The following is a 115,343-nucleotide window of genomic DNA, read 5'->3' on the forward strand; positions in this document are numbered from 1 at the left end:
CCGGCGTTTCTTTTTCCCGCTGCCTTTTTTGTAGGTTCCTTTTGCAATCTCTGATACCTCCTTTTCCAATTTTCTCTGCCGTTCCAATACGGCGTATAAATTCTGTGTCTGATAGGGTCGCTCTTTGGGGGCAATGAATTTTGTCTGTATGATGTGCTTTGCCACCACTTCAAGGGGCTGCTCGTGTTTCTCATACATGGCGAACAGGAAACAGGGCAGCATGACCGCAATCATTACCACCGACGCAAGGCTTGTGCCTGCGCTGTCTTTGAGCAAAAAGAAAAGCGGAAGTCCTAAGATAAGGGCAACCGCAAAACAAATGATTTGCCGTTTTGTAAGGTTGAAAGCAACCTTTGTTTTGACTTTGGATAAGTCTTTCGGTACGGGTACATACGCCAAGCGTAAACCTCCTTTCTGCGGGGAAAAGCCCCGCGGTCTTTTAATGTGCGTTGAATATGGATTTTGCCAGTGCGCCGGATTTGAACAGGGAGAAGCAGAGAATAACGGTGTAAGCTGCAAGGGAGAAAATCGCGCTGTGCAGGTTATCCGCTATAATCATGCTGTTTACCAAAACCGCATAAATGCCGACGCATACCATAATCAGAAAGCCTTGAAAACCGATAGCGAACAGGGCTTTTAGGTAGTTGTTTCCTATCTGTCCCCACTCTCGATTTGTCATTGTTGCAAACGGGATAGGCGATACCGAACAGTAAAGGTAAATTTCTATCATTCTGCCGTAGAGGATAACGGTTATCAATACGGACATGATTTTCATGCACAAGCTCACAAGGCTTGTTTCCATGACAAGTAAGAGCAGTTCGGGGATTTCCATTGCTTCAAGCCCGTCCTGCATGGAGCCAAGGGCGGCGGCAACGTCTATATTCGTGTTGCCGCCGATTACCCCCGACGCGCCGGAAACAACGTGTTGCGCCATATCGAACACCGCCATAGTAATATCAAAGGTGTGCGTAACAAGATAGACTGCGACAAACGCCTTGAATATCCACTTGAAAAACATGAACGTGTCAATATCGTGCATATTGTTCTTTTCCGTTACCATGCTGATTAGCTCGTAGCATAGGACATAGGTAATGACAAGCCCCGCAATCGGGACAATCACGTTTTCCGATAACGTCCTTATCATGGAAAATACGTTTGCGTTCCACGCTTGCGGGGTCCTGCCTACCTCTGCGGCGATAGTGCCGACTTTTTCGTTTACGTCCCCGAACATAGATGACAGATTACCGTTTATGGCTCCGATAAGGATTTCCTTTATCCATTCGTTAATCGCGTCAAGTATGCTCTGCATAAGCCTTTACCCGCTTATCTTAACCGAACAGCCCGGAAAGCAGCGGTACAAGGGTCATGCCGATAAGGGCAACGCCGCCGCCCGCCATGAGCTGTGTTATCCCCAATTAGTAGGAACAATACAGCTTTCTGGCGGGCGGCGGCACGTCAAGAAATATATATGGAGTTTTTAAAGAACCTCCCCGGAGCGGGGAGCGGTCAGCCTGTGACCTGCTCCACTTCCGGTATGGGTTTGAGATTAAAATGAATTTCGATAGAAATGTGTCTTGTCTTATCGCTGCCTATGGTTTCATGGACAACGATTTCTTTAATCAGGCGGTTTAAGGTGGAAGCGTCCAGTTCGGTGATGTCCCGGTATTCCTGTATGGATTCCACCCACTGCCTTGCGTCCACGGCAAGCCGGATTTCATCGGCAAGGTGCTTCCTGCCTTTCTCGACTTTTGCCTTTAATTCCGCCTGTTCCTTCTGCGTCTTTTCCAGCAGGAGATTGAAGTTTGCGTCTGTGATTCGTCCGGCAACCATGTCCTCATAGAGCCGCAGCACCATCTTTTCCAACACTTCAATCCGTTCCTCGTCTTTGGCAAGGGTGCGCTCCATCGCTTCCCTCTGGCCTTTCTGCTCGGCTTCGCAGGTGTCGGTCAGCCGCCCGGCCACCGCTTCACTGTCGGTCAGGGCAGCGGCGGCGCACTCCCGGATTTTATTCAGCACAAGGGCATAGAGCGTGTCATAATCAATCCGGTGCTGGGTGCAGTGCTGTTTCCCAAAGGCATTGTAAGTCTTGCAGGAATAAATCCTCTGGGGGTGCTTGGCATTGGTGTAGCGGACAGTCAGGGACTTTCCGCACTCACCACATTTGAGAAGTCCGGCAAACAGGCTCGGCTCCCCGGACTGCCCCGGCCGCTGGCGGGATTTCAGCTTCTCCTGCACGATGGCAAAACTCTTTTTGTCCACCAGCGGCTCATGCGTCCCTTCCACCACAATCCAGTCCTCCGGCTTCTTGTCCCGGATAGTGCCGATTTTAAAGCGGTACTCGGTCTTTTGGGAAGCGATTGCGCCGGTGTAGACGGGGTTCATCAGGATTTCCTTAATCACTGTAAAATCCCAGATGTACCGCCCATTCTCCGGGTCTTTCTTCTCCCATTTGGTGCGGATGTTCCTGTGCCCACGCTGCCGGTTCCACCATGTGGGGCAGGGGTGCTTTTCTTCCTCCAGCCTGCGCCGGATGTAGTTGGGGCCGTGCCCGTCCAGCGCATACCCGAAAATCAGCCGGACAACCGGGGCGGTTTCCTCGTCTACCAGCAGGCGGTTCCTGTCCTCCGGGTCTTTTTTGTAGCCGAAGGGGGCAAGGCAGCCGGTGAACTGGCCTTTCTGGGCTTTCAGCACATAGGAAGAATGGACTTTCTTGGAAATATCCTTGCTGTACATCTCATTCAGGATATTTTTGAAGGGCGCAATGTCGTTGTTGTCCCGCATGGTGTCGATACCGTCATTCATGGCGATATAGCGCACGCCGTTCCTTGGGAAGAAGTCCTCGATAAGCTGCCCGGTCTGCAAGTAGTTCCGCCCTAACCTTGATAAATCTTTCGTAATGACAAGGTTTATCTGCTTCCGCTCAATGGCCTTCAACATCCGTTTCAGGTCGGGGCGTTCCATGTTCAAGCCGGTGAAGCCGTCGTCCTGATAGACTGCCGCAACCTCCCATCCCTGCTTTTCACAGAACTTTTCCAGCATATCCCGCTGGTTTGCGATGCTGGCACTCTCGCCCTGAAGGTCATCGTCTTTCGAGAGCCTGCAATAGATAGCTGCCCGGAATCCCCCGGCAAGCGCCGTGCCAATCACGTCATAATCTAATCCGTTCATCATAACCGTTTACCCACACAATCCAGACGGAACACGGTCACTTTGAACCTCGTCTTTATTATATCTCATTTCTTGCGTTTTAGCAAGATATTCTTTATCTGTTTTTCTGGTGTGTTTCTGTGCGATAAGGCTCACGAAAACGTCCGTAGCGTCCAGTTCGCCGTCAAATACTGTGGTGACATGAATCTCTGTTTTATTTTTCGCCATAGGCAGTTGTCCTCCATACATGAAATAAGCCAGACAGGGGATAGCGGCAACGAAGTCCGGCAACGGGCTTCAAAAAACCTTGGAGCTAATCCTTGTCTGGCAGTTGGGTTATTTTATACTTTTTCTTTTATTTTTCTGTTGCTTTGGTTGTTAAAGGGGAGAAAAGCCCGCAGTTACGGGATTTTTCCCGGCAACCGGGTCGGCAACGGGATAGCAACGGAGTGTGCAACGGGCTGTCCCTGCCCGGATTTTTTCAGAATGGAAGCTCCATCTGTTCCGGCACCGGCGTAAATCCTTCCGGGATTTTTTCCGTCCCGTTGCCGCTGTCCGTTGCCGGTTCTGTCCGTGCGTTTTCCCGTTCCCATCCTTTCTGCCTGCCGTACCCGGCAAACATCCGGGGGTTGGAGAAATAATTCCAGCCAGTGATGCACTGGTTCATTATCTCGTTGATTTCCCGTATCTCCCATTGTTTCGGCTCGTCAAAGTCATGGTTCAGGGCTTCTTTGTAAAGCTGTTTGGAGCAGACGGTATCGCCGGGGTAGCTGTCAAGGAAAGCCTGTATCATACCGGCCTTGGTGTCCTCCGGCATGAAGTCCCGCTGGTGTTCCTTTAAATGGCGCACCATTTCCGGGCTGAATGTCAGCTTCCACCTGCCGCTCCTGTAAATCTCCATCGCTTCCGCCCATACCTGATTCAGATAGGCTCTGGAAGCGGCTTCGTCCTCTAAAATGTGTGTTTCCGCCTGTTCCGGGCATACCTGTATAGGAATGAAGCGGCGGTTTCCTGAACGGTCAAGGGGCAGGAAGTCAAGGGCATTGGATGTCCCGCCGAACACGCACTGCCTTGGACGGTCTGCCGGGTGGGTTTCATAGGGTATCTTGTAGACTTCCTTCTGGCGGCTCAAAAATGACTTGATTTCCTCTATGCTCCTGGCGTTTGCGGTGGCAATCATCTCCGACATCTCGATTATCCAGTGGCCTTGGAGTTTGCGGTATACGTTGTCATCGTCCAGCTTCCGCAGGTCATCGGAGAACCACTCGTCTTTGACTGCCAGCAGGCGGAAGAAGGTGGACTTCCCGGCTCCCTGCCCGCCCACCAGACAGAGCATGACTTCAAACTTGCAGCCGGGGGAAAATGCCCGGTGGATGGCTCCCAACAAAAACAGGCGCAGGGATTGGAAAGTATACTCGTCCTCACCGACTCCCAGAAAGTGACGCAGGCAGGAGCGTATCCGTTCGGTTCCGTCCCATGTCAGGCCGTTTAAATAATCCCGGACAGGGTGGTAGCTGTTCTCATCGGCGGCAAGGGCGGCGGCGTCCTGTATCTTTTTCTCGCTTGTCAGGCCATAGGTCTTTTCCAGATACAGCCGGATATATTTCATGTCCGTGTCGGTCATGGGGCTTCCGGCAGTTCTTTTGTAGCCGATTGGCTTTAAAATATCGGTGCGGTCGGTCAGCAGGTTGTAGGCAACCGCCCCGGAAAGGAGCGGGTCGCACTGGAACACGGTCAGGCAGTTGCTCATGCTGTTGCGGAAGCCGCCTTTTTCGGTGGTTTCCAGCATGGCCTTCACTTCCTCAACGCTCCGGGGCGGCTCTGCGCTGTCTGCCATGTTCGCTGTTTCCTGCCGTATCTGGGGCGGTAAATTCTGCCATCCGTCTTTCAAGGTTCCTCACTTCCTTTCCGTGTCCTGTGATAAGGGCTGCCCGCTCCTGAATGTCCCCGGAGAGAAGCACGTCCATCAGGTATTCCACCCGGCTCATGTTCTGCAGGGCTTCCACAAACCGGGGGTTCCACGCTTCATCCGGCTGGCGTGGGGCGTATTCCTCCTTCCAGCGGCGCAGGAGATGGTAATAGTCGGACAGCACCCGGAAGCAGTGCCGCTCCATGTGCCTGAATTTCTGTTCCTCCGTTTCTTTTCGCAAGCGTGGCCTTATGGGCTGCTTTTTGCCGTTCCTCCCATCCTCATAAGGGATAGAGAAGTCCTGTGCCAGCATAAGGGCGGCTTCTTTGCTGCTGATACCATGGAGCCGGGAAACAAAATCTATCACGTCCCCGGTGGCTCCGCAGCCGAAACAGTAAAAGCGGCGGTCAACCTTCATGCTTGGGTTCTTATCGTTGTGGAACGGGCAGACGCACATCCCGTTCCGGTTTACTTTGATTCCATAACGCTCCGCAGCCTGCCTTGTGGTGACGGACTGCTTCACGGCTTCAAATACGTTCAATAGGCGTTCCCTCCTGATAATGAAAAAGGCACCTGCCAGCGATTTCAAATCACAAAACAAGTGCCTGTTTAAAGTTCCATATTCTGTTGTTTCTGTGTCCGGGGCGGCTTCTGTTTCCCTGCCTGCTCCTGCCGGATGCGTTCCTGCCGCCCTTTCAGGCTCTCCTGTACGGATGGTTTCTTCCCCGGCTCGGCGGTCTGGCGGTACTGCTCGGATGGCAAAACCTGATTCAGCCAGTGGCGCACGTCACGCAGCACCTTCACATCTGCCTGAACCGCTTCCAGTTCCTTCTTTTGTCCAGGCAGGGCGGCGGCAAGCTGTTCCCGTTCCGCTTCCAAATCTTTGCGGGAGTAGGAATTGCCTTTCAGGTTGGCTTTCAAATACCGGATGGCGGCATTATAAGCGTCCAGTTCCTCCCGGTGGCTCTCCGCAAACTTCTCCTTTTTCTTCTTCCAGCCGATGGCGGCATACTCCGCATGGACTGGCTTGGCGGCTTCGTATTTGTCAATGTAGGAGAGCATGGTATTGATGGCTTTTATCCGCTTCTCGCTTTTTTTCATGCTCCCCATGACGGAAACAGCGGTCTGGCCGATTTCATCCAGCCGGGTGTCAAGGCTCTCCACGGTGGAGATTCCCTTTTTCCGCAGGAAGTCCATCGCCGCCTGCACTTTATTGTAATCGGCAACGGTTCCTTTCAGCTTCCCTCTGGAAGTCCAGTCGGCACGTTCCCCACTCCGCTGTTCCAGATACCGGAATAACAGTTCCGGGAGTGTCGGCTCCTTCGCCTGCTCCAATGCTTCCAGTAATACAGCCTTTTTCTCTTTTAAGTCAGACAGCCATCCCTTTAGGCTCCGTACCATCTGCCGGATGGACTGCATGAGCCGGTTGGCGGTTTTGATGTCCCGGTTCAGATTGCCGATGTTGGTCTGGATTCCTTTCTTCTCCATCTGGCAGGCGGCCGCTCCCATGTGGACGGTAGGGATTTGGTCAATCCCCTGTCGGGCATAGGAGCGCAGGTCAAGCCGTTCCGGGCGGTCATTGGCTTCCAGATAGCGGTTGGCCGTGTCCGCCCATCCCTGCCGCCAGATTTCGGCGTACTTCCGGTTGTTCCAGTCTACTGTGTTCTCCTTATGGCTTTTCCATCTGCCGGACGCAAGCCGGATGCGCTCCCCGTTCTTGTCAAGGTCGTACACTTTACGGCTCTTGGGGAGCCATTTGCCTTTTTCGTCCATCGCCCGCATGGTGAGCAGGATATGGGCGTGTGGGTTGCCGTCCCCCTTGTCATGGATGGCAAAGTCGGCAATCATGCCTTTGGAAACAAAAAACTCCCGGCAGTAGTCACGGATAAGGTCGGCGTACTGTCCCGGCGGGATTTCCCTTGGGATGGCAAGCACGAATCTCCGGGCAAGCTGGGAGTTCCATTGTTTTTCCTGCGCTTCGGCTGAGTTCCATAAAGTATTGCGGTCTGCAAACTCCGGCGGCACATGGGGCGGGAGCATGATTTCTTTGTGGGTGACTTCGTTCTTGTAGGGATAGTATTTCTGTTCCTGGTCATATTCAGAGAACAGCTTCTCGCCGCTCTGGTAGGCGGCGGCAGAAACAGCGGATTCATTGTTGCTCCGCTTGATGATGGTGATTTTACAATGCGGGCATGGCAAGAGTACGTCCTCCTTTCTCCCGGATTCGGGGCAAAAAAATAGCAGGATACCTTTTCAGATTTCCTGCTTGGGTGTGCCGTTGATGGGCGGCGGGTTATTTAATTTTTTAATAGTTTGTCAATTCGACAAATTGAAATTGAATTTATAATTTCCCTGCAAATATCTCTGCATCAATAGTGATTTCTTTTGTTTTTTTTAAATCTATTCCATCTTTATTTACACAAAACAGTAGTGGAGTCATATCCGCAAAGGTTTTTATTTCCTCGGATGTCATTGTATACGTTGCTGAAACTTTCTTGTGATAAACAACGGAATACTTCTTTTGGAAATAATCTACGACAGCCGCATTAGAATATTGATTGCTTTTCAATTGTTCTTTTGCCGTCTCTCGAAGCTCCTTAAGATGAGCATTTCCCGGAATTACCTTAATTACATAACCGCCTTCTTTCAAAACTCTGTTAAATTCGGAATAGTTAGCAGGAGTAAAAATATCTAATATGCAATCTATCCTTTTGTCTTTTATGGGCATTTCTTCCAAATTTCCCACAAACCATTTGATAGAATTACTGAAATCACTTTTTGCTGCAAGCTGAACAGCATCTTTAGAAATATCAAATGCAATAATTTCTTTATCACCTGATACTTCTTTTATCTGCTTTGAATAATATCCTTCACCGCAGCCAATATCAAGTATTGTATCAATGCTGCTAAAGCTTTTTATAAGCTGCACCACTTCATTCAGGATATGTGAATAATAGCCTTTTTCTAAAACCTCCCGCCTACTTTGAAAAGTCTCTCTGCTATAATGTTTTGAAGATTTTGTTCCTACAGCAAAGTTCACATAACCCGTTTTTGAAATATCGAAACAATGATGATTAGAACAAAATAAACTTTTTTGTTTCAATTTTAAATCTGTTTTACATATAGGACATTGAAAAACTTTTTCACTGTCACTAAATCTAAGTATTTTATTCATTATTCCCTCCGTTATTAAATTACTTGCCCAATAAGCGAGCTATGCAATACGGATTCACCGCAACATAACCCGCGGTGTTATCTTAATCTCATATGCGCTGTCATATTCTCACCTCCAAACTCCGATTTGTCACCGGCTCCATTATACGCTATCTCATAAAAAAAGTATAGCCGAATTTCAGCAAACTTGTCAGATGGAAACAACTTGCAACGCAAGATAATTCCGGGCGGCAAGTCCACAAAGGGGTAGCTGGCGTAAGCCAGCGCAGGGGAAGGGTAACTTCCCCTGTGATGATTGGAGCAGATTGAAAATCTACGGAAATCATCTGCTGTCCGCAGGACGCCTCCGGCAGGGCGCAATGCACCACTTCCCGAAGTGGTGTATAATTGCGCCCTCTTCCAGAGGGGGATTTTCCGGCTTTCCGTTTTTCTGCTGTTTTTACCGTTCCTGCTGTCTGGGCTTTTTGTCAGGATAGAGCTTCCCGGCAACAACGGCGGCATGGCTCTTTATCTTGATTTCCCCCTCCTGTTCGCTGCGCTTTGCGTTCCGGTAGCCTTCATCGGAGAGGAAGAAACGGAACCGCTCCCCCTTAAAACCGACAAAGCATTGCTTCTGTACTTCCAGCGTAATCATGTGCCGGGTTTCTGGGTGGAACCGTTCTATCCCTGACAGGTCATGCCCCTGCAAAATCGGCTCCTGTGCCTTTGCCGCCGCAAGCCGCTGGCGGATGGAATTGTCACGCTCCGCAAGGAACCGGGCTTTTGTGGCGGCGACAAACTGGCTGCACTCCGGCTCCGGTATCTTTTCCAGTTTTCGGATGGCGTTCTCCACGATTGCCTTTGTCAGTAAGTCCTTTATCATCGGCACGATTTCTTTCATGCCCGCAAGGGTTTCCGCCTTGGTCGGTGCGGCATACTGATAGATAATGTCCAGCTCGCTTTTTGAAAATTTCATTCTGCGTCCTCCTTCCGGTTTTCGGTAAGAACCTGTGCCACAAGACGCTTCGTGTCGCCCCGGTGGAACAGTACCTTCAAGATGGTGTTTACCTGTTCGTCTGTCACGGATTCCGGGTGGGGGAGATGGCTTTCCAGCATTGCCCCTCTGGTGCAGAGCCGGTGCGTCCGTTCCTTCCGGTTCAGGGTCTTTATCTGGTGTTCCAGCATTTTCTCCTTATGCTGCGCCCGCCGCAGCCTTGCTTCGGTCTTTTCAATCTCCTGATTCAGTTTTTCCAGTTTCTCATTCATGGGCGGTGTCCTCCTTGGGGAGCAGGATATAGATGTGGCTGACCTCCCCGATTCCCTGACGGACACGCATAATCATCCCGGCCTGTTCCAGCTCGTTCAGGGAACGCTTGCAGGTCTGGGGGCTTCGGGAGAGTGCCGCCGCTATCTCCATGACGGGGAAGCGGATAAACAGAATCCCGTTGCTGTCCTCAGTTCCCCTTGTCAGGATTTCATCCAGCAGGCGGGCGTACATGACCTTTGCCGTGTTGCTGACCGGAAGCCGGAGCATTGCCTTTGGGAGCGGCATACAGGGCGGCAGGGGCGTGCTGGCTATCATAAATTCACAATTCATTAGGTGGTGTCCTCCTTTTGGCTCGTTTGGATTGGTAACGGGGGCAGTCGATAATAACAGCCCGGAAACTCTGCTTACACTCATGCTGGCATTTCCGGCAGAGTCCATTGTAGCTTCTGCGCCCCCGGTCGTTCAGGAAGAAAGCAAGCTCTTTCTTCCGCTTTTTTGACATTCTCGGCATAGTGCCTCCTTCATAGAAAAACCGCCCGATTCAGCGGTAACAGCCGGAATGGGCGGGTAGTGGTTTTTTGTGTAGCATTTCGGGGCGATTTTCAGGGGAAATACAGCCGTAGAGCCGCCCCAAAATCTCCCTTGGTATTACGGACAGGGCAGACTATGCCCCGTGAAATTGTTGTGTTTCGGTATCGTTTCGGTGTTCATTTTTGCCGGTTCCCTCTGCTGTCGTTCCTGCCCCCGTCTTTGGCGGCGTTTCGCTCCGCTTGGTACGCTCGTTCCGGTCAGGGTTCCTCCGTTTCCCTGCCGGAAGTCGTTGCGTTACATCGCCGGGGAGCATATCCCATACAGGCCGGTCATTCGATTGGAATAATCCATCGATGAACTGCCTATATCATAGGACATTTTTGTACCCTGTGCCGTATATCCACAAAGTAGGAATCACGCCTGAAATCCGAAAATTTCCACGATTGCGGAATGGATGTGGTATAATGGCTTTATTGCGGCAGGCTGGCCGCAAGGAAGGAGTGTTGCGCTTATGAAATCACGACTTACTATACAGGAACGTCTAAAAGATTTACGCAAGGAAAAAGACATAAATCTGGAAAAACTTGAAGAACTGACCGGCATTTCAAAATCTGCACTGGGCAGCTATGAAGCAAATGATTACAAGGAAATCAGCCACGGCAACCTTGTGACACTGGCAGATTTTTATGGGGTGTCTGTTGATTACCTTCTCTGTCGGACAGAAAATAGAAAACTCTCCAATGTATCATTAGCGGAACTACATTTGAGTGATGATATGGTGGAATTATTGAAAAGCGGAAACATCAACAACCGGCTTCTCTGTGAGATTGCTACCAATGATAAGTTTGTCCGGCTTATGACCGACACGGAGATTTACATAGACGGCCACGCAACCGCCCGTTTCCGTGACATAAACGAGTCCTTGGAAGAACAACGGCTTGCCCTTATCAATCAACACCGCCATGCGGAAGGGGATTTATATTCGGAAACACTACGGGCAGGACAGATCGGGGAAGAAGATTTTTTCTGCCACATCACACACAAAACTTGGGATTCCATCCTCCGTGACATCCGCAATGCCCATGAGCATGACACTGACAGCACACCGGATTCCTCGGCCGCGAAAAAAATGGCTCTGGAAATCCAGAGAGCCTTGTCAAGCCCCGGCGATTATCTGGCAAAAATGTGGAAGGTCATTTTAAGTATGCTCGGTATCGACTATGACAAACTGACGGATGACGAGCAGAAGGTCTTGAAAAAAGTGCTTGCAAAATCACCGGCAATCAAGAACAGCCCGCTGAATTTCCGGCGTAAGAGGAAATGAAAACAGCCGTTGTTGGAATTACTGTTCCTGCAACGGCTTGTTTTGTAAATCATATTCCATTTTAATTAGGTGGCTATCCAACAGACTAACTGTTTATTAGTCAAAATAAAATAAATCTTCGAACTTCTTATCTAAAGCAATGCACAAAATTAGTGCCAATTTAGCGGTCGGATTAAATTGTCCTGTTTCAATAGAACTGATTGTGTTTCGTGATACTCCTACCATTTCAGCTAATGCTGATTGAGAAAGTTTCTGTTCAGCCCTTATTTTCTTTAAATTATTTTTTAAAATTAAGTTATCATTCATTAAAATAGCCCCGCACAGAATTTATAAAAGAAATAAATCGATGCCAACAATAAAGCAATGCCACAAGCTACAGTATATTTCTTTCTTAATTTTATTCCTTCATATGTGAAACCTAACCCTGATGTACAGAATAAAATAGATATTATATCTGCCGGTGATTCCGTTCGCAATAGTTTAATGACCATTATAATTATGCCTAGAACAATAAGACCCCATTGTGAAAAAGCATCTCTTTTTACACGCACCTCTTTTTCACGTTCATCTCCATAAACATTTTCTTTTCTACTTTTTGATAAAATTTCATTTTTGTCCATTGATATATCCTCCTTTTTATTGCCAAGTATTGTTGGCATTATAAATATATCATTACCAAGTATACTTGTCAACAATTATTGCAAAGTTTTCTTTGCAATAATTGTAAAAAGAATTGAAAAGCCAGAGTGACCACCTATTCATCCAGCTGGTCACTCTACACCTATGTCAAATATAAATTAGTTCGTTCTTTATGATTTCCTCCGCACGGTTGCGAATATTGTTCATCCGGCCAACCCATTCAAGCTGATTCCGGGCTTTCAGTTCCTCGGTCACTCCCTCGGCGGCTTTCATCTGTTTGATGATTAAGTCCAGCCGTTCCTCCGCCTGCTCGTTCAGGTCAGCAAGGTATGTCCACAATTTCCCGGTCAGGATAAGGGAACTGTACCGTGCCGGGTGTTCCTGTTTGAGATATTCCCGGTGCAGCCGCCCATAGCGTCCGATGGGGCGGTTCTCCTCCGGCAGCTTCAAGTCCGGAATGTAGTAGTCGCCTACCAGAATATAGTCAATGCCGTTCTCTGTGATTCTTTCTTTCAGTTTTTCCATTGTCGTTCCCTCCTGTGGTGGAAGGCTCGTCACTGGCCAGCTCAATCACGTCCATAATGCCACAATCCAGCGTTTCGCAAATACGGGCAAGTGTGTCCATGCTGATATGTTTCCCTTCTTTTCCCATGTTGGCTATCATATTTGTGGTCAGGCCAGCGGCAAGCCTTAAATCCTCTTTCCTCATGTTGCGCTCTATCAGTGTGTGCCAGAGCGGTTTGTAACTGATGTGCATTTTTCTCCCTGCCTTTCTGCCCCGGATGGGCGTTTACACCCATTATATCAGGATTCTTGCTAACTCACAAATATTTCTTGACGATATCGCCGGTTCCGTCTGGATTGTGCTTTTCCTTTCCTCTTTTGATTACCTCTAATTAGCCATGACCTGCTTCATGCCCTGGGATTTTGCTTGTGTGCGATAAAGAAGCAATAGAAGTGTAAAAAATTTTGCCGTTCCTATCCGGCACTTGGCCATTGTGTCGGATAGGTCGGGCGGTTATTCAGGTAAGTCAATCTTGCCGACAAAGCTGTAATAAATCTCAATGTCCTGCCTGCGGGTGCCGTTCTCGTCGTAGCTGCACTCATGCACCACGATTTTCTCCACCATTTCCCGCAAGAGGGTGGGGGTCAGTTCTTCAAAGGCAAGGTGCTTGCGTACAATGCCCATGAATTTCTCGGCGTTGTCGGTGGCTGCCTGTGACTTGTCCAGTTCGGCTTGCAGGGCGGCGGCTCTCTTTTTTAGTTCCGCTTGCTCGGCTTCGTAGTCTGCCGACAGTTCCATGAAACGTTCGTCGCTGATTTTGCCGTTTACATTGTCCTCATACAGCCGCTTGATAATGCGGCTCACTTCGGCAATGCGCTCCTGCGCCAGTTCAAGCTGCTTGGTGGCTGCGGCGGTCTTTCTCTTGCCGCCGATCTCGTTCTGCTGGACAAGTAGCTTCACAAAGCGGCTCTCATGCTTGGCGGCGTATTCGGTCACTTGCCGGAGATTGGCGAGGACACCGGCGGTCAGTAGGTCGGTGCGGATAAAGTGCGCCGTACAGTCGCGGGTGCGTTTCTTGTAGCTGCCGCAGATGTAGCAGTCTTGCTTGCGGTCTTGATTCTGATACCGCTGCTGGTATAACACATGGCCGCAGTCGGCGCAGAATAGCATACCGGAGAACAGCCCCACTTCATCGTAGCGGTTCGGGCGTTTGCGCTGCTTGCGTAACTCCTGCACACGCTCCCATGTTTCTGTGTCGATCAGCGGCTCATGGTGGTTCTCAAAAATGACCTGCTTCTCGATGGGGTTCTCTACACTGTGCTTGACCTTGTAAGAGGGCTTTTCCGTCTTGAAGTTCACCAGACAGCCGGTGTACTCCCGGTTTTCAAGGATATGCACTACGGTGTTGGTTGCCCACTTGCACTCATAGCCGGGGTGATAACGGCGGGTGCTGCCCGTCCTACGGTATTCCAGCGTCCCCGGCGTGGGGATTTGCTGCTCCGTCAGCATACGGGCAATCTTGGTCGGGCCGTTCCCGGCAAGGCAAAGCTGGTAAATCTGCTGTACCACCGGGGCGGCTTCCTCGTCTATGATGAAGTTTTCGTCCTCGTCCATCACATAGCCGTAAACCGGCTTGCTGGTAACAGGCTTGCCGCTCATGCCTTTTGACCTTTTAACTGCCTTGATTTTCTTGCTCGTATCTCTCACCAGCCATTCGTTGAACAGATTTCGCAGCGGGGTAAAATCGTTGTCCATGCCGCCGTTTGCGCTGTCCACATTATCGTTGACAGCGATAAACCGCACGCCCTTTTGAGGGAACAGCATTTCCGTGTAAAACCCCACTTGCAGGTAGTTTCGCCCTAACCTTGACATATCCTTGACGATAACGGTTCCCACTTTCCCGGCTTCAATATCTGCAAGCATAGACTGAAAGCCCGGCCTTTGGAATAATGAGGTGTGATAGCGATAGCGGCAAAAAGCTAATAAAATCAATGGTTTTGCGGACAGCGGATAGACAGGGAATGTGTTAAAAACTGAATACGCACACAAACGGCGTTACCTTAACCCCTTTGGGGGAGAAAGTAACGCCGTTTTTTTATGCCCGCAGGAAAGGAGGTGCAGCCGGAATGTATTTCACAAAGGGCAAGCAGCGGGCGTTTGAATTGCTCATGCAGCAGAAGCCGGGATTTGACCGCTATCAATCCGGTTGTGCCGGAGATGATGAAGATTGCGGCACTTGCCGTTTCTACCGCCCCGGGTGGAAATATGAGTTTTGCGTTTTCAAAGAGTGTCCCTATTGCCCCGGCAAAAGGACGCGGAAAACGCACGCCAGCATGGACAAATAGACGGGCAAAAGCCCTTGTGCCATGCGGCTTTGCAGACGCGAAAACGGCAAAGGGCATATTGCAATACCAAAACAGCCGAAAACGGCTTTCTAATTGTCCACGCATACCAAGAGAGGAAGTGAGGAAATATGGCAGTTTTCAGAGTGGAGCGAAATACGGGATATACCGTTATGAGCAACCACCACTTGCGAAACAAGGAATTGTCCTTAAAGGCAAAGGGCTTGTTGTCGCAAATGCTTTCGCTGCCCGAAGATTGGGATTATACCCTTGCGGGCTTATCCCATATCAACCGGGAGAAGATCGACGCAATCCGCGAAGCGGTCAAAGAACTTGAAAAAGCCGGATATATCGTCCGCAGCCGGGAACGCGACGAGAAAGGACGTTTGCGCGGTGCGGATTATGTCATATACGAGCAGCCGCAGCCCAAAGAGCCGGAAGCAGCTACCAGCAGCGAACAGCCGCCTACATCGGATTTACCTACATTGGAAAATCCAACATTGGATAATCCAACGTTGGAAAAACCTACGTTGGAAAAACCTACGTTGGAAAATCCAACGCAATTAAATAAAGATATATCAAGTAAAGAACAATCAATTACTGATTTATCAAGTACCCATTCCATTCCTTTCCATTCCCTAAATCCCTTGCCTTATGAGCAGGACGAAGCGGCTACGCCGCCGGAAAGGAAAAGAACGGAAGCGAAAACAAACAGCGCAATAGAGATTTATCGGGAAATCATCAAAGACAACATCGACTATGACATTCTCATTCAAGACCCCAAAATGGATAAAGACCGTTTGGACGAGATTGTAGAAATCATGCTGGAAACCGTCTGCACAGCCCGAAAGACAATCCGTATCGCCGGGGACGACTACCCCGCCGAACTTGTCAAATCAAAGTTTATGAAGCTGAATAGCAGCCACGTTGAGTTTGTTTTGGACTGCATGAGGGAGAACACAACCAAAATCCGCAACATCAAGCAGTATCTAAAAGCGGTGCTGTTCAACGCACCGAGTACCATTGACAGCTACTATACCGCCCTTGTCAATCACGACTTTTACGGCAGCAAATGAGCATAGCCGCAGTTTACCGGGAAAGGAGTTGATACCTTGCAGGAGGAAGTAACCCAAAAAACGATTGCCCTATCCTAATTGCTATGCAGGGCGGCAATTTGGTAATGGGCTTCCGTCAATGGGAAAAGGAGTTTGACCGCCATGTAAAGAAAGGCGAGAAAGGCATTAAAATCTTTGCCCCCGCGCCCTACAAGGTGAAAAAGCTGGTTGATAAAATCGACCCCGAAACGAGAAAGCCCATGCTTGACCGCGAGGGAAAAGTGGTAAAGGAAGAAAAGGAAATCACCGTCCCCGCCTTTAAGGTTATAACCGTCTTTGATATTTCGCAGACCGAGGGCAAGGAGTTTCCCGACCTTTCCGTTAAACCGCTGCTTGCCGATGTGGAGCAGTACGAGGATTTTTTCGCCGCCCTTGAAAAAGCGTCCCCCGTCCCGATTGCATTTGAGCAGATCACAAACGGCGCAAATGGGTATTTCAGTTTGACCGACAAGCGTATTGCAATCAAAGAGGGCGTGAGTGAATTACAGGCGGTAAAGACCGCCATTCACGAAATCGCCCATGCGAAGCTGCACGACGTAGACTTAAACGCCCCGCCGGAGCAGCAAAACCGCGTTGACCGCCATACCTGCGAGGTAGAAGCGGAAAGCGTCGCTTATACGGTTTGCCAGCATTTCGGCCTTGATACTTCCGATTACTCTTTCGGCTATGTGGCTGGTTGGAGCAGCGGCAAGGAAATGACCGAGTTAAAAGCGTCCCTTGAAACAATACAGACCACCGCAAAGGAACTCATTACCGAGATTGAGGGGCATTTTACCGAGTTGCAGCAGCAGCGGCAAGCCGAGCAGGAGCAGGGCGATACCTTTTCCATTTATCAGTTAAAGCGCGGGGACGAAACAAGGGACTTGCGCTTTGAGCCTTATGACCGTCTGCAAGCGGCTGGACTTACCATTGACCGGGTAAATTATGAACTCGTCTATACTGCACCGCTTACAAAGGATATGACGCTGGGCGACATTTGGGAAAGGTTTAATATCGACCACCCCGCCGACTTTAAGGGGCATAGCCTTTCCGTTTCCGACATTGTTGTGCTTCATCAGAACGACGAGGACACCGCCCACTATGTAGACAGTATCGGTTTTCAGCAAGTGCCGGAGTTTTTGCAGGAGCAGCAGACCCCCGTATTTGACAAGCTGCCGCCCGAACAGCAGCAAGCCTTGTCCGACACCGTACAAGACACTTTGCAAATGCTGGTTGACGCAGACAAGCGGATTTATGGCGACGTTACGGGCAAGACCCTTGAAGCAATCGCGGCGCAAGGATATTCCTACAAGGACGGGCAGCTTGAAAAGCAGCAGCCGGAAGCGACCCCCGACAGCCTTTTGACGGGTGAAACCGTTAGAACGCCGAGGGGCAATTTTCATATTACCGATATGAGCCGTGAACAGATCGAAGCGGCGGGCTTTGGTTTTCATCATGCGTCGGAGGACGGGAAGTATCTCATTATGGGAAATGGCACACAGGCTTATGCCATAGCCGCCGAGCAGCCGCAGCGGGATAATCCCTTAAAGCACGTCGAGGACACCATAGAGCAGAACGACAACAATTTTGACGGGCTTATCAATAATACGCCGCAAACGCCCACCGTCGCGGATTTTGAGCAGCGGGCAAAGGCGGGGGAAGCGATTTCCGTTACCGACCTTGCAAAAGCGGTAAAAGCCGAGAAACGGGAACAGCCGCAGAAAAAACCGTCCATTTTGAAGAAGCTGGACGAATACAAGAAACAGGCGGCGCAGCAGCCGAAAGATAAACAGAAAGAGCATAAAAAGGATTTGGAGGTTTGATAGCATGAATACCCGCTTTACCATTGAGGAAGAAAACATTGTTGCGATCTACGCCGAGGACAGCCGGGAAACAACGCTTGAAAATATCCTTGCCGCCATGCCCTACATGGACGAGGATATGCGCCAGCTTGCCGCCGCAGCGGTGAACAAGCTGCAAGCCATGACGGACAGCGAGTTTTCCGAAAGGGAGTTTATCTTGACCGACGAGGAATAGCCCATAGAGAACAGGGGCGCGGTTGCCGATTTCCGGCACCGCGCCCCTGTTCTTTTTTTGTCCTTGCGTGGACAATTAGAAAGCCGTTTTTGCGGGTTTGAATATACTTTATCGTCTATGTCGTTTTCATGCGCTGGAAGCCGCAGAAACACAGGCGTTTTCAGCCCTTAACATTCCACTTGCCACCCCATGTTTTGCGCCTTATCGCTCCTGCTCCCGCGCCCTGCTTTGGGACGGGTAAAGAATACTATCGACGTTCTTTTTGACAACGCCGTATTCCTGCATTTGCTTCTTGGCTTGCCGATAATCTTCATACAATTTGGTTTTCCTGTCGTTTAAGCTTCTATACTCCTTGCGCAGCGCGGCGAGATCGGGCAGCTTCTTTATCTGCATTTCCTTTAATGCCCTTGCCGCAGCTTCAAACAGGATAATTTCGCTTTCATGTCCCCGCAGATACTTTTCCTTGTCCGGCGATTTTCGGTATTCATCGTAAATCGGTTTTAACTGTCGGTATGTGGTGGTGTGCTTGATAAGCAGCGACAAATCAGACATACGCTGTTCCACTTCCTTAACCGCCTTTGCCGCCGCGTCATGGGCGGTCATAATATCCGCGATTTTGCTTTCAAGTTCGCTGTAATACTCAATCTTATTTTCGGTTAGGAAGTTCATGCTTTTAGCAGCCTGTTTCAGATTATGGATTTTCGCCCACCGTTCATAGCCCGCCGACTGTTGGGCTTTGATACTGTTTTCAAGATCAACGACAAGCCGGATTTTTTTATCTTCCCGCAGCGTTTTTGTTTTGGCAACATACACGCCCTTGATACGCTCCTTTATCGCTTCTTCCGTATAGGCCGCGCCGAGCGTCTTTGTGCGGGTAAACCGTTCCTGTCCGGCGGCGCGGAAAGAAATGTATTTGCCCTGTTTGATTTCATATCCCATTTCCTGCAAGCGGCGCAGCAGTTCGTCAAAATCTTTCACTCGGGGAATGAGGTTATCTATCGCCGTTTTCAGCTTGGCTTTATAGCTTGTACCTTGCTTTTCGGCGGTATATTCCGCATAGCTTTTCCCTCTGTCCTGTCCCGGCACGACGACGGATAGCCCATGCTCTTTACATATCCTGTCGCTGGTGCGCCGGATATGGTAATAGCTTTGTTTGTTGGAATGGTACTTTTTGTAGTCAACGAAGCTGACCGAGTTAAAAATCAAGTGATTATGCAGATGGTCTTTATCGACGTGAGTTGTCAAAACAAACTCATACTTGCCGCCTAATACCGCCCCGGCAAGTTCCATGCCGATTTTGTGCGCTTCTTCCGGTGTGGTTTCTCCCACCGCAAAGGATTGTATCAAGTGCCGCCCTAAATGTGTGCCGCGATCTCCGGCAGCTTCCCGCGTCCATGCAAACTCAATATCGGCGGTTTCCAGCCCGCAGCCGAAAGAGGACGCAAGCAGCTTCCCGTCTGTCTTTTCGGGATTTAAGATATAGTCTATCGCAGCCTTTAAGGTTGATTTAATAGGGTGCGTCTTTGTAACCGCCATATCTCGTCCACCGCCTTTTTAATGTCCTCTATATCCTGCCTGTAAACCGTCCCCGTCGCATTGGCGCGTTTTGCAATTTGGTTGATGTTCCGGCTCACCGCTTGCAGTTCCCGGATATATGCTTTTGTGTCGCTTCGGTCAACGACAAGAATATACCCGTCTATCGCCATTTTACGGAAGTATGCCCCATACTGCTTTATGGGAAGCTGCTTCATCTTCTCGTCGATCAGCCGCTTTTCTTCTTCCGTAACGTAAAACTTCATCTGTATATTTCTCTTTCGGTTTTCCATTTCCGCACCGCCTTTCGGTATAAGGGTTTGGGATTATCCCAACAAGCATTTTCCGCAAACGGGTACTCGTTTGCTGTGCTTGCTATCTACTCCATACCCCCACCGAAAGGCGGTATTTGTTGCGCGTTCCTTTGATTTTGGACGCAAAAAAAGATTGCAGCCGCCATGCGCTGCAATCTCCCGATTTCTCATATTGTGAGGTTAATCCTCTGCTTTTTCGACTTCCGTTATCTCCCTTGCTGTTGCGGTTACAATCCGTATGCCTTTATCGCTCATACCGTCCAGCAGCGCGTCAAGCTGCCGCCGCCCGGTGGATTTCTCCGCATTGCTGTTCGGGAAGAAAAATTGATCTACCGAAATATGATACCGGGTTACAAGGTCATAGAATACCTGTAAACTCGGCTGTTGTCCCTTGTTCTCGATATTCGCAAGGTAGCGCGGGGAAATATATAACTCGTCGCTTACCTTTTTGCGGCTCTCGCCGTATTCATTTCTCGCGGCTTTTATAGCTGCCCCGAAAGCCTTAAAGTCGTACAATGGTACGGGTCTTTTTGCCATTTTCATTCACCCTGTTACATTTTACAGTTCACCTTTCTTTTTGGATATGTCCACACAATTCATATCATTAGGTTAAATACTTCCTGTTGTGTATTGACAGTAGACTGATTTTCTGATAAAATAAAATTTATGTAAAAGGAGGCGGCGTTTATGTTGCATAGCATGCGTATTAGATAAGCATTGAAAAAAAGGATTTTCCCATTTTCAACATGGGCTTTTTTGTCATGCTTATTTTGCGGATGCTATACAAAAAACTAACGACGTATAGATATAGTATAGACATAGTGCAAGCTATGCCTTAGTTTTGTTGTACTGCTCTGTGCATTATAAATGCAAGTCAATGCTCATGTTGAGGATTGACCTGGATTTTTTTGTGTAAAAAGGACGAGTGAAATATAATGCTTAAAAAATATTGGATAAAATGTCCGATTTGTAACGGAAAGACAAGAGTTCAAGTATTTCATAATACTGTATTAAAAGATTTTCCTCTTTTCTGCCCTAAATGCAAATTGACGCATATCATTGATGTAGAAAAATTAGAGATTGTAATCAAAAATACAGAAAAACAAACTTTTATTATTTAGAAGAAAGGATATAAAAATGAAACGTTTACCTAAATATACGCCTGCGGAAGTACGGAATGATCCATACGGATTTACTTACAAAGAAATGTCGGAAGTTATTGGCGAGAATGAAGCAAAAGCCTTATATGAAGAATTATATAAGCAATTACCACGCAAAAAAAATCTATCAATGTTGGTAAAAAATATTTGCAAAAGCAGTGATACTGAAAAGTATGTTTACGAACTGAAAGACAACAAATACATTGAAACGGTTTTTATCAAGCGGCGAGATGGTGGAACTGTTTGCGTGAGCACACGAGTCGGTTGTCCTGTTGGTTGTATTTTTTGTGAGTCCGGGCGAAATGGCTTTGTTCGTAATCTAACATCGTCAGAAATCGTACAACAGATTATATTGTTGCGTCGAAAAGTAAACCGTATCGTTTTTATGGGTATGGGAGAGCCTTTATTCAATTATGACAACTTGATAAAAGCAATCCATATTCTCCGAGATAGATATGGGCTCAACTTTCCAACCGACGGCATTACCATATCAACAGTTGGTCCGGTCGATCAATTAAAAAAATTGCGCGAGGAACATCTTAAAATTCAGTTGACAATATCTTTACACGCAGCAACACAATCTGCAAGAAATCGTATTATTCCTCACATGCGCATATATGCTATTGAAGATGTTGTTAAGCAAGCCTTATCCTATTCTGAAAGGCATAATCGCAAAATTGTCTTTGCGTATTTGCTTTTACCGGGTATAAATGACCGGCCCTCAGATGTAAGACAACTTGCAAAATGGTTTCGGGGCAAAAAAGTTATGATTAACGTGTTACAATACAACCCAACAAGCAATTCAAGAATTAAAGCACCACAGAAACGGGAAATAGTTGCATTCAAACATCAATTAGAGCAAGCAGGACTTGAAGTTACTATGAGAGTTTCTCATGGCAGAAAGATTAACGCGGCTTGTGGACAGTTAGCTAACACATATAATAAATTCAAAAAAAAATGATTAAAAGTGCCAGACGCATAGACGCAGAGCCGATAACGCATTACCCGATTGGTTACGGCAGATGTTGCCATCTCTGCAATACGAGACATACTCAAACTTATTGATTGTTCGCCCCTTTGCTCCATCACCATTACCGAGACTTCTTCGCTACTATGGGCTCTGCTGACTTCTCACAGTTCGTTGTTACTAGGCAAATGAAACCTCTGTGAGACCTCCACGCTTAAGGTGTGCGCTCTTTCTCTCCATATATCCGCCGCATTTACTCTGCTACTACAAATGTGGTAGTTATTAGACTTCGTTGTTTTCAGCCAACTTATCTCTCGTAGCCTAGCCTTATATGCGATTTCTGTCCGTCGGACCAGAGATTTGCTTACAGCTTCCTTCAGATTCCACCTCACGGTGGACACCCTTGCTGTTCGGCTATACATTTCCCACTACCTGGGCATGTTCGGGACTTGCACCCATTAGAGCGCGCCCATGGCGCGCAAACTGAAAAAAGCCGCCTGTGTTCGGCGGCTGCGTCCTCGCGCTGCTTAAACTGCTGCGGCGCGGCGGTATTCAGTTGTCATTTTTGTAAGGGTTGATACGCTGCGGCTTCCTGCCACGCTCCAAGTAGGGGCGCGTACCATATAGCCCGTGTTTACAGTTCGGATAGATTACCACCTCCCTTTACGGTGCTGCGTCCTCCTGTACGTCGATTTCGTAGTAGTCAAATACTTCGTCCGGCTTTACGATAGCGGGGCGGCGTTTGATATGCTTTTCCATGTCAAAGGCGTTTTTCGGGTCTGCGTCGGACAGGTACTTGTATTTCGGGTGCTTCGTGATGTCGTACTTATCAGAGAAGAACGGGCGCACACCTCTAAGCTGCAAGATACATTTCCCGCCGTCCATGACCGCGATTTCGTCCTGCGTCATAAGCTCTTTGCCTAACTTCTGATAGTTCAGCCCATGCGAAAGCTCCCGCCCTCTGGTTTCGGAAGTGTTGAAGCTGTCAATCGTTTCTTTGCCTAAGATTTCCGATATTTCTTTGAGCGTCGTTTTTTCCTTGCCGCCCAAGAAAAGGGTCGTGTCGCAGTTGCCGACTATGGTATCGGCGTTGTCCTTGTAGATTGCCTTTAGCTGCGACTGTGATTGCAAAATAATAGAAGCCGATATTTCGCGGCTTCGTATGGTCGCTATGAGCTTTTCAAACTTCGGGATTTGACCGATATTCGCAAATTCATCTAACAGGCAGCGCACATGAACAGGCAGCCGCCCGCCGTAAACATCGTCGGCTTTGTCGCATAACAAGTTGAAAAGCTGCGTGTAGAGAATGGAAACAACAAAATTGAAAGTGTCGTCGGTGTCGGAGATGATAACGAACAATGCCGTTTTTCTATCTCCCAAAGTGTCAAGCTCCATTTCGTCGGTTTCCATGAGTTCGCGCAGTTCCCGTATGTCAAAGGGGGCTAACCTTGCGCCGCAGGAAATAAGGATTGACTTTGCCGTTTTGCCTGCCGCAAGTTTGTACTTCTTGTACTGCTTGACCGCAAAATGTTCCGGGTCTTTTTCTTCCAGACGTTCAAACATGAGGTCTACCGGTGATGTTGTATAAATAAAGTTGACACCTTCTTCATCTGTGCAAGCAGCGTTTTCATAGCCTTTTGAAGTGTCTGCGCGGTCAGCTTCCCGGTCTTGATGTAAAGGGCTATGGTCTTTTCGTTGATTTCATCTTGCATTTACCGTCCTCCTTTCGCGGTAGTCTGATAGTGTTAGGGTGGTACGCCGCTGCGGTAGCCGCCCATAAGCTTTAGATACGGACGCGCAAGCCGTTCAAATCCTCGGCGCGGATACCCACAAGGTACCATTCCTGCGCCGCGCTCATTTCAATGCGGGTCGGCTTCCATTTGCCGCCTGTGAATACGTCGAAACACTCTCCGCAATGCAAGCCGCCGTAATAGTCGGCAATGTCAAAGCGAATGTCGTAGCGGTCGGTCTGTTCGTCAAAAATCAAAGCTCCTGTTTTCTGTGCCATGTGGTAATCCTCCTTTAGATTTTGCCTGTCGCCATGTCGTGAGCGACAAGGGCGGTATAGTAGCTGTCAATGGTATTCGGCGCATTGAACAGCACCGCTTTAAGGTACTGTTTGATGTTGCGGATTTTGGTGGTATTCTCTTTCATGCAGTCAAAGACAAATTCAATGTGACTGCTGTTGAGCTTCATAAACTTTGCCTTGACAAGCTCTGCCGGGTAATCGTCCCCGGCGATACGGATTGTCTTTCTCTTGCTGCATACCGTTTCAAGGATAATCGAAACAATTTCGTCCAGACGGTCTTTGTCTACCTGCCCGTAGCGTACAAAATGGTCGTACTCGATATTGTCCTTGATGATTTCCTCATAAACGCTGTATGCGTCTGTCGCTTCCTTTCGTTTCCGTTCCGGCGGCTCTGCCGCTTCCCCGTCGTAAGGCAAGGGATTTAGGGAATGGATAGGAATGGAATCGGTACTTGATAAATCTATATTTGATTTTTCTTTTTTGGGTAAGTTAGTCTTTTGTATATCTTTATTTAATTGCGTTGGATTTTCCAACGTAGGTTTTTTCTGCGTAGGTTTTTCCAACGTTGGATTATCCAATGTTGGATTTTCCAATGTAGGTAAATCCGATACAGGCGGGGTCTGCGGCTGCTCAAAAATCACATAATCTGCGCCGCGCAAGCGTCCTTTCTCGTCGCGTTCCCTTGAACGCACGATATACCCGGCGCGTTCCAGTTCCTTAACGGCTTCCCGGATAGCGTCGATTTTCTCCCGGTTGATAAAGGACAGCCCCGCAAGGGTATAGTCCCAATCCTCCGGCAAGGACAGCATTTGCGATAGCAGCCCCTTTGCCTTTAGGGATAGCTCTTTGTTCCGTAGGTGGTGGTTGCTCATAACCGTATAGCCCTTGTTGCGCTCCACTCTGAAAACTGCCATAGCTTCATCACTCCTTTGCTGCATACCTGTTACGCAATAGAAACGCGATTTTGAGGGTTTAGGTATCAATCCCTTATCCGCTGAAAACCGCGTCCGCAAAGCCGCGTAAATCAAGGGCTTTTCCATGCCTACTGCGTAACAAAGGGCATGAAAAAAGCGGCGTTCCTGTTCTTCCTTGTGGGAAGTGAGAAACGCCGCCTGTGCGGTGCGTTATTCTGCTTCTTCGGCTATGAGGTCTTGTATGACTTCGCCAAAGTCTGCCGTAAAGGAAAAAATGAAGTATTCCAAAACGGCGGGGTCTGCGTCCATAGGCTCGGCTTCCTCGGAAAAGGGCAAGCCCATAAGCCCATAGAGCATTTTTATGATTTTGAACAGCTTCCCCCGGTCGGCGGGGGTGTTCATGGTAACAAGTACGTCGGTCAAGCGGTTTACGGTTTCCATGTCGCCGCCTGTCGTTACCCATACCATTTCTGCGAATGGCTGCGTGATTGCTCCGGTTACAAGGTTTACCTTATCCTTGCTGATTTCGCCGGACGGGAGTATAATACCCTTGTCTAAAAGTACGTTTTTCATGTCGTCCTCCTATAATTTGTGGTGCCAAAATGGTGCCCGGTCTTACAAAATCATCTTATACGGAGATATGGCAAGATAAATGACGATATGCAGAAAACCTTGATTTTAAGCCATTTTCACAAGGTTTTATAAACACTTGCGCGGGCTTATAAGAAGATTTCCGTCTATCAAATCAATAAAAAAGAACGGAAGTATTTCAGCAAGGCAATATTTGGAAGAGCTTTTTACAATCACTTACATGGTTTGCTCTCAGTCAGAAAATCTTTGCAGAAAGCAACGCTTTCTGCCGTCCATCAGAGCAAATGGGGAGAAGCTTGCTTAAGAACCATTTGCAGATGGGCGGCATATAAGATTTTCGTCTGGTCCCTACCACGAGAGCGCTAAAAGCGAAGCGGCTGTGGCGAGTGGCAAAAACGCAAAGCATGTTAGGGATTGTTAAGCTCTGGAAACCTGATTGCCGGCTGAAATGATTCCGTTCTCATCGCTTGCATCTGTATTCCAGAAAACCCGCATTTAGGCTACCTAAGTAGAACAAAAAAGCCATACAAAACTACATTTTGCATGGCTTTTTTTCTATTCCTGTGATTTTAATAAATCTACAATTCCATCCACATAAATCTGATCCAATTCTTCGATTCTTCCCTCATCACATGCACTGGCAAGTGCCGGGTCGATCGGAAGTTTTGCCAGCACTGGCAACTGATATTGAGCACCGATTTCCTCGATATGGCTTTCTCCGAATACCTTGATCTGCTTGCCACAGTCCGGACAAGTCAGATAACTCATATTCTCTACCAATCCAAGAATTGGCACATTCATCATCTTCGCCATATTCACTGCTTTTTCCACAATCATTCCAACTAATTCCTGTGGAGATGCAACAATAATAATGCCATCCAGTGGCAATGACTGGAATACCGTTAATGGTACATCACCGGTTCCCGGAGGCATATCAACAAACATATAGTCAATATTCTGCCATAAAGTCTCACTCCAGAACTGTTTGATTACATTACCTAATACAGGTCCTCTCCATAATACTGGGGTTGTCTCATTGTCTAATAATAAGTTAATGGATACAACTTCAATTCCACGAGGTGTTGCTGCTGGAACGATCAATCCGTCTGCAGTTCCAAATAACTGTTCATGAAGTCCAAATCCCTTTGGAATAGACGGACCAGTAATATCTGCATCCAACACACCCACCTTATAGCCTGCACGATTCATTCCGCATGCCATTAAAGAAGTAGTCATGGACTTTCCAACGCCACCTTTTCCACTGACAACTCCGATTACTTTTTTTACACTGCTTCTTTCATGCAGATGAAAATGATTATCTCTTTCTGAACAATTCTCACCGCATGAGCTACAATCATGTGAACATGAACTCATTTTGATTTCCTCCAACTTTTATTCTGACATATTTTTTAATAATGCTGCTGCATTATCTTCAATGTTACCATCAAATACTGCTGAGCCAGCTACGAATACATTGGCACCACATTCTTTTACATGGGCAACATTATCTGCTTTGATTCCACCATCAACCTGAATATCAACGTTCAAGCCTTTTGCGTCGATCAACTCTCTCAACTCTTTGATCTTCCGATCACAATATGGGATATAAGATTGTCCGCCATATCCTGGATTTACCGTCATGATCAATACCATATCTACTTCTTCTAATACATAATCTAACTGTGAAAGTGGCGTACCAGGGTTAAGAGCAACACCTGCCTTCACTCCATGGCTTTTGATCTGCTGAATTACACGATCCAGATGTGTACATGCTTCTGCATGGACCGTGATCATATCAGCACCAGCTGCTACAAACTCATCGATGTATTTTCCCGGATCCACGATCATCAGATGTACATCAAAGAACATGCCTGTGATCTTTCGAAGTGCCTTTATAACCGGGAAACCAAAAGAAATATTTGGTACAAAGCTTCCATCCATAACATCGATATGCAGCCACTGTGCGCCTGACTGTTCTACATGCTTAACATCCTCGCCCAGTTTATTAAAATCTGCTGATAAAATTGATGGTGATAAAATATATTCCATAACTTCTTTTCTCCTTTTTGCTTGATATTTCTATTATACCAAATACAAGCAAAAAAGCCAGACTCAAATGCCTTGAATCTGGCTTTTTCTTATTACTTACATTTTATGAAAACAAAATTCTAAATTATTTTGCTTTTTCTACTAATGCTTCGTATTTAGCTTTTGCTGTAGCTTCTGCCTTTTCGAACAGTTCTTTTGCTCTTTCAGGGTTCTGACGAGCAAGAGCGTTGTAACGAACTTCTCCCATAATGAAGTCGTTGTAGTCTGTTGTAGGAGCTTTAGAATCCAATGTGAATGGATTTGTTCCTTCTGGAGCTTCTGGATTGTATCTGAATAAATGCCAGTAACCAGATGTAACTGCTTTCTTTTCTTCAGACTGAGCAATCTTCATACCGCCCTTGATACCATGGTTGATACATGGAGCGTAACCGATTACTAATGATGGTCCTGGGTAAGCTTCTGCTTCTGCAATAGCTTTTACTGTCTGATTGTAGTCAGCACCCATAGATACCTGAGCAACGTAGATATATCCGTAGCTCATAGCGATTGCTGCAAGGTCTTTCTTCTTAACTTCTTTACCAGCTGCTGCGAACTGAGCGATTGCACCAGTATTAGTAGCCTTAGAAGCCTGTCCACCTGTGTTAGAGTAAACTTCTGTATCGAATACGAATACGTTAACGTCTTCACCAGAAGCTAATACGTGATCTAATCCGCCGTAACCGATGTCGTATGCCCATCCGTCACCACCGAAGATCCACTGAGATTTCTTAGATAAGAATTCTTTCTGTTCTAAGATTTCTTTTCCGGCGTCACATCCGCATGCTTCAAGAGCAGCTACTAATTTTTCTGTAGCAGCGCCATTCTTAGCACCGATTGTATATGTATCTAAGTATTCAGCGATAGCAGCTTTTACATCAGCGTTATCTGTAGCTTCACCTAAAGCAACTACTTTTTCTTTTAACTGTTCTCTGATTGTATTCTGTCCTAAGAACATACCTAAACCAAATTCAGCATTGTCTTCGAATAAGGAGTTACACCAAGCAGGACCCTGTCCTTTCTTGTTAACTGTATATGGTGTAGCTGGAGAAGAACCTGCCCAGATAGATGTACATCCTGTTGCGTTAGCAACGTACATTCTTTCACCGAATAACTGAGTGATCAATTTAGCATAAGGTGTTTCACCACAACCAGCACATGCGCCTGAGAATTCAAGTAATGGCTGTTTGAACTGAGAACCTTTAACAGAAGTTTCTTTGAATTTATCAAAGATATCTTCTTTGATTGGTAAGGACTGACCGTATGTGTATACTTCCTGTTCTCCCATCTGAGATTCCAGAGATGCCATTGTAAGAGCTTTTTCACCCTTCTTACCAGGACATACGTTTACACAAGATCCACATCCTGTACAGTCAAGAACTGTAGTTGTCATAGCGAATTTGTACTGAGGCATTCCTGTCATTGGTAATGTCTTTGTTCCTTCTGGAGCAGCTGCTACTTCTTCATCAGTCATAGCAATTGGTCTGATACATGCATGAGGACATACATAAGAACAGAAGTTACACTGGATACAGTTGTCTGGGTTCCACATTGGAACGTCTACTGCAACACCACGTTTTTCATATGCAGCAGATCCCTGAGGCATATGTCCATCAGCATATGGTAATAAGCTGGAAACTGGTAATGTGTTACCTGTCTGAGAGTTAACATAGTTCTGAATGTTGTTAACGTAATCTACTAAGTCAGCTCTATCGCCTGTTACTGGCTGGAATAATGGTTCAGCTTCGCAATCAGCCCATTCAGCTGGAACTGGTACTTCAACGATAGCCTTTGCACCTGCATCAATAGCATCATGGTTCATCTTAACGATGTGATCACCCTTCTTGCTATAAGATTTTGTTGCAGCGTCTTTCATGTACTGGATAGCATCTTCTTCTGGGATAATTCCAGATAATTTGAAGAATGCAGACTGAAGTACTGTATTAATACGGTTTCCTAAACCGATTTCTTTACCGATCTTGATACCATCGATAATGTAGAACTTAATGTTGTGCTTAGCTAAGTAAGCTTTTACCTGTCCTGGTAAATGATCGCCGATTTCTTCTGGAGACCAGCTGCAGTTTAATAAGAATGTTCCGCCATCCTTTAAGTCCTGAACCATGTTGTATTTTGTTACATATGGTGCACAGTGACATGCAACGAAATCAGCTTTATTGATTAAGTATGTAGATTTGATAGGGTCATCACCGAAACGTAAGTGAGACATTGTAACCCCACCAGATTTCTTAGAGTCATAGTCAAAGTATGCCTGAGCATATTTATCTGTATGGTCACCGATGATCTTAACAGAGTTCTTGTTAGCACCAACAGTACCATCTGCTCCAAGTCCCCAGAACTTACAAGCTACGATGCTTTCTGGAGCTGTAACAGGAGTTTCTCCTCTTTCAAGAGAAAGATTTGTAACATCATCAACGATAGATAATGTAAATTCTTTCTTTTCTGTATTTTCAAATGTAGCAATGATATCAGCTGGTGTAGTATCTTTAGAACCTAAACCATAACGTCCGCCATTGATTGGAACAGCATCGAATTTTGTTCCCTTTAATGCAGCAACTACGTCTAAGTATAAAGGTTCACCAAGAGAACCAGGTTCTTTAGATCTGTCAAGTACGTTGATTACTTTAACAGTATCTGGAATAGCTTCTACTAATTTTTCAGCTACGAATGGTCTGTATAAACGAACTTTAACAACACCAACTTTTTTGCCCTGAGCAACTAAGTAATCGATTGTTTCTTCGATTGTATCACATACAGAACCCATAGCGATGATTACGCTTTCAGCGTCTTCTGCACCATAGTAGTTGAATAATTTATAATTTGTACCGATCTTAGCATTAACTTTATCCATATATTCTTCAACAACTGCTGGGAATGCATTGTAATATGTATTACATGCTTCACGAGCCTGGAAGAAGATGTCAGGGTTCTGAGCAGAACCTCTTAATTCTGGACGTTCTGGGTTTAAGCATTTTTTCTTGAATTCTTTTACTTTGTCGTAATCAACCATATCTGCAAGATCTTCATAATCCCAAGCTTCAATCTTCTGATATTCATGAGAAGTTCTGAAACCATCGAAGAAATGCATTACAGGAACGCTTCCTTTGATTGTAGATAAATGAGCAACAGCTCCTAAATCCATTACTTCCTGTACGTTAGAGCTACATAACATAGCAAAACCTGTCTGACGACAAGCGTAAACGTCAGAGTGATCACCGAAGATATTTAATGCGTGAGATGCTAATGCACGAGCAGAAACATCGATAACACATGGTAATAATTCACCAGCAATCTTGTACATGTTAGGAATCATAAGAAGTAAACCTTGAGATGCTGTATAAGTAGTTGTTAAAGCACCTGAAGATAATGCTCCATGAACAGCACCAGCTGCTCCACCTTCAGATTCCATCTCTACTAATTTTACTGGATGTCCAAAGATGTTTTTTCTTCCCTGTGTTGCCCACTGGTCTGTTGATTCAGCCATTGGAGAGGATGGTGTGATTGGGAAAATAGCTGCACATTCTGTAAACGCATAAGACACGTGAGCGGCTGCAGTATTACCATCCATAGTTTTCATTTTTCTTGCCATTTTGATTTGTCCCTCCTAAAAAAGTTTTTGTGTGAAATATGTTATTCTTTTCACACGATTATCTCCTGTCCAAATTGGACATAGAGTTATCCACACAGCCTGTATGGATGCACAGGCTGTACCTCTTATATTAGATATAATATATTTTACAACATTTTTAACATATTGGAAAGTAGCTTATGTTATTTTTTTAGTATTTTTTTTTGTACGTAAATGTATAATTGTTAAGCAAATAACGATTTTATCCTGATTATTTCTGAGAATTTATATGTTCTTTATAAGTCTTAAAAAACTCATGCTCCTTACTATCTGCTGATTTTGTATGATAATACAGATATTCATGCTTCTCTGGATTGGCTGCTGCCTTCATGCAATCCACCGATGGATTACAGATTGGCCCTACCGGCAGACCCTTGTTCCGATACGTATTGTATGGAGAATCAATCTTCAGATCATCATAAGTTACCTTTTTTTTATCATACATTCCATCCGTCAGAGGATACAGTGCCGTCGGATCGATCTGAAGCCGCATATCCTTCTTGATTCGATTTTCTATCACTCCTGCTATCGTTACCCGTTCAGAAGGAACGCTCGTTTCCCTTTCTATGACAGATGCCAGTATAACGATGCGATCCATGGACTGGTCTGTCTCAATCTCTTTGTAGTGCTTTTCAAAATTCTCTAACATCAGTGTGATGATCTCCTTTGGAGATGCCGTCTTATAGATATTATACGTATCTGGATATAAATATCCCTGAAGAATATATTTTTTCCCTTCCTTTTCTTCGATATCAGAAAGCCATTCAAAATCATATCCTTCCTTCGTGGAAGCTGCTTCTAAAAATGCTTTTTTAGTACAGACTCCCTTTTCTTCCAATCTGGCCCCGATCATCTCTGCCGTATATCCTTCCGGAACAGTAAGATTTATCGTATTCTCCTTAGCACCTTCGGTTGCAAGCATCTTAAACAACTGATTCATGCTCATTCCGTTTTTCACTTCATAGGTTCCATACTGTAGTTTTCCAGAATATTCAGAAAACTTAAGCCTTACCAGAAATGCCAGTTGGGATTCAATCACACCTTCTTCTTTTAAGCGCTTTGCAATTTCTCTGGAACCGCTCCCTTCCTCAATGATAACCTCCGCATTCTTTTTGGTTTTGGTCGTTCCCCCGAATACAACTGCTACTCCAACAGCAAGAAGAAGTATGATGATCCATATTCCTGTCTTTTTCTTCCTTTTCATAAATTGCTCCTTCCTTTATCCATTTAAAGTCCGCTTTCATGTAGCCGGATGCAATATGCATCGTGCTCTACACGACAAAATTCTTTTATGGATGCTCTCATTATACCATAGTTTGTCAGATAAGCTACGGAATCTCTAAGAAATGAAGGACTTTTCCTTTCATTTTTTCGATAATATGGTAAAATGATACCAAAGTCCGCAGAAGCGGACGGAAAAGAAAAATCTTAAAACAGGAAAGGAAGACTAAATTATGGCACAAAACCCAATCGTTACGATCACCATGGAAAATGGCGATGTCATGAAATGTGAATTATATCCTGAAATCGCTCCTATGACCGTACGCAACTTTATCTCTTTAGTAAAGAAAGGCTTTTACAATGGTGTAGGATTCCATAGAATCATCAAAGGCTTTATGATTCAGGGTGGAGATCCAAAAGGAAATGGTACTGGTGGACCTGGTTACTGCATCAAAGGAGAATTTAACAGCAATGGTTTTAAAAATGATCTAAAACACACCCCTGGTGTTCTTTCCATGGCTCGTACTATGATTCCTGATTCTGCAGGATCCCAGTTTTTTATCATGCACCAGACATCACCTCATCTTGATGGAGAATATGCTGGCTTTGGACAGGTGATCGAAGGAATGGATGTTGTTAATAAAATTGCAGAAACTACAACCACCTGGGGAGATGCTCCGATCGCACCTCAGGTCATGAAAGAAGTAACGGTAGAAACATTTGGTGTAGAATACGAAGAACCTGAAAAATTATAAGTAATTTCTTATGTAATAAAAAATAAAATCTCCTCCTGTATCCTGTTATTTCAGATACAGAAGGAGATTTTCTCTATACTCCTATTCCTCGTGCTCCTGGTCGTACATCGGAATAAACCGACGTTCTCCAACCGGCTCTTTTTCTTTCTTTAACTGCTTATAGGCCCATTTGCAGAAATAATCCTGAGAATTCAATGACACTTTTCCTCTTCGGTCCACTTTGTGATACGTACCATCCGGCATATACACATTAGCCTGAAGTGTATCGGACAATTGAATCTTTAGTACTTCTTTTACCTGTTCCTTTAATTCCTCGTCTTCAATCGGAAATACGATTTCTACTCGACGTTCCAGATTACGTGACATCCAGTCTGCACTTCCTAAGAAGATATCCTCTGCGCCATCGTTATAGAAGTAGAAGATTCGGCTATGTTCCAGAAATTCTCCTACAATGGAACGGACGGTAATATTATCACTGATTCCTGGAATGCCCACCTTAAGGCAACAGATGCCTCTGACGATCAGATCGATCTTCACTCCTGCCATAGAGGCTTCATAGAGCTTTTGAATCATTCCTTTATGATTCAGGGAATTCATCTTTGCTACAATTCTTGCTTCCTTTCCTTCCTTGGCGTGCTGGATTTCCCGATCGATCATGGCATAAAATCCCTCTTTCAGCCAATATGGTGCTACTAAAATCTTATTCCAGTTTTCTGGCTCAGAATATCCAGAAAGCATGTTAAATACTGCTGTTGCATCACTTCCAATGGCCTCATCACAAGTAAATAATCCCATATCCGTATACAATTTGGCAGTGGAATCATTATAATTTCCTGTTCCCAAATGAACGTAACGTTTGATCTCCTCATCTTCCTTACGCACTACCAAAGTAATTTTACTATGGGTTTTTAATCCTACCAGACCATAGATAACATGACAGCCTGCCTTTTCCAGCTTTCTTGCCCATACGATATTATTCTCTTCATCAAAACGTGCCTTTAATTCTACAAGTACAGTAACCTGCTTCCCCATCTCTGCTGCCTTTGCTAATGCTGCAATGATCGGTGAATTACCACTGACACGATACAGGGTCTGTTTAATAGCCAGAACCTGAGGATCTACACTGGCTTCTTTTACAAAGTTTACAACCGGATCAAAGGTCTGATATGGATGATGCAGCAAAACATCCTTCTCCTTTATCACATCAAAGATGGACGCATCTGTCATAAATTCCTTTACCGGTGCCGGTTTATAAGACGGATTTCTCTTATCATCCCAGCCCTCCATTCCATAGAGTTTCATAAAATATTTCAAATCTGCCGGTCCATTGAGATAATAGATGTCTTCCTTCTTCACACGGAAGTTATCCGTAAGGATCTTCACCAATTTTTTCTCCATACCGTCTTCCACGCTTAAGTGGATGACCTGTCCCCATTGACGGCTTCGAATCTTTTCTTCAATCTCCTTTAACAGATCTGCTGCCTCTTCTTCATCGATAGTCAAATCTGCATTTCGGATGATCCTGTAAACGCCCATGGTCTGAATATTATGATTTAAGAATAATTTATCCATATTCTGCTTGATGATTTCTTCCAATAGGATCAGACATTTTCCACCATCTTTTGCATCCAAAAAGAATCCTCTTGGAAGCACATCCGGCACCTGTACCGTAGCAAATTCCACCTCATCCTTCTGATCCTTTGGTGAGATCAGTGCTGCGATATTAATGGATTTGTTGCGAACTAATGGAAACGGTCTGGAAGAATCCACCGCCATTGGCGTCAGAACCGGATAAACGATATTATCAAAGTATTCCTTTGTCTTTTTAGCCTGTTCCTCATCCAGTTCTTTGTATGATTTTATAATTTTAAGTCCATTGGCAGCCAATTGAGGAACCAGTGACATATTGTATGTATTATACTGACTTTTGATAAACTCATGCAGCTGCTTACTGATTTTCTTTAACTGTTCCCCGGCTGTCATTCCTGCAATATCCTTATTCTTTGAGCCTGCCTGCTCCACATCCTTTAGGGATGCTACTCGCACCATGAAAAATTCATCCAGGTTGGACGCCGTAATGCTTAAGAACTTTATACGCTCCAGAAGCGGAAGACTAGTCTTCTTCGCCTCTTCTAAAACTCTTTGATTAAATTTTATCCAGCTAAGCTCCCGATTATCATAATAATCCGGATTTTTAAATATATTCATTGCCACTCCTCCTATAATGTTGTAAACCTCTGGTTCTTCTCTCTCAAGATCAGCTTATAGCCAAACATAGATTCAAAAAATTCTTCATATCGTTCCATAAACTGTTTTTCCAAAACTCCTTCAGAAAGAGAATTCACGGTAATGCGGAATTCATCATTCTTAACGTTAGTTTTTATACTTTCAAATTTTTGTCTATGCGCTGCATCCAGTGTATTGGCAATTCCAAGAATAACCGTAAGCTTACCGATCAGAGTCGTTTCCTTTCTGCTCAATCCCTGTCCATCAATCGCATCCAAGAATTCATCCATATTCATCTTATGATAACGGATAATCTCACTGACCATCTTTCTTTCCTTATTAGAAAGTCCAATAAGCTCTGTTCTTTTTACTATATAGCTAGATCCTCTGACCGCATGCGCCAATGTAATATACGCTCCACAATTGTGAAGAATCGCTGCGATCCGGAGAATCAGTTCCTCCCTCTTAGATAATCCAAATTCCTTGGCAAGCCCTTTAAAAATAGTACGACATGCCTTTTCCACATAATAATTATGACTGCCGTCAGCCACATAACGCTTCATCGTCTGGACAGCTTCTGAATAAATGGCCTCATTAAAATCTCTGCTGGAATCTACGTACCGTTTCTCCGTCGCATAATCATAGGCGATTCCATCATTCATGTCGGTACCAGAAATCCATACCTGCTTCGCCTTCATTCGTTTAAAAAATTCCTCACAAATAATGATGGAAGGAAGAAGAATATCGGCATCCTCCGTCAATGCCATATTCTGCTCCAACAACTTTTCACCTTTTTTACAAAGCTTCAGGAACTCTTCCGCGGATAAAAGATCTCCCTTCTTTCCTTTCCATCCTGCACGACTGGTGAAAAGATCTCCAGAAAGGACCAGCGTCTGGATCTTCTTATTCTCTAGAAACTGAGCATCCAATTCTTTGAAACGATATGTAATCATCTCCCGAATCAGGCCAGACTGTCCCTTCTTAGAATATCCAGTTCTCTTCATCCACTCCCGAATCTGCATAGAACCTAAGGATACATTCTGGGTCAACACTAAGTCACCCCTATGATAAATCGATACTCTAAGCTTTCCTGCACTGGCATCCAGAAGAGCGGCTCCATCCTTTGCAATTTCTTCAAACTTTGGACTGGATACCACTCCTTTATAAATCAGGAAGCTTTGCTGTGGATTATTCACTACCTTCACATCCCAGCCCGTTTCTTTTTTGATCTGCTCCAATACAAAATACTGATTTTTCGCCTCTCTCAGTGCCGTTGCTCCATACACCAACACTTCTTCTACCTGATATTCTTCTGTCATAGCTTTCAGCTTTAATAGTTCCTGTATCAAACGTTTTGTCTTTTCTATCGAAAGCTTCTTTAGGCGTAATGTATCCTTCCCTAATTCTACTTTCTGCTTGACTTTATTTAATAACCGCATATCACCAGATGGACCTACTTCGTAGATTGACATGCTTACTTCAAAAGATCCAATGGTCAATGCAGCAAATATATGCAGTTTTTTCATGTATACGCCCTCCTTTTCTTCGTCCAATTAATAGTATCAGAAGATTTTTTTCTTCTTGCTACGGCAATGTAAACATCATGTTAATTCCATGTTAAATATGAAATGTTTCCAGATCATATGGAACATATAAATTTCCGTGGTAGTATGCTTTTCCTTCCTCTGTATACAGCTTCTTTCGATTCTTCAGATTCTTTTCTTCCGTATGATATAGAATCAAATTTGGAATCTTTAATTCTTCTGCTGTCTCACAGGCTTCCTTTACCGTACTGTGATGCTTTTCATACGGTTTAAATTCCTCTGCCTCCCCAAATAGACAGAATGCCTCATGCATCAGCCAGGTACTTCCTTTAACAAATTCATAGTCGGCCTCATTATATGGCTCATCGCCCACACAGGTAAACTTTTTATGATCGGACAGTTCCATGGTAAATCCAAATTGCTTTGCCTTTGTAGAATAAATATCGAAAAAGGTGACCGGATATCCCAGTATCTCCATTTTCTCACCGGATTCCAGTGGAACGAATACGATCTCTTCTTCAAAATGCTTGGTCATCTTCTTCTGTAACGTCAGATTTGCAATGGTACGAATCGTTTCTACCAGTCCTCTGTGACAATAGATTCGCATCTGTCCTTCATATTTTCCCTGATTCATTTTTGTTGCCGCTGCACGGATCAGCCATACAACCCCCAGAAGGTGATCAATGTGTTCATGGGTAATGAATACATCATGGATATCCTCAACGGAAATTTTCGCATCCTTTAATACCTTTAAGATTCGATTTCCACCTCCAGTATCCACCAGAAAATGTCTGCTTCCCTCAGATAATGCAAAACAGGTATTATAGCACTCGGTTACCATCGCATTGCCTGTACCCAAAATCGTAAGCTTCATCTTTTGTTCCTCTCTACTTTCTACTTATTCTCTTCTATCTATTTTATCACAAATTTTCCCTTATGAACGGTTAATTTCTAAGATATTCCAAATCAGTCAAATCCATTGCCAGTCATTCTCTCTGTAACCTCCAATCCTGTCGGTGTGGTCGCAAGTCCTGCCTGACTGGTTTCTCTTAGACTACATGGAAGCAGAGATCCCACCTCTCCCATGGCATCAATGACTTCATCTGCCGGAATCCTGCTTTCAATTCCAGCAATGACCATATCCGAAGAAGTAATGGCATTGACGGCACCGATGACATTTCTCTTTACACATGGAACTTCAACCAGTCCCGCCACCGGATCACACACCAGTCCCAGCAGACTCTTTAATGCCAATGCTGCTGCATCGGCAATCTGTCTGGAAGAACCCCCTTTCAGATAAGTGACCGCTGCCGCTGCCATCGCAGAAGCTGCTCCGATTTCTGCCTGACATCCTCCCTGTGCACCGGATATACTGGCCCGTTCTGAAATCACTTCACCAATCCCTGCGGAAACAAAAAGTGCCTCTATCATCTTTTGCTGACTATATCCATCCTTTTCTTCCATACTGATCAAAACGGCAGGAATCACTCCACAGGAACCCGCTGTCGGTGCTGCAACAATTCGTTTCATACAGGCATTGGATTCTCCCATCTTAATGGCACGTGCCATCACCTTTCCAATAAAAGTACCACTGCTTACTTTTCCTTCTCCTATGGCCTGTTCCATCTTAGCACCATCTCCACCTACTAATCGGCTGGATGACTGTAAATCTTTATCATAACCCTCATCGGCTTCCTTCATGGCCTGATACATTTGTGTCATCATTTCAAAAGACTCTTCTTCTGTTACCGAACGGTCGATCATATCATCCTCCATCACCACTCTCCATAACGGAAGTCCTTTTTCCTCACCAAGCTGAAGCATTCCTTCTACTGATTGAAACATCTATTTCTCCTCCTTTTCTATTTTGGATAAATAGGTAACCTTTGTAATCCCCTCTAATCTTCGTAGCCACTCTACGGAAGCCATCGGAATCTCCTGATCGCATTCAATGACCATGACGGCGTCTCCTCCTCTGTGGTTGCGATATAGCTGCATGGTGGCAATATTCACTCCTTTATGGGCCAGCATGGACGTTACTTCCGTAACATGTCCTGGCTGATCCAGGTTATGCACGACCAGCGTTGGATAATCTCCAGAAAAATTGGCTTCCAGCCCATCAATTTTACATATTTTGATCTGGCCTCCCCCAATGGAGCTGGCAATAATCTCCAGCTCTCTTCCGGAAATACCATGAAGCTTCAGCCTTACGCTATTTGGATGGGCATTTTTTAAATTCACCTTTCCAAAACAAATCTCCATCTCCCGTTCTCTGGCAATGCGAAAACTATCTGGAATTCGGATGTCATCCTCCTTCATACCCAGAAGGCCAGCTACCAGAGCCTTATCCGTACCATGTCCGGCACCCGTAGCAAGAAACGATCCATGCAGATCTATTTGTGCCTTCCTTATATTTTCTCCCAAAAGCTGTCTGGATATATATCCTATTTTTACCGCTCCTGCCGTATGAGAGCTGGATGGTCCTACCATAACGGGACCTAAAATATCGAATAATGACATATGCCTTCCTCCTATAATTCTTAAAAAAGAAAGCGGCTTAAAAAAGCCGCCTTTGGTGAATCTCCTATTTTTAGAAATTAAAACCTTCCAATGTTCTGAAGTAATCTTCTGGTGTTTCCGCACGACGGATCATCTCAGTACTTCCGTCCTCTTTTAACAGAATTTCTGCGGAACGCAGTCTTCCATTATAATTATATCCCATAGAGAAACCATGTGCTCCAGCATCGTGGATGACTAACAGATCTCCAATATCGATTTTTGGAAGCATACGGTCTACTGCGAATTTATCACAGTTCTCGCATAAGGATCCAGTCACATCATATTTGTGGTCGCAAGGTGCATCTTCTTTTCCCATCACTGTAATATGATGATAAGCTCCATAAATAGCAGGTCTCATAAGGTTCGCTGCACAGGCATCCACACCGATGTATTCTTTGTGTGTATGCTTTTCATGAATGGCTCTTGTAACCAAATGTCCGTTTGGAGCCAGCATATAACGTCCCAGCTCTGTAAAGATCTTAATATCTCCAAGTCCTGCTGGAACCAATACTTCTTCAAATGCCTTTCTTACACCTTCCCCAATGACAAAGATATCATTTGGTTCTTTGTCTGGCGTATATGGAATACCAACTCCACCAGATAAGTTAATGAAAGAAAGCTCAACTCCTGTTTCTTCTTTAATCTCAACCGCTACATTAAATAAGATGCGTGCTAATTCTGGATAATATTCATTGGATACGGTATTACTTGCAAGAAATGCATGAAGACCAAACTTCTTAGCCCCTAACTCCTTCAGACGTTTATAAGCTTCGGTAAGCTGAGGTCTTGTCATACCATACTTTGCATCACCTGGATTATCCATAATGTCTGTTCCTAATTCAAACACTCCACCCGGATTAAAACGGCAACAGATTGTCTCTGGAATTCCTGCTGTTTCCTTTAAGAAATCAATATGTGTAATATCATCTAAGTTAATGATGGCACCTAATTCCTTTGCCTTTACGAACTCTTCTGCCGGAGTATCGTTCGAAGAGAACATAATCTCGTCTCCTACGATTCCACAACGTTCAGACATCATAAGTTCTGTTAAGGAAGAACAGTCAGTTCCACATCCTTCTTCATGAAGAATCTTTAAGATGGTTGGGTTTGGAGTTGCTTTTACTGCAAAATATTCTTTGAATCCTTTGTTCCAGGAAAATGCTTTATATAAGTTTCTAGCTGTTTCTCTGATTCCTTTTTCATCATATAAATGAAACGGTGTTGGATATTTTTCACAAATCGCTTCTAACTGCGCTTTTGTCACAAATGGTTTTTTTAACATTGTTTTTCTCCCTTTCTGTATCTCTATGAAATGCTTCTGCATTTTTTTCCATATTAAAATAACTATAATCAATCATAGGATTAATGTCAACCTGGAATCGAAGGATTTCCTATCAATATAATAGTTTTTTCTTATGACTGTACTTCTCTTTAAATTCTAAAGGTGTACAGCCATTCCGCTTTTGAAAAATATTAGTAAAATGCTGTAGATTCTGATATCCGATTTCCGCTGCAATCTCCGTCAAAGACTTCTCCGACTGGATCAGTAGCCATTTTGCCTGATCCAGCTTCAGATTAATGGCATAATTGATCGGAGAAATTCCAAAGGCTTTGGAAAATTCATGACTGATGTGTCCGGCACTCATATGAAACACTTTCGATAGCAGTTCCAATGTGATATTCTCACAATAATGCTCATAAATGTAGATCAAAATATCCTGTGTAAAATGCGGTGCCGGAATCTCATAGGTCTCCGTCTGATTGAAAAAGAGGGAATAATAGAGACCGGCAATGCTTCCGGCGATCATATCACAAATGGACCTTGATATGGGGTCCTCCATCTCCTGATAGGCCTGCATCTCTCTCCAGCAGTATCTTAAAAACTCCTCGTGAGACCCTGACTTCATTACAGGAAGTACATTTGGTGAGCGTAATAGATAATTCCTTTCCATTCCCCGAATCTTATAATTGGCCACACTACAGCTAAAAATATCCGATGGCTCTTTGGCATCTGATATTGTAGAGTGGATAAATCCCTTTTCCACAATGAGAATATCTCCCTTTTCCACCAAAAAGGTCTTCTGATTAATGGTAAAACTGGCCCTTCCACTTGAGATAAAGACCAACTCTGTATCCGAACTATGCACATGGGCAATATTATACCAATGGGGATTATCATAGCTCCTGGATAACCGCACCAAAGATGGAACTCCATCTTCAAATATAGACGGTACTTCCTTTTTTTCTTTTGTGATAAACATGCCCACACCTTCTTCGCAAAATAATTTCAAAAAAACACAAGATACTTTACTTATCAATCAGTTTTATCACATTTATTATATTATTTAAGCAAAATAATAGCAAGATAATTTTCTTTTAACTCAAGATTCCTTCTGTTTTCTCCCTAAAATTTTGGTATAATAATAGTTGTGATAGCTCTTCGGATTTGTGTGTGTGTTAGAATAAAGTATGAAGAGTTTTGTTAAGAGTATTTTACATAAAAAGCTGCAGGTTGGGTCTGCAGCTTTTTTGTTCTAAAAAGTATAATTGAAAACCTTTTTTAGATATGTTACTCTGATACTGTGAAATCAAACAAGAAATTGGAGGAATGATTATGAGTAAAATACGAATTGGTATTGCCGGATACGGCAATCTCGGGAAAGGCGTAGAACTGGCAATCCGCCAGAATGATGATATGGAACTGGTTGGAGTCTTCACCCGTCGTGATCCTGCAACTGTTTCTCTGGCAACCGAAGGAGTAAAGGCTTATAAGATGGAGGATGCCAAGAACATGAAGGATGACATCGATGTGATGATCCTTTGTGGCGGAAGTGCAACAGACCTTCCAGAACAGACACCAGAGCTGGCAAAATATTTTAATGTCATTGACAGCTTTGACACCCATGCCAATATTCCACAGCATTTTGCCGCTGTTGATGCTGCATGCAAAGAAAATGACACGTTAGGTATTATTTCTGTAGGCTGGGATCCAGGTTTATTCTCTTTAAACCGCATTTATGCAGAATCTATCCTGCCATCTGGAAAAACTTATACCTTCTGGGGAAAAGGTGTCAGTCAGGGACATTCCGATGCCATCCGAAGAATCAAAGGAGTCAAACGCGGCATTCAGTATACCGTACCAGTAGAATCCGCAATGGACCAGGTTCGTGCCGGCAAACAGCCAGAGCTTACTACCCGTGAAAAGCATACGAGAGAATGCTTTGTTGTTGCCGAAGAGGGCGCTGATCTAAAACAGATCGAACAGGATATCAAGACTATGAAAAACTACTTTGATGAATACGATACTACCGTAAACTTCATTACCGAAGAGGAATTTGATGCTGTTCACAATAAGATGCCACATGGCGGATTTGTTATGAGAAGCGGTATGACTGGAGATGGAGAACAGACACATCAGATGATCGAATACTCTCTCAAGTTAGAATCCAATCCAGAATTTACGTCTAGTGTCCTGATTGCCTATGCAAGAGCGGCTGCCCGCCTGACCAAAGAAGGCGTAAGCGGATGTAAGACTGTATTCGATATCGCTCCGGCTTATCTCTCTCCATTAAATGGTGAAGAATTACGAGCTCACTTATTATAAAACCAACGAGTTTTTATTACAAAAGAAAAAGACCATGTATTCCCGTACACGGTCTTTTTCTTTTTAGGTTTTAGGGATTACACTTCAAAATGAAGACAAAAACTTGCTATTTTTATGTAGCAATCGTAGCATATTATTATTATACTCTTTTTTTGTTCATTTTGCATTAGTCATTATATCACAACCACCGGCTCAGCCGGTGGTTTGTACTTGCCCTATAAGGGCAAATTACCGGCACTAGAGTCTAAAGACTCATCGAATGGTTCGCCAACTGCAACATCATTTACCTATGGAGCCCTAAAGGGCTCATTTTATTTATTTGCTTTTACTGGCTCACCCGTAAACGGGTCAATATACTCTTTTAGTGTCATTTGATCATATTCTAAATCCTCTTTTAACTGATTTTGAATATACTCTTGTATTTTCTTTGCATTCTTCCCTACAGTATCTACATAATATCCTCGACACCAGAAATGTCTATTTCCATATTTATACTTTAAATTTGCATGTCGTTCGAATATCATGAGTGTACTTTTTCCCTTTAAATACCCTACAAAACTTGAAACACTTATACTTGGCGGAATCCTCACCAGCATATGTACATGATCTGGACAGATTTCTGCCTCCACTATTTCTACACCTTTTCTTTTGCATAGCATACTCAGAATATTAGCTATATCTTGTTTTAACTTTCCGTATGCCACTTTTCTTCTATATTTTGGTGCAAAAACAATATGATACTTACAATTCCATTTAGGTCAGTTTACAAGGAACTACACGCAGACCGTGAAACGGGCTGCTGACAACAAACGGCGCTATGCTCCCGGCTGGGTGCATAGCACCTGTTTGTTGCGGGGGTTTCCAAAGGGGGCAGCGCCCCATTTGGCACACGACTTTGCGGAGCAAAGTGTAGTGTGTTATACGCTCTGTCGGCGTTGCCCTGAAAATACCGTTGCCGCCGGGGAGGGCAAGGGCATTTGACGCGGCAGGAAAGCAGGGCTTTGTTTGGGGCTGGTAAGCCGGAAACAAAGGGCTGATTTCAGCAGCAGACAGGGCGTATTATGAAAGCCCCCGTCCCTCGTCCTCCGCCCCCGGCCTATGGGACAAAAAGTCCCAAAGCTCTGGACACCGTGACCAGATGTGTGGCCACACTCCGGGAAAAGTAGCAGGACGGCAGGAAACCGTCAAGGCTGAAATGAATGGGCTGACGCCCGGCCTTGACCGTTCCCCGCCGCCCCGCTGGATGGGTGGACAAGGTGGCCAATCCCTAAAAGTGTTTGGCCGCACTCGTTCATTTTGGGGCCTTTCTTCTCCCAAAATTGAAATGGGCGGGAAAGCCCTAAAATGGCTTTCCCGCCTTGATTACCCATTAGCAAAGACGGGCGAGACTGTCAACGGCGGCGCTGAAAGCGCCGTTCATCTTGACCGTTGACTGGCTCGCCTGGCTTTGCTACTGCCCGTAAGAGATGGAAAAACAAGATGGAAAACAAGGTTAAAAATGGTTGACAAGTCTATCGGATGTGTGTTATACTGTGCGACAGTTTGAGATTGGAAGGAGGCTTACGTGTGTTAATTTGTGTACGCTAATAAGCAATAAAAAGTAGAAGTACCTTTCCACATGATGGTGGGCTTTTTTTGCGTGCGTATGCAAAGGAACACGTAGGTTTGACACGAGCAGTCTTTGAACTGTATCGTGGTGTTTTTTCGTGCTTTGTTGTTATGCAGGCGTCTGCCCTCTCTGTGGGACAACGCCTGCTTTTTATTGCAGAAACAAAGGAACAATGCAATAAAAAAGGAGGTTCGCATTATGACCCAAAACAACAATTCATGGAGAAAAACTTATTTTACACTTCTTGCCGGACAAGCAATATCCTTTATTAGCAGCGGTATTTTGCAAATGGCCATTATCTTTTATTTGGTTGCGAAAACTAATTCTGCAATCATATTGACGGCGGCAACACTGATTGGATTTTTGCCGCAAGCCTGTTTAGGCCCGTTTGCAGGTGCTTTTGTTGACCGGCACAGCCGTAAAAGCGTAATGATTGGTGCGGATTTGATAATTGCCGCCGCTGGCGGTATTCTGGCGCTGGTGGCGTTTTACATGGAATTGCCCGTATGGTCTATTATGGTTGTCCTGTTAATCCGAAGTGCGGGAACTGCTTTTCATTCTCCAGCATTCAGCGCAGCAACACCTATGATTGTGCCAAAAGAGGAACTTACAAAATGCGCTGGTTACACGCAGACCATGCAAGCAGTAAGTGCGATTATCAGTCCAGCTGCCGCAGCGTTTTTATATGCTGTTTGGCCTCTTAATGCAATTATATTGTTAGATATTGTGGGTGCAATCCTTGCCTGTGTGACTGTTGCGATTTCGTCCATACCAACGCCTGAACTATGTCCAGAAACGAAAAGACAACAGTTTTTACAGGATATGAAAGAGGGGTATGTGGTATTAAAGCAAAACAGGGGCCTCTTTGCTCTGCTCTGGATTGGTGTAATTTATATGTTCTTTTATATGCCAATCAGTACGCTTTTTCCTCTCATCTGTATGTCATACTTCAAAGGAACACCGGCCCATGCCTCTGCCGCTGAAATTGCTTTTGCGGTTGGTATGCTGCTTGGCGGAGTCATTCTGAGCATTTGGGGCGGTTTTAAGAAACGGCGGTACACCATCGGTCTTTCCGTTCTCCTGATGGGCGTTAGCAATATGCTCTCCGGGCTTTTGCCGCCAGACGCATTTCTTGTCTTTGTTGTGTGCTGTACTGTTATGGGAATTTCCGCTCCATTTTACGGTGTGCAAAATGCGATTTTTCAAGAAACGGTCAAACCAGAATATCTGGGGAGAGTTTTTTCTCTACTGACAAGCGCCGCTTCCCTCGCCATGCCGTTTGGCCTTGTCATTTCCGGGCCTCTGGCGGAGCGGCTGGGAGTTGAGAAATGGTTTGTCATTTGCGGAATTGGCATTATCATCGTTGCGCTTGCCGTATTTTTACTACCCGGTTTGAGAGAGATTGACAATACGCAATAATCAACTGCACCTTTTTCTATTACTAAACAAAATGCCTGGATGGTGGTTCTGAAAAACCAGAACCGCCGTTCAGGCATTTTTTATCTTCGTCCTCTCTGCGGTTTTGGATTCTTCAGCAAGTCGGATTTTTCCGCAATCTTTTTCAGCCACTTCCGTTCTTCTACTGACAGCTTCCTAAAATTCAGCTTGAGCCGTTTGCAGATAAACGCCAAGTACGCTTGTTCCGTGTCGCTGTCCTGGCTGACGATTTCACCAGCAGTTTCCAGCATTTCTTTTAGCGGGTTATCCTCTGGGACGCTGAAAAAATCGTCCTTGTGTGTTTCCCGCAGAGCAAGGGCAATCCCGTTTATGTCCCGTTGTATCACATAGCGGCAAAACTCGTCCTCATCAATATGGGCGGTGATAAGCTGTCTTAACTGCGTATCACTCATGCCAGGATTATGCTTTTTTATAACAGTTGCGCTCATCGTGTCCACTATGGCGTTTGCACCCTGCGCCTGTTTCAGTGCCGTTCCGTTCACATAGATTTCAAGGTCAGCCATCAGCCGGGGGAAATCCGGGTGCGCCGCCAGCTCACACAGCAGGGTATTGTCTATCCTCCCGCTTTTCAGCAGGTCAATCATTTCATCACTCAAACGCAGGTCTGCAAGATCGGCGTTTGGGTGATTTTTCATTTCAGACAGCCCCAGCAGATAATCAGCGGTCACACCGTAAAACTTCGCCAGCCGGATAAGGGCATAGTGGCTGATGTCCTTGAAGTCTTCCGTTTCGTAACTGCCCAGCGCAGACTTGGAAAGCCCGGTCTGCTCCGCAAGCTGCCCCAGCGTCAAGCCACGCTCCACACGTAGGTCTTTTAATCGCTCTTGTATGGATAAAGACATATTCACCCTCCTTGCTAGCTCAACGAAAGAGAAGCCGTTATGCTATGTACTATGCTCATAGCATAACGGCATAGGCATTTACAGTTTTATTTTACCATTTGCTACATCTTCACGAAATTTATCAACAAGCTTCGCTGTCAGCTTGGATTTACCGTAGTGTTCAAGTACAAAAGTACGATAACTTTTTCCATCTACAAGCACATCACTTTTTCTGGTCAACAACCAATTTCCGTTACCTCCTCCCTGTTCTCTAATATTCCAGTCTTTCCCATATCTTTTATAGATTTCATCTTTTTTACCTTGAACAGACATTGATTCGCTTGGAATATAAACAATTTGCATAATAGCTCCTCCTTTATTTTGTGCAAGAAGACCAGAAACCTGAATTTGTCTTTTATCTTTTTTTGATTATATCACAAATCCGAGAGCGTGGAAATAGGGAGTTTTTCAGGCTGATTTCCTACCTCTTGGATATACGGCACAGGCGGTCAAAAAGGTGTAGACTTGGGATAGTTCATCGATGGACAAGCACCTTGGAAACAGAACACGCCAAAGAAAACGGAGGGACGCATGAGCAAAAGACCCTATCAACACCTGCCGCCGCTGGAACACAGGCCGGACGGCTCCCCCTACCGCATAACCCCGCCCCAGAAGAGACGAGCCAGCGGCCTGATACGCCGGGAGTGCTGCAACTGCGAGGACGGAAACTGCCTTGCGCTGGACGATGGCGACACCTGCGCCTGTCCGCAGATGATTTCGTTCTCCGTCTGCTGCAAGTGGTTCCGCTGGGCGGTCTTGCCGCTGGACAGGACGCTGGAAGCGGAGATTTACCGGGACAGGGACTTGAAACGCTGTGCGGAGTGCGGCGGTGTGTTCGTCCCGAAGTCCAACCGGGGCAAATACTGCCCGGACTGCGCCGCCAGAGTTCACAGGCGGCAGAAAACAGAAAGTGAACGGAAAAGGAGGTCTGCTGTGGACAGTTAAGAGCGGGAAAAGCCTTGATTTGCAAGGCTCCGCAAGCCCTCAACCGGGGCGGCTGGTATCATTTATCATTCGCCCCGGAAAACGGGCCTCTAACCGTCCACAAAACACGCTATGACAAACACGATTTATATTCACCAGCCGGAAAAGGCGTTCAGTTTCACCCGGCTCCCCAATTTCCTTTTTGAAGCACCCACATTCCAGCCCTTGAGCAACGAAGCGAAGGTGCTGTATGCCTTTGTCCTGCGCCGGGCGGAGTTGTCCCGGAAGAACGGCTGGGCGGACGAGTACGGGCGGGTCTACCTGTACTACCCCATCTGCGAGGTGGTCGCTTTGCTCCGCTGCGGGCGGCAGAAAGCGGTCAACACCCTGCGGGAGTTGCAGTATGCGGGGCTGGTGGAAATCCAGAAACAGGGCTGTGGAAAACCCAACCGCATTTACCCGAAATCCTATGAAGCGGTTCCAAACACCGACTTCAAGAAATCCGGTTATGGTACGCCGGAGGGCTGAAAACCGTACTTGGCGAGTACGAAAATCAATCCTCTTGAAGTACGGAAATCTGACGGTATATAGAAATACAGAGATTAAAACCATCTATTTACATTCATTCCATTCCAATCCTATCAGAGATATTTTCGGCGGGAAAACCCGCCGGAAAGGAATGGAATGGGGAAAGGAGTTCAATGGCACAACACGCAATTTTGCGATTTGAGAAGCACAAGGGCCACCCGGCGGGGCCGCTGGAAGCCCACCATGAACGGAAAAAGGAGCAGTACGCCAGCAACCCGGACATTGACACCAGCCGGAGCAAGTACAATTTCCACATCGTCAAGCCGGATGGCCGCTACTACCATTTCATTCAGAGCCGCATCGAGCAGGCCAGATGCCGCACCCGCAAGGACAGCACTCGGTTTGTGGACACGCTGATTACCGCCAGCCCGGAGTTTTTCAAGGGCAAGTCCCCAAAGGAGATAGCGGCCTACTTCCAGAGGGCGGCGGACTTCCTCATTGACCGGGTGGGCCGGGAGAACATCGTTTCGGCTATGGTACACATGGATGAAAAAACGCCCCATCTGCACTTGGTCTTTGTGCCGCTGACAAAGGACAACCGCCTGTGCGCCAAAGAAATTATCGGCAACCGGGCCAATCTGACGAAGTGGCAGGACGATTTTCACGCCTGTATGGTGGAGCAGTACCCCGACCTGGAGCGTGGGGAAAGCGCCAGCAAGACGGGCCGGAAGCATATCCCCACCCGGCTGTTCAAACAGGCGGTCAACCTCTCCAAACAGGCGAGGGCCATTGAAGCGGTTCTCTCCGGCATTACCCCGCTGAACGCCGGAAAGAAGAAAGAGGAAGCCCTCTCCATGCTGAAAAAGTGGTTTCCGCAGATGGAGAACTTCTCCGGGCAACTGAAAAAATACAAGGTCACAATCAATGATTTGTTAGCGGAAAATGAAAAGCTGGAAGTCAGGGCAAAGGCCAGCGAAAAAGGCAAGATGAATGACACGATGGAACGGGCGAAGTTAAAAAGCGAACTGGACGATATGCGGCGGCTGGTTGACCGTATCCCGCCGGAGATTTTAGCGGAACTGAAACGGCAACAGCGGCAGCATGGAAAGGAAAGGTGATCTTATAAGTAATATCAGATACAAAAAGGAAATCGAAATCGTGACTTTTCAGGGAAAGGAAATCACACTGGAAAATCTCTCCCCGGTGTTCACGCCGGAACAGGAAGCAGCCAAACGCCGGGAACTGGAACAGCAGCTTTATGAGGTGTTCCGCAAGTACGCCGACAAGCGGGAGAGTGAGGAAGCCGGGACATAAGGTTTTCCAAACCCATCATTGATTTGCGGGGCTGCTGGCGGTATAATAGAACTGTCAGCAGCTCCGTTTCTTTTTTAAGAAAAGGAGCGACAATATGAACAATCGGATAGACGCAATCTATGCAAGACAATCGGTAGACAAAAAGGACAGCATTTCCATTGAAAGCCAGATTGAATTTTGCAAATACGAGTTGAAAGGCGGTAACTGCAAGGAATACACAGACAAAGGGTACAGCGGCAAGAACACAGACCGTCCGAAGTTTCAAGAACTGGTGCGGGACATCAAGCGGGGCTTGATTGCAAAGGTCGTGGTTTACAAGCTCGACCGTATCAGCCGTTCCATTCTGGACTTTGCCAACATGATGGAGCTGTTCCAGCAGTACAATGTGGAGTTTGTGTCCTCTACGGAAAAGTTTGATACCTCCACGCCGATGGGACGGGCCATGCTGAATATCTGTATCGTGTTCGCCCAGCTTGAACGGGAAACGATACAGAAGCGGGTAACGGACGCTTACTACTCCCGCAGTCAGCGGGGCTTTAAGATGGGCGGGAAAGCCCCTTACGGCTTCCATACGGAGCCTATCAAGATGGACGGTATCAACACAAAGAAGCTGGTGGTAAACCCGGAGGAAGCGGCCAATATCCGGCTGATGTTTGAGATGTACGCCCAGCCCACAACTTCCTACGGGGACATTACCCGGTACTTTGCCGAACAGGGGATTTTGTTCCATGGCAAAGAGCTGATACGCCCCACGCTGGCGCAGATGTTACGCAATCCTGTCTATGTGCAGGCAGACCTTGATGTGTACGAATTTTTCAAAAGTCAAGGTACAGTCATTGTCAATGACGTTGCCGATTTTACGGGCATGAACGGCTGCTATCTGTATCAAGGGCGAGATGTAAAGGCCAGCAAGAAAAACGACTTAAAAGACCAAATGCTGGTACTGGCTCCCCATGAGGGTATCGTCCCCTCCGACACCTGGCTGACCTGCCGCAAGAAGCTGATGAACAACATGAAAATCCAGTCTGCCCGGAAAGCCACCCACACATGGCTGGCAGGAAAAATCAAGTGCGGGAATTGCGGGTATGCTCTTATGAGTATCTACAATCCCTCCGGCAAACAGTATCTCCGCTGCACGAAACGGCTGGACAATAAAAGCTGTCCTGGCTGTGGGAAAATCATCACTTCGGAACTGGAAGCGGTTGTTTATCAGCAGATGGTAAAGAAGCTGGCAAGCTACAAGACGCTGACAGGAAAAAAGAAAGCGGCAAAGGCAAACCCGAAAATCACCGCCCTGCAAGTGGAACTTGCCCATGTAGACAGCGAGATTGAAAAGCTGGTGGACAGTCTGACGGGGGCAAACAATGTCCTGTTCTCCTATGTGAATGTGAAGATAGCGGAACTGGACGGGCGCAAGCAGGAACTTCTGGCAAGGATAGCGGAGTTGACTGTGGAGGCCATCAGCCCGGAACAGGTCAGCCAGATTTCCGGCTACCTCGATACCTGGGAGAATGTATCTTTTGATGACAAGCGGCGTGTGGTGGATTTGATGATCACCACCATAGCCGCCACAAGCGACAGCTTGAACATCACATGGAAAATCTGACTGGCGGCACCCCTCCCGTCAGATACCTACCCTGTGTAGTCCCTTGTAAACTGTACTTTTGTATGTGATAAACTACTAATATCCATTTGGATAACCTCCTTTGATTTTATGTGGTTGGCGAACCAACATAATTATATCATTGGAGGTTTTTTACTGTAAGCTGAAGCAATGCTGACTCACCGGCTGAGCCGGTGGTTTCTTTGTTCCTCAAAGTTTCGTTTCTCTGCCTGAGAAACTCCACAATGATGAACAGGCTTAAAGCCTAACAATAAAAAGCTGTGTATGAATATGATCACACACAGCTTTCTTTTCGTTATTGCATAATGATTCTATTGATAATTATTCAGCTTTTCCGATAGATCCGAATAATTCCATCTTTTCGATTACAGTAGCTTTGATTCCTGCAGTACCTGGAGCTAATAATTTACGAGGGTCAAATCCTTTACCTTCTAAATCTTTACCAGCTTCGATGTATTTACGAACTTCTGCTGCGAATGCTAACTGGCATTCTGTATTAACGTTAACTTTAGCAACACCTAAGTTGATTGCTTTCTTAACCTGATCAGCTGGGATACCTGTACCACCGTGTAATACTAATGGCATGTCTCCTGTCTGAGCCTGAATAGCATCTAATGTTTCGAAGCTTAATCCAGCCCAGTTTTCTGGATATTTTCCGTGGATGTTACCAATACCTGCTGCTAACATAGATACGCCTAAATCAGCGATTGTCTTACATTCCATAGGATCTGCACATTCGCCCTGTCCGATCACGCCATCTTCTTCTCCACCGATAGAACCAACTTCTGCTTCTAAAGAAAGTCCTAACTGATTTGTAACGTTTACTAATTCTGTTGTTTTTGCAAGGTTTTCATCAAATGGAAGATGAGAACCATCGAACATTACAGAAGAGAATCCAGCTTTGATGCATTTGTAGCAAGCATCGTAAGAACCGTGGTCTAAGTGAAGAGCAACTGGTACTGTGATGTTTAATTCGTTGATCAAACCATTTACCATACCAACAACTGTTGTGTATCCGCCCATGTATTTACCAGCACCTTCAGAAACACCTAAGATAACTGGAGATTTCTTTTCCTGAGCAACTTCTAAGATTGCTTTTGTCCATTCTAAGTTGTTGATGTTGAACTGACCTACTGCATAATGACCAGCTTTTGCTTTTTGTAACATTTCTTTTGCTGAAACTAACATAATAAAATCCTCCATAACTATACTTCTAAATACTTCTATCATTCTGATGAATGATAAAATTTCTTTTTTTATTATACCTTAATTTTGCATAAATTAAAAGTATTTTTTCAATAACCGGTAAGAATGGCAACAGCTGGATAAGTGACCATCCCTCTTTCTTTTTGCATCATTTGCTTCTGTTTTCTAACTTTCCCAGAACAAAGATAACTAACCACTTGCAATTAATTTTTTTAATTTCTATCTTCCTTCTGAGACTTCTCTATAAAAAGCAGCCTTTGCAGCCTGCTGATATGGCCTTACAAAGAGCATTCCGATTCCAAGAGTAATCATCCCCAAAATGTCCCATCCAATAAAACTAAGATCCAGACAGAATAAGCGAAATTTATTACCAGACATCATCTGCTTGGATGCTTCAATGGCTTCCATAGCTTTCATATCTGGATTCTCGGCCATGATATAGGTTGCCATAGAATATCGATATGCTGCAATAATTCCGGGAATCACCAGCAATAAACTCCATAAGAAGATAAAGATGCCGCTAAACAGCTTTAAGCAAAAACCATCCCATAAACGATCTAAACAGGAAGCCATCTCTCTGATCTGCGCTTCCTCTCCATCAATCATACCCAGATTAAATCTGGCATATCCAAGAGCCGCTGCTCCTCCAATTACCAGACGGATCAATGCCCAAATTACTGTGATTATTCCAATACTGGCAATGGCAGCAAACACCACTGCTCCAAATTCCATATCCCTGATATAACTGATGTATTCTTTTAACTGTTCCCATGAAACATCCATCGTGCCCTCTATATTAAAGCTTTCTACATCGCCTCCTAATACGGCTGCAACCAATCCGGCTAATACGGCAATCAGCCAATTTCCTTTCAACTTTTCTCTGGCAATTCTTCGAAAATCACTTGCGACTAACATATTTCTTTCTCCTCATTGATCCATTTTACAGCATCTAATGCATGATACGTAATAATAATTTTAGCTCCTGCCCGCTTCATGGCAGTCAGATTCTCCAGAACAATCCTTTTCTCATCGATCCATCCATTCTTTGCTGCTGCCTTTACCATGGAATATTCTCCACTGACATTATAAGCAGCCACTGGCACATGAACGCGACTGGAGATTTCCTTTAATACATCCAGATAAGCAAGCGCTGGTTTTACCATTACCATATCCGCTCCCTCATCAAGATCCGCTTCTACCTCGATGATTGCTTCCTTTCCATTGGCAGGGTCCATCTGATAAGACTTTCTATCACCAAAAGCCGGTGCTGATTCTGCTGCTTCCCGGAAAGGTCCATAATATGCAGATGCATATTTGGCACTATAGGACATGATCGGTATCTGACAAAATCCTGCCCCGTCCAGTGCTTCTCTGATTGCTTTTACCCTTCCATCCATCATATCCGAAGGTGCGATAATATCGGCTCCAGCCTGAGCACAAGTTACTGCCATCTTACCAAGAAGAGGCAGGGTTTCATCATTTAAGATCTCATGATCACAGATCAGACCGCAGTGCCCATGAGATGTATATTCACATAAGCAAATATCCGCGATTACGATCATTTCCGGATAGCGGGCTTTCATGTGACGGATTCCCTCCTGTACGATTCCATGAGGATCATAGGCCCCACTTCCCACCTCATCCTTATGTGCAGGAATTCCAAAGAGCAATACGCTCTTTACTCCAGATTGCCAGACCCTGTCCAGCTCTTCATCGATTCTATCAATGGAATACTGGTAGATTCCAGGCATGGAATCCACTGGATTCTTCTTATCCTTTCCTTCCACTATAAACATTGGATATACAAAGTCTGATGGATGCAGATAAGTCTCCCTTACCAGACTCCTCATATTTCTCGTCATACGAAGTCTTCTTGTTCTTTTCATTATGCTTCACTCCTGTCGTCTAAATATTGAATCATCCCCGGTCCCAGTGTAGGGGTTGGTCTTGCAATAAATCCATGCTTTGTGTAGAACATCTCACGGTCCTTGGCACACATTAAATCTAACATCATTTCCGTACCTTCCTCCCGGATACTATGTACAAACCGGACCAATTCCTGCAGAATCCGGTTGCCAATGCCCATTCCCTGAAAATCCGGGTGCACCAAAAGATCCTGAATATAGCAGATAACCGCACCATCGCCGACAATGCGTCCCATACCCGCTGGACGTTTTCCATAATACGCACATACTACGATCAGACTGTTATCCAGTGCCTTCTGCGCCTGGGTCGGAGACAGCTTCTTCCATCCCACCGAAGCCCGTAGATTCAGATAGGTATCAACATCTAATTTATTCTTTATCAATGTTATCATATTCTTCTCCCAGCAGCTCCTCAGCCGCTTCCTTCATCTCTTCCACTTTTAATTTTCTGTTCTTTTCTTTGGCTTTTGTATAAATGATCTGAAATATCTGCTTTCTCTTCTGCTGCTCAATCGGAAGCTTCTTGACCCAGCTTCGAACCTCACCCATAAATTCTACGATATCTCCCTCTTCCTCCGGAACAGCTTCTTCGATCGCCCTTCGAATTTGCGCAGACATCAGCGGACTATTTCCTCCTGTAGAAATTCCAATAGAGATCGGCCCTCTTTGCACCAGTGATGGAAACAGAAATGTAGAATCTTCTTTCGAATCTGCCACATTTACACCAATACCATGTGCCTTACAATAGCTGGCAATCTGATGGTTGACCTGCCTGTCATCGGTTGCTGCCACCACCAAAAAGGCCTGTGACAGATCCTCCATCTTCCACTGTCCTTCTTCATACATGACTACCTTGGCCTCATAACGCCGTAATGCATCTGCTTTTCTCCTGGCCACCTGACCATCTCCAACTACCATGCAGCATTGATCTTTTAAATTCACAAACAATGGAAAATATGACATTGACTCTTCCTCATCTCTTTTTACTGGGCAAATTAAGAAAATAATTGCAAATATTCACGTTTTTTCATTATATCATACTAAAATGTGCTATACTAGAGCGTATTTCAAAATGATTTTTTCTCATACAAATAACAGAAATGGAGGTACTTTTATGATTACTAGATTTGATTTCTGGATCCTTGATTTTATCCAGGCACATGTGGTCAGTCCTGTTCTGACTTCCTTTTTCGAGCTTTTTACCCGTCTTGGCAACAACGGTACACTCTGGATTCTTCTCGGCATCGGATTGTTATGCTTTCAAAAAACCAGAAAAATGGGAGTTGGACTCCTGGTATGCCTTGCAATTGAAAATACGCTCTGCAGCACGATCTTAAAACCACTGGTTGCAAGACCCCGCCCCTTTGTGCAGAATCCAGAAGTGACCATGTTGATTCCAAAGCTTTCTAGCTATTCCTTTCCTTCCGGTCATTCTGCTTCGTCGTTTTGTGCAGCTGTTTATCTCTTTGGCTGGAACAAAAAAGCAGGCAGCCTGGCTCTGATCGTGGCTGCCCTGATTGCCTTCAGTCGACTATATTTTTACATGCATTTTCCTACCGACGTGTTATGTGGTGCCCTTTTAGGCTCCATCATCGGTTATCTTGGTGCCAGAGCTTTTCGCAAATAGTTGGCTTAAAACTAATACTCAATTCCTTTCCGGCTACAAAGTCCCTGATCAAATGGATGCTTTTCCTTTTGAATATGGGTGCAGTAGTCGGCTAAGGCTCTCATCTCTCTGGATGGATCTCTTCCGGTCAGGATAACCTCCTGCCACCATGGACGTTCTTTCAAATAGCGAATCAACAATTCCTCTGATAGCTGTTCCCGTCCAATGGCATATAAAGCTTCATCCAGGATCAATACATCATATTCGCCTGCGATCTTAATGATATCTTCTAGCTTCTGATCATTCTGTCTACGATTTTCTTCTTTTTCCTCTTGGGTCATATTCCGAATAAACTTTACCTTGTCTGGTCCTTTTATACAGGTAATTCCCGGAATCGTATCCAGGACCTTTCGTTCACTGGAGCTGTTATCCTTAAGAAACTGATAGATCAGCACCTGTTTTCCCGCACCGGCTGCCCGTATGGCAAGTCCCATGGCAGCAGTGGTCTTTCCCTTTCCATCTCCATAATAGAGATGAAGACAGCCTGGATCCCTTTTCTTTTCCTCCTGATTTCTCTTTACGATCTCATAAATCTTATTCATATCCAGATGAGTTCTTAGAAGCTGTTCCAGCTTATCGTACTGCATTTCCTTAAATTCTTTGTGGGAAATAGCTGTTTTCCCATTTTTGATTCCTTTTTCTTCTAATATAGGAGTCAGCCAATCCATGCGAAAGGATTCCTCATCAAACACTCCATGAAGATAACTTCCCCATATTCTTCTATCCGGGGTAATAAATCCATCCTTTTTTCCATCCTCCAGCCAAAACAGCGTCTCTATCCCTTCTTCCAGAGGAGTAGTCAATCCCATATGGATCTCGTAGCCTTCTGCATGAACAGAAGGATTCTTACAAAGGACTGCCCGCTTTCTCGTTCTGGTCTTTTGTTCTGAAAAAACAGTTTTTAATGGAAGCAGTCCCATTCCTTTTATGGTCCCTCCATGCTCCACATCATCGGGATCCTCCAGAATCTCTCCCATCATCTGATACCCTCCACAGATACCCACGATATGACTTTCTTTTCTCTGTCTCCAGATCATTGCTTCAAGGCCAGATTCTCTCAACCATTTTAAATCATACATGGTATTTTTCGTTCCTGGAAGAATGATCACATCCGGCGTTCCTAACTGGGATTTATCCGTTACATAACGAAGAGAGACCTGCTCCATCATGTCCAATGCTCCAAAATCCGTAAAATTGGAGATATGCGGAAGTCGGATAACCGCAATATCCAATCCGCTTCCCTTTTCATAATGCTCCAGTTCTTCAGATAAGCTGTCTTCGTCATCAATCTGAATCTTCTCATAGGGCAGTACTCCGATCACAGGAATTCCCGTTAATTCCTCGATCATGGCAAGTCCCGGCTTTAAGATCTCCACATCGCCTCGAAATTTATTGATGATAATTCCTTTGATTCGCTTCTGTTCCTCTGGCTCCAATAGCTGAATGGTTCCATATACAGAGGCAAAAACTCCTCCCCGATCAATATCAGCCACAAGGATCACATTAGCATCTGCCATTTGGGCCATTCCCATATTGACGATATCATGTTCCTTTAAGTTGATTTCTGCCGGACTTCCAGCCCCCTCCAGCACGACCATGTCGTATTGCTCTTCCAGTTGTTGAAAGGCTTTCTCTATGGCTGGCTTTAACTTTGGCTTCATCTGAAAATAGGTACTCGCCGAATAATTCCCCAGAACTTCTCCGTTTACAATTACCTGAGAACCCATATCACTATTGGGCTTTAATAGAATAGGATTCATCTCCACAGAAGGCTCTATGCCCGCAGCCTCTGCCTGCATAGCCTGAGCCCTTCCAATTTCCCATCCATCCCTGGTAATATAAGAGTTCAATGCCATATTTTGAGATTTGAATGGTGCGCAACGGTAACCGTCCCTGGCAAAAATCCGACATAAGCCAGCAGTAACAAAGGTTTTTCCTGAATTGGACATGGTTCCCTGTATCATCAATGGTCGTAGCTTCATTGTTCCTTCCTTTCCAGCACCTGGCATAATACATGAATCAGCTGCCGATTTTCTTCTTGTTTTCGTACTGCAACTCGGTAATAGTCCTGCCCAAGATTCCGATAATTATGACAATGCCGAATACAAATTCCATAATCAAGGCACTGCTCCGTGAGACTGGTACATCCAGGCACCTGAAAAAACAGATAGTTAGCCTCTCCCTTTAAAACTCGAACAGGAAGTTTGTTAAGCTGTTGATAAAGCCATTGTCGAAGCTCTCTGACTTCTTTGGCGGTTTTTTCTTCATACCCTTTCATCTGGCAGGCTGCGATTCCTGCCTGCTGAGCCACATGGCTGACTGACCAGGACTGGGCACTTCCATTCATCTGATCTAACAGCTTTTCATTGCTGCTTACACCATAGCCAAGGCGAATTCCTGGCATGCCATACATCTTGGTAAAGGACCTCAAAATAAATACATTTGGAAATGCATCCCGAACTGGTATCATGGAATGCTCCTTTCCGCCGACTACAAAATCCAGAAAGCACTCATCTAATAATAGAAAAATCCCTTCCTTTTTTGCCTTTTTTAAGATTCTTGTCAATAAGTCTCCGTCCACCAGTCTTCCTGTAGGATTATTGGGATTACACACGATCATCAGATCAATGGAAGCGTCCATATAGGAAAGCAGGTCTTCTTTCAGATCAAAGGTTTTAAAATCCATGGGATATTCGATGATGCAAGGTTGTTCCAACACCGGCATGGCAAATGCCTCTTCGTATTCCACAAAGGCAGGAGCTGGAAGTAAGATTTTTTTTGCTTTTCGCACCAATGCCAGGCGAAAGATCAAGTCTGCAGCTCCATTCCCACAGATAATTTGTTCCGGCTTCACTCCATGCTTTTGACTGATTGTCTCCTTAAGCTTCACACACTGGGGATCTGGATAGTGAACAGCCTCCTTTAACGCTTTTTGAGCTGCCTGGTATACAGGCCAAGGCATGCCATCCGGATGGATATTGGCCGAAAAATCCAGCATCTCCCTCTCATATTGATGTATATTGCCACCATGTCTTTCCATTGTCATTTCTGCCTCATCTTTCCTTTTCTATCCTAATTTGAACAAATGTAAAAATTGTATCAGTTTCTCTGAATCTGTCAATTCCAAATCATTGGGTAGTATCTTCTTTTCCTTTAATACCTTCATAATTTCATACAACACAGGTGGTTTCACGAAAGCCCTGGAAAGCAGATTTTTATCGGAAAAGATTTCCATCGGCGTTCCATTTCCAATAATGGTTCCCTCTCCTACTACCAGAATGCGATCCGCAAACCTGCTGGCAAATTCCATATCATGAGTAGATACCACGATCGTTTTTCCTTCATTAGCAATTTGCCCCAGAATCCGCTCCACATTCTCCTGATTAAGTGGATCTAAGGAAGCCGTTGGCTCATCAAATAATAACACCTCTGGCTCCATAACCAGAATATCTGCAATGGTCACGCTTTTCTTTTGTCCTCCACTAAGATAATGAGGGGGACAATCCTTCAAATCCTGAATATTCAGCTTTTCTAACATGGCAAGAACTCTCTGCTTTACCTCTTCTTTGGAGTATCCGAGATTCATAAGACCAAATGCTACCTCGTGAAACACCGTCTGTGATACAATCTGCTGATCTGGTTCCTGAAATACAATCCCGATCTCCTTTCGCAGCATCCTCATTTCCTGTTTGGTATAATGAATCTCTCTTCCTTTATATGCATAGCTGCCGCTCTCTGGCTTTAATATACCATTTAACAGCAGGAATAGTGTAGACTTACCAGCTCCATTGGAACCGATCACTACGATTTTCTCTCCTTTTTGAATGGAAAGATCCACGTCCTTTAGCACCTTTTTCTCTTCCTGATACCCAAAGGATATTCCTTTCCATTTTATTAATTCTTTCATAAACATCCTTTCAGCAAGATCAAAAGCACTGCTATCACCGCAATGCCAACATACCACCCTGCTTCTTCTCTTCCTTCTTCGCCATAGTATCTCATTTTTCCATCATACAGTCTGCACTCCATAGCGATATAGAGCTGTTCTGACTTTTGATAAGCAATGATAAAAAGACTGACTGCCACATTGGCCGTGGAATGTATCCAGCTTTTTTTCGAATCGTATCCCAGTCTTGCTCTCTGGGAAATCTGCATAACATCTCCTACATCCAATAAAAGAAAAATAAAACGATACATATATAACATTAAATCTGTAAGAAATTCCGGAACCTTCCACTGATGCAGACACGTAATGATATCAAAGATCGGCGTCGTAAAGGACAAAAAAAACATGGAGGAACATCCCGCCCACACCCTAAGCATGAGCTCTGCTACCCGAATCGCATCTGGCACCAGATATCTGGTTGTCCATGGAATATGGATCATCATCCCCAATGCGGTAAAAAGTAAAAACACCAGTGGAATCTGCATGACCTTTCGATAACTCTTAACCGGTGCCTTACTGATCAACGTAATCAATACCGTGTTCAGTCCAAGCAATAAGATCGAAACAAGAACATCCGACGCCCACAGACAGATTGCCAGGGTAATCCCCGTATAAATCATTTTTACACGGGGATGAATTTCTCTTAAATCAGACCTGCTAGCAATTGCATCCATTTGATTCATTGTTTTTTGACTTTCCTTTCAAATATCCTGCGCCATACCCTAAGATACCTGCTCCAAGTGCTGCCTGAAGTGCGAATAATAAACTTTCTACTTCTCCACTTGGCGGTTCATAAAGATTGGAAAACCACGGCTTATAATCCGGATTGGTCTTTTCAATCTGTTCTGCTGCATTTCCATCTGCACCTTCGTAGCTTCCCTCACAAAAAGCCAACGGAAATACAATAATTGCAATAAAACATATGATCAATAAAATTTTAGTTCCTGTTTTCACTTAATTTTCTCCTTTACAATTCCTGCTACATGTAATTCCTTTAACTGATCCTTGCTGTACTTGATCAGGAAATCAAAGATCAATACCGTTAAAATCCCCTCTGCAATGGCAATCGGTACCTGTGTCACTGCAAAAATCCCAAGATAATTTACAGTTGCTGCCGCAACGCTTCCGTTAACTGGAAATGCCAGTCCTAACTGAAATGAAGTCACGCAATAGGTAAAGATATCCCCCACTACCGCTGCCAAAAAGATGGAAATTCGACTGGATACGCGACACTTGGTGCATATTTTATAAATTACATAGGATAAGATCGGTCCCGCAATGGCCATCGAACAGCTATTGGCACCTAATGTGGTCAATCCACCATGTGCCAGTAATACGGCCTGGAAGATCAATACGATCGTTCCCAATACAGCAGTTACAAATGGTCCGAAGATGACAGCAGAAAGACCAACCCCTGTTGGATGGGAACAGCTTCCCACAACAGACGGAATCTTTAAAGCGGATAAAATAAAGATAAAGGCTCCGCACATGGCCATTAAGACCATATTCTTACGATCACCGTTTAAAATCTCTTTTATTCTCATGCATCCGATCACAAAAAATGGGATAGCAATCACGCCCCACATGATACACCACTTCGGTTCTAGATATCCTTCAAAAATATGCATTGCATTGACATTATAGCCAAATCCCATAACCAGAATGGCTGCCAATGCAACGGTATGCTTCATTGTCTTTTTCATATAAATTCCTTTCTTTCACGATAACAGAAAGTAAACTCCTCCAAATAAGAGAAAACTGATAAAAAAACTTCCCATCATCAATCTCTGTGCACCACGAATATGTTCTGCACTGCATATCTTGATTTCTTCACCGATTGCTGGTTTTTCAACAGGCTTTCCAAAATAATCATGGGTTCCCCCAAGCTGTATTTCCATAGCTCCTGCTGCTACCGCTTCTGTCTGGGCACAGTTAGGACTCAGATGCGCTTTCTTATCCCGAAGATAGGTAGTAAACGCTCTTTTCCCGTTAAAGCCAGGCAAGAAGCTGGAACAAAGCATGGTCACTGCTCCAATCCTGGCTGGAAGGAAGTTGGCCGCATCGTCCAGTCTGGCTGACACCTTTCCCAGATACTCCAGTTCTTCATTGCGGTATCCAACCATGGAATCTAAGGTATTCACCGCTTTATATGCCATCCCCAAAGGTGCTCCTCCAAGAAACAGGTAAAAAAGCGGTGCAATGACTCCATCCGTGGTATTCTCCGCCACTGTTTCTACACAGGCTTTTGCCACTTCTTCTTCCGATAAGCTCTTGGTATCCCTTCCTACCAGATAGGAAATAGAAATTCTTGCTTTTGCAAGATCCCGGTTCTTCAGATCTTTATATACCTTATCACTTTCATTCTTTAGACATCTGGCAGCAAGAATCTGATACATCCAGAAAATTTCCAAAATCACAGCCGCCATAGGATGAATCAATGACACCCCGTAAAGAATGCCTGCAGTAATCCCATAGGCACCTGCTATAATGACCACTGCCAGAATTCCTCCGGCAATGATCTCCTGTCTTTTATGGATACCATGCTCTCTGCTGCACCATATCTGTAACCATCTCTTTAATCCAGCGATTCCTTTGCCGATCAATCGTACCGGATGATAAAGCCAGTATGGATCTCCAAAGCACAGATCCAAACACACTGCAATAAGAATCATTAAGATCCGATTCATACCAATTCCTCCTTTACCTGCTCGAGAAAGTTTTTTATGAATGATTCATTTCCCCGAAAGGACAGATGTGGATAGGCACAATATTGATTTTTCGTCACATATCCACTTTTCCAGCTTCTTTTTTCATTCTTTTTCACAATACAGGTAAAATCATCCCCATATTCCGCAGAATAATGAAATTCATGACCCTTTATGGGCGAGGTAAGAAGCCCCGCCGGTTCCTCTGCTAAGATAGTGACATAGCCGAAATGAAGATTCAACCTCTCTTTCATCTCTGTACGATGTCCAAATGCCTGACACATGGCAAATGTCTGTCCCTGCTGGTTCTTGATGGATTGTCCCAGATACATATAGCCTCCACATTCTGCCAGAATCGGCTTTCCATCCTGGCACCACTGCCGGATTTCCATCCGGATAGACTGGTTTTCTTCCAATTCCTTTGCAAAAAGCTCTGGATACCCTCCACCAAGATAGATTCCCTGTATGTCTTCTGGAAGCTTCTCATCTCTCATCGGTGAAAAAAATCTTAATTCCACCCCCAGTGCTTCTAACATCCGAAAATTATCCTCATAATAAAAGCAAAATGCTTCATCCAGGGCAACTCCTATTCTTACCGGATATTCTTTGCTTATGTGTTCTTCCTTTGTATTCAGATCTTTCGCTTTCTTTGCAAGAGATAAAAGCTGATCAACCTCTACGGTCTCTTCTATCTGGTCTGCCAGGGCATAAAGATATGTTTCCCATTGCTTCATCTCCCCTGCCATCGTAAGTCCAAGATGTCTGCTGGTAAGTGTCAATGTATCATTGACCGGTACATAACCAGCCACACAGATTCCACATTCTTCTTCGATCTTAGGTGCGATCTGCTGATAAAATCCTTTGCTGCATTGATTTAAAATCACTGCTTTTATGGTATTTTCCTGATAGTTTAAAATCCCCTGGATCATGGGAATGATTGTATTGGCTATCCCTTTTACAGAAAGAATCAATACTGCTGGTGTCTTCGTCTCTTTGGCCACCTCATAGGTACTTCCCTCTGTAGTACTTCCGATACCATCATAAAATCCCATAACTCCTTCTAAGATTCCAATATCTGCGCCCTTGCTATATTGATCAAACATCATTCCCATTCTTCCTTTATGAAAGACAGGATCTAAATTCACAGATGCACGCCCGGTAAGCCGCGTATGATACATGGGATCAATGTAATCAGGGCCACATTTATATCCCTGTACAGTAAGTCCCCGATTCTTCAGACATTGCATCAATCCAAGGGTTATGGTGGTCTTTCCAGTCCCACTTCCGGCTGCCGTCACAAGCAGTCTTGGAACCTTTCTTTCCTCTGGTTTTTGAATCATCAACACAGGAATATGACACCTTTTTGCAGCTTCGATCTTTTCCGGCACTCCCCCCGGTACCCCACTATCTTTGGTAACCAATACTGCTGCCCTTGTCTTACGGATCAACTGTTCATTGTCCTCTATGGAAAATGGTGGATCTAATTCTATAACATGTTCTTTATCATATCCTGATTTCAGGCATTGCCAAAGAGAATTTCCTTTTTTTAACACCCTTACAAAGATTTCTTTTCCCTCCAGATGTTCCTGGTATGTTCCTGCCGTCTTTACCCCTGTGGTCAATAAGATAGGACCGTGACAACTTTTCAGATATTCTATGGCTTCTCTTGTATCAGAAACCATGATCAGATTCTCATAATCATATTGGGTACTCTTTCTCACTACTCTCTCGTACGGAATCTTAAGCCTCTGGCACGCCTCCTTTACATTAGCCGTCACTATATCTGCAAAGGGATGCGAAGCGTCGAAGACCTTCTTTGGTCTATGCTGTTTAAAATATGTAAAAAACTCCTCCTCGGTCTTTCTCCCTTCCACAATGGAAATCCCATATTGTGCAAGCATGTCTGTCCCAAGCTTTGTTGCGACAAATGCCACTGGACATTCTTTTTCTTTTAGCAGCTTTTCCACCACTGCTTTGGATTCTGTCGTTCCTGCGATCACTGCAATATATTCTTCCATCTATCTGATCTCCATCTTTTCTGGCTGTTTTATGATCAGCGTCGTAAAGTATCCATATTCCTGTTCTGGCAGAATCCTTCCGATATATTCCGATGGCATACCACAGTTTGCGATCACGCTGGTAGAACCCAGATACCCTTTTTCTTTTAGGATCTTATATATTTCATTTATCTTTCTTCCAGCCTTCATAACAATCACAGTATGATACTGTTCCAATGCCTGTCCAAGCTGGGATGCATTCTTATAGGAAGGCATCACCACAAAGCTTTCCCGACCTTCCACAATGGAAATCAGAGCTTTGCTGGCTCCTGCACAAAAGGATGGAATTCCTGGAATCATTTCCGTTGAAAACTCTTTTTCCAATTCTTTTTTTACATACATAAAAGTACTATAAATTCCAATATCTCCCAACGCAATCATCGCAACCTGATGTCCCTGCTCCAATTCCTTCTTCACAGCAGCAACTGCTTCCTTTCTGGATTGGATTCGCTCTTGCTTCTCCCTGCTCATGGAAAAGATTACTGGAAGAATGGTCTGATCTTTGATGCTGCAGGCTCCCTTGACGATTTCAAAGGCTACACTTTTTTCTCCCTGGCACTTGACCGGTACTGCAATGACATCTGCCTGTTCAATGGCCCTTACTGCCTTTAGCGTCATAAGTTCTGGATCTCCCGGTCCAACTCCTATTCCAATTAGCTTTCCTTTCATCAATACCCTCCGTTAAATAATCGTAATCTGGCACATTTTCATTGCCTCCACTTTTCTTTCATTCTATCATATAAGGAACAAAAAAAGACCCTTTCTATTACAGAAATGATCTTTAGGAATTGCCTGTGAAACGATTCATGCTCCGATATGCCAATGAATCATCTCCAAATTTGCATATACAAAATTAAGACCGCCATGACCAGCGTCTTATATACAGGTACATCCTTTATCATCCGTAAAGTTATCGATGTTTTCTCGCTAAGCAGGTCTTCTGGCTTAAGAATCATCAAATACCACCTCTTCCCAGTTGTCATGACCAGTGAGCTTGTGGCTTCTCCTCTTTTACAGCAGCGGGACTGCGCAGGACTTGCACCTGTCTTCCCTTTTACTCTCCCATCACAGGAGTACTTAGCAATCTATGAAGTTTTATCAAAACAATCATCGTGTTTCAAAATTATAATTATTATTTAATTGCATGCAATCAGTATTATCATATCATTTATGAAGAAAAAAGCAAGTTCTTTTTCATACGCTCCACGTATAACTGAGGAATTCCATCCAAAAGTCCCATACCCGTAATAGCCTCAGATACCTCATATCCTTTTTCCAGGAGTTCTGATTTCCAGGAGTCCTCTTCTCCTGCCAGATCATTCTGAGCATGGTCACCTGCCACGATCATCATTAGCATCAAATGGACCTTCTTGATCTTTTTCGTCTTCAGACGCTTTTCAATGTAATCCAGTCCTGGAAACCCCTCTACAGTCCCCACATAGACATTCTCTCTTCCCAGATAGCGAAACATATTCTCCATCTGACTATAGGCTCCATTGGCAAAATGTGCACTTCCATGTCCCATAAATACCACTGCCTCATCTTCCTTATACTCCGGCATCTGCCCTAACAAAATACGTGCAGTCTGCTTAAAGTCTTCCTCCGATGTCAGAAGCGGCTCTCCCATGGTCAGCTTCTGAAACAGCTTTTTGTATGGCAACACTGCATTCCGGACTTTTTCATATTCCTGACCATTTATGATATGGGTCGGTTGGCAGATCACCTCCGTATACCCCTCTTCATAAAGATACTGGAGTGCCCTCTTCATATCCATGATTTCAATCCCTCTGGTCCTTTTTAGCTTCCGAATGATCATTCCCGACGTAAATACCCGAAAAAAATCATATTCTGGAAAGGTTTCCTTAAATTCATCTTCAATCTTTTCGATGGCATGTACCGCATTTTCAAATGTAGTACCAAAGCTGACCACCAGCAATGCTTTCTTTTGATGTCTCATAAACACTCCTTTTTATTTCAAAATTTTCTTCAGCAGCTGCATCTTGTCTGTAAATGGCGGATACATAACACTGCTCCCGCCAGCACTGGAACGGCGCATCACACTTTTGATATTGGAAAAGGTATCAAACCCCGCCTTTCCATGGTATTTTCCTGTGCCGCTGCTTCCTACTCCACCAAATGGAAGATATGTAGTCGCAGCCTGAAGCATGGTATCATTGATACAGATACTTCCTGCAAAGCAATGATTCTTTACATATTCTTCATGCTCCTTATCTTTTGTAAAAAGATAGAGTGCCGGCGAATGATGAAATCGGTCGATCTTATCTATGGCCTCTTCCCATGTCTGATACGTGATCAATGGCAGAATCGGCCCAAAGATCTCCGTCTTCATCATTTCTGAGCATAAGGAATTCTCATATACCACTGTTGGTGCAATTTGAAGGGTCATAGTATCAAATTCTCCGCCGATGATGATTTCCTGATGTTCGATCAGGTCCATCAGCCGATAAAAATGAATATGATTAATAATCTTACCATAGTCTGGACTTTTTAAAGGCTCTTTTCCATAAAACTGCCGAATATATCTTCTAACATATTGGATAAATGCATCCTTCACCGACTCATCGATCAACACAAACTCCGGTGCCGTGCTGCTTTGTCCACAATTTAGAAACTTTCCACGCACGATCCTTTTGGCTGCCGAACGAAGATTACAGGTCTTATCCACGATGCAGGGAGTCTTTCCGCCCATTTGAAGACAGACCGGCGTCATCTGTGAAGCTGCCTTTTCCATAATAATCCTGCCCACCCTCTTGCTTCCTGTAAAAAAAATAAAGTCAAACTTCTTATCCAGCAGATCCATGGTCACCTTGGGGCCTCCTGTCATGACACGAACCCTGGACGTATGAAAATTTTCCGTCAGCATCTCATAAATTACCTTCTGAGAATGCTCTGCAATTTCTGAAGGTTTTATGGTTACCTGATTTCCAGCTGCCCACGCATGGATCAAAGGAATCAACGTCAGATGAAAAGGATAGTTCCATGGGGAAAGAATCAATACTCTTCCATACGGCTCCCGATATACCATACTGGTAGCTGGCATATGGGATAATGGTGTAGGTACAGTCTTAAACTTCATCCAGCTGGATAAATATTTGATTGTATAATTAAGCTCCATCAGAATCAGTCCGATTTCTGATTCATAGGCTTCAAATGCTGATTTACCGAGATCTGCCTCCAATGCTCTGTATATTTCTTTTTCATATCCCTTTATCACATCTCTAAGCTTCATCAGCAGATTGATTCGTTCTCGATAATCCAATATCATAGATCCACCTCCAATATCCAGACAGGATGATTCATCTGGGTTGTATGGTAAGCGCCAACAGCCTTGCTTTGTCCAATCTGAACCTGTATATAAGAAAACCCTTCTCTCTTGGATAAGATTCGTACTGCTTCTGATAAGGTCTCCATAGTTACAGCAGTCATGACAAAATGTACCTTATTAGGCAGCTTTGCAAGATAGTCCACGACTGTCTCTAATTCTCCCTCACTGCCTCCCAAAAAGACCCGGTCTGGATCAGGCAGCTTTTCCAGTACTTCTTGGATTCTTCCGGAAATCACCGAAAGATTCTTGCATCCAAATCTCTCCTTATTCTGATGAATCAATGCAAGAGCTGCCTCTTTATATTCCACACTATATACCTCTCCAAAAGGTATATGCCTTGCCATCTCAATGCTGATGGACCCGGTTCCTGCTCCAAGATCCCACACACAATCCCATGGCTGTACCTCCAGCTTATGCATGATCAAAATACGGACTTCCTCTTTTGTCATCGGTACTTTGCCTCGGATAAACTGAGAATCTTTTAAATAATTTTGCACCGTAATGCTCTTTGCATCCGGATTTTCTACACAGACCACGCTAAATCCCGGATATTGCTCTGCGGCGGCCTTTTTGGCTGTCACCGTAACAACACTTTCTTTCTCCTGATATAAAAAGCTTCCAATGGTCAGCATACATTGTTCCAGTCCATATTGACACAGTGCCTTTCCGATCCGTTCCGGGGGAAAGGTATTGCTGCACAAAAAGAACGCCTTCGGGCTGGTATATGCCTGATAAGACACATATCCTTCTGATTCATTCCTTCCATGAACGCTGCACAATGCTACTTCTTCCAGCGTCACTCCCATTCTGGCTGCCAGAGCCTGATAAGAACTGATCCCTGGTATCAATTTTGTCTTCCAATGGTATCCGGAACGAGCAATGGTTCCTGCCAGACTATAATAATGCACATCCCCGGATACTAACACGCACACATCTCCAAGGCGTTGCTTCTCCTCAATCCACTGCAGACAGTTCTGAAGATCTTTAAGCACATGCATTTCTGGTGCTGCTATCCTATAGGAATCTGCCAATGAAAGCAGCCGGGCAGATCCAACCACATAAGGACATGCCTCCAATACTTTTATGGCCTCCTTTGTCAGACATGCATCCTCTCCTGGTCCCATTCCAATTATAAATACATTACTCATGTTCTTTCACCACCTCTGCCAGTAACTCTGCAACGCTCTGGCTTTCTGCTTTTACTGCTCCGTTTCCTCCAAAGAATACAATCCCTGTCTTCATCTGCTTTCGTCCACACTGCCAGGTTCTTTCCTCTGCTTTTTCCACAATACTCTCCCACAAAAACTGCAGGTGATGTTCCTCTAAAACATCGTCTGCTTCTCTTGCTGTCCTACATTCATAAAGCCTTTTTATGATCTCTGTTTTCACTCCATGTAAAGCTGCATGAGTACATAAAATCTCCATCTTACCGTCCGCTACATGGCTATGTGTATTCATAATACCGCCGGCCAGCTTCATCAGCTTTCCATACTGACCCGCAATCAAGATCCCCTCGATGCCAAGATCTGCTGCTTTCTCGATGAGAAATCCGATATGATTGCCTGCCATCAGCACTGGTTCCACCTGTCCATACTGCTCCTTAAGCATTTTCTCGCCCTGATTTCCAGTGACAAAAACTACATATCGGTATCCCTGCTCATAGATCATGGAAAGCTCCAGAGACAAGGAATCCTTGATAGCATCCTCACTCATAGGCCGCACGATGCCGGTAGTGCCAAGAATGGAAATTCCTCCCAATACTCCCAGCTTAGGATTTAACGTCTTTTGGGCAATTTTCTCACCATCTGGAACACATACCGTCACTTTGGCTCCTTCCCTTTCAAGATAAGGTACCAAATGTTCTCTTACCATCTTTCTGGGAACCGGATTAATGGCAGGTTCTCCTACAGGAAGAGAAAGACCTGGTCTGGTCACCTTCCCCACACCTTTCCCGGCCACAAATACAATCCTTTCCGGCTGCTCTTTTAATAATTCCACTTTCGTAATAATCCTGCAGCCATCCGTCACATCCGGATCGTCTCCTCCGTCCTTTCGAACCCAGCAGGTTCCAAATTCCATGGGATGGATCTCTATTTTTAATTTTCTTCCTATTGGCGTTTCTATTTCTACCCATTCTGGGCAATGTCCGGTCTTCTGCCAGAGAACAGAAGCCAGGGCTCCTGCTGTCATACAGGAACCGGTAGAAATACCTTCCCGAAGTCTTTTCATCTATGCCTGATAAATAAGGGCATTGCAGATTGCCGCTGCAATGGTACTGCCACCCTTTCTTCCTTTCGCTATAATATGAGGAATCTCACTTTCTAAAAATAATTCTTTCGATTCAATGACATTGACAAATCCTACCGGTACACCTATGACAAGTACAGGGTCTACTTTCCCATCCTGAATCAATTCATAGAGATGAATCAAGGCCGTAGGTGCATTGCCAATGGCAAAGATTACCGGACCTTCCATCTTTGCTCCCCGTTCCATGCAAATGACCGCTCTCGTACATCCACGTTCTTTTGCTTCCTGGGCCACATCCTCGTGATCCATAAAGCAGTATACCTGTCCGCCAAACTGGGCGAGTCTCTTTTTATTAATTCCAGAAGCTGCCATCCTGGTATCTGTAATGATAGATGCGCCATCTCTGATGGCCTGAATGGCCTGACGGGCTGCATCCTCCGAAAAAATCAGATTATTCGCATAATCAAAATCTGCAGAAGTATGAATACATCGCTTTACAACTGGTTCCTCATACTCAGGAAATTTTCTTTCCCCCAGTTCCTCTGTGATCATTTCCATGCTTTTTTTTTCAATTTCTGACGGTTTTACAATTTTTATATTTTCTAACATATTCTTTCCTTCTAAATTTCTTAATCCAGTGGCACATAATCCTCAATGTCCGCTTCATCAAAGCTTGGAATTCCTTCATAAGCTGCCAGTGCATAATCCATAAAGGTAAAGCACATTGCCGCTCCGGTTCCTTCCCCCAGACGCATATTCCCATAAAAATATGGGTCCAGAGAAAGTGCTTTTAACATCTTCTTTCCTGCCGGTTCATCGGAACAATGAGATGCAAAAAGGTATTCTCTGACTTCTGGTGCCATCTGTACCGCTATATAAGCAGCTACCGATGAGATAAAACCATCGATCACAACCGGCATCTGGTAATATGCTCCTCCCAGATAGCAACCTGCCATACCTGCCACCTCTAATCCTCCAATTTTAGAAATCACATCCAGCATATCCTTCCTATCAGGCTGATGGAGTTTCAGACTGTCTTTGATAACCTGGATCTTATTCTTTAAAGCCTGACTGGTCAGACCCGCTCCCTTACCAGTCACTTCTTCTACCGGAACCTCCAACAGGTATGCACAGATTGCCGAGCTGATGGTCGTATTTCCAATTCCCATCTCTCCAATGGCAGCAGCCTCATAGCCCTGCTTCTTTAATTCTCCGATTACCTGGATTCCCGTCAAAATGGCCTTGGCAGCCTCTTCTCGTGTCATAGCCGGTTCTCTTCGAATATTGCCTGTTCCATAGCGAACCTTTCTCTTCCATATGCCCTGGGCATAAAGGTCAGCAGCCACTCCCACATCCACTGGTATCAGATCTGCATGCGCCACTTCGGCAAAAGGCGTAATAGAAGATGCCGTCACAGTCATATTCTCCATAACGGATCGCGTCACTTCACTTCCAGTCTGCGTCACTCCTTCTTCTACCACTCCATGGTCACCTGCCATGATCACAATGGCCCTTTTGTCCACTTTTGGATGCATTGTATGGTAAATACTCCCAAGCTGCCCCACCATCTCTTCTAATCTGCCAAGTCCTCCGATCGGCTTTGCCAGATGGTTCCATCGCTCCATAATCGCCGCTTGATATTTTGGATTACTATGCGGAATACTATTTATTATCTTCTTTAATTCATTTTCTATCATATTTTTATACTCCAATGTTCCTTTCGGATCTTTTACGTTTTCTATTCTATCATTTTTTTCTATATTCCTCTACTTTTTCCTGAAGTTTTCAGAAATTTGGACAAAGAAAAAAGGTGGTAAGAATGCCCATTTTCTTATCACCTTGAACAATAACACCTAGTAAAGGAGTATCTAGTAATTATACCCTTATGTATCTACAATGCTCATTATATAGAATAGTTAAATAAATGTCAATCCTTTTTAGTTATTTTTTTAACTATCTTAAAGAATCCGAAAGAACCCATATAGACAGAGTAAAAACAGGATTTCTGCTAATTCATTGGCCGCTCCCATTACATCTCCGGTCAATCCTCCAAGAATCTTTTCCACATATCTGCGAAATCCATAAATCAGCACAAAAACCGTCACTGCTGCCGCCAGTCCACAAATTCCAAAGCTTATCGTCATGATCAAAATACCAATGAGACTGCATACAAGTGTTCTTCCTCCACTTAATGTCCCAATAAATAGCCCCAGCCCTTTTTCCCTGGCATAGGTTCCTTTGTATCCAACCATTCCCTGAACCATTTTGCCAGCAACAGGAAGAACCAGGAATAGCAGCCATAATGGAGCATTTAACATTTTTCCCGTACAAAGGCCGGCAAACCGAAATGCAAAATCGAACACAATGGCGATGACTCCATTGGTTCCCACCCTGCTATCCTTCATGATTTCCAGCATCCGTTCTCTCTTTCTTGCCGAATAAATGCCATCTACAGTGTCAGCCAGACCATCCACATGAAAAGCTCCGGTTGCAAACACCAGCGCAAGCATCCCGCACATGATCGCGATTATATCAGGAAATATGTACGCAGCTACTTGGTAAGACAGGGCACTGATACCTCCCAGCACCAGCCCTACCATCGGGAAATAGATGATTCCCTTTTCCAGGTCTCCATCCCTGACTTCCCAATTAATATTGACAGGAATACGGGTCAAAAATCCTAATGTCAATCGAAATCCTTTTAACATATCCTCACATCCTCTATCATTGCCTGACACATACCCTCCACAGTATATACTTTCGCTGTCTGTTCTATAAAAAATCCATACTGCCTCAATGTTTTTGTCGTTACCGGTCCAATGCTGATGATCTTAGGCAATGGTCCTTTATAATCCCGGATCATTTCCGCAAAGGCCTTTACCGCACTGGAACTTCCAAAGGTGATATAATCCAGCTGTGGAAGTTGCCTTAGCAGTTCTTCCTGCTTTCTCTCCTCCATCACGGTTTCATAAAGTCCCAGATCTTCAAACGGAATGCCATGGGCTTTTAGCGCTTCCGGAAGTGCATGAGAGGCCTCCACTGCACGAAATAGCCCTACATAATCCTGCTTTCCAAGCATTGGAACCAATCCCTTTGCCAGATCCTCGCTGGAAAACGCATCTGGAATATAATCACTGGCGAATCCATGTTCCAAAAGTGCCCTTTTCGTTCCACTGCCAATGACTGCAAATTTGATATTGGCAAGATTTCGAAAATCAATTCTTTGCTCCCTTAAAGCCTGAAAGAAGTATTCTACTCCATTGGCACTGGTAAAGACTGCCCAGGTAAATTTATTTAAATGACCAAGGTCCATATGCTTTCTTTTCGTATCGATCAGACTAAAGGCTATGGGTTCTCCACCGTATTTTCGTACTTCTTCGATTAGATGTGCTGCCAGACGTCTGGTTCCGGTAGCCATGATCCTTTTTCCAAACAGCTCCCCTTTCTCAAACCAGGCAAGCTCTTTTCCGTAGGCTGTCACATCTCCAATCACAATAATGGCCGGTGTCTGAATCTGATTCTTCTGACAGATTTCTTCTATATTCTCAAGACTTCCATAAACTGCCCGCTGTCTGGCTGTCGTTCCCTGTTTAATCACTGCAGTAGGCGTCTTTGGATCTTTTCCATGAAGAATCAGTTGCTGAACAATATTTGGAAGATTAGAAAGCCCCATTAAAAATACAAGGGTTCCCTCTTCCTTTGCCAGCGTATCAAAATTTAGAACAGAATTGCCCCTTTTCTCCTTGCTTTCGTGTCCGGTAATAATATGAAGAGAAGATGCACAAGTGCGATGGGTAACTGGAATTCCTGCATAAGCTGGTACAGCATAGGCAGATGATACTCCGGGAATGACCACATATTCAATGCCTTCCTTTCGAAGCTCCATCGCTTCCTCTCCCCCTCTTCCAAAGATAAAAGGGTCGCCTCCCTTTAACCGCACCACGTCATATCCCTGCTTTGCATAGTCGATCAGTACCTGATTAATACTTTCCTGTTTCAGATGGTGATGAGTAGAACGCTTCCCTGCATAGACGAGTCTGGCTTGTTCTTTCGCTTCATTCAACAAAGACATGGAAATCAGATTGTCATATACGATGACATCCGCTCTTTTGATGGCTTCCAAGCCTTTTATGGTAATCAGTCCTGCATCTCCCGGACCAGCACCGACAAAAGTAACCTTTCCATATACCGGCTTCTTTAAGATGCTTTCTCCCACTTTTCTTCCAAGTGCTCCCGCTTCTGTGATGCTTCCTTCACACACGACATACACAGGATTTTTGCCATTTTCTGCAAACATCGCCTTCATCCGCATATGATCTTCTTCTAATGTGGTATGCACTGCCGCTGGTGCATTGCAGCCTCCTCCGATCACAGATAAAAACTGTCTTTCTGCCTGTAAGACCGCTGCTGCTTCTGGACAATGAATCGCAGATAGAACCTCTTCCAAATCTCCGTCCCTGCCTTCCACTGCCAGAATTCCCTGTCCAACGGCAGGCAAAAACTGCTCTGGATCCATATATTCATAGAACAGCCCTTCCTCTCGATCCATGCCGAGTCGCTTCAATCCAGCGGCTGCCAGCACGATGGCATCATATTCACCTGCCATCAGCTTGGAGACTCTGGTCTGTACATTGCCACGAAGAACCTTGATCTGAAGATCTGAATTGATTCTTTTAGCCTGAAGCTCCCTTCGAAGGCTGCTGGTGCCGAGCACTGCTCCTTTGGGCAGATCCTTTAATAAGATTCCTGTTGTGGTCAAAATTACATCTCTGGAATCGGTACGATCCAAAACTGCTTTCAGTCCAAGACCTTTTGGAAATGCCATTGGCATATCCTTGGCACTATGTACTGCCAGATCGATTTCTCCACTTATCAGAGCCTCTTCCAGTTCCTTGGTAAATACGCCTTTCCCTCCAAAAGAAGCCAGGGAACGCTTCAGATCCTGATCTCCTTTGGTAGACATTTTTATAATCTCAACACTGAGTTCTGGAAATCGACTTAAAATCTTCTGCTTAACGATTTCCGTCTGAATCAGTGCCAATTTACTTTTTCTTGTTCCAATTCTCAATACTTTACTCATATTTCTTTTCATAACCTCTTGGCGTAATCATCTTTCCATCTAAAATATAGGTGGAGGAATTTCCAATAATCACCACGCAAAACATATCCAGAGGCATATCCTTTAGCTCTCCAAGCGTAGTCAGATAAGAGCTTTCCTCTGGTCTGCCAGCATGGCGTACCACACCCACTGGAGTTTGTGAATTTCTATATCGTAGTAGAATATCTGCTGCCTGTTCCACATAGGTTTTTCTCTTCTTGCTTTTAGGATTATAGAGGCAGGTAACCATATCCGCCATTCCTGCACACTCTATCCGTTTTAAGATCAGTTCCAACGGCGTCATCAAATCACTTAAGCTGATTACAGAAAAATCATGCATCAGCGGTGCCCCAAGAATTGCCGCTGCCGCACTGGCAGCAGTGATTCCTGGAACCACCTGAATCTCAATATCTGCATGCTTTTTCTGAGCCACTTCCATAACGATTCCTGCCATTCCATAGATTCCACTGTCTCCGCTGCTTACCATTGCGATGTGATCATACTGTCCGGCCAACTCCACGGCCATCTCACAGCGCTTGATTTCCTGCATCATCGGCGTAGCAATATATTCTTTTTCTGGAAATAAAGGCTTTAACAACTCCACATAAGTCGTATATCCTATTACCATCTCTGCTTCTTCTATGACCTTTACTGCCCGGTTTGTCATATCTTCATATCCCCCAGGGCCAAATCCTACTACTGTCAATCTTCCCATTGTCGGTTCCTCTCATTCAGACATTGAAAAAATGCCTCCAGATTCTTCGGATCTGCACTGTCCCTGACCTGATAAAACAGCTTTTTTATGGCATATTTCATATCTTTTTTTTCATTTTCACACATCATAAATTGGGTGATGGTCTGCATCACCTGATCATTTTCCTTAAAAATCCGCCATCGTTCAAACTTGGCTTCATAATCATCCAAAATAAATTCTGCAGCCTCTGCCTCTTTTTGTTTTTTCTCATTATTAGCTCTGGATATTTTCTCAAAATCATCAATATTATAATAGACTACCCGGTCTAAATCTTTCACTGATTTTTCAATATCCATTGGCACTGCAAGGTCGATGCATACTCTCTTTTTCCTCTTTGTTATGGCATTTGAAAATCCCTGCTCGGTAATCGTATAATGGGGACTTGCGGTAGCACTGATGATGACATCCATCTCATCCAGATATTCATAGCGTTTCTCATAGGGAATCTGTTCAAATAAAAGTCCATGCGTCCCAATGCTGCTTCGCCTTACAGTTGCATAGATAGAAACCCCCTTTACACATTGAAGATTTTTCAGGACGATAGAACCAATCTTCCCGCTTGCTCCAATGATCAATACCTTTTTCCCTTCCAGTCCCAAAAGCTCCTGATCGGCCTTCTTAATGGCAAGACTTGCGGTAGATACGGATGTTTTCGAAAGTTCTGTCTCCGTCTTGACCTTTTTGGCCCCTGTCACTGCATAACGAAACAATGTATTTAGATAAACTCCCGTAGTTCCAAGTTCCATTCCATATTCATGTGCCTCCTTTACCTGACCTAAAATCTGGTCTTCACCGATGACCATGGAATCCAGTCCTGCCGCCACCTGAAACAGATGATGGCTGGCCTTCTGATCCTGGAAAAAGCGGAGATAAGAACTGGCCTTTCCTTCTTTTGTAAGCCCTGCTGCATTTAATAGCAGCTTCTGCATCACTGCAAACACCTCTCTCTTTTCTTCCTGGTCATTGCCATAACAGTAAAGCTCAGTCCGGTTACAGGTGGATATGAGAATGCATTCCTCCACTTCCTTTGTCAGCACCAGCCTTTCCATAATCTTTGCCTGTTCTTCTCTGGAAAAAGAAAACTTCTCCCGAATAGAAAGAGGGGCATACTGATAACTGACACTGATCAACTGAATGCTCATAGGCTTCCCCTCCGATACTCATGGGTAAAGGTCTTATCATATAATCTGGACAATTCATATTCATCTCCCAGAAAATCACCTACAACAATCAATGCCGTCTTTCGAATCCCCGCTTTTTTCACCTGTTCGGCGATATCCTCTAAAGTTCCCTTTATAATCATCTGATCCTCCCACGAAGCTTTATATACCACCGCTGCCGGCGTATCCTTTCGATACTCCTTCTTAAGCTCCATAGTCAACTGGTCAATCATTCCCACACTTAAGAAAATTACCATAGTGGCATTATGCCTTGCCAGATCACGCAGTTTTTCCTTTGGGGGCACCGGTGTTCTTCCTTCCATTCTGGTCAGGATCACAGTCTGGCTTACGTTTGGAAGCGTATATTCCTTTTTTAATGCTGCAGCAGCAGCAAAAAAGGAGCTGACTCCCGGAATCACCTCATATGGAATCCTCATTCGCTCTAAAGCGTCCATCTGCTCTCTATGTGCTCCAAATACCGCCGGATCCCCTGTATGCACTCTGGCCGTCAAATATCCTTTTTCCTCTGCCTCCTGCATCACGGAAAGGACTTCCTCTAACGTCATGCTGGCACTATTATAGATTTTAGCCTCCGGCTTCGCATCCTTTAATATCTCTTTATTCACTAAAGAGCCGGCGTAAATAATTACGTCGGCTTTGTCTATGATCTTTTTTCCTTTCACTGTCAGCAATTCCGGATCTCCAGGGCCTGCTCCAATAAAATATACCATACGATTATCCTCTATTACTTACATGCATGCATCAATACATCACATGTCTTCCTAATGTCTTCTTCTGTGTGTGCGTCAGAAACAAACATAGCTTCATACTGGGAAGGTGCCAGATATACTCCATGCTCTAATGCATATCCAAAATAATCAGAAAATGCCTGCATATTAGAAGAAGTTGCTCCATCATAGTCTACTACTGGATCCTTTGTAAAATAAGCACATAAAAGTGACCCTACCTGATTGACCCAGATTGGCTGTCCGCTTTTCTCTCCCTGCTTTCTCAGTGCATCTGCAATTTTCTTTGCACTGGCATCAATTCGATCATAAATTGCCGGGTCATCTCTTAAGATTTCCAGTGTCTTAATTCCTGCTGCTGTCGCAACCGGGTTACCAGAAAGAGTTCCTGCCTGATATACCTTGCCCACCGGAGATACATGATCCATGATTTCCTTGCGGCCACCATAGGCTGCCATCGGCATTCCTCCACCTACGATCTTTCCAAGTGTGGTCATATCCGGTTTGATTCCATAATATTGCTGTGCTCCACCAAGGCTTAAACGAAATCCAGTAATGACCTCATCAAAAATCAGAACTGTTCCATTTTCTGCTGTGATATCTCTTAAAAATCGTAAAAAACCTGGTTTTGGCGGTACCACGCCCATATTGGCTGCCACTGGCTCTACAACAAGCGCTGCAATCTCATCTTTATTCTCTTCAAAAAGTTCTCTTACCGAATCTTCATTATTATATAATGCCACCAAAGTCGTCTTTGTATATCCTTCCGGTACACCTGCGCTGTCTGGAACGGAGCTTGTAAGCGCTGCAGATCCTGCTTTTACTAAAAGGCCATCGGAATGACCGTGGTAGCACCCCTTAAATTTAATGATCTTATCTCTTCCAGTGAAACCTCTGGCAGTACGGATAGCCGACATAACCGCTTCTGTTCCAGAACTTACCAGACGAGTGACTTCCATAGAAGGCATCATCTCTTTGATCATCTCTGCAATGATCGTTTCTCTTCTTGTTGGAGCACCAAAGGTCAGACCATCTACTGCAGCCTTTTGCACTGCTTCAATGACCTCCTCTCTTGCATGTCCCAGAATACCTGGTCCATAGGAACATACATAATCGATAAATTCATTGCCATCTACATCGTAGATCTTACTTCCCTTTGCATGATCAATAAATAATGGGGTTCTTCCTACAGAACCATAAGCACGAACTGGTGAATTAACACCGCCTGGCATCACCTTTACTGCCTGATCAAATAATTCCTTAGATGTATCAAAATTCATATTACTTCCTCATTTCCATTTACTTTCGCTAAGAATTAGTGTAACATTGCCGTTACTATTTGACAAGCAATGATTCCTCCTCTTTGCTTAACTGGTTTTTCACCATCTGTATTTCCTCCAGCGCAATGCAGGTTTTCATAGTCTGACTTTTTACCATATTGATACACTGCCCGATTTCCATCCATTTTACACTTTCTAATTCTTCCTTTTGAATCGTAAAATCTTTCTCTTCTAAATCTTTCCATATAAAATATACTTTGCTGATCTGGCGATCTACAAACATCTCTCCATGAAATTCTTCATCGTGATAGATTACCCGTCTGCCACATAAATGAAGCTCCTCTTCCGAAGCTGTTACTCCCAGTTCTTCTTTCAGCTCACGAAGGGCAGACTCTTCATATCCACTACCAGCTGGAATATGTCCAGCACTAGAAGTATCATAGCACCCTGGATAGGAGTCCTTATTCCTGCTTCGCTTCTGTAATAACACCTGAATCTCCTGATCATATTTTCGTACCAGCCAAACATGGGAGGTTCTATGCCAGATTCCCTTCCTGTGTGCCTGCGTCCGTTCCACCACTTCTCCTGTGGGATTTCCATCCATATCTACAATATCCAGCCACTCCATATGATTCACCTCATGTTCTCTACTGATTTCTTTCTATATGATAGCACATTCTTTTTTCCAGCGAAATGATGTAATAAAGATTTTGTCTCAATTACGCTTCCATAACCGCGTCTTTCATGGATTTTACATATTCATAAATATGAGGACCAGCAGCATCTCCATACTTTTCTACAATCTTTACAATGGCACTTCCCACAATTGCTCCATCTGCAATTCCTGCCATCTCCTTTGCCTGCTTTGGTGTACTGATACCAAATCCAATGGCTGCCGGTCTATCAGAAGCCTCCCGGATTAATTTTAAAATACTGTCCAAATCGGTCTGAATCTCACTTCTTACACCGGTCACTCCCATAGAAGATACCACATAGATAAATCCTGCCGCATCTGCCGCAATTTTCGTGATTCGATCCTTAGAGGTCGGTGCGATCAATGAGATTACATCTACATCATAGGCTTTTGCGATCGGTGCCAGTTCTTGCTTTTCTTCAAATGGCAGATCCGGAATGATCAGACCATCCACACCAGCCTCCTGACATTTTTGTGAAAACGTTTCATAGCCATATTTAAATACCGGATTTAAATATGTCAAAAATACAATCGGAATATCTGTTTTCTTTCTTATGGATGCTACCATATCAAACAGCTTATCGGTAGTAGCTCCATTGGCCAGCGCACGGATATTGGCATCCTGAATAACCGGCCCTTCTGCAATCGGATCACTGAATGGAATTCCAATTTCAATCAGATCCGCTCCCCCTCGTACCATTTCCATAATAAATTCTTCACTTTTTTCCAGGGTTGGATCCCCTCCTGTTACAAATCCAATAAATGCCTTTCCATGATCAAATGCTTTCTCTATTCTACTCATAAATCTCAACTCCTCGATATCTTGCAATTGCTGCTACGTCCTTGTCACCGCGTCCGGATAAACAAATGATGATAGAATCCTCCGGTGTATATTCCTTTGCAACTTTTAATGCCTGCGCTACTGCGTGAGCACTTTCAATGGCACAGATGATTCCTTCTGTTTTTGCCAGATATTCAAATGCTGCTACCGCTTCTTCGTCTGTTACCGGCACATATTCTGCCCTCTTAGTATCATGAAGGTTGGCATGCTCCGGTCCGATTCCTGGATAATCCAAACCAGCAGATATAGAATATACAGGTGCGATCTGTCCGTATTCATCCTGGCAGAAATACGATTTCATACCATGAAAAATCCCCAATGTTCCTTTTGCAATGGTTGCCGCATGCTGGTCCGTATGAATTCCTCTCCCTGCAGCTTCACAGCCAATCAGGCGAACTTCTTTATCCGGAATAAAATGATAGAACATACCCATGGCATTGCTTCCTCCACCGACACAAGCCATAACGGCTGCCGGCAGCTTACCTTCCAGCTTTAAGATCTGTTCTCTTGCTTCCCGGCTGATTACGCTCTGAAAATCTCTTACAATAGTTGGAAATGGATGTGGTCCCATAACAGATCCAAGCACATAATGGGTATCACTAACTCTGGAAGTCCATTCTCTCATCGTTTCATTTACTGCATCCTTTAATGTCATAGTTCCACTGGTTACTGCATGAACCTTTGCTCCTAAAAGCTCCATACGATATACATTTAAAGCCTGACGATCTGTATCCTCTTTTCCCATGAAAATCTCGCATTCCATATTTAAAAGGGCTGCTGCTGTTGCCGTTGCTACTCCATGCTGTCCAGCTCCGGTTTCAGCAATGACGCGGGTTTTTCCCATTCTTTTTGCCAGAAGACACTGTCCCAGTACATTGTTGATCTTATGAGAACCTGTGTGATTTAAATCTTCTCTTTTTAAATAAATTTTTGCTCCTCCAAGATCCTTTGTCATCTGCTCTGCATAATATAAAAGAGAGGGACGTCCCGCATACTCTTTTAATAATGTGTTTAATTCATCGTTAAAATCCTTATCATTTTTATAAAATTCATACGCCTCTTCCAGTCGAATGATTTCATTCATCAATGTTTCTGGAATATATTGTCCACCATGGACTCCAAATCTACCTTTTGACATTTCTTATTCTCCTTACAATTTCTAATATTTTATCTCGATCCTTATAGCCATCTACCTCAACACTGCTGCTAAAGTCCACGCCATAGGGATGCAGTTTTCTAATCGCTTCTTCTATATTCTCCGTAGACAGACCTCCTGCCAAAAACCATGGTACCCTGATTTCTTCTGGTACCTGACTCCAGTCAAAGGTCTTGCCACTTCCTTTTCCACTGTCGATCAGATAATAATCTGCTGATATCCCATGTAACTCCTGTGCTGTCATCTGACCTGCTCTGACTGCTTTTATGATCGGTGCCTCCGTCATAGTACGAAGCCTTCCAATATAATTTTCATCTTCTTTTCCATGAAGCTGAATCATATCGATAATTCCCCGCTTGCAAAGATCAGCAATTCTTTCTGCCTCTTCATCCACAAAAACACCTACCGCCTTTATATCAGGATGTAGTCTATCCTTTAGCTTTTTTGCCACTCTGGCATCTACCTGTCTCTTACTTTTTGCAAATACGAATCCTATATACTCCGGCATGGCCTCATTGACAAAATCAATATCACATTCTCTTCTCAATCCACAGATTTTAATTGCTGTCATCTTCATCTCCGTTTAATCTCTTAAGTTCTGCCCTCTTATCCTGACTTCTCATCAGGGTTTCTCCAATCAGCACCCCATTGGTGCCATTTTCCTTTAACACCTGGATGTCCTCTTTGGTCTTAATCCCACTTTCTGATATGAAAAGAATTTCCTTTGGTATCAATGACCGAAGTCTTACGCTATTGGTAATGTCTACGGTAAAAGTCCTAAGATCTCTGTTATTGACACCAATGATTCTTGCTCCTGCCTCAATAGCATCCTTCACTTCCTTTTCATCATGTGCCTCCACCAGCGCATCCAGGCCCAGGCTTTCTGCAATGGAAATATATCTTTTGATCGTATCCTTATCAAGAATGGCACAAATGAGCAATACTGCCGATGCTCCCAGCACCTTTGCTTCATATATCTGGTATTCGTCTACCACAAAGTCCTTTCGGAGCACTGGTATCTTACATTCCCTTGCGATTTCGTTTAAATACTGATCGGATCCCTGAAAATAGTACGGTTCTGTAAGACAGGAAATGGCACTGGCTCCTGCTGCCTCATATTCTTTTGCAATCTGCAGATAAGGAAACTCCTTTGCAATAACTCCCTTGGAAGGCGATGCTTTCTTCACCTCGCAGATGAAGGAAAGCTCCTTCTCTGCCAGGCATTTATAAAAAGGAAAGCCGGTATCCTTTTCCATCTGTTCTGCTTTATCTTTGACTTCGCAAAGAGGAATCTTATTTTTTAATTCTTCCACCCTGATCCTGGTCTTTGCTGCAATTTCATCTAATATCATCATTTTCTACTCCTCATTGGTCAGCTTCACAAATGCCTCCAGCTGTTCCATTGCCTTTCCACTGTCGATCAGTTCTTCTGCCATCTTTATCGCTTCTTTTATAGAAATGAATGGTCTTGCAATGTGAATGGCTGCTGCGGAATTTAATAATACCGCATTTCTCTTTGGTCCCTTCTCTCCAGATAAGATTGCTTTTGTAATTTGAGCATTGTCTTCTGCCGTTCCTCCTGCAAGATCTTCTTTCTGGCAACGCTCCAAACCAAACTCTTCTGGCGTAATTTCGTAAGTGGTCAGCTGTCCATCCTGAATTTCACATACTGCAGTTGGTGCACTGACAGAAATTTCATCCAGTCCATCCTTGCCATAGACTACCATTCCCCTCTGCACGCCCAGATTTGCCAGTGCTTTTGACATAGGTTCTAATAAATCTTCACTATATACACCCAAAAGCTGCATATTAGCCCCTGCCGGATTGGTCAATGGCCCTAAAATGTTAAAAATGGTCCGAATACCCAGCTCCTTTCTTACCGGTCCTACATAGCGCATAGCTGGATGATATTTCTGTGCGAACAAAAAGCACATGCCAATCTTTTCTAAGATTTTCTTACTCTTGACCTCATCAATCATCAGATTCACGCCCAATGCCTCTAATACATCTGCTGCCCCTGACTTACTGGAAGCTGCCCGGTTTCCATGCTTTGCCACCGGTATTCCTGCAGCAGAAATGACAAATGCAGATGTGGTGGAAATATTAAAGGAATTGGATTTATCCCCTCCGGTTCCTACGATTTCCAGTACATCCATCTCATGTTCCAGATGAACCGCATGCCTTCTCATTTCTTCTGCCGCTGCTGTGATTTCTTCAATGGTTTCTCCTTTTAAGGATAATGCTGTAAGAAATGATGCTACCTGAACCTGAGTTGCCTGCCCTGACATAATTTCATCCATAGACTGTCTCATTTCCTCATAGCTTAGATTTTCTTTTGTTGCTACCTTTAATACAGAATCTTTCATCATTTTGCATTACCTCCTAAAAAGTTTTTCAATATCTGTTTTCCATCCGGTGTTAATACGGATTCTGGATGGAACTGAACTCCATAAATCTCATGTTCTTTGTGCTTTACTGCCATAATCTCTCCGTCCTCAGCACTGGCAATTACCATAAGACAGTCTGGCATAGATTCCCGTTCCACTGCCAGAGAATGATATCTGGCTGCTGGAATTTTCTCTTTCATTCCTTGAAATAACAGGCTGGTAGAATCAACCGCCAGCAATGACTGTTTTCCATGCATCAATGCCTTGGCATAGGTAATTGTTCCTCCATATACCTGACAAATAGCCTGGTGTCCGAGGCAAACTCCTAAAATTGGAACTTTCCCCTGAAAATATGTCACCACATCCTCACATATACCGGCCTGCTCCGGTCTTCCTGGTCCCGGTGAAAGGATAATCTTGTCCGGATTCATTTTCTCTATTTCTTCTACTGTCATTTCGTCATTTCTAATCACCTTAATATCTGGATTCATGCTTCCGATGAGCTGATACAGATTATAGGAAAAGCTATCATAATTATCAATCAATAAAATCATTCCTGTAATCCTCCTTCTGCCTGTTCCAGTGCATTGACAACTGCCTTCGCTTTGTGAATGCACTCTTTATATTCTGTCTCTGGAACACTGTCGGCTACAATTCCTGCTCCAGAACGTATAAACACTTTTCCATTTTTCTTATATGCGATCCGAATGGCTATGCAGGTATCCATATTTCCGGTAAAATCCAAATACCCAATGGCACCTCCATAGATTCCTCTTTTATTATTTTCTAATTCATTGATAATCTGGCATGCCCAAAATTTAGGTGCTCCAGAAAGAGTCCCTGCAGGAAGTACTGCTCCTATGGCATCCAGCGCCTCTTTTTCTTCCTGAATCTTTCCGACTACGGTAGAGCCAATATGCATCACATGAGAAAACCTCTCAATTTCCATATACTTTTCTACCTCTACGGTGCCGAACTGGCTGACCTTTCCAAGATCATTTCTTCCCAAATCCACCAGCATATTATGCTCTGCCAGTTCCTTTGGATCCGCCAAAAGTTCCTTTTCCAGCTCGAAATCTTCCTTTTCTGTCTTTCCCCTCGGTCTTGTTCCTGCTAAAGGAAAGGTATGCACGGTGTCGTTTTTTAATTTTACCAGGGTCTCTGGAGAGGCTCCTGCAATTTCAATGTCATCGCTGCTAAAATAAAACATATATGGAGAAGGATTGGTCATTCTTAAAATTCGATAAGTATCTAAAAGACTTCCTTCCGCTTTTGCTGTAAGGCGGTTTGACAACACTACCTGAAAGATATCCCCTTCCAGAATGTAATGTTTTGCTTTCTCCACCATATTGCAAAACTCTTCTTTTTGAAATAAGGGTTTAAATTCTGTCTGAATCTGCAGAGGTTCTTCTTCTTTTTCCTTACCCTTTTTCACCAGCTGAATCATATTTTCAATTTCTACTTTTGCCTTTTCATAATGTTCTTCCAAGCGATCAGTCTTTACATTGGCGATGAAGAAAATCTGTTGTTTTAAATGGTCAAAAGCAATAACCTTGTCAAACAGCATCAGATCAAAATCATTAAATCCTTCTTCATCCTCCGCATCCAGCTGTAAGGATGGCTCCTGATATTTGATATAATCATAGGAAAAATATCCAGTCAGTCCTCCAGTAAAATCAGGCATATCTTTGATCTTAGGACTTTTATACTCTTCTAAAATCTGACGAATATATACCGATGGATCTTCCGCTTTTACTCGAATACTGGTACCATTCTGAATGGTGACTACGTGATCTTTACATGTAATCTCCAATTTCGGATCGTACCCTAAAAATGTATATCTACCCCAAACTCTGGAATCTTCTACACTTTCCAACATATAGCAATGATGGCTCACTGCTTTTAACTTTCTCATAATCTGAAGGGGTGTATATAGGTCCGAACAAATCTTTCTACATATTGGAACTGCTCGATACTCGTTTTCATATTGTCTGATTTCTTCTAGCTTTGGATAATACATGATGTTCTCCTTCCATCTTTTCTTCATCTGTTGTTCTGATAGGTGAAAGGACTTTTTTGTTACATAAGAAATTCCTCGAATGTCTTATGTAAACAAAAAAACGCCCTTGACAAAGATAATTCTTTGTCAAGGACGGTAAATCTCTTTCCGCGGTGCCACCTTGATTCAGAGATGGTATCGAAACCACCCCCTGCACTTATCAGAATACTATCATATTCCTGGCAACTAACGTATGCCTTACGTCGTAGAATACTCAGCAGATGACTGCCTTTGACTACGCCCTCAGTGGTCCATTTGACAAGCTGCGTTCTGCCGGTTCTCAGCTACCCGACTCTCTGTAAGTGCACGATTTGCCGTTATCTCCACTTCAACGGTTTAAAAGCTTTCTTTCATTTGTTAATATGTTAGCACTTTATCCCGACAACGTCAATAGGTATTTTAAAAAACATGAATTTCATCTGGAAAATCTTTCAAATTTTTTACTTTTATGCTATTCTATACTACAACATCTCCTTCAAGCGTACAGACTGCTTAAATGAAGAAAAAGAGCGGGCTTGAATGGAAAAAGGAGGATTTTATATATGAAAAAACAATATACAATGGCTGGCATTACTGTACTGTTATGGAGTACCCTTTCTGCCGTTAGTAAACTTCTGCTAAATAATTTTCAGCCAATGCCTGTTTTGTTCTATACAAGTGGCATTGCAGCATTGACCCTTCTAGTCATCAACATAGTACTGCATGGACCTGGATTTTTTCGTATCTATTCTTTCAAAGATTATAAGAACATCCTTTTTCTCGGCACTCTGGGGCTTTTCTTTTACAATGCCCTCTACTATGTAGGTCTATCGCTCCTGACCTCTCAGATTGCATGCATTATTAACTATATGTGGCCGATGATGATCATCTTATTTTCCTGTATTATTTTAAAAGAACCACTGACCATCCGGAAGCTTCTGTCCATGGCCATCTCTTTCCTCGGCATGATCGTAATCTGTGCTCAGGGAAGCACTGGCAGTTCCTCATCTGGAAGTCTGATGGGTATGGCCGCCTGCTTCCTGGCTGCAATCTGCTATGGTCTATACTCTGTTTTCAATAAAAAGAATAATTATGATCAATTTATCATGCTATTTTTCGCATTTATGATTTCCACTGTTTTACCTGGAATCTATTGTGGCGTTACTCATACCTTTTTTCTTCCTGAGATTTCAGTCCTTCCAGGCATGCTGTGGATCGGAATTTTTGTCAACGCAATTGCTTATGTACTATGGGGAATTGCCCTAAATACTGGACAGACAGCCAAGATTTCTATTCTTGCTTATTTGTGTCCGTTTCTCAGCCTGATTTTTGGAAGAATTTTGTTAAAAGAACAGATTACATTTCTTTCCCTAGTCGGACTGATTCTGATCATCGGAGGTGTGCTGATTCAAACAGGAGAATCCAATAACACTGCTTCCTCTGTAACAAAAGACTATCCTATATAAAAGAAAGGCTGATAAACCGTTGATTTTTCAACTGCCTATCAGCCTTTCTTTATTTGCTATTTTGTTTCTCCGTTTTTTGCACCTTCAGAATATAATTCAAAGAGGCGATCGCCGGTTTTCTTCTTAATATTTTCATAAACCGGTTCACTGGCTTTCTGCATATCCTTCCATGTCTTTTCATTCAATGTCTGGATCTTCATACCATCATCCTCTAACATTTTTTTACATTTTTCTCTTCCTTCATCGGCGGCATCGCAAGCCATCTGCTGTGCAATTTCTGCAGCTTTACGGATAATCTTCTGTTCTTCCGGTGTACGCTCTTTCATAAACTCATCACTGGCGATCAACGTAATATAATCCGGAACCGCATTAGTCTCTACGATATATTTCTGCTGTTCATATAATTTGGCACTTTCAATCAGAGTATACGCATTCTCCTGTGCATCGATAGTACCCTGCTGAAGACCAATATACACTTCACTAAAGGTCATCGGTGTTGGATTGGCCTTAACTGCCTTCCAGAACTGGATATGATATGTATTCTCCATTGTTCTGATCTTCTGTCCCTTAAAGAAAGACATGTCACCAGTATAACCAATATTCGTCGTCATAACACGGAAGCCCTGATCTGCAAATCCAAGCAGCTCATAGCCTGCTCCCTGGTAAATTCCTTTGATGCTCTGCTGGAACTCTTCTCCGTTCACTGCTGCCCTTGCGTCTTCAATATCATCAAACATACAAGGAGAGTCAAAAATACAAAGCTCTGGCATAAAGCTTACCTGTGGTGCTGGAGACTGTACGACAAATGGAATATCTCCATCCTTACAGCTTTCCATCAACTCACGGTCACCACCTAAGGTACTCTGTGGATATACCTGAATCTTCATCTTCCCATCACTCAGCTTACCAACCTGGTCCGCAAAGTTTGATGCAAATACATGCGTAATCGTATCCTCCGTACTGCAGGTTGCCAGCGGCCATGCATAACGCTGTTCTTCATCCTCTGCTGATTTCTTTCCACAGCCACTTACAGAGAGAACCATGGATAAGACAGAAACTAATAATATAATCTTCTTTAAATATCTTTTCATCTTAATGCCTCCCTTTCTAACCTAACAATGTCAAACTCAGCTGTGGTATAAATGTGATCAGTAATAGGGCAATTAAGAAGAAGCCAATTAATGGCATCGCTTTTTTGGCAATATCCATAACCGGAATATCTGTCATGGAGCTTGCTACGAATAAGTTTACACCGATTGGAGGTGTTACAAATCCGATTGCAAGGTTTACTACCATGAATACACCAAAGTGAATTGGATTCACACCAATGCCTTCCATGATCGGCATCAGGATCGGTGTCAGAATCAAGATCGCAGGTGTTGTATCCATAACCATACCTACCAGCAGTAAAAAAACATTTACAACTAATAAAATCACTACCTTACTTGAGAATGTAGATAAGATCCATGCGCTAATGCTCTGTGGAACCTGCATTAATGTGAGCACTCTTGAGAAGGCCGTAGATGCAGCCAGAATAAATAAAATCGGTGCATAAGTCTTAACTCCTTCAGAAAGAATGGAATAAATATCTCTAAACTTAATGGTCTTATATATAAATAAACTGACGATCAGGGAATAAAATACGGAAATAACCGCAGCTTCTGTTGGAGAAGCAATTCCTGAATAAATACATCCTAAAATAATAACCGGTGATAATAAAGCAAAGAAGCTTTCACGGAATACCTTAAACAATCCTCTTTCATGAAGCTTGTCCATTTCGAAATTAATCTTTTCCTTATCTTCGCCAAATTTTTTACAGTACGCAATGGCATATACCATTAACAGTAACGCAATGAGGCATCCTGGTATAATTCCGGCAAGGAAGATATCACTTACCGATTCCCCTGATGCCATACCAAACATGATAAATGGAATACTTGGAGGAATGATAACTCCCAGACTTCCTGCTACTGCCACAACGGCCGTACAGAACTTTCTGTCATATCCTAAATTTACCAAAATCGGAATGGTCATGCTTCCAACTGCCGCTACCGTTGCAATCCCAGATCCGGAAATTGCTCCGTAGAACAAGCAAGTTACGATTACGGCACAAGGCAGACCTGCGGTTCTTCTTCCAATAAAATATGCAAACAGATCAAATAACTTTTCTGAAATCCCCCCACGGGCCATGATCAAACCGGAAAGAATAAACATCGGCACTGCCAATAATGGAAAACTATCGATTCCACCGAACATAGAACGGATGATATAGCTTCCGCTGGCAGTAAAGGATGGGTCAAAAATTCCTGGTAAGATTGATACAATTCCAAGAGAAATAGAAATTGGAATTGCAAATACTAAGCATAGAAAAAATAAAAATAGTACTACTCCAGCTGACATACTCTATTCTCCTCTCTCATTTAATTTTTCTTTTCCAATTACTACCATAAATCGCTGAATCCACTTCTGAACCAGTCGAATAATAGCCAGACAGAAACTGATCAAAGTTGCTGACTGCATCAGATACATTGGAATTCCACATGCAGGACTAAGCTGTTTACTTGCAACAGCCGCTAAAATATAACGATATGCATAAGGAATTAAATAAGCAAAGAACAGAATCTCCACTGTGTATGTAACCAGGCGAATAGCTGCTAATACACGATCTGGAAAAAGGCCTACAAACTGCTCAATTTTAACAGATGCACCTTTCTTGATACAAAAACTGATACTTAAGAATCCTGACCAGATGAATAAATATCTTGTGATTTCCTCTGACCAAGATAAAGAGTAACTAAACACATATCGTGCCGTTACCTGAATACCCATGATAACCATCATAAAAAGAAGCATGATAACCAAAAGAGCTTCTTCCAGATAGTTATCCAACCATTTGATAACTCGCATAAGTCTCCTCCTTTATAGACAAAAATTTAACACACACATTAATTATACTAAATTTATAAAAAAAATCTATACTTTTTCGATAGATTTTTCTCTCATTTTTGATTACTTTTGGCAATAGATACCGTAATTCCAGGAAATTTTCGCTTGTCAACCAAAATTTTTCCCTGTCCGGATGCTAAAAATGCAGATGCTGTAGCCACTGAAGCCACTCCCACCGTATTTTTCACAAACTCCGATTGTTTAATTTTTAATTTATCAAAATCCAGCCCATCGATCTCCTCTGGCTCTACCACACAGATGCTCGTATGAAAATACTCTGCTGCCTCCTTGACTCCCGGTTCTTTCGCTTTCTTTGGAATTGTTGCAATTCCTCCAATGGAAGATTGGGAATATCCCTCTTCTTTTAGGACTTCTAAAACCGCCTTTCGTATGCTTTCTCCATCCATTCCGTATTTACATCCAATCCCGATATAGAGGCTTTTGGGTCGCAGAAACAGCACATGTCTTTCGGAGTAATGATAAAGACATTCATCAATGACTACAAGGGGATTCCGGCTCTCTTCCCGATATGGAATCAGTTCCTCCCTATTTAGCTCTTCATATTCATAAGGAGTCCTTACCTCTACCGGCTCTTTGCGTAAAATAGCAGAAGAAATGTATTTTAACTCTTCTATGTTCTCAATGGAAAGTCCCCTTTCTTTAGCAAACATGTCAAAGGCAAATCCTTCCTCCACATCCGTCGCTGTAGTAATCACCGCCTCTCCCTCTGTCACCTTAGCTAACTTCTCTGCCAGCTCATTGGCTCCGCCCAAATGACCAGACAACAGGCTAATCGCATATTTCCCTTTCGCATCCATCACAACAACGGCTGGATCTTCCTTTTTATGAACAAAAAGTGGTGCGAGAATCCGCACCACTATTCCTGCTGCCATAATACATACCAGCCCATCATATTCATAAAATGCCTTTTTCATATTCTCCTTTAAGGATTCTTTTCCAAACAGTACACCAGGCGTATCCTCATTCAACCGTTCTGCCAGATGTCTGCCCTGTTCCGTAATATAAAAATAAGCAATCTTCATTATCGTTCCTCTGATTTATCCTCTTCAATCTTTACAATTACATTTCCCTTTTTTGTTGCCAGATATCCGATTCGCAGATACTGTCCATTTTCCTTAATACATCCGCCATTGGTAGATACCTGATGATAACCAAACTTCTTGATAAAAGTCTTACCATAGGAAAAATGTACCCTTCGGATATTAAAACTCTCTTCTTCCTCGTCCTCCGTGGTCTCTCCTCCCTGGGATGCCGGTGAAAAGTTCTCTACCTCTCCTTCTACGGTCTGATAATTTCCATTCTTGTATGTTTCAATAATGGATACATATCCGTAACAAAAATGGAACAGGGTATATGCACAAATGGCCAATGCGATGACTCCTAAAAATCTCACAAACAGCTTTGGTCCTTTATAAACTGCGTACAATCCGGCAAATCCAAGAATTGCAAACGGTAGTACCCAATATAATTGTATTTTAAAATTGCTGGCTTCATATAAAAGTTCCATATCTATCCCTCCTATTTTCATAATTCCTTTTTCACTATATGATGGAATCGCAATATGATAATACATTCTCAAATTTCATGGTTCCGCCAAACAGATCCAGTGCACTTCCAATGGTCACATCAATCTGTCCCTTCCCCAGCTTCTTTAATAATGACAGATCCTCTTCACTTCGTACGCCACCTGCATACGTAATCGGAATCCGATTCCATGTTCCAAGGAGCTTTACCAGTTCCTGTTCGATTCCCGATGCTTTGCCTTCCACATCCACCGCATGAATCAGAAATTCATCGCAATACTCGGACAATTCATCCAGAACCTCCAGATTTAACACCACATCGGTAAACTTCTGCCACCGATCGGTTACTACATAATATCTTCCATCCTTCTTTCTGCAGCTTAGGTCCAGAACCAGATGTTCCTTCCCAACTGCCTCTTTTAAGGCTTCCAGATTCTCATACTGAATCCTTCCATCTTTAAATACATAAGAGGTGACAATAACATGGGTAGCACCCATCTTAAGAAATCTTGGTGCATTCTCGGCATTGATGCCGCCTCCGATCTGAAGGCCACCGGGGTAAGCTTTCAATGCCAACTCTGCCTGTCTGACATCCTCTTCATAATACTCTGAACCTGCCGGATTCAAAAGAATAATATGTCCTCCCTTTAATCCATGGTCCTTATATAATCCTGCATAATATCCGCCATCTTTGTCGGATATAAAATTCTCCTTAGCCTGATTGCCGACATCCATTAGACTTCCACCAACAATCTGCTTTACTTTTCCATTGTGTATATCAATACATGGTCTAAATCTCATATTCCAGTCCTACATTTCATTTTATTCTGATGTTTATTATAACAGATAAGTCATGGATTTTAAAGTGCTGCCTTAAATGGGGCAAATGCAGTCGGAATTGCATATGCATCCTCCATCTCCTGCCGTGAAATCCACACCAGATCTTTTAACTCCGGTTTTTCCTCACAAAGAATGTGAAATCCTGTCATATGCCATTCGATATGGCTAAAAATATGCTTGGCTTTTGCTGTCGTATCCAACTGGAAATGGGTAACCTGCCATTCCTTCAGCTTCCTTTCCATCTCCTCAACAGGAAGAATGCCCTCTGCATTAGGAAATTCCCAAAGCCCTGCCAGCAGCCCCTTCGACTGCCGTTTGTGGATGGCAATCTTATCCTGATATTCCAACAGAAAAATCGTCTTATGCTCAATCTTCCTTTTTTTCTTTGGCATTTTTACCGGAATCCGCTCCGTCAGATCCTCCTTGTAGGCACGACAGATCGTATCCCAAGGACACTCCTCGCATTTTGGCTTTCCATTAGGTACACATACCATAGCACCAAGCTCCATCAGTGCCTGGTTAAAATCACCTGCCCGTTCTTTTGGAATGATTTCCAGAAGATCCTCTGTAATCGCCTTTTTGGTAGACTGCTTCAGAATATCTCTTTCATCACCGGTAATCCTCGTGATTACCCGAAGCACATTGCCATCTACTGCGGCTACCGGAAGTCCAAAAGCAATGGATCCAATGGCACCAGCTGTATATTCTCCAATTCCCTTTAAGGAAAGGAGCAACTGATAATCCCCGGGAATTTCTCCACCAAACTCATCCATCACCTGATTTGCTGCAACCTTAAGATTTCTTGCCCGATTATAGTAGCCAAGTCCTTCCCACAATTTCATCAGCTTATCGTCTTCTACGGCTGCCAGATCTGCCACCGATGGCAGTTCTTTCATAAATCGGTCATAATAAGGCTTTACTGCCTCCACTCTGGTCTGCTGAAGCATAATTTCAGAAACCCATACCCGATATGGTGTTGGCTCCTCCCTCCATGGAAGGATTCTGGCATTATAATCATACCAATTTAACAATGCCTTGCTGATTCCAGCATCTAAACTCATACTTCATCTCCTAACTGTCTCCCCGACCAATGGCCATGGTCAAGACGTATACTTTTTCAATTCCATGTTTCTTTAATATTCTCGTACAGGCATCTGCAGTGGCACCTGATGTATAGATATCATCGACTAAAAGAACCCTGCGTTCTCCCCGATAATACTTCTCCTGCCAGAAAAACACTTTAAGAAGAGCTGCCCGACGTTCCAATGGAGAAAGCTCTTTTAAAGGTGTGGTCTCCTTTCCCCGTATTAAAAGCCTACGATTAACCGGTACAGATAACCAGCCAGCCACTTCATTGGCAAAAAGCTCCGCCTGATTAAACCCGCGTTTCCTTTGTTTTTTTCTGGCAAGAGGTACCGGAATAATTCCATCCAGATCCAGTTCTCTTAATATTTTCTCATACTGCTCTCTTCCCATACGCCCATAAAATTTTACGAATTCACGGCGATTTTTATATTTTACCGCTAAAATAGAAGGTGCCGTAGCTGTATCATATTCTACAATGGAAAAGCCCCGGTCAAAGGATAGTTTACGCCTTTTGCAATCGTAACAATACTCCTGCTCCTTTGACAACAGCGGTTTCCCACACTGATAACAGTACGGCTGCCTTATTCTCTTTACCTTCTTTCTACAAGAAGGGCAGATATCGCCCTTCTGATCCTCTAAAATCTCAAAACAGACTGGACAGTGCTTCGGGTATAATAAATTCCAGATTTCCTGATACATATTGCCTTCTTTCCCTTCTCTCCAAGGGCTGCCTGTTCTCATCCTGTCATATTTTAAAATAGCACACTCAACTCTACTTGATCGTCTTAGATCTGTATCCGCTCAGACTGCTATAGATCTTAGTAGAGCCTGATTTTGTATATGCTCTGACTTTTACATAATATTTCTTTTTGGATTTTAATCCAGTCAGAGTTACGCTGGTAGAAGTTGTTGTTTTCTTTTTCACATACTTGCTGCTTCCCGGTACCTTTACATAAACCTCAAACCCACTTGCCTTATATGGCTTATTCCATTTGATCGTCAGCTTTCCTTTGGAAGTACTGGAAATAGAAGAAATGGATGGTGCCTTTGGAGCAATCTTAAAGGTTCTTGTAAGACTTCCACAATAATTTCCATTTCCAATAATGGTCATGGTTGCAATTCCCGGATTCTTATTATTGCTATAAGTAATGCGGTAATCTATTCCCTTCTTTAAGGTCGTTCCATTTAATTTTACCGTCGGTGTCTGAGTAATGCTCTTTCCAGTGTAAGTCTTTTGTGTATCATGCGTTACCGATGCTTTGCTGATACTCTTTAATGTAGTTCCAGTATCTTTTGTATAAGCCTTTAAGCAGAAGTTGGCATTCTTCAAAGATTTATAGTCATCATATTCTGAATAATATACATAATTATCCGTAAGATCTTGGTATTCTCCATTTTTTATATCTGTAATGCTGTCTCCAAAATATCCCTGTCCACTCTCTGCATCCGCTAAGGAAGTATAGTCATACCACCGATCCTCTACTGGGAAGCTGATACCCTTTGTATCGGATACAATTTCAATCGCCACCAGATACTTAGAATCCGTAATGGTTACTGGTGTATCCAGATTGATCACCTGGAATCCGGTATCATTATACTTATTACTGTCACTATTATCAATGGTAGTCGTTGCCACCTTCTTTAATTTTGATACATCTCTGGATGGAGATACGTATACATTCACGGTTACGCCACTCTGCAAGAAATAACTGGATACAGAAGTTACCTTCTGCTTCTTCGTAGTGCTTCTGGAGAACTTATTCATATAAACCAGTTTCTTGCTATTCACTCTATAAGTATCTGTCACTCCCAGTGGGTCATATTCATACAGATGATCATATAATCCACTTCTGTTGGTGGTAGACATAACACTGGTGGATTCAGAAAAATATTCTTCATAGGAAATCCAGAAGTAACCGCCTTCTCCCCAGTCTTCCCCCCAGCTATTCTTGACAAGAAATGCGCCATCACTATCCGGGCGACAGCCTTCATAAAAGTTCTCTCTGGAGAAGTTATCATCCCATCCTACGACCGTAATGGCATGGTTGGAATAAGACCTAAGAGGATTGCTTCCTCCAGTTTCCCGTAGATCACTTAAATAAGCCACTCCCTTTGTACCATCCTCATAACTGAAGGAATGATAATTGGCAGCATTGGAGTTCTTGGAATAATAACCAGAATAAATAGCCCCGTAGTTATAGATCATAGATTTCATGGATTTCAGATAGTTCTTATAAGCCGCCTTCTTCCACCATCCATCATCGTTTAACGTATACTGCACATCACCAAGCAGCTTTGCCTTCTCCACATAAATATCTGTCTTTGTCTTCGCTTTTGTAGTGGAGATGCTTCTCTGCTCTCCTCCATCATAGGCGTCCTCTGACTCTAATACTGGTCCAGTCAGTGTTCCTCTGGTCAGATATGCCATGGACATAAAGTAATTTCCACCATCGTTGGCAAGAAAATCATAGCCATACACGTTCTCCTTATCCGGATCACTGGCTGTCATGGAATACTTCATATGATTTTCAGAAAAGTCATATTCCGTTCCACTGTTCTTTTTCAAATAAGATTCCAGATTGCCATAAGTAGCAAAGATCCAGCAGGTTCCCAGTGGGTTCTGATCTTTTACTGATGTGGTTTCAGCAGAATATTTTTCCAGATCCTCCGCTGCATTCTTTGGAATCATCTTTGATGGTAAGGATCCGATATTTTCCTCTTCATAGTCCATGGTTACATGAGAAGGAATCTTTCCTCCTTCACTATTGGTTTTCTGATCAACGCTTCCTGTTCCTGTAATCGTCATGGCAGAAACAGATGTTGGCAGCATCATCGTGCATGCCAAAAGCGCAGCAATTATCTTTTTCTTCATTCTTGCTCCTTTTCTTCTTCCTCTTTTATCGCTAAAAATCTATTGTCATTATAACTGAAATCAAACCTTGAAACAATCTATTTTATTGTTCTTGATCTCCATAAACTCAGTTTGCTATCGATTTTTTCATTTCCAACTTTTTTATATGCACGTATCTTCACGTAATATTTTTTCTTTGAAGCTAATTTCTTTAAAACAGCACTGGTAGCAGTCGTCGTCTTCACCTTTGTATATCGGCTGCTTCCAGGTTTCTTTAGGTAGATTTCAAACCCATCCGCTTTGTATGGCCGATTCCACTTTAAAGACAGACACCCTTTGGAATTACTGGATATGGATGTAATCTCCGGTGCTTTTGGCAATATTCTATATTGCTTTGCAACAGATCCACAATATTCCCCATTGCCCACAATGGTCATGGTAGCGATCCCCGGGCTGATCCAATTGTTATAGGCAATCCGATAATCCGTTCCTTCCTCCAGTTTTGTGCCATTTAAGGTTACTGTCGGACTCTGGCGAATTCCTTCGCCTGTATAAACCTTATCCGTATATCCGGTTACCTCTGCTCCACTTAAGCTCTTTAAGATCTTTCCAGTATCCTTCGTATACGCCTTCAAGCATACATTGGCGTCTTCCCATCCTGATTTTTTGGTTAAATCTTTGTATTGCCCCTTCTTGATCGCCATAATGCTACCGCCAATATAGCTTTGTCCCTGCTCAGCAACTGCATTGGAAGAATAACCAGACAATTTATCCTCCAATGGATATTCCAGATATTGTTCTGAAGATTCCAGCTCAATGGCCACCAGATATCTGGAATCCGTAATGGTTACCGGTGTATCCAGATCGATGACCTGGAATCCGGTATCTTTTATCGTTACCGTCGCCTCCTTCCTTAAATGCTTCACATCCCGATCCGGAGAAATATATACATTGGCTGTTATTCCTTTGCTCAGAAAATAGCTGGATACTGCTGTAATCTTCTGCTGTCTGGATGTGGTTCTCTTAAACTGGTTCATGTAGGTAATGCGATCATCAAAACCGACCAGAGAAGAGGTACATCCAAGTGTATCATATTCGTACAGATGGTCGTATAAACTGCTTCGATCGGTCATCCTAGTCACAGAGCAGGTGTGTTGAAATAGTTCCTCATAGGAAATCCAGAAATACCCATTCTCTCCCCATGTATCGCCCCAACTGTTCTTTACCAGAAATGCTCCGTCTTTCGTTGGCCGGTTGGACTTACTGAAATTCTCCCTGGCAAATCCATCGTCCCATCCCACTACTGTAATTGCATGATCCGGACCTGGAATTTCAGAACTGTCCCTCTCTGCTTTTATATTGCTTAAATACGCAAGTCCCTTTGTTCCGTCCTTATATTTAAAAATATGATAATCTCCGTTGGAGGAATTATAGCAGCTATAAATCGCTCCATATTTGCGGATCATGGCTTTCATGTCCTTAATATAGCTTTTATGTTCACTCGTCTTCCACCAATCAGAGGTGATCACATCATACTCCAAGTCACCAAGAATCTTCGCACCAGCCACATAATCACCCGTTGCTGTCTTTTCCAGTGTAACCGACAAGCTTCTTTTTGTCTTTTCATCATATGGATCATCAGCCTCTAACACAGGTCCTGTTCCGGTTCCTCTCGTCAAATAGGCAAGAGACATCCAGAAATTTCCTCCTGTATAGACAGAATAATCAAATGCATATGGATTTTTCGTCTTCGTATCACTTTTGGTAGAAATATATTTTACGTGATTCTCAGAAAAATTATATTCGATTCCGGTCTGCTTTTTTAAAAAGGATTCCAGATTGCCGTAGGTAGCGAAAATCCAACAGGTTCCCAGACTTCCCTGATTGCCCACCGGTGTTGTCTCGGCTGTATAATCCAACAGATCCTCTGCTGCATCCTTTGGGATCATTTTGAAAGGAAGATTTTCATGATTCTCTGTCCCTTTTTCATATGGAATCTCAATCTTTGGCTTCACATACCCCCTGCCTTTTTCTTCCTGACTTATGACCTCTCCATAGGCTGATCCTGGTATTCCAGCCACTATAGCAAAAGTCATGATCCATGCTGCTACTTTTTTCTTCATCATAAGCAACACCTCCCCTTTTAAAAGAAAGCACTGCTTTTGTTGCAGCACTTTCTTAAACTCTTATTTTATGGTTCTTGAACGCCATTTACTAAAGGTACTATATACCTTTTCACCTTTGGAAGTCTTGTATGCCCGCACCTTTACATAATATTTCTTCTTTGATTTCAATTGCGTAAGGGTCGTTTTCGTAGATGTGGTCGTCTTTGCCTTCATATACTTACTACTTCCAGGCTTCTTTATATAAACCTCATATCCCGTTACCTTCGGAGAAGACTTCCATTTCAAGGAAAGCTTCCCTTTGGAAGTACTGGATATGGATGTGACTGTTGTACTCTTTGGTGCAATGGTATAATTCTTAGCAACAGACCCACTATACATTCCATTGCCCACGATAGTCATAGTCGCAATGCCAGGATCCGTCCGATTACTGTATACCACACGGTAATCCTGGCCTTCTGAAAGCTGCTGTCCATCTAATACTACCGTCGGCGTCTGGCTGGTCGCCTCTCCTGTATAAGTCTTATTGACACATCCGGTCACCTCTGCCCCAGACAGGCTGGTAAGCTTCACTCCCGTATCCTTTGTATAGGCTTTGATGCAGACATTTAAGTTTTTGCCTCCCGGCTGCTTTACCACATCCACATAGTTTCCTTTTTTTACACCAGAAATTCCTGTATCGGCAATATAACTCTGCCCAACCAAGGCCTCTGCCTTTGGATCGTAACTCTCCAGTCTGTCTTCTACTGGATAAATAGGATCCTCTCCCTCTGGCGCGATCACCTCAATAGCCGCCAGATATTTGGAATCGATAATCGTGACGGGCTGATCGGAAAAATCAATGACCTGATAACCCATCTTATCCACTTTTTGCTGTGCTACCTTTACCAGATCTTTGGCATCCCTGTTTGGAGAGATATATACATTAATAGTTGCGCCAGGCTGTACAAAATAAGTGCCAATGGCGGTTACCTTCTGTTGATTCGATGTACTTCTATTAAACCGATTCATGTATACAAGGCGTTTTTCATCCCAGCAAGCCCAGGAACCGGTCAATCCAAAGGTATCATATTCATAAATATGATCATACACTTCCGCTCTCTGCTTCACATCCGTCACAGTGGTTGCCAAATCAAAATATTCCTCATAGGAGATCCAGAAGTATCCATCCTCTCCCCAGTCTGTTCCCCAGCTGTTCTTAACGAGAAAGGCCCCATTCTTACTCGGTCTGCAGTCCATATATTCATCATGGTAGAAGTTATTTCTGGAAAAATCGTCGTCCCATCCCACTACAGTAACGGCATGATCCGTCTGATTGATATCCATATTTCCTTTCCGCTTGGTGCTGATATAGGACCATCCTATTTTTCCATCCTCATAAGTGAACTGATAATCCGTAGCATCAGAAGAATAATAAGACACATAGATGGCCCCATACGCTTTGATCATGGCCTTCATATCCTCTACATAACTTTTGTGTTCGTCACTTTTCCACCACTTAGAACCCTCATTATAATAAGGCGTTCCTAACGTTTTAGAACCTGTCACATAATGTCCGGTAACCGGCTTTTTATTCAACTCACTTACCGTAGTCTTTACCGAATCATCATTGTTATATGGGTCGTCTTCTTCCAGAACCGGTCCAGTTGCCGTTCCTCTGGTCCAGTACGCCAGCATCATATCGATATTACCACCCTGGTAAATATCCCAGGCCAAGCTGTATGGATTTTTCCCTGTGGTCATCCCCTTTGCCATCAGATTCTTTGGATGATTCTCTGAAAAATCATATTCTGTTCCTTCTTTCTGCTTTAAGAAAGATTCCAGATTGGCATTGGAAGCAAAAATCCAGCAGGTTCCCAGCGGATTCTGATCCTTTACCGGAGTCAGCGGTGCAATATAATCTGCCAGATCCTCCTTTGCCTCCTTCTGGATAAACTTTGATGGAAGACCTTTTGTATCCATCGTTCCCGGCTGATAGGTAAGCCCAGTTACTGAATTCATAGAACCTTTTCCATGTTCTTCGCTTTCCCTCTTTACCTCCTGATTTCCCCGCTTTGGTACACTGATCGTTGTTGCTTCTGTCGGTACCGTCACAAAAAACATCATTGCAAAGCTAAGCGCGATTTTCCATATTCTTTTTTTCATTCTTTTTCTCCTTCCCAATTCAAATTCGTTCTTTCCTGTCCAAAAGTAGAAATCATTCCTATAGAGGTGTGAGATATCTCCCGCTAAGTTATATATATTATATCGCAAATTCCTGTATTCTTCTATCTAATGTAGAATATCTTTTCATTTCTGTCACATTATCTATCATATTCTGTACGGTTCGGTCACTTCCAACGATGGTCAGACATTTTTTTGCCCTGGTGACGGCCGTATATAATAGATTCCGGCTCATGAGAATCTGCGGGCCGGTAAGTAAAGGCATGATCACCGCTGGATATTCACTTCCCTGAGATTTATGAATGGTAACCGCATAAGCAAGTTCCAGCTCATCCAACATAGCGTAGGAATAATCCACGTATTTATTATCATCGAACACCACTGTAACCGTCTCTGAAAAGGTATTGATTTCCTTCACAATGCCCATATCTCCATTAAATACACCAGTTCCTTCATCCCGAACAAATCCCTTTCGTCCTTTGATGGTCCATTCCAGATTATAATTATTCTTAATCTGCATCACCTTATCCCCTTCCCGGATCAGTCCAAAAGAGGTTTCTTTCTCCTGCTTTTCTGCAGACGGGGGATTGATATACCTTTGTAGTACCGTATTTAACCTTTCCACGCCCAGCTCCCCTTTTCGCATAGGCGTCAACACCTGAATATCAAAAGGTGTGGTATCCACATAATTAGGCAGCTTATCTCTCATCAGATAAACTACAACGCCAATAATATCATTAATAGTCATCCGCTTAAGAAAAAAGAAATCTCTGCTTTTATTATCCAGAGAAATATACTGTCCATCGTTGATCTTATGGGCATTGACCACAATATCACTGCCGTCTTTCTGGCGAAAAATCTTCTTTAGCTCTACTACAGCAAATTTTTTTGATGCGATAATATCCTTTAACACATTTCCCGCTCCCACACTTGGAAGCTGATTCACATCTCCTACCATAACCAGCCGGGTTCCTGGAAGCGTAGCCATCAAAAGGGCATGAAACAGATACAAATCTACCATGGACATCTCATCCACAATAATCACATCCGTTTCCAATGGATAATCTCGATTTCTTTCAAATCGCATGGCACTTCCATCTTCCGTACCTCCATTTAACTCCAGCATCCGATGAATGGTAGAAGCCTCTCTGCCAGTGGCCTCTGTCATCCGCTTTGCTGCACGGCCAGTAGGCGCACATAAGAAAATATCCATTCCTTCCGACTCAAAATACTGGATCAGCGCATGCACGGTGGTTGTCTTTCCTGTTCCAGGTCCCCCGGTTATGACTACGATTCCATTTCTCGCTGCCGCCTCAATGGCTTTTTTCTGCATCGTATCCAGTTTCATTTCTGATTTTCCCTCTACCTTTTCGATGGTAGATGCAAGTTCCTCATCGGAAACCTTATAGTCAACATTCAAATCCCACAGCATCTTCGCTGTATTTAATTCCATGGAATAGTACTGGCTAAGATAGATCATTTCTCCATCTTCTCCGGTCTTTGCCATAATCTTGCCATCCATGACCAGATTCATCATCTGTGTCTCGATCATTGCCGGCTCCAGACTTAAAATCTGCGCTGCCTTCTGGCATAAAAGTTCCTTCGGAAGATATACATGTCCCGCTGCCACTCCCTGTTGTAAGGTATAAAGGATTCCAGAATGAATTCGAAATTCCGAACTGCTTCCAATTCCTACTTTTTCTGCAATCTCATCTGCAATCTTAAATCCGATTCCATGAATATCCTCTGCCAACTGATATGGATTCTTCTTAATGATCCCATACAGATCATCTCCATATTCTTTATATATCTTAGCGGCAAAATTAGTAGCAATCCCATATTGTGTCAAAAACATCATGGCACTTCTCATTTCCTGCTTTTCCTGAAACTGTACAACAATATCTCTTGCCTTCCGCTCAGAAATTCCCTTTACCTCAGCCAGGCGTTCGCCTTCCTCCTCAATGATCCGAAAGGTATCTCTCTTAAATTTTTTTACGATTCGCTTTGCCAGAGCCGGTCCCAGTCCTTTAATGGCTCCAGATCCCAGATAACGTTCCATACTGTCCGTATCATCTGGCTTCAGAATCTCATAGGCACTGACCTGAAACTGTGGCCCATGCACCGGATGATCCACATACTCTCCATCAGCCCCTATATATTCCCCTTCGTTAATATAATTAAAAATTCCAACCAGTGTCTCTTCCTCTCCAGACATGTCAAGACTTAGCACTGTATATCCATTGTCTGGGTTCCGAAACCTGATATGATCCACGTATCCTTCTACACGGCTCATAGTACCACCACTTTCTTTTTATTTTGGGCATTTTTTGTTACAAAAAAATGCAAGGAATTTCTTATGTAACAAAAAATGCCGGAAACATATTCGTTCCCGGCATAAAGGATTCTCTTATTCAGGATCTCTTTCTCCTGCTAAAAATTCGATGTATTTACCAGTACCAATTGCAACAGCTGTTAAAGGTTCTTCTGCTGTCATTGTGTTGATTCCAGTATTTTCTTCGATCAATTCTTCCAATCCCTGAAGCAACGCACCGCCACCTGTCAATACGATTCCACGATCAGAAATATCTGCTGCTAATTCTGGTGGAGTTCTCTCTAAAACGCTGTGTACAGCATCTACAATCTGGTATGCAGGTTCCTTTAATGCTTCTTCTGTTTCTTCAGAGGTTACAGTAACTGTCTTAGGAAGACCGGTAACAAGATTACGTCCACGAACATCCATCGTGATATTCTCTGGTCGCTTATAAGCAGTACCGATATTGATCTTAATATCTTCTGCTGTTCTCTCTCCGATTAACAGATTATGTTTCTTTCGCATATAACGTACAAGAGCTTCGTCAAAATCATCTCCAGCTACTTTAATAGAAGTGCTTACGACAACTCCTCCCAAGGAAATAACCGCAATATCTGCTGTACCTCCTCCGATATCTACGATCATGTTACCACATGGTTTTGAAATATCGATTCCTGCTCCAATAGCTGCAGCTACTGGTTCTTCGATAATATTTACTTCTCTTGCTCCTGCAGCATAAGTTGCATCCTCAACTGCCTTCTTCTCAACTTCTGTTGCTCCACTAGGAACACATACACTGATACGAGGCTTTCTGCCAAATAAAGACTTACCAGTTGTCTTGCTGATAAAGTACTTTAACATCTTTTCTGTAACGGTGTAATCAGAGATAACGCCCTGACGCAATGGACGAACTGCAACGATATTACCAGGAGTTCTTCCAAGCATCAATCTTGCTTCTTCCCCAATTGCTTTAATTTTATTTGTATTACGATCAAAAGCAACCACGGATGGTTCTCTTAATACAACTCCTTTTCCTTTTACATAGACAAGTACACTTGCAGTACCTAAATCAATTCCGATATCTGTGCCTGATGCCATAGCTATCCCCTTTCATTCCTCTATCTTTAACTTACTTTTTTCTCCATGTACATAATTAGATAAGCCATATGTGCAAACAGACCTTATGGCTTATACTCTTATTATTATAAACAAATTCCAGAAAAATTCAAATCCTTTTTGCAGTCTTAAACAAAAATTAAGAAAAAACGATGCATTTCGACCAAATCCCCGAAGAAAATACCCTCTAAACAGCAAAACTTCTTAAAAATATCATAGCTCAAAGTTTTCTCTGTCTGCTAAAATACATTTTAGAATATATGCAATTCCATCCTTTGTATTGGCCCTTGTCTGATAGACACACACATTTTTGATCATCTCAACTGCATTGTCCATGGCAACGGAATGAAGTCCCGGAATGGATAACATGGAATAATCATTCTCACTGTCGCCTATGGCTACGATCTCATCCACTGTAAATCCTTTCTCCTTCGCATAATCCATCAAGCCAATTCCTTTCTGTGCATCTGAAGAAGTAATCTCCAGGTCTGTTGGAACTGTAGATACGACTGCTAATCCTTCTATCTTTTCTAACTCTCCTCTTGCCTGAACTAAAACCTCTGGAGTCACAGATTGGGTAATGACCTTCAAGACTCTGTCATTTCCTTCCAGCAATTTTTCTTCTCCGCCCGTAAAGGTAACCTCCTGTATCAAATTCCGAAATTCCTCTTCTGTGTATACAAAATCCGGATGATTGACCTGCATTGCCGGAATCATTACCTCCTTGGTATAACGCTTTAATTCTTCCAGAGAAAGCACAGAGGCTCTTCCATCCTGAGTAAAAGGAGTTGGAACCAATCCATATTTACGAAGAATATCAAAAATCTTTTTCACGGTTTCCTTTGGAATATCGTGTTCAAACAGCCGTTTGCCCTCTTTATCATATCCACATGCTCCATTGCTGCAGATCATATCGCAGGACAATCCTGCCTGGTCAAGAATCTTAGTGACATTCTGGTATTCCCTTCCAGTATTGATAATAAATTCAATTCCTTCTTCCTGTGCCAGTCGAATAGCATCCACATTCACCTGTGTAATCTTCCGGTAACTATCTAATAATGTACCATCCATATCGGATGCAACTAATCGTATCATAATGAGCCCTCCTTCTGTCTGAATTTCCTTCAATTTTCTATTTATCTTCCAGCGAGTTATATCAACATCCTTACCTTACCATGCAAATACAAAAAATGCTACACAAACCTGAGAGGAATTTTTATGATTCCCTAAACAATATTTCCATGATTTAAGGGTTTTGTGGACTAGATGAAGAAGAAAATTTCTCCTCCTGCGCCTAGGATGCCAGAACGTAAGAACAACCAAAGCTGTCTGGATCTACCCCGAGCCAAACCCTAATCCGCTCCGCTAGTCGGGCTTGGCATGGCACAAGACGAACTGCATTCCTCTTTTCCATAACAGTTGGAAAGGTAAGTAAACTTCCCTACCAACTGTCCTATGGAAAACAGTCATCTTCGATGCCTGAAGCAGTTCTGGTGATAGAATCCAGCCAGCAGGTTGTTCTAGCATTCCGCATATGTCGCTTTCGGAGAAGTTTTCTTCTTTTCCATGCTACGTTTCTCCACACGAATACGGGAGAAGCCAATATACTACAAAGAACGAAACCATTCCGGTAAAGCAATCTGCGAAGGAGCTTACATGTTTTCTCAGGCAGAAAATCTTTGGCAAAAGCGATGCTTTTGCCCGTCCATAAGGACAAATGGCTGGAAGCTTGCTTACATAGCCATTTGTCCCTGGACGAGAGATAAGATTTTCGTCTGTCGTGGTATAGAACAAGGAAAAACATGTATCAGATTTGGAAGCTCCGTAGCCTGATTGCTGACCGAAATGATTTCGTTCTCACATATTATCCATAGTTTAGAATACCAAAAACTCTATAACACAAACATATCCCCAAGGAAGGAACAATCGTTTTACGCATCGATGTGCATCCCTCGGAGGGTTTTTGTTGCATAAGAAATTCAAAAAATTTCTTACGCAACAAAAAAAGAAGCTGTTCCCACTCGTGATTACAGCTTCTTTCATTTTTATATTTTATTGAAAAGAGAGGATAAAAAATATATGAAAAACTATGGTTTAAGTATACCAAAGATCTCTCTCAATTCAATGTATAAACCATGAAACTTTCTAAACAAACCATAAACAAATCTATCTAATTTATTTATTTTGTAAATTCTTCGATAACCTCTTTTACCGTTTTGATCCGGTCTGCCTTCCATGCGTCTGCACCACAGAACAACAGCGCATCATCTACATTTCCCTTAACTGCATTGACCAGTCCTTCCGTAATACAATATAAGGTTTCGGCAGGATTACATGCCTCCATACAGCGATGACAATGCTTTGGTGCGATCCTTCCTTCTGCTTTCACTCTCTTCATAAATGCATTGTTGATCGCACGTCCTGGAAGTCCTACTGGACTCTGAACAATGATAATATCCTCTTCCTTGGCATTTATGTAAGCCTCCTTGTAGCGGATATCCGCATCGCATTCTTCCGTCGTAACAAATGCAGTTGCAATCTGTACTCCATCTGCACCCAGATCCAGATAATGCTGCATCTTTTCTTTATCGCTGATTCCACCACCTACGATGATCGGAATGTGCTTTTCATACTTTTCTTCATATGGTTTCACCACTTCCATGATCTTCTTAATCTCATCATCATACGCACAGATATCGATATCTACCAGTTCCTTTGGCTTAAATCCCAGATGTCCACCTGCCAATGGTCCTTCGATAACTACAGCATCTGGTGCAATCTGGTGCTTTTTATCCCAGCGCTTTAAAATAATATTGGCTGCTTTTTTCGATGATACGATCGGAACCAGCTTAATATCACTTCCGGCTGCTGCCTGTGGAAGCTCCATAGGAAGTCCTGCTCCGGTAATGATCATATCTGCCCCACTTTTGATGCACTGCTTTACATATTCCTCATAATGGTTGGTCACTGCCATAATATTGACTCCGATGATCCCGCCATCTGAGATTTCTTTGGCACGCTTGATATGCTTGTCCAATGCACGCATATGAGGTTCTAACTGATTGGTATCCCAGTCCGGTTCATCATAACCAATCTGAGCTGCAGAAATCACACCGATTCCGCCTTCCTTTGCCACAGCTCCGGCAAGAGAACTTCTGCTTACACCAACGCCCATGCCTCCCTGTACAATTGGAAGCTTTGCTTCTAAATTACCGATTTTTAAAGGTTTTAACATCTGATATCCTCCATACATTTAAAAACTGCGAAAACGTTCATAACGCTCGTTTGCGAGTTCTTCTCCTGATTTCTTTTTATTTTCATCGATAAAATGAATGATATCTTTCTTCATTTCATCTGTGATTTCCAAAATATTATCCAGAGATACCGGTTCTGGCTCCCGGATGATCTTTTCAATCAATCCAAGTTCTTTTAAGTCCACTGCCGTAATCTTCATAACATCCGCTGCTTCTGCTGCACGCATACTGTCCTTCCACAAGATAGATGCGAATCCTTCTGGAGACAGAATGGAATACATGGAATTTTCCATCATCCAGACTTCATTGGCTACCGCCATGGCAAGAGCACCACCAGAGCCTCCTTCTCCAATAAAGATCGATAAAACCGGCACCTTTAAGGATGACATCTCGAAAAGATTTCTCGCAATGGCCTCTCCCTGTCCTCGTTCTTCTGCTTCCAGTCCACAGAAAGCACCTGGTGTATCCACAAAGCAGATGATCGGACGATGAAACTTCTCAGCCTGTTTCATCAAACGTAAGGCCTTTCTATATCCTTCTGGCGAAGGCATCCCAAAATTTCTCTTAATATTTTCTTTTGTCGTACGACCTTTTTGCTGACCGATCACAGTTACATAACGGCCATCGATGGATGCCACACCACCTACAATGGCACCGTCATCTCCAAAATAACGGTCTCCATGAAGCTCTACAAAGCAGTCAAAGATGGTTCCAATATAATCTAAGCTGGTTGGTCTTTCTGCACTTCTGGCGATCATAACCCTGTCCCATGCTGATAACTTTTCTGCCATGATTATTCACCTGACCTTTCTTCGTCGTATTCCTGATTCTTACAGCTTCTGATAATCGCACTTAGTACCCTTCTCATGTTCTTGCGCTCTACGATCTTATCTACAAATCCATGTTCCAATAGGAATTCAGATGTCTGGAAGCCTTCTGGCAGCTTTTGACCGATGGTCTGCTCGATGACACGAGGACCTGCAAATCCGATCAATGCTCCCGGTTCTGCCAAGATCACATCTCCTAGCATAGCAAAGCTTGCAGTCACCCCTCCAGTCGTAGGGTCCGTCAATACAGTAATGTACAATAAGCCTGCTTCATCATGGCGTTTTAATGCCTGTGAGGTCTTTGCCATCTGCATCAAAGATACCATACCCTCCTGCATTCTGGCTCCACCAGAACAGGTATAAATGATGATCGGAAGCCTTAACTTCGTTGCCTTTTCTACTGCACGGGTAATCTTCTCTCCAACCACTTCTCCCATGCTTCCCATCATAAAATCAGCCCCCATTACTGCGATGACTACTTCTTCACCACGGATGGTTCCTTTTCCGGTTACGACCGCTTCCTGTAAGTTGGTGGCAGACTGGGTATGCTCTAATTTCTTTTTATAGCCAGGGAAGTTTAAAGGATCACTGGTTTCTAAATTCCGATCCCATTCTTCAAAAGTTCCTTTATCCAGAATCATTGCAATTCTTGTCTTTGGACGGATACGAAAATAACTTCCGCAATGAGGACAGACATGATAATTCTTAACGATATCTTCTCCATAAACTGGCTTTCCACATGTTTCACATTTCTTAAAAATGCCATCTGGTGCTTCATATTCCAATAAAGACTCTTTTGCCTTTTTCATCGTTTCCATTATCTTTTTTTCATTAGAGGAAACGGTTCTTTTTTTAAACATATCCTTTAATGCCATGATTATTCACCTGCTTTTTCCCGTTCTTTGGCAAACCGCTCAATAAATCCGGTATCCACATTTCCTTCAATAAAATCTTTGTGATTGATAATATCATACTGGTAATCAATATTTGTCTTTACGCCCTGAAGTACCAGCTCTCCAAGGGCACTGTTCATCTTCTTGATGGCCAGCTCACGATTTTGATCATGTACGATCAGCTTCACTACCATAGAATCATAATATGGTGGAATTTTATATCCAGAATACAGTGCGGAATCAACACGGATTCCTTTTCCCCCAGGAAAATGTACATCGGTTACTTCTCCTGGACATGGCATAAAATCATGGTCCGTATCCTCTGCATTGATACGACATTCAATAGCATGCCCATGAATCTTGATATCATCCTGATGATATGGGAGCTTCTTGTTATCTGCAATGAGGATCTGCTCTCTGATCAGATCTACCCCTGTCACCCATTCTGTAACTGGATGTTCTACCTGGATTCTAGTATTCATCTCAATAAAATAATAATGATTGTCTTTATCTAATAAAAATTCAATGGTTCCGGCACTGTAATACCCGGCTGCTTTGGCCGCTTTTACCGCAACTGCTCCCATTTCTTTTCGTAACTGATCGCTGATAGCGATGGATGGAGATTCTTCGATCAATTTTTGATGACGTCTCTGAATCGAACAATCACGCTCTCCCAAATGAACTACATTTCCAAACTTATCTGCTATGATCTGAAATTCAATGTGGCGTGGATCTCTGACGAACTTTTCAATATACATAGTATCATCGCCAAATCCATTCTTCGCCTCCATCTGTGCAGTTTTAAACTGTGCTTCAAATTCTTCGGAAGACTCTGCAATTCGCATGCCCTTTCCTCCGCCTCCGGCAGAAGCTTTGATCATAACTGGATAGCCCATTTCATCTGCCAGCTTCTTACCTTCTTTCGCATCATAAACTGGATCCTTTGTACCAGGAACAACCGGTACACCAGCATCCATCATAGTCCTTCTAGCTTCTGATTTATTTCCCATCTTATCAATGATATCTGCAGAAGGGCCGATAAATGTAATCTTACACTTTTCACACATTCTTACAAATTTACTGTTTTCTGATAAGAATCCAAAGCCTGGATGGATGGCATCTGCTCCGCAGGCAAGTGCCGCACTGATGATGCTTTCCATACTCAGATAGCTGTCTTTTACTGCCGCCGGTCCAATACAGATTGTCTCATCTGCCAGCTGAGAATGCAGGGCATCCTTATCCGCTTCTGAGCAGATTGCTACGGATAAAATTCCCATTTCACGACAGGCACGAATGATACGAACCGCTATCTCACCTCGGTTAGCAATTAATATTTTTCTAAACATTTTAAAACCCCCGCTTATCCGAGCATAAATGTCAGCTCACCAGAACATACAACCTTACCGTCTACACGAGCTGTTCCTTTTCCAACGCCTACTGGTCCTTTCACCTTGATCATTTCCACTTCTAATTCCAATACATCTCCTGGTGTTACTTTTCCACGGAATTTACATTTGTTGATCCCGCCGAAAAATGCCAGCTTTCCTTTGTTTTCTTCGGCTGCCAGGCAGCATACAGCTCCCACCTGTGCCAGTGCTTCCACGATCAATACACCAGGCATTACCGGCATCTGAGGAAAATGTCCAGCGAAAAATGGTTCATTAAATGTTACACATTTCTTCCCTACCGCTCTCTGCCCGATTTCTAATTCTTCAATACGGTCTACCAATAAGAATGGAGAACGATGAGGAATGATTTCCTGAATCTGTTTTGTATCTAATACCATAATGATTTCCTTTCTATTTTACGACGATCAATGGCTGTCCATATTCTACCATCTGTTCATTTTCAACGAGAATTGCAGTTACGACTCCATCATACTCACTTTCCACTTCGTTCATCAGCTTCATTGCCTCTACAATTCCGATGGTCTGACCTTTCTTTACCGTATCTCCTACCTGAACAAATGGCTCCGCCCCTTCTGATGGAGCTGCATAGAAGGTTCCTACGAGAGGTGCTACGACCTCCTTACCATCGATCGCTGGTTCTGCCCCTTCGGTCTCAACCATTACCTGCGCTGCAGCTACTGGAGCGGCAACCGTACCAGTTACGGTTACCTGTGGTTTTTTAATTACAATTTTATAATCATCTTCTTCGTATTTAAATTCTTCGATATTGGCAGAAGAAACTGCTTTAATCAAATCCAGCATTTCCTTTACTTCCATCTTGGCACCCTACCCTTCGTATTTTTTAATCAACAAGGTTGCATTATGTCCACCAAATCCTAAGGAGTTGGACATTGCATAATTTACGGTTCTATCTGTTACCGGCTCTAATGTGTAATTTAAATCACATTCTTCATCCGGCACCTGTAATCCAACGGTTGGATGGATATAATCTTCCATCACAGATTTTACACATGCGATAAATTCAATTCCACCAGCTGCTCCTAATGCATGACCGATCATGGATTTTGTAGAGCTGATATTGACATCCTTTGCACTTTCCCCAAATGCCTTCTTGATTGCCAGTGTCTCAAATGCATCGTTGGCATGTGTGCTAGTTCCATGAGCATTGATGTAATCTACCTCTTCCGGCTTAATCTCTGCTTCATTCATAGCAAATTCCATAGCTCTTGCGGCACCTTCTCCGTCTTCTGCAGGAGAAGTAATATGGAACGCATCTCCGGTAGAGCCATATCCTACTACTTCTGCCAGGATCTTAGCTCCTCTTGCTTTTGCGTGTTCATATTCTTCTAAAACGACAATTCCTGCACCTTCTCCCATGACAAATCCATCTCTTTCTTTGTCAAATGGAATGGAACATCTCTCTGGGTTTTCAGATGAGGATAATGCTGTCAGCGCTGCAAATCCAGCCACGCTGATCGGAGTAATGGCTGCCTCTGTACCACCAGCTACCATCACATCTGCTTCTCCAACCTGAATACTTCGAAACGCATCTCCAATACAGTTCGTACCTGTTGCACATGCAGTTACCACATTGACACATTTTCCACGTAAGCCAAACTGGATGGCTACATTTCCTGCTGCCATATTAGAGATCATCATAGGCACCATTAACGGAGAAACGCGGTTTGGTCCTTTCTTGGAAAGCTTTTCGCATTCCTTTTCCACTACCTGTAAGCTTCCCACACCAGAACCAACAGCAACACCGATTCTTGCTGTATCTTCCTTTTCCAGATCCAGACCAGAATCCTCTAATGCTTCCTTGGATGCAGCAATGGCATACTGGGAGAATAAGGACAATCTTCTAGCTTCTCTCGCACTGACATATTTCTTAGGATCAAATCCTTTAACCTCTGCTGCTAACTTTGCTTTATATTCAGATGCATCAAAATATGTGATCGGTGCAAATCCGATTTTCTGTTCTTTGATGCTGCTCCAAAATTCATCTACAGAATTTCCAATTGGGGTAATGGCACCCATTCCTGTTACTACAACTCTTCTTAAATTCTTCATCGTCTGTCACCTCTACATTCCCATTCCGCCATCAACCTGCAGTGTCTGGCCTGTAATATATGTTGATTTATCTGATGCTAAAAATGCAACTGCTTCCGCGATATCTTCTACCTCTCCCATTCTCTTTAAAGGTACCTGGCTCAAGATGCCTTCCTTCACTTCATCTGGAAGGATATCTGTCATTTCTGTGCGAATGTAACCTGGTGCGATCGCATTGACACGAATTCCTCTGGAACCGATTTCTCTGGCCAAAGATTTTGTCATACCGATCAGTCCCGCCTTAGATGCACAGTAATTGATCTGTCCTGCATTTCCGATCACTCCGGATACAGAAGACATATTAATGATACTTCCGCTTCTCTGCTTTAACATGATTCTGGATACATGCTTCATACAGTTAAAAGCACCTTTTAAGTTGACTTCGATGACCTTATCAAAATCTTCTTCTTTCATCTTCATAACCAGATTGTCTCTTGTAATTCCTGCATTATTTACCAGGATATCGATACGTCCAAATTCTTTCTTTACATCCGTGATCATATTCTTAGCTGTATCAAAATCAGAAACATCTCCCTGATAGGTCTTCGCTTCTCCACCAGCCGCCTGGATTTCTGCTACAACCTCTTCTGCTTTTTCCTTAGAGCCGCAGTAATTTACGATTACAGTAGCTCCATAACCTGCTAATGTCTTTGCAATCTGTCTGCCGATTCCACGGCTTGCTCCTGTTACAATGGCAATTTTTCCTGTTAGCATGAAGTTACCTCCTTCAATTTTTCCAAATCTTCCACTTTCTCTATATTCAAAATCTTCACTTTACGATTTACTTTTTTTACAAAACCAGACAATGTCTTTCCTGGTCCGATTTCAATAAAAGTATCCGCTCCGTCTTCCAACATCTTTTCTACAGATTGTTCCCAACGGACAGAAGAATAAACTTGTTTTCCTAATAATTCTTTTACCTGTGCAGCTTCTGTTACGAAATCAGCTGTGGTATTAGCCACATATGGAACTTCCGGTTCGTTGATCTGCACATCCTTTAATACATCCAGAAGCTTTTCTCCTGCTTCCTTTAACATATAAGAGTGAAATGGTCCGCTGACCTTTAATGGTACCACTCTTCTTGCTCCTGCTTCTTTTAAGCTTTCTCCAGCCTTCTTTACTGCGTCTGTCTCTCCAGAAATAACAATCTGGCCAGGGCAGTTATAATTAGCGATAGTTACGATTCCCTCTGTCTGCTCACAGATTTCTTCGATCAATTCCTTCTTAGTCCCTAAAACTGCAGCCATTGCACCCTGTCCCAATGGCACAGTATCCTGCATTAAGATTCCTCTCTGACGTACCACCTTCACTGCATCTTCAAATGACATTGTGCCATTTGCTACCAGTGCACAGTATTCTCCAAGGCTCAGTCCGGCTGTCATATCTGCCTTGATCCCTGCCTTCTCCACCTGCTTCAAGATTGCAATACTTGCGGTTACCATCGCTGCCTGTGTATATTCTGTCATATTGATCTTTTCATTTTCTTCAAAGCACAGCTCTTCCATGCTAAAGCCTAAAGCCTTTGATGCCTGCTCAAATACTTCTCTGCTGTCTTCAAACTGATCATAAAAATCCTTTGCCATACCTACATACTGTGCTCCCTGTCCAGGAAACATAAATACAACTTTGCCCATGTTACACCTCATTCTCATACTGTTCACTATTCATTACTTTGATTTCCGAATACTTTGAAATCCAAACTAATATTTTTCTAAAAAA

General features: G+C 43.7%; 109 protein-coding genes, 8 pseudogenes and 1 riboswitch (2 of these 118 only partly in view). Of the genes and pseudogenes, 17 read left to right on the forward strand and 100 right to left on the reverse strand.

Translation table 11 applies throughout. The annotated features are described in order from the left end of the window. Window positions 1–47: the beginning of a VirB4-like conjugal transfer ATPase, CD1110 family gene (locus BHF69_RS07955; protein WP_075670483.1), read on the reverse strand. 2,395 nt of this gene lie to the left of the window's left edge; only the first 47 of its 2,442 coding nucleotides appear in the window; it begins with the start codon at window positions 45–47; its stop codon lies off the left edge, out of view. Next, window positions 1–399 carry the 5' portion of a PrgI family protein gene (locus BHF69_RS07960; protein WP_070470232.1) on the reverse strand. 6 nt of this gene lie to the left of the window's left edge, so 399 of the gene's 405 nt are visible here — the first part of the coding sequence; its start codon is at window positions 397–399; its stop codon lies off the left edge, out of view. Before BHF69_RS07960 ends, BHF69_RS07955 begins: the two co-directional genes overlap by 53 nt. 40 nt (window positions 400–439) lie before the next feature. Beyond that, a complete protein-coding gene (locus BHF69_RS07965) occupies window positions 440–1,309 on the reverse strand; it encodes a VirB6/TrbL-like conjugal transfer protein, CD1112 family (protein ID WP_070470234.1) in 870 nt (289 codons plus the stop codon). A gap of 19 nt (window positions 1,310–1,328) precedes the next feature. After that, window positions 1,329–1,412: pseudogene (locus BHF69_RS07970) on the reverse strand (Maff2 family mobile element protein); the annotation flags it as partial. Window positions 1,413–1,506: 94 nt separating this feature from the next. Next, window positions 1,507–3,171 carry a recombinase family protein gene (locus BHF69_RS07975; protein ID WP_044478882.1) on the reverse strand — a complete coding sequence of 555 codons (1,665 nt, stop codon included), beginning with the start codon at window positions 3,169–3,171 and terminating at the stop codon, window positions 1,507–1,509. A gap of 6 nt (window positions 3,172–3,177) precedes the next feature. Further along, window positions 3,178–3,375 carry a hypothetical protein gene (locus tag BHF69_RS07980; protein WP_070470237.1) on the reverse strand — a complete coding sequence of 66 codons (198 nt, stop codon included), beginning with the start codon at window positions 3,373–3,375 and terminating at the stop codon, window positions 3,178–3,180. Window positions 3,376–3,628: 253 nt separating this feature from the next. Next, window positions 3,629–4,984 carry a virulence-associated E family protein gene (locus tag BHF69_RS07990; protein ID WP_075670485.1) on the reverse strand — a complete coding sequence of 452 codons (1,356 nt, stop codon included), beginning with the start codon at window positions 4,982–4,984 and terminating at the stop codon, window positions 3,629–3,631. Next, the gene (locus tag BHF69_RS07995; protein ID WP_044478888.1) at window positions 4,950–5,597 is read right to left on the reverse strand and encodes a CHC2 zinc finger domain-containing protein; all 648 of its coding nucleotides are present in this window, start codon (window positions 5,595–5,597) and stop codon (window positions 4,950–4,952) included. The genes BHF69_RS07990 and BHF69_RS07995 overlap by 35 nt, the downstream gene beginning before the upstream one ends. Before the next feature lie 68 nt (window positions 5,598–5,665). Further along, a complete protein-coding gene (gene mobQ, locus BHF69_RS08000) occupies window positions 5,666–7,255 on the reverse strand; it encodes a MobQ family relaxase (RefSeq protein WP_044478890.1) in 1,590 nt (529 codons plus the stop codon). A 142-nt stretch (window positions 7,256–7,397) separates the two neighbouring features. Next, window positions 7,398–8,231 carry a methyltransferase domain-containing protein gene (locus BHF69_RS08005; RefSeq protein ID WP_083651163.1) on the reverse strand — a complete coding sequence of 278 codons (834 nt, stop codon included), beginning with the start codon at window positions 8,229–8,231 and terminating at the stop codon, window positions 7,398–7,400. A gap of 438 nt (window positions 8,232–8,669) precedes the next feature. Then, on the reverse strand, window positions 8,670–9,185 hold the full coding sequence (locus BHF69_RS08015; RefSeq protein WP_002592691.1) for a DUF5720 family protein: 516 nt from the start codon (window positions 9,183–9,185) through the stop codon (window positions 8,670–8,672). After that, window positions 9,182–9,475 carry a DUF3847 domain-containing protein gene (locus BHF69_RS08020; RefSeq protein WP_002592692.1) on the reverse strand — a complete coding sequence of 98 codons (294 nt, stop codon included), beginning with the start codon at window positions 9,473–9,475 and terminating at the stop codon, window positions 9,182–9,184. Before BHF69_RS08020 ends, BHF69_RS08015 begins: the two co-directional genes overlap by 4 nt. After that, window positions 9,468–9,806, reverse strand: coding sequence for a MarR family transcriptional regulator (locus tag BHF69_RS08025; protein WP_016307545.1), 339 nt, complete (start codon window positions 9,804–9,806; stop codon window positions 9,468–9,470). Before BHF69_RS08025 ends, BHF69_RS08020 begins: the two co-directional genes overlap by 8 nt. Next, window positions 9,796–9,987 carry a hypothetical protein gene (locus tag BHF69_RS08030; protein ID WP_038292110.1) on the reverse strand — a complete coding sequence of 64 codons (192 nt, stop codon included), beginning with the start codon at window positions 9,985–9,987 and terminating at the stop codon, window positions 9,796–9,798. The genes BHF69_RS08025 and BHF69_RS08030 overlap by 11 nt, the downstream gene beginning before the upstream one ends. A 531-nt stretch (window positions 9,988–10,518) precedes the next feature. Between BHF69_RS08030 and BHF69_RS08035 the strand changes: the two genes are divergently transcribed. Further along, window positions 10,519–11,331: a helix-turn-helix domain-containing protein gene (locus BHF69_RS08035; protein ID WP_002592694.1), complete on the forward strand. Its 813-nt coding sequence runs from the start codon at window positions 10,519–10,521 to the stop codon at window positions 11,329–11,331. Between the two features lie 96 nt (window positions 11,332–11,427). Here the strand turns inward: BHF69_RS08035 and BHF69_RS08040 are convergent, their stop codons facing one another. The 6 genes and pseudogenes from BHF69_RS08040 to BHF69_RS08060 all read right to left on the reverse strand — a co-directional run bounded on the left by BHF69_RS08040 (window position 11,428) and on the right by BHF69_RS08060 (window position 14,482). Continuing rightward, complete coding sequence (locus tag BHF69_RS08040; protein ID WP_002592695.1) at window positions 11,428–11,637, reverse strand: helix-turn-helix transcriptional regulator; 210 nt, start codon at window positions 11,635–11,637, stop codon at window positions 11,428–11,430. Continuing rightward, window positions 11,637–11,951 carry a DUF6442 family protein gene (locus BHF69_RS08045; RefSeq protein WP_002592696.1) on the reverse strand — a complete coding sequence of 105 codons (315 nt, stop codon included), beginning with the start codon at window positions 11,949–11,951 and terminating at the stop codon, window positions 11,637–11,639. Before BHF69_RS08045 ends, BHF69_RS08040 begins: the two co-directional genes overlap by 1 nt. Window positions 11,952–12,117: 166 nt before the next feature. Continuing rightward, a complete protein-coding gene (locus BHF69_RS08050; RefSeq protein WP_002592697.1) occupies window positions 12,118–12,495 on the reverse strand; it encodes a TnpV protein in 378 nt (125 codons plus the stop codon). Continuing rightward, window positions 12,455–12,727: a helix-turn-helix domain-containing protein gene (locus BHF69_RS08055; protein ID WP_002592698.1), complete on the reverse strand. Its 273-nt coding sequence runs from the start codon at window positions 12,725–12,727 to the stop codon at window positions 12,455–12,457. The genes BHF69_RS08050 and BHF69_RS08055 overlap by 41 nt, the downstream gene beginning before the upstream one ends. 141 nt (window positions 12,728–12,868) lie before the next feature. Further along, window positions 12,869–12,967 (reverse strand): annotated as a pseudogene (locus BHF69_RS14840) (Maff2 family mobile element protein); the annotation flags it as partial. A 21-nt stretch (window positions 12,968–12,988) separates the two neighbouring features. Beyond that, a complete protein-coding gene (locus BHF69_RS08060; protein WP_442855856.1) occupies window positions 12,989–14,482 on the reverse strand; it encodes a recombinase family protein in 1,494 nt (497 codons plus the stop codon). Window positions 14,483–14,601: 119 nt separating this feature from the next. Between BHF69_RS08060 and BHF69_RS08065 the strand changes: the two genes are divergently transcribed. The 4 genes and pseudogenes from BHF69_RS08065 to BHF69_RS08080 all read left to right on the forward strand — a co-directional run bounded on the left by BHF69_RS08065 (window position 14,602) and on the right by BHF69_RS08080 (window position 17,948). Then, entirely contained in the window at window positions 14,602–14,820 is a 219-nt protein-coding gene (locus tag BHF69_RS08065; RefSeq protein WP_002604486.1) for a hypothetical protein, read from the forward strand. A 128-nt stretch (window positions 14,821–14,948) separates the two neighbouring features. Further along, window positions 14,949–15,893, forward strand: coding sequence for a DUF6017 domain-containing protein (locus BHF69_RS14440; protein ID WP_055143522.1), 945 nt, complete (start codon window positions 14,949–14,951; stop codon window positions 15,891–15,893). A 71-nt stretch (window positions 15,894–15,964) separates the two neighbouring features. Beyond that, window positions 15,965–17,734: pseudogene (locus BHF69_RS08075) on the forward strand (YodL domain-containing protein); the annotation flags it as partial. A gap of 4 nt (window positions 17,735–17,738) precedes the next feature. Beyond that, window positions 17,739–17,948, forward strand: coding sequence for a transposon-transfer assisting family protein (locus BHF69_RS08080; RefSeq protein WP_002584960.1), 210 nt, complete (start codon window positions 17,739–17,741; stop codon window positions 17,946–17,948). 201 nt (window positions 17,949–18,149) lie between these two features. On the opposite strand, the gene BHF69_RS08085 is transcribed toward BHF69_RS08080, so the two are convergent. The 3 genes from BHF69_RS08085 to BHF69_RS08095 form a co-directional block, all read right to left on the reverse strand. After that, entirely contained in the window at window positions 18,150–19,484 is a 1,335-nt protein-coding gene (locus BHF69_RS08085) for a relaxase/mobilization nuclease domain-containing protein (RefSeq protein ID WP_055143071.1), read from the reverse strand. Further along, window positions 19,445–19,774, reverse strand: coding sequence for a plasmid mobilization protein (locus BHF69_RS08090; protein ID WP_002584958.1), 330 nt, complete (start codon window positions 19,772–19,774; stop codon window positions 19,445–19,447). The genes BHF69_RS08085 and BHF69_RS08090 overlap by 40 nt, the downstream gene beginning before the upstream one ends. Window positions 19,775–19,975: 201 nt before the next feature. Beyond that, complete coding sequence (locus BHF69_RS08095; RefSeq protein ID WP_002584957.1) at window positions 19,976–20,332, reverse strand: helix-turn-helix transcriptional regulator; 357 nt, start codon at window positions 20,330–20,332, stop codon at window positions 19,976–19,978. 398 nt (window positions 20,333–20,730) lie between these two features. On the opposite strand from BHF69_RS08095, the gene BHF69_RS08100 reads away from it, so the two are divergent. Further along, a complete protein-coding gene (locus tag BHF69_RS08100) occupies window positions 20,731–20,916 on the forward strand; it encodes a cysteine-rich KTR domain-containing protein (RefSeq protein ID WP_003431289.1) in 186 nt (61 codons plus the stop codon). Between the two features lie 16 nt (window positions 20,917–20,932). Continuing rightward, window positions 20,933–21,916: a 23S rRNA (adenine(2503)-C(2))-methyltransferase RlmN gene (gene rlmN, locus BHF69_RS08105; protein WP_075670489.1), complete on the forward strand. Its 984-nt coding sequence runs from the start codon at window positions 20,933–20,935 to the stop codon at window positions 21,914–21,916. A gap of 669 nt (window positions 21,917–22,585) precedes the next feature. Here the strand turns inward: rlmN and BHF69_RS08115 are convergent. The 9 genes and pseudogenes from BHF69_RS08115 to mltG form a co-directional block, all read right to left on the reverse strand. After that, a pseudogene (locus tag BHF69_RS08115) lies at window positions 22,586–23,500 on the reverse strand (VirD4-like conjugal transfer protein, CD1115 family); the annotation flags it as partial. 23 nt (window positions 23,501–23,523) lie between these two features. Continuing rightward, a pseudogene (locus tag BHF69_RS08120) lies at window positions 23,524–23,634 on the reverse strand (PcfB family protein); the annotation flags it as partial. A 71-nt stretch (window positions 23,635–23,705) separates the two neighbouring features. Next, complete coding sequence (locus BHF69_RS08125; RefSeq protein WP_002584988.1) at window positions 23,706–23,930, reverse strand: DUF5348 domain-containing protein; 225 nt, start codon at window positions 23,928–23,930, stop codon at window positions 23,706–23,708. A 14-nt stretch (window positions 23,931–23,944) separates the two neighbouring features. After that, window positions 23,945–24,865 (reverse strand): DUF6017 domain-containing protein, encoded by a 921-nt coding sequence (locus BHF69_RS08130; RefSeq protein ID WP_002584989.1) that lies wholly within the window; start codon window positions 24,863–24,865, stop codon window positions 23,945–23,947. 210 nt (window positions 24,866–25,075) lie between these two features. After that, complete coding sequence (locus tag BHF69_RS08135; RefSeq protein WP_002584990.1) at window positions 25,076–25,438, reverse strand: hypothetical protein; 363 nt, start codon at window positions 25,436–25,438, stop codon at window positions 25,076–25,078. A gap of 573 nt (window positions 25,439–26,011) precedes the next feature. Beyond that, complete coding sequence (locus BHF69_RS08140; protein ID WP_075670495.1) at window positions 26,012–26,830, reverse strand: Mrp/NBP35 family ATP-binding protein; 819 nt, start codon at window positions 26,828–26,830, stop codon at window positions 26,012–26,014. A gap of 18 nt (window positions 26,831–26,848) precedes the next feature. Beyond that, window positions 26,849–27,505, reverse strand: a complete 657-nt coding sequence (rpe, locus tag BHF69_RS08145; protein ID WP_075670497.1) for a ribulose-phosphate 3-epimerase — start codon at window positions 27,503–27,505, stop codon at window positions 26,849–26,851. A gap of 124 nt (window positions 27,506–27,629) precedes the next feature. After that, window positions 27,630–31,148 carry a pyruvate:ferredoxin (flavodoxin) oxidoreductase gene (nifJ, locus tag BHF69_RS08150; RefSeq protein WP_075670499.1) on the reverse strand — a complete coding sequence of 1,173 codons (3,519 nt, stop codon included), beginning with the start codon at window positions 31,146–31,148 and terminating at the stop codon, window positions 27,630–27,632. Between the two features lie 250 nt (window positions 31,149–31,398). Continuing rightward, complete coding sequence (gene mltG, locus BHF69_RS08155; protein ID WP_075670501.1) at window positions 31,399–32,391, reverse strand: endolytic transglycosylase MltG; 993 nt, start codon at window positions 32,389–32,391, stop codon at window positions 31,399–31,401. 250 nt (window positions 32,392–32,641) lie between these two features. On the opposite strand from mltG, the gene BHF69_RS08160 reads away from it, so the two are divergent. Continuing rightward, entirely contained in the window at window positions 32,642–33,163 is a 522-nt protein-coding gene (locus BHF69_RS08160) for a peptidylprolyl isomerase (protein ID WP_075670503.1), read from the forward strand. An 81-nt stretch (window positions 33,164–33,244) separates the two neighbouring features. Here BHF69_RS08160 and BHF69_RS08165 read toward each other — a convergent pair whose 3' ends face one another. From BHF69_RS08165 to BHF69_RS08195, 7 genes are all read right to left on the reverse strand, one after another. Beyond that, a complete protein-coding gene (locus BHF69_RS08165; protein ID WP_075670505.1) occupies window positions 33,245–35,371 on the reverse strand; it encodes an RNA degradosome polyphosphate kinase in 2,127 nt (708 codons plus the stop codon). Window positions 35,372–35,382: 11 nt separating this feature from the next. Beyond that, window positions 35,383–36,915 (reverse strand): Ppx/GppA phosphatase family protein, encoded by a 1,533-nt coding sequence (locus tag BHF69_RS08170; protein WP_075670507.1) that lies wholly within the window; start codon window positions 36,913–36,915, stop codon window positions 35,383–35,385. A gap of 91 nt (window positions 36,916–37,006) precedes the next feature. Further along, window positions 37,007–37,807 carry an MBL fold metallo-hydrolase gene (locus BHF69_RS08175; RefSeq protein ID WP_075670509.1) on the reverse strand — a complete coding sequence of 267 codons (801 nt, stop codon included), beginning with the start codon at window positions 37,805–37,807 and terminating at the stop codon, window positions 37,007–37,009. Between the two features lie 92 nt (window positions 37,808–37,899). Beyond that, entirely contained in the window at window positions 37,900–38,778 is an 879-nt protein-coding gene (sdaAA, locus tag BHF69_RS08180; protein WP_075670511.1) for an L-serine ammonia-lyase, iron-sulfur-dependent, subunit alpha, read from the reverse strand. After that, window positions 38,779–39,453, reverse strand: coding sequence for an L-serine ammonia-lyase, iron-sulfur-dependent subunit beta (gene sdaAB / locus BHF69_RS08185; RefSeq protein ID WP_075670513.1), 675 nt, complete (start codon window positions 39,451–39,453; stop codon window positions 38,779–38,781). It abuts the gene before it with no gap. Between the two features lie 70 nt (window positions 39,454–39,523). Further along, window positions 39,524–40,774, reverse strand: a complete 1,251-nt coding sequence (locus BHF69_RS08190) for a diaminopimelate decarboxylase (protein ID WP_075670515.1) — start codon at window positions 40,772–40,774, stop codon at window positions 39,524–39,526. Window positions 40,775–40,886: 112 nt separating this feature from the next. Continuing rightward, on the reverse strand, window positions 40,887–41,753 hold the full coding sequence (locus BHF69_RS08195) for an AraC family transcriptional regulator (RefSeq protein WP_075670517.1): 867 nt from the start codon (window positions 41,751–41,753) through the stop codon (window positions 40,887–40,889). Window positions 41,754–42,106: 353 nt separating this feature from the next. Between BHF69_RS08195 and BHF69_RS08200 the strand changes: the two genes are divergently transcribed. Beyond that, entirely contained in the window at window positions 42,107–43,096 is a 990-nt protein-coding gene (locus BHF69_RS08200; RefSeq protein ID WP_075670519.1) for a diaminopimelate dehydrogenase, read from the forward strand. A 311-nt stretch (window positions 43,097–43,407) separates the two neighbouring features. Here BHF69_RS08200 and tnpA read toward each other — a convergent pair. Further along, window positions 43,408–43,851 (reverse strand): annotated as a pseudogene (gene tnpA / locus BHF69_RS08205) (IS200/IS605 family transposase); the annotation flags it as partial. 1,052 nt (window positions 43,852–44,903) lie between these two features. Between tnpA and BHF69_RS08215 the strand changes: the two are divergent. Then, on the forward strand, window positions 44,904–46,124 hold the full coding sequence (locus tag BHF69_RS08215; RefSeq protein WP_002584949.1) for an MFS transporter: 1,221 nt from the start codon (window positions 44,904–44,906) through the stop codon (window positions 46,122–46,124). A gap of 80 nt (window positions 46,125–46,204) precedes the next feature. Here the strand turns inward: BHF69_RS08215 and BHF69_RS08220 are convergent, their stop codons facing one another. Both BHF69_RS08220 and BHF69_RS08225 read right to left on the reverse strand, forming a co-directional pair. After that, the gene (locus tag BHF69_RS08220; protein WP_002575858.1) at window positions 46,205–47,005 is read right to left on the reverse strand and encodes a helix-turn-helix domain-containing protein; all 801 of its coding nucleotides are present in this window, start codon (window positions 47,003–47,005) and stop codon (window positions 46,205–46,207) included. A 78-nt stretch (window positions 47,006–47,083) separates the two neighbouring features. After that, window positions 47,084–47,347, reverse strand: a complete 264-nt coding sequence (locus BHF69_RS08225) for a hypothetical protein (protein ID WP_002575859.1) — start codon at window positions 47,345–47,347, stop codon at window positions 47,084–47,086. Between the two features lie 228 nt (window positions 47,348–47,575). Here BHF69_RS08225 and BHF69_RS08230 point away from each other — a divergent pair, with 228 nt between their 5' ends. The 5 genes from BHF69_RS08230 to BHF69_RS08255 all read left to right on the forward strand — a co-directional run bounded on the left by BHF69_RS08230 (window position 47,576) and on the right by BHF69_RS08255 (window position 51,416). Continuing rightward, on the forward strand, window positions 47,576–47,989 hold the full coding sequence (locus tag BHF69_RS08230) for a cysteine-rich VLP domain-containing protein (RefSeq protein ID WP_002575860.1): 414 nt from the start codon (window positions 47,576–47,578) through the stop codon (window positions 47,987–47,989). Window positions 47,990–48,100: 111 nt separating this feature from the next. Then, window positions 48,101–48,496, forward strand: a complete 396-nt coding sequence (locus tag BHF69_RS08235; RefSeq protein WP_002575861.1) for a replication initiator protein A — start codon at window positions 48,101–48,103, stop codon at window positions 48,494–48,496. 173 nt (window positions 48,497–48,669) lie between these two features. Continuing rightward, the gene (mobV, locus tag BHF69_RS08245; protein WP_002575862.1) at window positions 48,670–49,614 is read left to right on the forward strand and encodes a MobV family relaxase; all 945 of its coding nucleotides are present in this window, start codon (window positions 48,670–48,672) and stop codon (window positions 49,612–49,614) included. A 40-nt stretch (window positions 49,615–49,654) separates the two neighbouring features. After that, window positions 49,655–49,810, forward strand: a complete 156-nt coding sequence (locus BHF69_RS08250) for a hypothetical protein (RefSeq protein WP_002575863.1) — start codon at window positions 49,655–49,657, stop codon at window positions 49,808–49,810. Window positions 49,811–49,904: 94 nt separating this feature from the next. Next, entirely contained in the window at window positions 49,905–51,416 is a 1,512-nt protein-coding gene (locus BHF69_RS08255; protein WP_002575864.1) for a recombinase family protein, read from the forward strand. Between the two features lie 339 nt (window positions 51,417–51,755). Here BHF69_RS08255 and fba read toward each other — a convergent pair whose 3' ends face one another. The 5 genes from fba to BHF69_RS08280 all read right to left on the reverse strand — a co-directional run bounded on the left by fba (window position 51,756) and on the right by BHF69_RS08280 (window position 55,528). Next, window positions 51,756–52,622: a class II fructose-1,6-bisphosphate aldolase gene (gene fba, locus BHF69_RS08260; RefSeq protein WP_075670523.1), complete on the reverse strand. Its 867-nt coding sequence runs from the start codon at window positions 52,620–52,622 to the stop codon at window positions 51,756–51,758. Between the two features lie 237 nt (window positions 52,623–52,859). Next, on the reverse strand, window positions 52,860–53,555 hold the full coding sequence (locus BHF69_RS08265) for a DUF975 family protein (RefSeq protein WP_075670525.1): 696 nt from the start codon (window positions 53,553–53,555) through the stop codon (window positions 52,860–52,862). After that, the gene (gene hemB / locus BHF69_RS08270; RefSeq protein ID WP_075670527.1) at window positions 53,549–54,526 is read right to left on the reverse strand and encodes a porphobilinogen synthase; all 978 of its coding nucleotides are present in this window, start codon (window positions 54,524–54,526) and stop codon (window positions 53,549–53,551) included. The genes BHF69_RS08265 and hemB overlap by 7 nt, the downstream gene beginning before the upstream one ends. Then, complete coding sequence (locus tag BHF69_RS08275; protein WP_075670529.1) at window positions 54,526–54,957, reverse strand: GNAT family N-acetyltransferase; 432 nt, start codon at window positions 54,955–54,957, stop codon at window positions 54,526–54,528. Before BHF69_RS08275 ends, hemB begins: the two co-directional genes overlap by 1 nt. Then, a complete protein-coding gene (locus tag BHF69_RS08280; protein WP_075670531.1) occupies window positions 54,935–55,528 on the reverse strand; it encodes a precorrin-2 dehydrogenase/sirohydrochlorin ferrochelatase family protein in 594 nt (197 codons plus the stop codon). The genes BHF69_RS08275 and BHF69_RS08280 overlap by 23 nt, the downstream gene beginning before the upstream one ends. A 151-nt stretch (window positions 55,529–55,679) precedes the next feature. On the opposite strand from BHF69_RS08280, the gene BHF69_RS08285 reads away from it, so the two are divergent. Next, window positions 55,680–56,192, forward strand: coding sequence for a phosphatase PAP2 family protein (locus BHF69_RS08285; protein WP_075670533.1), 513 nt, complete (start codon window positions 55,680–55,682; stop codon window positions 56,190–56,192). An 11-nt stretch (window positions 56,193–56,203) separates the two neighbouring features. Here the strand turns inward: BHF69_RS08285 and BHF69_RS14755 are convergent, their stop codons facing one another. The 30 genes and pseudogenes from BHF69_RS14755 to trpE all read right to left on the reverse strand — a co-directional run bounded on the left by BHF69_RS14755 (window position 56,204) and on the right by trpE (window position 86,668). Further along, the gene (locus BHF69_RS14755; protein WP_442855857.1) at window positions 56,204–56,755 is read right to left on the reverse strand and encodes a cob(I)yrinic acid a,c-diamide adenosyltransferase; all 552 of its coding nucleotides are present in this window, start codon (window positions 56,753–56,755) and stop codon (window positions 56,204–56,206) included. After that, window positions 56,735–58,213 (reverse strand): annotated as a pseudogene (locus BHF69_RS08290) (cobyric acid synthase); the annotation flags it as partial. The gene BHF69_RS14755 and the pseudogene BHF69_RS08290, both read right to left, overlap by 21 nt. Further along, window positions 58,210–59,277, reverse strand: coding sequence for a pyridoxal phosphate-dependent aminotransferase (locus BHF69_RS08295; RefSeq protein WP_075670537.1), 1,068 nt, complete (start codon window positions 59,275–59,277; stop codon window positions 58,210–58,212). The gene BHF69_RS08295 and the pseudogene BHF69_RS08290, both read right to left, overlap by 4 nt. 21 nt (window positions 59,278–59,298) lie before the next feature. Next, window positions 59,299–60,138 carry an energy-coupling factor ABC transporter ATP-binding protein gene (locus BHF69_RS08300; protein WP_075670539.1) on the reverse strand — a complete coding sequence of 280 codons (840 nt, stop codon included), beginning with the start codon at window positions 60,136–60,138 and terminating at the stop codon, window positions 59,299–59,301. After that, window positions 60,135–60,860, reverse strand: coding sequence for a cobalt ECF transporter T component CbiQ (cbiQ, locus tag BHF69_RS08305; protein ID WP_075670541.1), 726 nt, complete (start codon window positions 60,858–60,860; stop codon window positions 60,135–60,137). Before cbiQ ends, BHF69_RS08300 begins: the two co-directional genes overlap by 4 nt. After that, entirely contained in the window at window positions 60,835–61,131 is a 297-nt protein-coding gene (locus BHF69_RS08310; protein WP_075670543.1) for an energy-coupling factor ABC transporter substrate-binding protein, read from the reverse strand. Before BHF69_RS08310 ends, cbiQ begins: the two co-directional genes overlap by 26 nt. Then, window positions 61,128–61,880 carry an energy-coupling factor ABC transporter permease gene (locus BHF69_RS08315; RefSeq protein WP_075670545.1) on the reverse strand — a complete coding sequence of 251 codons (753 nt, stop codon included), beginning with the start codon at window positions 61,878–61,880 and terminating at the stop codon, window positions 61,128–61,130. Before BHF69_RS08315 ends, BHF69_RS08310 begins: the two co-directional genes overlap by 4 nt. A gap of 15 nt (window positions 61,881–61,895) precedes the next feature. Further along, window positions 61,896–62,864 carry an adenosylcobinamide-phosphate synthase CbiB gene (cbiB, locus tag BHF69_RS08320; RefSeq protein ID WP_075670547.1) on the reverse strand — a complete coding sequence of 323 codons (969 nt, stop codon included), beginning with the start codon at window positions 62,862–62,864 and terminating at the stop codon, window positions 61,896–61,898. Further along, entirely contained in the window at window positions 62,861–64,900 is a 2,040-nt protein-coding gene (locus tag BHF69_RS08325; protein ID WP_075670549.1) for a cobyrinate a,c-diamide synthase, read from the reverse strand. Before BHF69_RS08325 ends, cbiB begins: the two co-directional genes overlap by 4 nt. Further along, window positions 64,901–65,608 carry a precorrin-2 C(20)-methyltransferase gene (gene cobI / locus BHF69_RS08330; RefSeq protein WP_075670551.1) on the reverse strand — a complete coding sequence of 236 codons (708 nt, stop codon included), beginning with the start codon at window positions 65,606–65,608 and terminating at the stop codon, window positions 64,901–64,903. 244 nt (window positions 65,609–65,852) lie between these two features. Then, window positions 65,853–66,035: riboswitch (cobalamin riboswitch) on the reverse strand. 72 nt (window positions 66,036–66,107) lie between these two features. Beyond that, the gene (locus tag BHF69_RS08335; RefSeq protein ID WP_075670553.1) at window positions 66,108–66,896 is read right to left on the reverse strand and encodes a sirohydrochlorin cobaltochelatase; all 789 of its coding nucleotides are present in this window, start codon (window positions 66,894–66,896) and stop codon (window positions 66,108–66,110) included. A 12-nt stretch (window positions 66,897–66,908) separates the two neighbouring features. Beyond that, entirely contained in the window at window positions 66,909–68,225 is a 1,317-nt protein-coding gene (locus BHF69_RS08340) for an aldehyde dehydrogenase family protein (RefSeq protein ID WP_075670555.1), read from the reverse strand. Continuing rightward, window positions 68,222–69,433 (reverse strand): bifunctional cobalt-precorrin-7 (C(5))-methyltransferase/cobalt-precorrin-6B (C(15))-methyltransferase, encoded by a 1,212-nt coding sequence (locus BHF69_RS08345; protein WP_075670557.1) that lies wholly within the window; start codon window positions 69,431–69,433, stop codon window positions 68,222–68,224. Before BHF69_RS08345 ends, BHF69_RS08340 begins: the two co-directional genes overlap by 4 nt. Next, window positions 69,426–70,514 (reverse strand): cobalt-precorrin-5B (C(1))-methyltransferase CbiD, encoded by a 1,089-nt coding sequence (gene cbiD, locus BHF69_RS08350; protein WP_075670559.1) that lies wholly within the window; start codon window positions 70,512–70,514, stop codon window positions 69,426–69,428. The genes BHF69_RS08345 and cbiD overlap by 8 nt, the downstream gene beginning before the upstream one ends. Next, window positions 70,515–71,141: a precorrin-8X methylmutase gene (locus tag BHF69_RS08355; protein WP_075670561.1), complete on the reverse strand. Its 627-nt coding sequence runs from the start codon at window positions 71,139–71,141 to the stop codon at window positions 70,515–70,517. 20 nt (window positions 71,142–71,161) lie between these two features. Next, complete coding sequence (gene cobT, locus BHF69_RS08360; RefSeq protein ID WP_075670563.1) at window positions 71,162–72,229, reverse strand: nicotinate-nucleotide--dimethylbenzimidazole phosphoribosyltransferase; 1,068 nt, start codon at window positions 72,227–72,229, stop codon at window positions 71,162–71,164. A gap of 261 nt (window positions 72,230–72,490) precedes the next feature. After that, entirely contained in the window at window positions 72,491–73,240 is a 750-nt protein-coding gene (gene cobS, locus BHF69_RS08365) for an adenosylcobinamide-GDP ribazoletransferase (RefSeq protein WP_075670565.1), read from the reverse strand. Further along, window positions 73,234–75,612 carry a hydroxymethylbilane synthase gene (hemC, locus tag BHF69_RS08370; RefSeq protein ID WP_075671787.1) on the reverse strand — a complete coding sequence of 793 codons (2,379 nt, stop codon included), beginning with the start codon at window positions 75,610–75,612 and terminating at the stop codon, window positions 73,234–73,236. Before hemC ends, cobS begins: the two co-directional genes overlap by 7 nt. Continuing rightward, window positions 75,605–76,345, reverse strand: a complete 741-nt coding sequence (cobJ, locus tag BHF69_RS08375; RefSeq protein ID WP_075670567.1) for a precorrin-3B C(17)-methyltransferase — start codon at window positions 76,343–76,345, stop codon at window positions 75,605–75,607. Before cobJ ends, hemC begins: the two co-directional genes overlap by 8 nt. Next, entirely contained in the window at window positions 76,333–77,526 is a 1,194-nt protein-coding gene (gene hemA / locus BHF69_RS08380) for a glutamyl-tRNA reductase (protein ID WP_075670569.1), read from the reverse strand. The genes cobJ and hemA overlap by 13 nt, the downstream gene beginning before the upstream one ends. Then, window positions 77,523–78,275 carry a precorrin-4 C(11)-methyltransferase gene (gene cobM, locus BHF69_RS08385; protein WP_075670571.1) on the reverse strand — a complete coding sequence of 251 codons (753 nt, stop codon included), beginning with the start codon at window positions 78,273–78,275 and terminating at the stop codon, window positions 77,523–77,525. Before cobM ends, hemA begins: the two co-directional genes overlap by 4 nt. Window positions 78,276–78,289: 14 nt before the next feature. After that, entirely contained in the window at window positions 78,290–79,570 is a 1,281-nt protein-coding gene (gene hemL, locus BHF69_RS08390) for a glutamate-1-semialdehyde 2,1-aminomutase (RefSeq protein WP_075670573.1), read from the reverse strand. Between the two features lie 55 nt (window positions 79,571–79,625). Continuing rightward, window positions 79,626–80,198 (reverse strand): NUDIX hydrolase, encoded by a 573-nt coding sequence (locus tag BHF69_RS08395; protein WP_075670575.1) that lies wholly within the window; start codon window positions 80,196–80,198, stop codon window positions 79,626–79,628. A 91-nt stretch (window positions 80,199–80,289) separates the two neighbouring features. Then, window positions 80,290–81,066, reverse strand: a complete 777-nt coding sequence (gene trpA / locus BHF69_RS08400) for a tryptophan synthase subunit alpha (protein WP_075670577.1) — start codon at window positions 81,064–81,066, stop codon at window positions 80,290–80,292. After that, on the reverse strand, window positions 81,059–82,243 hold the full coding sequence (gene trpB, locus BHF69_RS08405) for a tryptophan synthase subunit beta (RefSeq protein ID WP_075670579.1): 1,185 nt from the start codon (window positions 82,241–82,243) through the stop codon (window positions 81,059–81,061). Before trpB ends, trpA begins: the two co-directional genes overlap by 8 nt. Next, on the reverse strand, window positions 82,230–82,832 hold the full coding sequence (locus tag BHF69_RS08410; protein WP_075671791.1) for a phosphoribosylanthranilate isomerase: 603 nt from the start codon (window positions 82,830–82,832) through the stop codon (window positions 82,230–82,232). The genes trpB and BHF69_RS08410 overlap by 14 nt, the downstream gene beginning before the upstream one ends. Beyond that, a complete protein-coding gene (trpC, locus tag BHF69_RS08415) occupies window positions 82,819–83,613 on the reverse strand; it encodes an indole-3-glycerol phosphate synthase TrpC (RefSeq protein ID WP_075671789.1) in 795 nt (264 codons plus the stop codon). The genes BHF69_RS08410 and trpC overlap by 14 nt, the downstream gene beginning before the upstream one ends. A 6-nt stretch (window positions 83,614–83,619) precedes the next feature. Beyond that, the gene (gene trpD, locus BHF69_RS08420) at window positions 83,620–84,630 is read right to left on the reverse strand and encodes an anthranilate phosphoribosyltransferase (protein ID WP_075670581.1); all 1,011 of its coding nucleotides are present in this window, start codon (window positions 84,628–84,630) and stop codon (window positions 83,620–83,622) included. After that, window positions 84,627–85,202: an anthranilate synthase component II gene (locus BHF69_RS08425; RefSeq protein ID WP_075670583.1), complete on the reverse strand. Its 576-nt coding sequence runs from the start codon at window positions 85,200–85,202 to the stop codon at window positions 84,627–84,629. The genes trpD and BHF69_RS08425 overlap by 4 nt, the downstream gene beginning before the upstream one ends. Further along, window positions 85,199–86,668 carry an anthranilate synthase component I gene (gene trpE, locus BHF69_RS08430; protein ID WP_075670585.1) on the reverse strand — a complete coding sequence of 490 codons (1,470 nt, stop codon included), beginning with the start codon at window positions 86,666–86,668 and terminating at the stop codon, window positions 85,199–85,201. Before trpE ends, BHF69_RS08425 begins: the two co-directional genes overlap by 4 nt. A gap of 581 nt (window positions 86,669–87,249) precedes the next feature. Between trpE and BHF69_RS08435 the strand changes: the two genes are divergently transcribed. Further along, window positions 87,250–88,152 (forward strand): DMT family transporter, encoded by a 903-nt coding sequence (locus BHF69_RS08435; protein WP_075670587.1) that lies wholly within the window; start codon window positions 87,250–87,252, stop codon window positions 88,150–88,152. A 56-nt stretch (window positions 88,153–88,208) separates the two neighbouring features. On the opposite strand, the gene BHF69_RS08440 is transcribed toward BHF69_RS08435, so the two are convergent. The 23 genes and pseudogenes from BHF69_RS08440 to fabD form a co-directional block, all read right to left on the reverse strand. Beyond that, window positions 88,209–89,243 (reverse strand): TRAP transporter substrate-binding protein, encoded by a 1,035-nt coding sequence (locus tag BHF69_RS08440; protein WP_075670589.1) that lies wholly within the window; start codon window positions 89,241–89,243, stop codon window positions 88,209–88,211. Window positions 89,244–89,259: 16 nt separating this feature from the next. Beyond that, a complete protein-coding gene (locus tag BHF69_RS08445; RefSeq protein ID WP_075670591.1) occupies window positions 89,260–90,552 on the reverse strand; it encodes a TRAP transporter large permease in 1,293 nt (430 codons plus the stop codon). Between the two features lie 3 nt (window positions 90,553–90,555). Next, on the reverse strand, window positions 90,556–91,059 hold the full coding sequence (locus tag BHF69_RS08450; protein WP_075670593.1) for a TRAP transporter small permease: 504 nt from the start codon (window positions 91,057–91,059) through the stop codon (window positions 90,556–90,558). A gap of 92 nt (window positions 91,060–91,151) precedes the next feature. Continuing rightward, the gene (locus tag BHF69_RS08455) at window positions 91,152–92,141 is read right to left on the reverse strand and encodes a cobalt-precorrin 5A hydrolase (RefSeq protein ID WP_075670595.1); all 990 of its coding nucleotides are present in this window, start codon (window positions 92,139–92,141) and stop codon (window positions 91,152–91,154) included. Further along, window positions 92,141–92,626, reverse strand: a complete 486-nt coding sequence (locus tag BHF69_RS08460) for a hypothetical protein (protein WP_192846987.1) — start codon at window positions 92,624–92,626, stop codon at window positions 92,141–92,143. Before BHF69_RS08460 ends, BHF69_RS08455 begins: the two co-directional genes overlap by 1 nt. A gap of 34 nt (window positions 92,627–92,660) precedes the next feature. Then, window positions 92,661–93,443, reverse strand: a complete 783-nt coding sequence (gene hisA / locus BHF69_RS08465) for a phosphoribosylformimino-5-aminoimidazole carboxamide ribotide isomerase (protein WP_075670597.1) — start codon at window positions 93,441–93,443, stop codon at window positions 92,661–92,663. A 59-nt stretch (window positions 93,444–93,502) separates the two neighbouring features. Continuing rightward, window positions 93,503–94,543 carry an A/G-specific adenine glycosylase gene (gene mutY / locus BHF69_RS08470; RefSeq protein ID WP_075670599.1) on the reverse strand — a complete coding sequence of 347 codons (1,041 nt, stop codon included), beginning with the start codon at window positions 94,541–94,543 and terminating at the stop codon, window positions 93,503–93,505. Window positions 94,544–94,553: 10 nt separating this feature from the next. After that, complete coding sequence (locus BHF69_RS08475; protein WP_083651168.1) at window positions 94,554–95,267, reverse strand: ComF family protein; 714 nt, start codon at window positions 95,265–95,267, stop codon at window positions 94,554–94,556. 73 nt (window positions 95,268–95,340) lie between these two features. Beyond that, a complete protein-coding gene (locus tag BHF69_RS08480; RefSeq protein ID WP_075670603.1) occupies window positions 95,341–97,440 on the reverse strand; it encodes a lectin like domain-containing protein in 2,100 nt (699 codons plus the stop codon). Window positions 97,441–97,517: 77 nt separating this feature from the next. After that, window positions 97,518–99,545 carry a lectin like domain-containing protein gene (locus BHF69_RS08485; RefSeq protein ID WP_075670605.1) on the reverse strand — a complete coding sequence of 676 codons (2,028 nt, stop codon included), beginning with the start codon at window positions 99,543–99,545 and terminating at the stop codon, window positions 97,518–97,520. Window positions 99,546–99,605: 60 nt separating this feature from the next. Then, window positions 99,606–101,687, reverse strand: coding sequence for a C1 family peptidase (locus BHF69_RS08490; protein ID WP_075670607.1), 2,082 nt, complete (start codon window positions 101,685–101,687; stop codon window positions 99,606–99,608). A gap of 97 nt (window positions 101,688–101,784) precedes the next feature. Beyond that, window positions 101,785–103,998: an SF1B family DNA helicase RecD2 gene (recD2, locus tag BHF69_RS08495; RefSeq protein WP_075670609.1), complete on the reverse strand. Its 2,214-nt coding sequence runs from the start codon at window positions 103,996–103,998 to the stop codon at window positions 101,785–101,787. A 114-nt stretch (window positions 103,999–104,112) separates the two neighbouring features. After that, window positions 104,113–105,114, reverse strand: a complete 1,002-nt coding sequence (locus BHF69_RS08500) for a rod shape-determining protein (RefSeq protein WP_075670611.1) — start codon at window positions 105,112–105,114, stop codon at window positions 104,113–104,115. A 231-nt stretch (window positions 105,115–105,345) separates the two neighbouring features. After that, window positions 105,346–106,227, reverse strand: a complete 882-nt coding sequence (locus BHF69_RS08505) for a Cof-type HAD-IIB family hydrolase (RefSeq protein ID WP_075670613.1) — start codon at window positions 106,225–106,227, stop codon at window positions 105,346–105,348. Window positions 106,228–106,497: 270 nt separating this feature from the next. Beyond that, complete coding sequence (locus BHF69_RS14160) at window positions 106,498–106,659, reverse strand: hypothetical protein (RefSeq protein WP_158022565.1); 162 nt, start codon at window positions 106,657–106,659, stop codon at window positions 106,498–106,500. Window positions 106,660–107,311: 652 nt separating this feature from the next. Beyond that, the gene (locus BHF69_RS08510) at window positions 107,312–108,367 is read right to left on the reverse strand and encodes an NAD(P)H-dependent flavin oxidoreductase (RefSeq protein WP_075670615.1); all 1,056 of its coding nucleotides are present in this window, start codon (window positions 108,365–108,367) and stop codon (window positions 107,312–107,314) included. Window positions 108,368–108,385: 18 nt separating this feature from the next. Further along, window positions 108,386–110,088 (reverse strand): annotated as a pseudogene (locus BHF69_RS14845) (acetyl-CoA carboxylase carboxyltransferase subunit alpha). A gap of 2 nt (window positions 110,089–110,090) precedes the next feature. Next, window positions 110,091–111,452, reverse strand: a complete 1,362-nt coding sequence (locus tag BHF69_RS08525) for an acetyl-CoA carboxylase biotin carboxylase subunit (RefSeq protein ID WP_075670621.1) — start codon at window positions 111,450–111,452, stop codon at window positions 110,091–110,093. Between the two features lie 14 nt (window positions 111,453–111,466). Beyond that, a complete protein-coding gene (gene fabZ / locus BHF69_RS08530) occupies window positions 111,467–111,892 on the reverse strand; it encodes a 3-hydroxyacyl-ACP dehydratase FabZ (protein ID WP_075670623.1) in 426 nt (141 codons plus the stop codon). A 13-nt stretch (window positions 111,893–111,905) separates the two neighbouring features. Then, window positions 111,906–112,331, reverse strand: coding sequence for an acetyl-CoA carboxylase biotin carboxyl carrier protein (gene accB / locus BHF69_RS08535; RefSeq protein WP_075670625.1), 426 nt, complete (start codon window positions 112,329–112,331; stop codon window positions 111,906–111,908). A 9-nt stretch (window positions 112,332–112,340) separates the two neighbouring features. After that, window positions 112,341–113,585 carry a beta-ketoacyl-ACP synthase II gene (gene fabF / locus BHF69_RS08540; RefSeq protein WP_075670627.1) on the reverse strand — a complete coding sequence of 415 codons (1,245 nt, stop codon included), beginning with the start codon at window positions 113,583–113,585 and terminating at the stop codon, window positions 112,341–112,343. A gap of 12 nt (window positions 113,586–113,597) precedes the next feature. After that, entirely contained in the window at window positions 113,598–114,338 is a 741-nt protein-coding gene (gene fabG, locus BHF69_RS08545; protein WP_075670629.1) for a 3-oxoacyl-[acyl-carrier-protein] reductase, read from the reverse strand. Continuing rightward, on the reverse strand, window positions 114,332–115,258 hold the full coding sequence (gene fabD, locus BHF69_RS08550) for an ACP S-malonyltransferase (protein ID WP_075670631.1): 927 nt from the start codon (window positions 115,256–115,258) through the stop codon (window positions 114,332–114,334). Before fabD ends, fabG begins: the two co-directional genes overlap by 7 nt. Window positions 115,259–115,343 lie beyond the last annotated feature (85 nt).

Origin of the sequence: Anaerostipes sp. 992a, assembly GCF_001940245.1 — a bacterium.
GTDB lineage: Bacteria > Bacillota > Clostridia > Lachnospirales > Lachnospiraceae > Fimousia.

Coding starts and splice junctions, on each gene's coding strand:
- cobJ (WP_075670567.1), bottom strand. CDS start 76,345: ATGGGAAGATTGACAGTAGTAGGATTTGGCCCTGGGGGATATGAAGAT.
- BHF69_RS08035 (WP_002592694.1), top strand. CDS start 10,519: ATGAAATCACGACTTACTATACAGGAACGTCTAAAAGATTTACGCAAG.
- BHF69_RS08450 (WP_075670593.1), bottom strand. CDS start 91,059: ATGCGAGTTATCAAATGGTTGGATAACTATCTGGAAGAAGCTCTTTTG.
- BHF69_RS08055 (WP_002592698.1), bottom strand. CDS start 12,727: ATGCACATCAGTTACAAACCGCTCTGGCACACACTGATAGAGCGCAAC.
- mltG (WP_075670501.1), bottom strand. CDS start 32,391: ATGAAAAGGAAGAAAAAGACAGGAATATGGATCATCATACTTCTTCTT.
- recD2 (WP_075670609.1), bottom strand. CDS start 103,998: ATGAGCCGTGTAGAAGGATACGTGGATCATATCAGGTTTCGGAACCCA.
- BHF69_RS08100 (WP_003431289.1), top strand. CDS start 20,731: ATGCTTAAAAAATATTGGATAAAATGTCCGATTTGTAACGGAAAGACA.
- BHF69_RS08170 (WP_075670507.1), bottom strand. CDS start 36,915: ATGAAAAAACTGCATATATTTGCTGCATTGACCATTGGATCTTTTGAA.
- BHF69_RS08045 (WP_002592696.1), bottom strand. CDS start 11,951: ATGGACAAAAATGAAATTTTATCAAAAAGTAGAAAAGAAAATGTTTAT.
- hemL (WP_075670573.1), bottom strand. CDS start 79,570: ATGAATTTTGATACATCTAAGGAATTATTTGATCAGGCAGTAAAGGTG.
- fabD (WP_075670631.1), bottom strand. CDS start 115,258: ATGGGCAAAGTTGTATTTATGTTTCCTGGACAGGGAGCACAGTATGTA.
- BHF69_RS08455 (WP_075670595.1), bottom strand. CDS start 92,141: ATGAAGATTGCTTATTTTTATATTACGGAACAGGGCAGACATCTGGCA.
- hemC (WP_075671787.1), bottom strand. CDS start 75,612: ATGAGTAAAGTATTGAGAATTGGAACAAGAAAAAGTAAATTGGCACTG.
- BHF69_RS07980 (WP_070470237.1), bottom strand. CDS start 3,375: ATGGCGAAAAATAAAACAGAGATTCATGTCACCACAGTATTTGACGGC.
- fabZ (WP_075670623.1), bottom strand. CDS start 111,892: ATGGTATTAGATACAAAACAGATTCAGGAAATCATTCCTCATCGTTCT.
- BHF69_RS08215 (WP_002584949.1), top strand. CDS start 44,904: ATGACCCAAAACAACAATTCATGGAGAAAAACTTATTTTACACTTCTT.
- BHF69_RS08230 (WP_002575860.1), top strand. CDS start 47,576: ATGAGCAAAAGACCCTATCAACACCTGCCGCCGCTGGAACACAGGCCG.
- BHF69_RS08065 (WP_002604486.1), top strand. CDS start 14,602: ATGTATTTCACAAAGGGCAAGCAGCGGGCGTTTGAATTGCTCATGCAG.
- BHF69_RS08490 (WP_075670607.1), bottom strand. CDS start 101,687: ATGAAAAAAAGAATATGGAAAATCGCGCTTAGCTTTGCAATGATGTTT.
- sdaAB (WP_075670513.1), bottom strand. CDS start 39,453: ATGTCATTATTCGATATTTTAGGTCCCGTTATGGTAGGACCATCCAGC.
- rpe (WP_075670497.1), bottom strand. CDS start 27,505: ATGGAATATATTTTATCACCATCAATTTTATCAGCAGATTTTAATAAA.
- accB (WP_075670625.1), bottom strand. CDS start 112,331: ATGGAAGTAAAGGAAATGCTGGATTTGATTAAAGCAGTTTCTTCTGCC.
- BHF69_RS08190 (WP_075670515.1), bottom strand. CDS start 40,774: ATGTTAAAAAAACCATTTGTGACAAAAGCGCAGTTAGAAGCGATTTGT.
- cobS (WP_075670565.1), bottom strand. CDS start 73,240: ATGTTAAAAGGATTTCGATTGACATTAGGATTTTTGACCCGTATTCCT.
- BHF69_RS08095 (WP_002584957.1), bottom strand. CDS start 20,332: ATGGCAAAAAGACCCGTACCATTGTACGACTTTAAGGCTTTCGGGGCA.
- hemB (WP_075670527.1), bottom strand. CDS start 54,526: ATGAAAAGAACAAGAAGACTTCGTATGACGAGAAATATGAGGAGTCTG.
- rlmN (WP_075670489.1), top strand. CDS start 20,933: ATGAAACGTTTACCTAAATATACGCCTGCGGAAGTACGGAATGATCCA.
- BHF69_RS08085 (WP_055143071.1), bottom strand. CDS start 19,484: ATGGCGGTTACAAAGACGCACCCTATTAAATCAACCTTAAAGGCTGCG.
- BHF69_RS14440 (WP_055143522.1), top strand. CDS start 14,949: ATGGCAGTTTTCAGAGTGGAGCGAAATACGGGATATACCGTTATGAGC.
- BHF69_RS08025 (WP_016307545.1), bottom strand. CDS start 9,806: ATGAATTGTGAATTTATGATAGCCAGCACGCCCCTGCCGCCCTGTATG.
- BHF69_RS08125 (WP_002584988.1), bottom strand. CDS start 23,930: ATGGCACAGAAAACAGGAGCTTTGATTTTTGACGAACAGACCGACCGC.
- BHF69_RS08280 (WP_075670531.1), bottom strand. CDS start 55,528: ATGTCATATTTTCCATTGTTTGTGAATTTAAAAGATCAATGCTGCATG.
- trpE (WP_075670585.1), bottom strand. CDS start 86,668: ATGTATTATCCAAAGCTAGAAGAAATCAGACAATATGAAAACGAGTAT.
- cobI (WP_075670551.1), bottom strand. CDS start 65,608: ATGAAAGGAAAGCTAATTGGAATAGGAGTTGGACCGGGAGATCCAGAA.
- BHF69_RS08505 (WP_075670613.1), bottom strand. CDS start 106,227: ATGATACGATTAGTTGCATCCGATATGGATGGTACATTATTAGATAGT.
- BHF69_RS08175 (WP_075670509.1), bottom strand. CDS start 37,807: ATGAAGCTTACGATTTTGGGTACAGGCAATGCGATGGTAACCGAGTGC.
- BHF69_RS08050 (WP_002592697.1), bottom strand. CDS start 12,495: ATGGAAAAACTGAAAGAAAGAATCACAGAGAACGGCATTGACTATATT.
- BHF69_RS08340 (WP_075670555.1), bottom strand. CDS start 68,225: ATGATATTGGATTATCGAGAACGAATCAATCTGCTGATGAAGCTTAGA.
- mutY (WP_075670599.1), bottom strand. CDS start 94,543: ATGAGTTTAGATGCTGGAATCAGCAAGGCATTGTTAAATTGGTATGAT.
- BHF69_RS08525 (WP_075670621.1), bottom strand. CDS start 111,452: ATGTTTAGAAAAATATTAATTGCTAACCGAGGTGAGATAGCGGTTCGT.
- BHF69_RS08135 (WP_002584990.1), bottom strand. CDS start 25,438: ATGAAAAACGTACTTTTAGACAAGGGTATTATACTCCCGTCCGGCGAA.
- BHF69_RS08160 (WP_075670503.1), top strand. CDS start 32,642: ATGGCACAAAACCCAATCGTTACGATCACCATGGAAAATGGCGATGTC.
- BHF69_RS08015 (WP_002592691.1), bottom strand. CDS start 9,185: ATGAAATTTTCAAAAAGCGAGCTGGACATTATCTATCAGTATGCCGCA.
- BHF69_RS08445 (WP_075670591.1), bottom strand. CDS start 90,552: ATGTCAGCTGGAGTAGTACTATTTTTATTTTTTCTATGCTTAGTATTT.
- BHF69_RS07965 (WP_070470234.1), bottom strand. CDS start 1,309: ATGCAGAGCATACTTGACGCGATTAACGAATGGATAAAGGAAATCCTT.
- BHF69_RS08285 (WP_075670533.1), top strand. CDS start 55,680: ATGATTACTAGATTTGATTTCTGGATCCTTGATTTTATCCAGGCACAT.
- cobM (WP_075670571.1), bottom strand. CDS start 78,275: ATGGTATATTTTATTGGAGCAGGCCCTGGAGATCCGGAATTGCTGACA.
- BHF69_RS08275 (WP_075670529.1), bottom strand. CDS start 54,957: ATGATAACATTGATAAAGAATAAATTAGATGTTGATACCTATCTGAAT.
- hisA (WP_075670597.1), bottom strand. CDS start 93,443: ATGAGATTTAGACCATGTATTGATATACACAATGGAAAAGTAAAGCAG.
- BHF69_RS08040 (WP_002592695.1), bottom strand. CDS start 11,637: ATGAATGATAACTTAATTTTAAAAAATAATTTAAAGAAAATAAGGGCT.
- BHF69_RS08325 (WP_075670549.1), bottom strand. CDS start 64,900: ATGGAAGAATATATTGCAGTGATCGCAGGAACGACAGAATCCAAAGCA.
- BHF69_RS14160 (WP_158022565.1), bottom strand. CDS start 106,659: ATGCTAGAACAACCTGCTGGCTGGATTCTATCACCAGAACTGCTTCAG.
- BHF69_RS08295 (WP_075670537.1), bottom strand. CDS start 59,277: ATGACAATGGAAAGACATGGTGGCAATATACATCAATATGAGAGGGAG.
- fabG (WP_075670629.1), bottom strand. CDS start 114,338: ATGCTAACAGGAAAAATTGCCATTGTAACAGGAGCAAGCCGTGGAATC.
- BHF69_RS08460 (WP_192846987.1), bottom strand. CDS start 92,626: ATGGAACTTTTATATGAAGCCAGCAATTTTAAAATACAATTATATTGG.
- BHF69_RS08080 (WP_002584960.1), top strand. CDS start 17,739: ATGAATACCCGCTTTACCATTGAGGAAGAAAACATTGTTGCGATCTAC.
- BHF69_RS08265 (WP_075670525.1), bottom strand. CDS start 53,555: ATGTTAGTCGCAAGTGATTTTCGAAGAATTGCCAGAGAAAAGTTGAAA.
- BHF69_RS08020 (WP_002592692.1), bottom strand. CDS start 9,475: ATGAATGAGAAACTGGAAAAACTGAATCAGGAGATTGAAAAGACCGAA.
- sdaAA (WP_075670511.1), bottom strand. CDS start 38,778: ATGTTTCAATCAGTAGAAGGAATGCTTCAGCTTGGTGAGGAAAAAGGA.
- cobT (WP_075670563.1), bottom strand. CDS start 72,229: ATGATAGAAAATGAATTAAAGAAGATAATAAATAGTATTCCGCATAGT.
- BHF69_RS08335 (WP_075670553.1), bottom strand. CDS start 66,896: ATGAGACATCAAAAGAAAGCATTGCTGGTGGTCAGCTTTGGTACTACA.
- BHF69_RS08510 (WP_075670615.1), bottom strand. CDS start 108,367: ATGTTAAAACCTTTAAAAATCGGTAATTTAGAAGCAAAGCTTCCAATT.
- trpA (WP_075670577.1), bottom strand. CDS start 81,066: ATGAGTAGAATAGAGAAAGCATTTGATCATGGAAAGGCATTTATTGGA.
- BHF69_RS08485 (WP_075670605.1), bottom strand. CDS start 99,545: ATGATGAAGAAAAAAGTAGCAGCATGGATCATGACTTTTGCTATAGTG.
- fba (WP_075670523.1), bottom strand. CDS start 52,622: ATGTTAGTTTCAGCAAAAGAAATGTTACAAAAAGCAAAAGCTGGTCAT.
- BHF69_RS08395 (WP_075670575.1), bottom strand. CDS start 80,198: ATGGAGTGGCTGGATATTGTAGATATGGATGGAAATCCCACAGGAGAA.
- BHF69_RS08255 (WP_002575864.1), top strand. CDS start 49,905: ATGAACAATCGGATAGACGCAATCTATGCAAGACAATCGGTAGACAAA.
- BHF69_RS08345 (WP_075670557.1), bottom strand. CDS start 69,433: ATGAGTAATGTATTTATAATTGGAATGGGACCAGGAGAGGATGCATGT.
- BHF69_RS08030 (WP_038292110.1), bottom strand. CDS start 9,987: ATGCCGAGAATGTCAAAAAAGCGGAAGAAAGAGCTTGCTTTCTTCCTG.
- BHF69_RS08500 (WP_075670611.1), bottom strand. CDS start 105,114: ATGGCATCAGGCACAGATATCGGAATTGATTTAGGTACTGCAAGTGTA.
- BHF69_RS08315 (WP_075670545.1), bottom strand. CDS start 61,880: ATGAAAAAGACAATGAAGCATACCGTTGCATTGGCAGCCATTCTGGTT.
- BHF69_RS08165 (WP_075670505.1), bottom strand. CDS start 35,371: ATGAATATATTTAAAAATCCGGATTATTATGATAATCGGGAGCTTAGC.
- BHF69_RS07990 (WP_075670485.1), bottom strand. CDS start 4,984: ATGGCAGACAGCGCAGAGCCGCCCCGGAGCGTTGAGGAAGTGAAGGCC.
- BHF69_RS08300 (WP_075670539.1), bottom strand. CDS start 60,138: ATGAAAGAATTAATAAAATGGAAAGGAATATCCTTTGGGTATCAGGAA.
- BHF69_RS08225 (WP_002575859.1), bottom strand. CDS start 47,347: ATGCAAATTGTTTATATTCCAAGCGAATCAATGTCTGTTCAAGGTAAA.
- BHF69_RS08475 (WP_083651168.1), bottom strand. CDS start 95,267: ATGTATCAGGAAATCTGGAATTTATTATACCCGAAGCACTGTCCAGTC.
- BHF69_RS08440 (WP_075670589.1), bottom strand. CDS start 89,243: ATGAAAAGATATTTAAAGAAGATTATATTATTAGTTTCTGTCTTATCC.
- cbiD (WP_075670559.1), bottom strand. CDS start 70,514: ATGAAAAGACTTCGGGAAGGTATTTCTACCGGTTCCTGTATGACAGCA.
- BHF69_RS08140 (WP_075670495.1), bottom strand. CDS start 26,830: ATGAGTTCATGTTCACATGATTGTAGCTCATGCGGTGAGAATTGTTCA.
- mobV (WP_002575862.1), top strand. CDS start 48,670: ATGGCACAACACGCAATTTTGCGATTTGAGAAGCACAAGGGCCACCCG.
- BHF69_RS08090 (WP_002584958.1), bottom strand. CDS start 19,774: ATGGAAAACCGAAAGAGAAATATACAGATGAAGTTTTACGTTACGGAA.
- trpD (WP_075670581.1), bottom strand. CDS start 84,630: ATGATGAAAGATTCTGTATTAAAGGTAGCAACAAAAGAAAATCTAAGC.
- BHF69_RS08130 (WP_002584989.1), bottom strand. CDS start 24,865: ATGGCAGTTTTCAGAGTGGAGCGCAACAAGGGCTATACGGTTATGAGC.
- fabF (WP_075670627.1), bottom strand. CDS start 113,585: ATGAAGAATTTAAGAAGAGTTGTAGTAACAGGAATGGGTGCCATTACC.
- BHF69_RS08425 (WP_075670583.1), bottom strand. CDS start 85,202: ATGATTTTATTGATTGATAATTATGATAGCTTTTCCTATAATCTGTAT.
- BHF69_RS08410 (WP_075671791.1), bottom strand. CDS start 82,832: ATGACAGCAATTAAAATCTGTGGATTGAGAAGAGAATGTGATATTGAT.
- BHF69_RS07975 (WP_044478882.1), bottom strand. CDS start 3,171: ATGATGAACGGATTAGATTATGACGTGATTGGCACGGCGCTTGCCGGG.
- BHF69_RS08355 (WP_075670561.1), bottom strand. CDS start 71,141: ATGTTAGAAAATATAAAAATTGTAAAACCGTCAGAAATTGAAAAAAAA.
- cbiQ (WP_075670541.1), bottom strand. CDS start 60,860: ATGAATCAAATGGATGCAATTGCTAGCAGGTCTGATTTAAGAGAAATT.
- BHF69_RS08005 (WP_083651163.1), bottom strand. CDS start 8,231: ATGAATAAAATACTTAGATTTAGTGACAGTGAAAAAGTTTTTCAATGT.
- nifJ (WP_075670499.1), bottom strand. CDS start 31,148: ATGGCAAGAAAAATGAAAACTATGGATGGTAATACTGCAGCCGCTCAC.
- BHF69_RS08480 (WP_075670603.1), bottom strand. CDS start 97,440: ATGAAGAAAAAGATAATTGCTGCGCTTTTGGCATGCACGATGATGCTG.
- trpB (WP_075670579.1), bottom strand. CDS start 82,243: ATGTCAAAAGGTAGATTTGGAGTCCATGGTGGACAATATATTCCAGAA.
- hemA (WP_075670569.1), bottom strand. CDS start 77,526: ATGAGCATTCAGTTGATCAGTGTCAGTTATCAGTATGCCCCTCTTTCT.
- cbiB (WP_075670547.1), bottom strand. CDS start 62,864: ATGAATCGGATCTTAATGATTCTTATTGCAGTGTGTTTGGATCTGTGC.
- BHF69_RS08200 (WP_075670519.1), top strand. CDS start 42,107: ATGAGTAAAATACGAATTGGTATTGCCGGATACGGCAATCTCGGGAAA.
- BHF69_RS08220 (WP_002575858.1), bottom strand. CDS start 47,005: ATGTCTTTATCCATACAAGAGCGATTAAAAGACCTACGTGTGGAGCGT.
- BHF69_RS08435 (WP_075670587.1), top strand. CDS start 87,250: ATGAAAAAACAATATACAATGGCTGGCATTACTGTACTGTTATGGAGT.
- BHF69_RS08195 (WP_075670517.1), bottom strand. CDS start 41,753: ATGTTTATCACAAAAGAAAAAAAGGAAGTACCGTCTATATTTGAAGAT.
- trpC (WP_075671789.1), bottom strand. CDS start 83,613: ATGATATTAGATGAAATTGCAGCAAAGACCAGGATCAGGGTGGAAGAA.
- BHF69_RS08235 (WP_002575861.1), top strand. CDS start 48,101: ATGACAAACACGATTTATATTCACCAGCCGGAAAAGGCGTTCAGTTTC.